At 65.6% G+C, this 109,076-nt stretch carries 119 protein-coding genes, 3 tRNA genes and 1 pseudogene (1 of these 123 only partly in view); 55 read left to right on the top strand and 68 right to left on the bottom strand.

The genetic code is table 11. The annotated features are described in order from the left end of the window. The 5 genes from VHO04_RS04405 to VHO04_RS04385 form a co-directional block, all read right to left on the bottom strand. Positions 1-1,098: the 5' portion of a glycoside hydrolase family 130 protein gene (locus VHO04_RS04405; protein WP_329627170.1), read on the bottom strand. The gene continues 204 nt to the left of window position 1, outside the view; only the first 1,098 of its 1,302 coding nucleotides appear in the window; the start codon lies at positions 1,096-1,098; the stop codon falls past the left edge of the window. Further along, entirely contained in the window at positions 1,091-3,274 is a 2,184-nt protein-coding gene (locus VHO04_RS04400) for a glycosyltransferase family 4 protein (RefSeq protein ID WP_329627169.1), read from the bottom strand. The genes VHO04_RS04405 and VHO04_RS04400 overlap by 8 nt, the downstream gene beginning before the upstream one ends. 141 nt (positions 3,275-3,415) lie before the next feature. Further along, positions 3,416-3,550: a hypothetical protein gene (locus VHO04_RS04395; RefSeq protein ID WP_255211373.1), complete on the bottom strand. Its 135-nt coding sequence runs from the start codon at positions 3,548-3,550 to the stop codon at positions 3,416-3,418. A 1-nt stretch (position 3,551) separates the two neighbouring features. Beyond that, a complete protein-coding gene (locus VHO04_RS04390) occupies positions 3,552-3,827 on the bottom strand; it encodes a hypothetical protein (RefSeq protein WP_148650869.1) in 276 nt (91 codons plus the stop codon). Between the two features lie 318 nt (positions 3,828-4,145). Then, entirely contained in the window at positions 4,146-4,976 is an 831-nt protein-coding gene (locus VHO04_RS04385) for a hypothetical protein (protein ID WP_067105487.1), read from the bottom strand. 111 nt (positions 4,977-5,087) lie between these two features. Here VHO04_RS04385 and VHO04_RS04380 point away from each other — a divergent pair, with 111 nt between their 5' ends. From VHO04_RS04380 to VHO04_RS04355, 6 genes are all read left to right on the top strand, one after another. After that, the gene (locus tag VHO04_RS04380) at positions 5,088-5,306 is read left to right on the top strand and encodes a hypothetical protein (RefSeq protein ID WP_329627168.1); all 219 of its coding nucleotides are present in this window, start codon (positions 5,088-5,090) and stop codon (positions 5,304-5,306) included. Positions 5,307-5,737: 431 nt separating this feature from the next. After that, complete coding sequence (locus VHO04_RS04375) at positions 5,738-6,061, top strand: DUF6961 family protein (RefSeq protein ID WP_067105485.1); 324 nt, start codon at positions 5,738-5,740, stop codon at positions 6,059-6,061. 244 nt (positions 6,062-6,305) lie between these two features. After that, positions 6,306-6,941, top strand: a complete 636-nt coding sequence (locus tag VHO04_RS04370; protein ID WP_067105484.1) for a hypothetical protein — start codon at positions 6,306-6,308, stop codon at positions 6,939-6,941. Further along, positions 6,931-7,227, top strand: a complete 297-nt coding sequence (locus VHO04_RS04365; RefSeq protein ID WP_329627167.1) for a hypothetical protein — start codon at positions 6,931-6,933, stop codon at positions 7,225-7,227. Before VHO04_RS04370 ends, VHO04_RS04365 begins: the two co-directional genes overlap by 11 nt. Next, positions 7,217-7,450, top strand: coding sequence for a hypothetical protein (locus tag VHO04_RS04360; RefSeq protein WP_329627166.1), 234 nt, complete (start codon positions 7,217-7,219; stop codon positions 7,448-7,450). The genes VHO04_RS04365 and VHO04_RS04360 overlap by 11 nt, the downstream gene beginning before the upstream one ends. A gap of 30 nt (positions 7,451-7,480) precedes the next feature. Continuing rightward, on the top strand, positions 7,481-7,750 hold the full coding sequence (locus VHO04_RS04355; RefSeq protein WP_067105481.1) for a hypothetical protein: 270 nt from the start codon (positions 7,481-7,483) through the stop codon (positions 7,748-7,750). Positions 7,751-7,958: 208 nt separating this feature from the next. On the opposite strand, the gene VHO04_RS04350 is transcribed toward VHO04_RS04355, so the two are convergent. From VHO04_RS04350 to VHO04_RS04330, 5 genes are read right to left on the bottom strand one after another with little or no spacing between them, the layout of a single operon-like run. After that, positions 7,959-8,294, bottom strand: coding sequence for a hypothetical protein (locus VHO04_RS04350; protein WP_141237178.1), 336 nt, complete (start codon positions 8,292-8,294; stop codon positions 7,959-7,961). Continuing rightward, a complete protein-coding gene (locus VHO04_RS04345; RefSeq protein WP_067105479.1) occupies positions 8,275-8,481 on the bottom strand; it encodes a hypothetical protein in 207 nt (68 codons plus the stop codon). The genes VHO04_RS04350 and VHO04_RS04345 overlap by 20 nt, the downstream gene beginning before the upstream one ends. Positions 8,482-8,497: 16 nt before the next feature. After that, on the bottom strand, positions 8,498-8,641 hold the full coding sequence (locus tag VHO04_RS04340) for a hypothetical protein (protein WP_156482936.1): 144 nt from the start codon (positions 8,639-8,641) through the stop codon (positions 8,498-8,500). A gap of 24 nt (positions 8,642-8,665) precedes the next feature. After that, positions 8,666-8,923, bottom strand: coding sequence for a translation initiation factor IF-1 (infA, locus tag VHO04_RS04335; protein ID WP_067105478.1), 258 nt, complete (start codon positions 8,921-8,923; stop codon positions 8,666-8,668). 15 nt (positions 8,924-8,938) lie between these two features. Then, on the bottom strand, positions 8,939-9,145 hold the full coding sequence (locus VHO04_RS04330) for a cold-shock protein (RefSeq protein WP_067105477.1): 207 nt from the start codon (positions 9,143-9,145) through the stop codon (positions 8,939-8,941). A 1,205-nt stretch (positions 9,146-10,350) separates the two neighbouring features. Here VHO04_RS04330 and VHO04_RS04325 point away from each other — a divergent pair. Beyond that, a pseudogene (locus VHO04_RS04325) lies at positions 10,351-10,770 on the top strand (conjugal transfer protein TraG); the annotation flags it as partial. Continuing rightward, the gene (locus VHO04_RS04320; RefSeq protein WP_082737236.1) at positions 10,739-10,924 is read left to right on the top strand and encodes a helix-turn-helix domain-containing protein; all 186 of its coding nucleotides are present in this window, start codon (positions 10,739-10,741) and stop codon (positions 10,922-10,924) included. The pseudogene VHO04_RS04325 and the gene VHO04_RS04320, both read left to right, overlap by 32 nt. Positions 10,925-11,217: 293 nt before the next feature. Here the strand turns inward: VHO04_RS04320 and VHO04_RS04315 are convergent, their stop codons facing one another. The 5 genes from VHO04_RS04315 to VHO04_RS04295 form a co-directional block, all read right to left on the bottom strand. Next, positions 11,218-12,141, bottom strand: coding sequence for a cation diffusion facilitator family transporter (locus tag VHO04_RS04315; protein WP_329627165.1), 924 nt, complete (start codon positions 12,139-12,141; stop codon positions 11,218-11,220). Between the two features lie 11 nt (positions 12,142-12,152). Beyond that, a complete protein-coding gene (locus VHO04_RS04310) occupies positions 12,153-15,395 on the bottom strand; it encodes a CusA/CzcA family heavy metal efflux RND transporter (RefSeq protein WP_329627164.1) in 3,243 nt (1,080 codons plus the stop codon). A 3-nt stretch (positions 15,396-15,398) separates the two neighbouring features. Further along, positions 15,399-16,565, bottom strand: a complete 1,167-nt coding sequence (locus VHO04_RS04305) for an efflux RND transporter periplasmic adaptor subunit (protein ID WP_329627163.1) — start codon at positions 16,563-16,565, stop codon at positions 15,399-15,401. A gap of 109 nt (positions 16,566-16,674) precedes the next feature. Continuing rightward, positions 16,675-17,982 carry a TolC family protein gene (locus VHO04_RS04300; RefSeq protein WP_329627162.1) on the bottom strand — a complete coding sequence of 436 codons (1,308 nt, stop codon included), beginning with the start codon at positions 17,980-17,982 and terminating at the stop codon, positions 16,675-16,677. A 66-nt stretch (positions 17,983-18,048) separates the two neighbouring features. Continuing rightward, the gene (locus VHO04_RS04295) at positions 18,049-18,417 is read right to left on the bottom strand and encodes a hypothetical protein (RefSeq protein WP_329627161.1); all 369 of its coding nucleotides are present in this window, start codon (positions 18,415-18,417) and stop codon (positions 18,049-18,051) included. Positions 18,418-18,608: 191 nt separating this feature from the next. Between VHO04_RS04295 and dinB the strand changes: the two genes are divergently transcribed. Next, on the top strand, positions 18,609-19,733 hold the full coding sequence (gene dinB, locus VHO04_RS04290; protein WP_329627160.1) for a DNA polymerase IV: 1,125 nt from the start codon (positions 18,609-18,611) through the stop codon (positions 19,731-19,733). Positions 19,734-19,959: 226 nt separating this feature from the next. Here the strand turns inward: dinB and VHO04_RS04285 are convergent, their stop codons facing one another. Continuing rightward, positions 19,960-21,555, bottom strand: coding sequence for a peptide chain release factor 3 (locus VHO04_RS04285; protein WP_329627159.1), 1,596 nt, complete (start codon positions 21,553-21,555; stop codon positions 19,960-19,962). Positions 21,556-21,632: 77 nt separating this feature from the next. On the opposite strand from VHO04_RS04285, the gene VHO04_RS04280 reads away from it, so the two are divergent. Beyond that, positions 21,633-22,271 (top strand): hypothetical protein, encoded by a 639-nt coding sequence (locus tag VHO04_RS04280; RefSeq protein ID WP_329627158.1) that lies wholly within the window; start codon positions 21,633-21,635, stop codon positions 22,269-22,271. A 372-nt stretch (positions 22,272-22,643) separates the two neighbouring features. After that, positions 22,644-23,447, top strand: a complete 804-nt coding sequence (locus tag VHO04_RS04275) for an enoyl-CoA hydratase-related protein (RefSeq protein ID WP_329627157.1) — start codon at positions 22,644-22,646, stop codon at positions 23,445-23,447. An 88-nt stretch (positions 23,448-23,535) separates the two neighbouring features. Here the strand turns inward: VHO04_RS04275 and VHO04_RS04270 are convergent, their stop codons facing one another. The 3 genes from VHO04_RS04270 to VHO04_RS04260 form a co-directional block, all read right to left on the bottom strand. After that, positions 23,536-24,135 (bottom strand): HD domain-containing protein, encoded by a 600-nt coding sequence (locus tag VHO04_RS04270; protein WP_329627156.1) that lies wholly within the window; start codon positions 24,133-24,135, stop codon positions 23,536-23,538. Positions 24,136-24,204: 69 nt separating this feature from the next. Beyond that, positions 24,205-24,927, bottom strand: coding sequence for a hypothetical protein (locus VHO04_RS04265; RefSeq protein ID WP_329627155.1), 723 nt, complete (start codon positions 24,925-24,927; stop codon positions 24,205-24,207). Beyond that, positions 24,902-25,468, bottom strand: coding sequence for a hypothetical protein (locus tag VHO04_RS04260; RefSeq protein ID WP_329627154.1), 567 nt, complete (start codon positions 25,466-25,468; stop codon positions 24,902-24,904). Before VHO04_RS04260 ends, VHO04_RS04265 begins: the two co-directional genes overlap by 26 nt. A gap of 149 nt (positions 25,469-25,617) precedes the next feature. Here VHO04_RS04260 and VHO04_RS04255 point away from each other — a divergent pair, with 149 nt between their 5' ends. Beyond that, the gene (locus tag VHO04_RS04255) at positions 25,618-26,064 is read left to right on the top strand and encodes an RrF2 family transcriptional regulator (RefSeq protein WP_297660250.1); all 447 of its coding nucleotides are present in this window, start codon (positions 25,618-25,620) and stop codon (positions 26,062-26,064) included. Between the two features lie 50 nt (positions 26,065-26,114). On the opposite strand, the gene VHO04_RS04250 is transcribed toward VHO04_RS04255, so the two are convergent. Further along, positions 26,115-26,190: transfer RNA gene (locus VHO04_RS04250), tRNA-Ala, on the bottom strand. 151 nt (positions 26,191-26,341) lie between these two features. Then, on the bottom strand, positions 26,342-26,665 hold the full coding sequence (locus tag VHO04_RS04245) for a TIGR02300 family protein (protein WP_329627153.1): 324 nt from the start codon (positions 26,663-26,665) through the stop codon (positions 26,342-26,344). 125 nt (positions 26,666-26,790) lie between these two features. On the opposite strand from VHO04_RS04245, the gene aroA reads away from it, so the two are divergent. The 4 genes from aroA (at position 26,791) to VHO04_RS04225 (ending at position 31,576) form a co-directional block, all read left to right on the top strand. Beyond that, complete coding sequence (gene aroA, locus VHO04_RS04240; RefSeq protein ID WP_329627152.1) at positions 26,791-28,131, top strand: 3-phosphoshikimate 1-carboxyvinyltransferase; 1,341 nt, start codon at positions 26,791-26,793, stop codon at positions 28,129-28,131. Then, positions 28,128-28,751, top strand: a complete 624-nt coding sequence (gene cmk / locus VHO04_RS04235) for a (d)CMP kinase (protein ID WP_329627151.1) — start codon at positions 28,128-28,130, stop codon at positions 28,749-28,751. The genes aroA and cmk overlap by 4 nt, the downstream gene beginning before the upstream one ends. A gap of 626 nt (positions 28,752-29,377) precedes the next feature. Then, on the top strand, positions 29,378-31,090 hold the full coding sequence (rpsA, locus tag VHO04_RS04230) for a 30S ribosomal protein S1 (protein WP_257543109.1): 1,713 nt from the start codon (positions 29,378-29,380) through the stop codon (positions 31,088-31,090). 207 nt (positions 31,091-31,297) lie between these two features. Next, complete coding sequence (locus VHO04_RS04225; protein WP_329627150.1) at positions 31,298-31,576, top strand: integration host factor subunit beta; 279 nt, start codon at positions 31,298-31,300, stop codon at positions 31,574-31,576. A 93-nt stretch (positions 31,577-31,669) separates the two neighbouring features. Here the strand turns inward: VHO04_RS04225 and VHO04_RS04220 are convergent, their stop codons facing one another. Both VHO04_RS04220 and VHO04_RS04215 read right to left on the bottom strand, forming a co-directional pair. Further along, the gene (locus tag VHO04_RS04220) at positions 31,670-32,437 is read right to left on the bottom strand and encodes an ABC transporter permease (protein WP_329627149.1); all 768 of its coding nucleotides are present in this window, start codon (positions 32,435-32,437) and stop codon (positions 31,670-31,672) included. Then, positions 32,434-33,375, bottom strand: a complete 942-nt coding sequence (locus VHO04_RS04215; protein WP_329627148.1) for an ABC transporter ATP-binding protein — start codon at positions 33,373-33,375, stop codon at positions 32,434-32,436. Before VHO04_RS04215 ends, VHO04_RS04220 begins: the two co-directional genes overlap by 4 nt. 106 nt (positions 33,376-33,481) lie before the next feature. Between VHO04_RS04215 and VHO04_RS04210 the strand changes: the two genes are divergently transcribed. Beyond that, positions 33,482-33,567, top strand: a tRNA-Leu gene (locus tag VHO04_RS04210). A gap of 108 nt (positions 33,568-33,675) precedes the next feature. On the opposite strand, the gene VHO04_RS04205 is transcribed toward VHO04_RS04210, so the two are convergent. The 8 genes from VHO04_RS04205 to VHO04_RS04170 all read right to left on the bottom strand — a co-directional run bounded on the left by VHO04_RS04205 (position 33,676) and on the right by VHO04_RS04170 (position 41,084). Beyond that, a tRNA-Met gene (locus VHO04_RS04205) sits at positions 33,676-33,752 on the bottom strand. Positions 33,753-33,813: 61 nt separating this feature from the next. Then, positions 33,814-34,299 (bottom strand): 2'-5' RNA ligase family protein, encoded by a 486-nt coding sequence (locus VHO04_RS04200; protein ID WP_329627147.1) that lies wholly within the window; start codon positions 34,297-34,299, stop codon positions 33,814-33,816. Positions 34,300-34,529: 230 nt separating this feature from the next. Continuing rightward, entirely contained in the window at positions 34,530-35,282 is a 753-nt protein-coding gene (locus tag VHO04_RS04195; protein WP_329627146.1) for an alpha/beta hydrolase, read from the bottom strand. A gap of 52 nt (positions 35,283-35,334) precedes the next feature. Next, entirely contained in the window at positions 35,335-36,273 is a 939-nt protein-coding gene (gene mltG, locus VHO04_RS04190; protein WP_329627145.1) for an endolytic transglycosylase MltG, read from the bottom strand. Positions 36,274-36,390: 117 nt separating this feature from the next. Next, on the bottom strand, positions 36,391-37,650 hold the full coding sequence (gene fabF / locus VHO04_RS04185; RefSeq protein ID WP_329627144.1) for a beta-ketoacyl-ACP synthase II: 1,260 nt from the start codon (positions 37,648-37,650) through the stop codon (positions 36,391-36,393). A 170-nt stretch (positions 37,651-37,820) separates the two neighbouring features. Then, positions 37,821-38,057 (bottom strand): acyl carrier protein, encoded by a 237-nt coding sequence (locus tag VHO04_RS04180; protein WP_003039428.1) that lies wholly within the window; start codon positions 38,055-38,057, stop codon positions 37,821-37,823. Between the two features lie 235 nt (positions 38,058-38,292). Beyond that, positions 38,293-40,032, bottom strand: coding sequence for a tetratricopeptide repeat protein (locus VHO04_RS04175; RefSeq protein ID WP_329627143.1), 1,740 nt, complete (start codon positions 40,030-40,032; stop codon positions 38,293-38,295). Positions 40,033-40,556: 524 nt separating this feature from the next. Further along, positions 40,557-41,084, bottom strand: a complete 528-nt coding sequence (locus tag VHO04_RS04170; protein WP_329627142.1) for a DUF3617 domain-containing protein — start codon at positions 41,082-41,084, stop codon at positions 40,557-40,559. 103 nt (positions 41,085-41,187) lie between these two features. On the opposite strand from VHO04_RS04170, the gene uvrB reads away from it, so the two are divergent. The 5 genes from uvrB to VHO04_RS04145 all read left to right on the top strand — a co-directional run bounded on the left by uvrB (position 41,188) and on the right by VHO04_RS04145 (position 46,045). Beyond that, positions 41,188-43,374, top strand: coding sequence for an excinuclease ABC subunit UvrB (gene uvrB / locus VHO04_RS04165; protein ID WP_329627141.1), 2,187 nt, complete (start codon positions 41,188-41,190; stop codon positions 43,372-43,374). Between the two features lie 55 nt (positions 43,375-43,429). Further along, a complete protein-coding gene (locus tag VHO04_RS04160) occupies positions 43,430-43,867 on the top strand; it encodes a hypothetical protein (RefSeq protein ID WP_329627140.1) in 438 nt (145 codons plus the stop codon). Continuing rightward, a complete protein-coding gene (locus VHO04_RS04155; protein WP_329627139.1) occupies positions 43,864-44,145 on the top strand; it encodes a type II toxin-antitoxin system RelE/ParE family toxin in 282 nt (93 codons plus the stop codon). The genes VHO04_RS04160 and VHO04_RS04155 overlap by 4 nt, the downstream gene beginning before the upstream one ends. A 52-nt stretch (positions 44,146-44,197) precedes the next feature. Then, the gene (locus VHO04_RS04150; protein ID WP_329627138.1) at positions 44,198-44,437 is read left to right on the top strand and encodes a HigA family addiction module antitoxin; all 240 of its coding nucleotides are present in this window, start codon (positions 44,198-44,200) and stop codon (positions 44,435-44,437) included. 93 nt (positions 44,438-44,530) lie between these two features. Further along, positions 44,531-46,045, top strand: coding sequence for a S10 family peptidase (locus tag VHO04_RS04145; RefSeq protein WP_329627137.1), 1,515 nt, complete (start codon positions 44,531-44,533; stop codon positions 46,043-46,045). Positions 46,046-46,222: 177 nt separating this feature from the next. Here the strand turns inward: VHO04_RS04145 and VHO04_RS04140 are convergent, their stop codons facing one another. Continuing rightward, entirely contained in the window at positions 46,223-46,660 is a 438-nt protein-coding gene (locus VHO04_RS04140; protein WP_329627136.1) for a hypothetical protein, read from the bottom strand. A gap of 82 nt (positions 46,661-46,742) precedes the next feature. Between VHO04_RS04140 and VHO04_RS04135 the strand changes: the two genes are divergently transcribed. Next, complete coding sequence (locus VHO04_RS04135; RefSeq protein ID WP_329627135.1) at positions 46,743-47,441, top strand: NRDE family protein; 699 nt, start codon at positions 46,743-46,745, stop codon at positions 47,439-47,441. A gap of 130 nt (positions 47,442-47,571) precedes the next feature. On the opposite strand, the gene infC is transcribed toward VHO04_RS04135, so the two are convergent. Beyond that, the gene (gene infC / locus VHO04_RS04130) at positions 47,572-48,105 is read right to left on the bottom strand and encodes a translation initiation factor IF-3 (protein ID WP_297664907.1); all 534 of its coding nucleotides are present in this window, start codon (positions 48,103-48,105) and stop codon (positions 47,572-47,574) included. Between the two features lie 170 nt (positions 48,106-48,275). After that, positions 48,276-49,460 (bottom strand): penicillin-binding protein activator, encoded by a 1,185-nt coding sequence (locus VHO04_RS04125; RefSeq protein WP_329627134.1) that lies wholly within the window; start codon positions 49,458-49,460, stop codon positions 48,276-48,278. A gap of 10 nt (positions 49,461-49,470) precedes the next feature. Here VHO04_RS04125 and rsmI point away from each other — a divergent pair, with 10 nt between their 5' ends. The 4 genes from rsmI to VHO04_RS04105 all read left to right on the top strand — a co-directional run bounded on the left by rsmI (position 49,471) and on the right by VHO04_RS04105 (position 52,400). Next, positions 49,471-50,331, top strand: coding sequence for a 16S rRNA (cytidine(1402)-2'-O)-methyltransferase (gene rsmI / locus VHO04_RS04120; RefSeq protein WP_329627133.1), 861 nt, complete (start codon positions 49,471-49,473; stop codon positions 50,329-50,331). Continuing rightward, positions 50,328-50,678 carry a YraN family protein gene (locus VHO04_RS04115; RefSeq protein ID WP_329627132.1) on the top strand — a complete coding sequence of 117 codons (351 nt, stop codon included), beginning with the start codon at positions 50,328-50,330 and terminating at the stop codon, positions 50,676-50,678. Before rsmI ends, VHO04_RS04115 begins: the two co-directional genes overlap by 4 nt. A gap of 54 nt (positions 50,679-50,732) precedes the next feature. After that, positions 50,733-51,683: a glutathione synthase gene (gshB, locus tag VHO04_RS04110; protein WP_329627131.1), complete on the top strand. Its 951-nt coding sequence runs from the start codon at positions 50,733-50,735 to the stop codon at positions 51,681-51,683. Between the two features lie 132 nt (positions 51,684-51,815). Beyond that, positions 51,816-52,400, top strand: a complete 585-nt coding sequence (locus tag VHO04_RS04105) for a DedA family protein (RefSeq protein WP_329627130.1) — start codon at positions 51,816-51,818, stop codon at positions 52,398-52,400. A gap of 21 nt (positions 52,401-52,421) precedes the next feature. Here VHO04_RS04105 and VHO04_RS04100 read toward each other — a convergent pair whose 3' ends face one another. The 5 genes from VHO04_RS04100 to VHO04_RS04080 form a co-directional block, all read right to left on the bottom strand. Further along, complete coding sequence (locus VHO04_RS04100) at positions 52,422-53,312, bottom strand: tyrosine recombinase XerC (RefSeq protein ID WP_329627129.1); 891 nt, start codon at positions 53,310-53,312, stop codon at positions 52,422-52,424. 167 nt (positions 53,313-53,479) lie between these two features. Then, positions 53,480-54,634, bottom strand: coding sequence for a radical SAM family heme chaperone HemW (gene hemW, locus VHO04_RS04095; RefSeq protein ID WP_329627128.1), 1,155 nt, complete (start codon positions 54,632-54,634; stop codon positions 53,480-53,482). A 62-nt stretch (positions 54,635-54,696) separates the two neighbouring features. After that, entirely contained in the window at positions 54,697-55,323 is a 627-nt protein-coding gene (gene rdgB, locus VHO04_RS04090; RefSeq protein ID WP_329627127.1) for an RdgB/HAM1 family non-canonical purine NTP pyrophosphatase, read from the bottom strand. Between the two features lie 190 nt (positions 55,324-55,513). After that, entirely contained in the window at positions 55,514-56,230 is a 717-nt protein-coding gene (gene rph / locus VHO04_RS04085) for a ribonuclease PH (RefSeq protein ID WP_329627126.1), read from the bottom strand. A 46-nt stretch (positions 56,231-56,276) separates the two neighbouring features. Beyond that, complete coding sequence (locus VHO04_RS04080; protein WP_329627125.1) at positions 56,277-57,077, bottom strand: dienelactone hydrolase family protein; 801 nt, start codon at positions 57,075-57,077, stop codon at positions 56,277-56,279. A gap of 268 nt (positions 57,078-57,345) precedes the next feature. Between VHO04_RS04080 and hrcA the strand changes: the two genes are divergently transcribed. Further along, on the top strand, positions 57,346-58,392 hold the full coding sequence (hrcA, locus tag VHO04_RS04075; RefSeq protein ID WP_329627124.1) for a heat-inducible transcriptional repressor HrcA: 1,047 nt from the start codon (positions 57,346-57,348) through the stop codon (positions 58,390-58,392). Between the two features lie 4 nt (positions 58,393-58,396). Beyond that, the gene (gene grpE, locus VHO04_RS04070) at positions 58,397-58,945 is read left to right on the top strand and encodes a nucleotide exchange factor GrpE (protein WP_329627123.1); all 549 of its coding nucleotides are present in this window, start codon (positions 58,397-58,399) and stop codon (positions 58,943-58,945) included. A gap of 126 nt (positions 58,946-59,071) precedes the next feature. On the opposite strand, the gene def is transcribed toward grpE, so the two are convergent. The 3 genes from def to recR form a co-directional block, all read right to left on the bottom strand. Continuing rightward, positions 59,072-59,605: a peptide deformylase gene (gene def, locus VHO04_RS04065; protein ID WP_329627122.1), complete on the bottom strand. Its 534-nt coding sequence runs from the start codon at positions 59,603-59,605 to the stop codon at positions 59,072-59,074. Positions 59,606-59,636: 31 nt separating this feature from the next. Further along, on the bottom strand, positions 59,637-59,984 hold the full coding sequence (locus VHO04_RS04060) for a hypothetical protein (protein WP_329627121.1): 348 nt from the start codon (positions 59,982-59,984) through the stop codon (positions 59,637-59,639). A 76-nt stretch (positions 59,985-60,060) separates the two neighbouring features. Beyond that, on the bottom strand, positions 60,061-60,657 hold the full coding sequence (gene recR, locus VHO04_RS04055; RefSeq protein WP_329627120.1) for a recombination mediator RecR: 597 nt from the start codon (positions 60,655-60,657) through the stop codon (positions 60,061-60,063). A 130-nt stretch (positions 60,658-60,787) separates the two neighbouring features. Between recR and fmt the strand changes: the two genes are divergently transcribed. Continuing rightward, on the top strand, positions 60,788-61,708 hold the full coding sequence (gene fmt, locus VHO04_RS04050; RefSeq protein WP_329627119.1) for a methionyl-tRNA formyltransferase: 921 nt from the start codon (positions 60,788-60,790) through the stop codon (positions 61,706-61,708). Further along, the gene (gene truA, locus VHO04_RS04045; RefSeq protein WP_329627118.1) at positions 61,705-62,445 is read left to right on the top strand and encodes a tRNA pseudouridine(38-40) synthase TruA; all 741 of its coding nucleotides are present in this window, start codon (positions 61,705-61,707) and stop codon (positions 62,443-62,445) included. The genes fmt and truA overlap by 4 nt, the downstream gene beginning before the upstream one ends. A gap of 154 nt (positions 62,446-62,599) precedes the next feature. On the opposite strand, the gene VHO04_RS04040 is transcribed toward truA, so the two are convergent. Then, the gene (locus VHO04_RS04040; protein ID WP_257548901.1) at positions 62,600-63,130 is read right to left on the bottom strand and encodes a CarD family transcriptional regulator; all 531 of its coding nucleotides are present in this window, start codon (positions 63,128-63,130) and stop codon (positions 62,600-62,602) included. Positions 63,131-63,446: 316 nt separating this feature from the next. Here VHO04_RS04040 and VHO04_RS04035 point away from each other — a divergent pair, with 316 nt between their 5' ends. Continuing rightward, a complete protein-coding gene (locus VHO04_RS04035) occupies positions 63,447-64,265 on the top strand; it encodes an SDR family NAD(P)-dependent oxidoreductase (RefSeq protein WP_329627117.1) in 819 nt (272 codons plus the stop codon). A gap of 153 nt (positions 64,266-64,418) precedes the next feature. Here VHO04_RS04035 and VHO04_RS04030 read toward each other — a convergent pair whose 3' ends face one another. The 5 genes from VHO04_RS04030 to hisG form a co-directional block, all read right to left on the bottom strand. Further along, positions 64,419-66,533, bottom strand: a complete 2,115-nt coding sequence (locus tag VHO04_RS04030; RefSeq protein ID WP_329627116.1) for a sodium-translocating pyrophosphatase — start codon at positions 66,531-66,533, stop codon at positions 64,419-64,421. A gap of 292 nt (positions 66,534-66,825) precedes the next feature. Next, complete coding sequence (gene thiL, locus VHO04_RS04025) at positions 66,826-67,758, bottom strand: thiamine-phosphate kinase (RefSeq protein WP_329627115.1); 933 nt, start codon at positions 67,756-67,758, stop codon at positions 66,826-66,828. A 120-nt stretch (positions 67,759-67,878) separates the two neighbouring features. Continuing rightward, positions 67,879-68,334, bottom strand: a complete 456-nt coding sequence (gene nusB, locus VHO04_RS04020; RefSeq protein ID WP_329627114.1) for a transcription antitermination factor NusB — start codon at positions 68,332-68,334, stop codon at positions 67,879-67,881. A 134-nt stretch (positions 68,335-68,468) separates the two neighbouring features. Further along, complete coding sequence (hisD, locus tag VHO04_RS04015; RefSeq protein ID WP_329627113.1) at positions 68,469-69,764, bottom strand: histidinol dehydrogenase; 1,296 nt, start codon at positions 69,762-69,764, stop codon at positions 68,469-68,471. Beyond that, positions 69,751-70,407 (bottom strand): ATP phosphoribosyltransferase, encoded by a 657-nt coding sequence (gene hisG / locus VHO04_RS04010; RefSeq protein WP_297664629.1) that lies wholly within the window; start codon positions 70,405-70,407, stop codon positions 69,751-69,753. The genes hisD and hisG overlap by 14 nt, the downstream gene beginning before the upstream one ends. Positions 70,408-70,445: 38 nt before the next feature. Here hisG and VHO04_RS04005 point away from each other — a divergent pair, with 38 nt between their 5' ends. Further along, positions 70,446-71,525 (top strand): DUF2332 domain-containing protein, encoded by a 1,080-nt coding sequence (locus tag VHO04_RS04005; protein WP_329627112.1) that lies wholly within the window; start codon positions 70,446-70,448, stop codon positions 71,523-71,525. 133 nt (positions 71,526-71,658) lie between these two features. Here VHO04_RS04005 and VHO04_RS04000 read toward each other — a convergent pair whose 3' ends face one another. The 3 genes from VHO04_RS04000 to VHO04_RS03990 all read right to left on the bottom strand — a co-directional run bounded on the left by VHO04_RS04000 (position 71,659) and on the right by VHO04_RS03990 (position 72,929). Beyond that, entirely contained in the window at positions 71,659-72,117 is a 459-nt protein-coding gene (locus VHO04_RS04000; RefSeq protein ID WP_329627111.1) for a hypothetical protein, read from the bottom strand. A 66-nt stretch (positions 72,118-72,183) separates the two neighbouring features. After that, the gene (locus tag VHO04_RS03995; RefSeq protein WP_329627110.1) at positions 72,184-72,705 is read right to left on the bottom strand and encodes a DUF1465 family protein; all 522 of its coding nucleotides are present in this window, start codon (positions 72,703-72,705) and stop codon (positions 72,184-72,186) included. A 26-nt stretch (positions 72,706-72,731) separates the two neighbouring features. Then, positions 72,732-72,929, bottom strand: a complete 198-nt coding sequence (locus VHO04_RS03990; RefSeq protein WP_329627109.1) for a YdcH family protein — start codon at positions 72,927-72,929, stop codon at positions 72,732-72,734. A gap of 140 nt (positions 72,930-73,069) precedes the next feature. Here VHO04_RS03990 and VHO04_RS03985 point away from each other — a divergent pair, with 140 nt between their 5' ends. Beyond that, on the top strand, positions 73,070-73,228 hold the full coding sequence (locus VHO04_RS03985; RefSeq protein WP_105998073.1) for a YdcH family protein: 159 nt from the start codon (positions 73,070-73,072) through the stop codon (positions 73,226-73,228). 51 nt (positions 73,229-73,279) lie between these two features. Here VHO04_RS03985 and VHO04_RS03980 read toward each other — a convergent pair whose 3' ends face one another. The 4 genes from VHO04_RS03980 to VHO04_RS03965 all read right to left on the bottom strand — a co-directional run bounded on the left by VHO04_RS03980 (position 73,280) and on the right by VHO04_RS03965 (position 75,803). Further along, positions 73,280-73,663 carry a PilZ domain-containing protein gene (locus VHO04_RS03980; protein WP_329627108.1) on the bottom strand — a complete coding sequence of 128 codons (384 nt, stop codon included), beginning with the start codon at positions 73,661-73,663 and terminating at the stop codon, positions 73,280-73,282. A gap of 93 nt (positions 73,664-73,756) precedes the next feature. Further along, the gene (gene dksA, locus VHO04_RS03975) at positions 73,757-74,218 is read right to left on the bottom strand and encodes an RNA polymerase-binding protein DksA (protein ID WP_257548867.1); all 462 of its coding nucleotides are present in this window, start codon (positions 74,216-74,218) and stop codon (positions 73,757-73,759) included. Between the two features lie 268 nt (positions 74,219-74,486). Continuing rightward, positions 74,487-74,828 carry a hypothetical protein gene (locus VHO04_RS03970; protein ID WP_329627107.1) on the bottom strand — a complete coding sequence of 114 codons (342 nt, stop codon included), beginning with the start codon at positions 74,826-74,828 and terminating at the stop codon, positions 74,487-74,489. A 60-nt stretch (positions 74,829-74,888) separates the two neighbouring features. Continuing rightward, entirely contained in the window at positions 74,889-75,803 is a 915-nt protein-coding gene (locus tag VHO04_RS03965) for a hypothetical protein (RefSeq protein WP_329627106.1), read from the bottom strand. A gap of 92 nt (positions 75,804-75,895) precedes the next feature. Here VHO04_RS03965 and VHO04_RS03960 point away from each other — a divergent pair, with 92 nt between their 5' ends. The 5 genes from VHO04_RS03960 (at position 75,896) to VHO04_RS03940 (ending at position 80,254) form a co-directional block, all read left to right on the top strand. After that, complete coding sequence (locus tag VHO04_RS03960; protein ID WP_329627105.1) at positions 75,896-76,240, top strand: metalloregulator ArsR/SmtB family transcription factor; 345 nt, start codon at positions 75,896-75,898, stop codon at positions 76,238-76,240. Then, entirely contained in the window at positions 76,237-76,698 is a 462-nt protein-coding gene (locus tag VHO04_RS03955) for an SRPBCC domain-containing protein (protein ID WP_329627104.1), read from the top strand. Before VHO04_RS03960 ends, VHO04_RS03955 begins: the two co-directional genes overlap by 4 nt. Positions 76,699-76,842: 144 nt before the next feature. Continuing rightward, positions 76,843-78,123 (top strand): serine--tRNA ligase, encoded by a 1,281-nt coding sequence (gene serS / locus VHO04_RS03950; protein ID WP_329627103.1) that lies wholly within the window; start codon positions 76,843-76,845, stop codon positions 78,121-78,123. Between the two features lie 102 nt (positions 78,124-78,225). Next, the gene (gene surE, locus VHO04_RS03945; protein WP_329627102.1) at positions 78,226-78,996 is read left to right on the top strand and encodes a 5'/3'-nucleotidase SurE; all 771 of its coding nucleotides are present in this window, start codon (positions 78,226-78,228) and stop codon (positions 78,994-78,996) included. Between the two features lie 160 nt (positions 78,997-79,156). Then, positions 79,157-80,254: a potassium channel family protein gene (locus VHO04_RS03940; protein ID WP_329627101.1), complete on the top strand. Its 1,098-nt coding sequence runs from the start codon at positions 79,157-79,159 to the stop codon at positions 80,252-80,254. Here the strand turns inward: VHO04_RS03940 and VHO04_RS03935 are convergent. Beyond that, positions 80,211-80,537 (bottom strand): DUF423 domain-containing protein, encoded by a 327-nt coding sequence (locus VHO04_RS03935; RefSeq protein WP_329627179.1) that lies wholly within the window; start codon positions 80,535-80,537, stop codon positions 80,211-80,213. The two genes, VHO04_RS03940 and VHO04_RS03935, sit on opposite strands and share 44 nt — an antisense overlap. Positions 80,538-80,633: 96 nt before the next feature. Here VHO04_RS03935 and rimO point away from each other — a divergent pair, with 96 nt between their 5' ends. Continuing rightward, positions 80,634-82,004: a 30S ribosomal protein S12 methylthiotransferase RimO gene (rimO, locus tag VHO04_RS03930; RefSeq protein WP_329627100.1), complete on the top strand. Its 1,371-nt coding sequence runs from the start codon at positions 80,634-80,636 to the stop codon at positions 82,002-82,004. 67 nt (positions 82,005-82,071) lie between these two features. Further along, positions 82,072-83,553, top strand: coding sequence for a DUF4403 family protein (locus VHO04_RS03925; RefSeq protein WP_329627099.1), 1,482 nt, complete (start codon positions 82,072-82,074; stop codon positions 83,551-83,553). 1 nt (position 83,554) lies between these two features. On the opposite strand, the gene VHO04_RS03920 is transcribed toward VHO04_RS03925, so the two are convergent. Beyond that, entirely contained in the window at positions 83,555-84,568 is a 1,014-nt protein-coding gene (locus VHO04_RS03920) for an inorganic phosphate transporter (protein WP_329627098.1), read from the bottom strand. Positions 84,569-84,584: 16 nt separating this feature from the next. Next, on the bottom strand, positions 84,585-85,709 hold the full coding sequence (locus VHO04_RS03915; protein ID WP_329627097.1) for a DUF47 family protein: 1,125 nt from the start codon (positions 85,707-85,709) through the stop codon (positions 84,585-84,587). A 193-nt stretch (positions 85,710-85,902) separates the two neighbouring features. Here VHO04_RS03915 and VHO04_RS03910 point away from each other — a divergent pair, with 193 nt between their 5' ends. Next, a complete protein-coding gene (locus VHO04_RS03910) occupies positions 85,903-87,432 on the top strand; it encodes an NAD(P)/FAD-dependent oxidoreductase (protein ID WP_329627096.1) in 1,530 nt (509 codons plus the stop codon). Between the two features lie 178 nt (positions 87,433-87,610). On the opposite strand, the gene VHO04_RS03905 is transcribed toward VHO04_RS03910, so the two are convergent. Then, the gene (locus VHO04_RS03905) at positions 87,611-87,793 is read right to left on the bottom strand and encodes a DUF3008 family protein (protein ID WP_297663732.1); all 183 of its coding nucleotides are present in this window, start codon (positions 87,791-87,793) and stop codon (positions 87,611-87,613) included. A 74-nt stretch (positions 87,794-87,867) separates the two neighbouring features. Next, positions 87,868-88,701: a DUF3298 and DUF4163 domain-containing protein gene (locus tag VHO04_RS03900; protein ID WP_329627095.1), complete on the bottom strand. Its 834-nt coding sequence runs from the start codon at positions 88,699-88,701 to the stop codon at positions 87,868-87,870. Between the two features lie 54 nt (positions 88,702-88,755). On the opposite strand from VHO04_RS03900, the gene VHO04_RS03895 reads away from it, so the two are divergent. The 3 genes from VHO04_RS03895 to argC all read left to right on the top strand — a co-directional run bounded on the left by VHO04_RS03895 (position 88,756) and on the right by argC (position 92,276). Beyond that, entirely contained in the window at positions 88,756-90,174 is a 1,419-nt protein-coding gene (locus VHO04_RS03895) for a leucyl aminopeptidase family protein (protein WP_329627094.1), read from the top strand. A gap of 229 nt (positions 90,175-90,403) precedes the next feature. Then, a complete protein-coding gene (locus VHO04_RS03890; protein ID WP_329627093.1) occupies positions 90,404-91,348 on the top strand; it encodes a C40 family peptidase in 945 nt (314 codons plus the stop codon). 7 nt (positions 91,349-91,355) lie between these two features. Then, positions 91,356-92,276 carry an N-acetyl-gamma-glutamyl-phosphate reductase gene (gene argC, locus VHO04_RS03885; RefSeq protein WP_329627092.1) on the top strand — a complete coding sequence of 307 codons (921 nt, stop codon included), beginning with the start codon at positions 91,356-91,358 and terminating at the stop codon, positions 92,274-92,276. Positions 92,277-92,301: 25 nt separating this feature from the next. Here the strand turns inward: argC and VHO04_RS03880 are convergent, their stop codons facing one another. After that, a complete protein-coding gene (locus VHO04_RS03880) occupies positions 92,302-92,517 on the bottom strand; it encodes a hypothetical protein (RefSeq protein ID WP_329627091.1) in 216 nt (71 codons plus the stop codon). Between the two features lie 260 nt (positions 92,518-92,777). Between VHO04_RS03880 and VHO04_RS03875 the strand changes: the two genes are divergently transcribed. After that, on the top strand, positions 92,778-94,118 hold the full coding sequence (locus tag VHO04_RS03875) for a DUF7133 domain-containing protein (RefSeq protein WP_329627090.1): 1,341 nt from the start codon (positions 92,778-92,780) through the stop codon (positions 94,116-94,118). A 92-nt stretch (positions 94,119-94,210) separates the two neighbouring features. On the opposite strand, the gene dnaN is transcribed toward VHO04_RS03875, so the two are convergent. Further along, on the bottom strand, positions 94,211-95,326 hold the full coding sequence (dnaN, locus tag VHO04_RS03870; protein WP_329627089.1) for a DNA polymerase III subunit beta: 1,116 nt from the start codon (positions 95,324-95,326) through the stop codon (positions 94,211-94,213). A gap of 172 nt (positions 95,327-95,498) precedes the next feature. Between dnaN and VHO04_RS03865 the strand changes: the two genes are divergently transcribed. Beyond that, entirely contained in the window at positions 95,499-95,996 is a 498-nt protein-coding gene (locus VHO04_RS03865; protein WP_329627088.1) for a hypothetical protein, read from the top strand. A 194-nt stretch (positions 95,997-96,190) separates the two neighbouring features. Here the strand turns inward: VHO04_RS03865 and VHO04_RS03860 are convergent, their stop codons facing one another. Both VHO04_RS03860 and VHO04_RS03855 read right to left on the bottom strand, forming a co-directional pair. Continuing rightward, a complete protein-coding gene (locus VHO04_RS03860) occupies positions 96,191-96,676 on the bottom strand; it encodes a hypothetical protein (RefSeq protein WP_329627087.1) in 486 nt (161 codons plus the stop codon). Between the two features lie 86 nt (positions 96,677-96,762). Then, positions 96,763-97,644: a LysR family transcriptional regulator gene (locus VHO04_RS03855; protein WP_329627086.1), complete on the bottom strand. Its 882-nt coding sequence runs from the start codon at positions 97,642-97,644 to the stop codon at positions 96,763-96,765. A 151-nt stretch (positions 97,645-97,795) separates the two neighbouring features. Between VHO04_RS03855 and VHO04_RS03850 the strand changes: the two genes are divergently transcribed. Beyond that, entirely contained in the window at positions 97,796-98,122 is a 327-nt protein-coding gene (locus VHO04_RS03850; protein ID WP_329627085.1) for a UrcA family protein, read from the top strand. A 24-nt stretch (positions 98,123-98,146) separates the two neighbouring features. On the opposite strand, the gene VHO04_RS03845 is transcribed toward VHO04_RS03850, so the two are convergent. After that, positions 98,147-98,539, bottom strand: coding sequence for a helix-turn-helix domain-containing protein (locus tag VHO04_RS03845; protein WP_329627084.1), 393 nt, complete (start codon positions 98,537-98,539; stop codon positions 98,147-98,149). A gap of 323 nt (positions 98,540-98,862) precedes the next feature. Here VHO04_RS03845 and VHO04_RS03840 point away from each other — a divergent pair, with 323 nt between their 5' ends. The 5 genes from VHO04_RS03840 (at position 98,863) to VHO04_RS03820 (ending at position 102,924) form a co-directional block, all read left to right on the top strand. Further along, complete coding sequence (locus VHO04_RS03840; RefSeq protein ID WP_329627083.1) at positions 98,863-99,606, top strand: SDR family oxidoreductase; 744 nt, start codon at positions 98,863-98,865, stop codon at positions 99,604-99,606. A 204-nt stretch (positions 99,607-99,810) separates the two neighbouring features. Beyond that, positions 99,811-101,058 (top strand): 23S rRNA (adenine(2503)-C(2))-methyltransferase RlmN, encoded by a 1,248-nt coding sequence (gene rlmN / locus VHO04_RS03835; protein WP_329627082.1) that lies wholly within the window; start codon positions 99,811-99,813, stop codon positions 101,056-101,058. A 226-nt stretch (positions 101,059-101,284) separates the two neighbouring features. Next, positions 101,285-101,749, top strand: a complete 465-nt coding sequence (locus VHO04_RS03830; RefSeq protein WP_329627081.1) for a hypothetical protein — start codon at positions 101,285-101,287, stop codon at positions 101,747-101,749. A 201-nt stretch (positions 101,750-101,950) separates the two neighbouring features. Continuing rightward, positions 101,951-102,280, top strand: coding sequence for a YnfA family protein (locus VHO04_RS03825; protein ID WP_329627080.1), 330 nt, complete (start codon positions 101,951-101,953; stop codon positions 102,278-102,280). Beyond that, on the top strand, positions 102,277-102,924 hold the full coding sequence (locus VHO04_RS03820; RefSeq protein ID WP_329627079.1) for an MOSC domain-containing protein: 648 nt from the start codon (positions 102,277-102,279) through the stop codon (positions 102,922-102,924). The genes VHO04_RS03825 and VHO04_RS03820 overlap by 4 nt, the downstream gene beginning before the upstream one ends. Positions 102,925-103,057: 133 nt before the next feature. Here VHO04_RS03820 and VHO04_RS03815 read toward each other — a convergent pair whose 3' ends face one another. Next, positions 103,058-103,771, bottom strand: a complete 714-nt coding sequence (locus VHO04_RS03815; RefSeq protein WP_329627078.1) for an arylesterase — start codon at positions 103,769-103,771, stop codon at positions 103,058-103,060. A gap of 47 nt (positions 103,772-103,818) precedes the next feature. Here VHO04_RS03815 and VHO04_RS03810 point away from each other — a divergent pair, with 47 nt between their 5' ends. Then, positions 103,819-104,496: an ABC transporter ATP-binding protein gene (locus VHO04_RS03810; RefSeq protein WP_414713079.1), complete on the top strand. Its 678-nt coding sequence runs from the start codon at positions 103,819-103,821 to the stop codon at positions 104,494-104,496. A 121-nt stretch (positions 104,497-104,617) separates the two neighbouring features. Continuing rightward, positions 104,618-107,119: an ABC transporter permease gene (locus VHO04_RS03805; protein WP_329627076.1), complete on the top strand. Its 2,502-nt coding sequence runs from the start codon at positions 104,618-104,620 to the stop codon at positions 107,117-107,119. Here the strand turns inward: VHO04_RS03805 and VHO04_RS03800 are convergent. Next, positions 107,116-107,877 (bottom strand): sulfite exporter TauE/SafE family protein, encoded by a 762-nt coding sequence (locus tag VHO04_RS03800; RefSeq protein WP_329627075.1) that lies wholly within the window; start codon positions 107,875-107,877, stop codon positions 107,116-107,118. The genes VHO04_RS03805 and VHO04_RS03800 overlap by 4 nt on opposite strands. Before the next feature lie 51 nt (positions 107,878-107,928). Further along, positions 107,929-109,074 (bottom strand): hypothetical protein, encoded by a 1,146-nt coding sequence (locus tag VHO04_RS03795; protein ID WP_329627074.1) that lies wholly within the window; start codon positions 109,072-109,074, stop codon positions 107,929-107,931. Positions 109,075-109,076: the final 2 nt, after the last annotated feature.

Genomic DNA, 109,076 nt, shown 5'->3' with positions numbered 1-109,076 from the left:
ATCGTCCTTGTCGAGCAGAACCGCGCCGATCGAATAATGGCGTACGGGGCCGACGCCATGGGTGAAGAGCAGCCAGCCTTCGTCGAGTTCGATGGGCGAGCCGCAATTGCCGATTTGGACGAACTCCCAAGGATATTTGGGCTTCACGATCACCTCGCCGAGGCCCCATTCGTGGAGGTCGTCCGACAGGATGAGGTGCAGGCTCTCATTGTCGTGGCGCGCGATCATCGCATAGCGCCCGCCGATCTTTCGCGGAAAAAGCGCCATCCCCTTGTTCTGCGCCGCAGCGCCCTTGAGCGGTGCCAGATGGAATGTCACGAAGTCCCGGGTTTCGATCAGCTCCGACCTTATGCCGCTTCCGCTGTAGGCGGTGAAGGTCGCATAATAGATGGTCTGGCCTTCGTCATGGAAGGCGACGAAGCGGGCATCCTCGATCCCGTTCGCCTGCCTCTCGGTGACGGGGAAGATCACCCGCTCCGCGATGTCGCTGGCGGGATCGAAGCCGAGTTCCAGACGATCGCCGACACGGGCGGTCACGACGGGCGTCGCGGCGAGCCGCGCGGGCGGGTCGATGGTAACGGTTCCGTCGGCGGCCAATATTCCCGACCGGAACGTCAGGGAAGAGATGTGGCCTTCGCCGACCGCGCGCAGGCTAAGGATGAAGCGGCGGCATCCTGCGGCGACTCCCGACTGGTCGGGGTGCGGCACGATGCTGGGATTGAACAGCGCGGCTGCTTCGAAGCTGTACTCATGAAGAAAGTAGGCGCCGACGAGCTGACGCTGCGCCTGCGAGAAGCTCTTGTGAGCTGTGAAGGCATCCTCCATTTCCGCGGCGCGCCGTTCGAATATTGCGGGGAGGTTGCGGTGCCGGTCGTCGAAGTTTCGCAGCGTTTCGGCAAGCAGCGCGTCGGTCTCGTCCGCGGTCATTGCGAGGACGCGGTCGACGATGTGATTGGCGCGGGTCTTGTCGACGGGATGCAGGTCTCGGGGTTCGACCGCCGGCCGGAACGGCCGGACGACGACGCGCGACGGGTCGGGCCGCAAGTGAAGCGCCTGCCGGTTGAAGAAGGGCGCGGATGGCGGAGCCCCGTCAGGCATTGATGGCTTCGTGTGTGGATGGGCTCGGCTGTGACGGCGCCCGCCGGTCCGCCGCTCTCAGGCGCTGCATATCGGCCAGCGCGAGCAGGAAGGATAGCACCGATTCCGCCCCCCGGTTCTCGTTCGCGCGGTCCGGGTGGAGGCCGTCGCGGCAACTGCCCGTCGCGAGGTCAGCCAGCTTGATGCCGAGATCGTTCGCGCCAAGAAACCATGCGAAGGCGCGCTCGGCTTCCGCACGCCACGAAGAGTCTGGATCGACGCCTTTCGCCGCGATACAGGCCGCGATCGTCGCGCAAGCCTCCAGCGGCTGTTGATCGAACGGTTCGGGACTATTGCGCGAGGTCATCAGGAAGCCATGCGAGCCGACGGGCCGGAAATGACCTTCGGGCGCCGTCTGCATCGCCACCAACCAGCGCAGACTTCGCAATCCCGCTTCGACCATGGTCGCCGAGAGCGCTGCGGCGCCCGTGACGATCAGCGCTTGCGGCAGCCGGGCGTTGTCATAGCTGAGGCCATTTTCGAACCATGTCCATTCGGGACCTTCCTGTTCGCCCAGCAACCTTTCGAGGCGGCCGGCGAGTTCGGCACGCAGGCGCGCGGCGGCATGATCTTCGGCATAAACCGCGCAATAGGATGCGAGGCCGAGCAAGGTGAACGCCCAGGACCGCGGTGAGGTGAAGGCCTCGACGTCGGCCAGCGCCTCGCTGAACAGCTCTTTTGCCCAGCGCGCATGGCCAAGGGAGCAGGCACGCGCACTATAGGCGCCCAGCGCCCAGAGCGTCCGCCCGTGACTGTCCTCCGAGCCCGCATCTTCCAGCCATCGCCGGTCGAAGCCCATGAAATTGCGAAAACGCCGATTGCCCGGATTCCAGCCGTGCTGGATGAAGGCCGCGAATGTGGATGACAGCCGGCGCGCCAGCGGCGCATCGGGGCCGCCGGCGAGACCGCAGCACAGGAGCAGCGCCCGTGCATTGTCGTCGATGCAATATCCATGACTGCGGTCGGCGATTGCGTGAACGGCATGCTGGAATATCCCCGTGTCGTCGGACATCGCGGCGAGATGGTCGAGCGAGATCGGTGGGAGGTCGGGTTGGACGTTCGTCCGCAGGCGGACTGGCCCGGGTTCGGGCATCCCCGCCTGGCCGCCGGACGCGAGCCTGCGCTCACGGCAAGCCTTGCGAAAGCTCGCGGCATAGCGCCGCGCCGAATTGGCCCAGATCATGGGGCGGCTCGCCGCATAGGCCTTGCGCCCCATCGCCAGACGTTCGGTGTCGTTGCCCAGCAGATCGGAAATCGCCGGGCCGAAGCCTGCCGGATTGTCGAACGGGATCAGGACGCCCGACCCGTCGGCGAGCAACTCGGCGGCGTGCCAATAGGGCGTGGAAACGACCGGACGCCCCAGACCATGCGAATAGGCGAGCGTTCCCGACGTCATTTGCGCCGCCGCCAGATAGGGCGTCGCATAGACATCGCACATCGCGATATGGTCGAGCAGTTCGGGGCGGTCGACGAAACGGTTGATGAACGCGACATGGTCATCGAGGCCAAGCTCGCGTACCCGCGCCGTCAGCGTGTCGCGATAACGCTCGCCCTCACGGGCCTGCAAGGCGGGGTGGGTGGCGCCCATCACGATATAGAGGACGTCGGGGGTGCGCCGGACGATTTCGGGCATGGCCTCTATCATCGTCTCGATGCCCTTGTTCGGGCTCATCAGCCCGAACGTCAGGATGATCTTGCGGTCGGTAAACCCCAGCCGCTCCTTGGCCGCGCGCGCCGAGGCGAGCGGAACATCGGGAATGCCGTGGGCGATAACGTCAATCTTCCCCGGATCGGCGCCATAGACATTGATCAGCATGTCGCGGGCCTTGTCGGCCATGACGACCACCCGCGCCGATGCGGTAACGATATCCTTCATGACGCGGCGCTGCGCCGTGGTCGGCCGATCGAGAACCGTGTGCAAGGTGGTGACGAGCGGCGCATCGAGCTTCGCTACGAGGCCGAGAATCAGCGCGCCTGCCTCGCCGCCGAAGATGCCGAACTCATGCTGGAGGCAGACGAGATCGAACGCCTCGCGATTGATGAAATCGGCGGCGGCGCGATAGTCGGCCACCTGGCCCTGCCGGATTGTCTTGCGGACGACTGGCGGAAATTCGTGGTCGCCGCCCGGCTCGATCATCGCGACAATGGCCGTATCCGCAACCTCGCCGAGCGCGCCGACCGCGAGTTCGAGGTCGGTCGTGAAGGTGGCTATGCCGCAGCGGCGCGGGAGGGCATTGCCGACGAACGCGATCCGCAGCGCCGGCGTGTGCAGGCCATCTCAGTGCTTGCCTTTCGGTTTGGCGGTCATTTTCACCGCAGACGCCTCTTGGGCGGCAAGGGCAGTGAGTGCTTTGGGTTTTGCTGCCTTGGGCTTGCGGATCTCGCGATTGCTGCGCTTTTGCGATTTTGCCATGTCAGACGTCCTTCCGTTCGATCATCCGATACGAGAATTCGTCCGAACGCCGCGGGCGGGCCGAAGCGATCGCTCCGCTCCGGACATTCGGAGAAAGATAGGGACGGTGACGGTAGGGGAAGGATTTGAAGCACTGACCGAGGCTTTCGATCTTGCGCCGATATCGCATGACCTCCGAGGGTTTGGTCGCGGCGGAATAGCGCATCAGCGCGATCTGTTCGTCTTCGAGTAGCTGATTGAGGCACATGGTGCGTGCTCCTGCATCAAGCGAGAGCACAATTTTTGTCCCTCTGTCACATGGAGCTTGTTCAAAATTCAGGTGATGAGGGCCTTATACCACGGATCGCGCAAACCACCCCACGAATTCGGGGCAATTCGAATGCCTATATGTTTATCATTGCGGCCAACACTTCCCGGGCAGAGCGACACCAACCTGACGGCAATGGCTATGATCTGTTGATTTTGGAGGATTTGCGCGCGGTTGCGAACGCAGTCGGCCGCACGCCTCGCCGGGGGCAATCGACCGCATTCGTATCGAGCCCGTTCGCTATTGGCTTGTCGTTTCCGCAGCGTTGCGCCGCGCGCGATCAATTCATTAGTCCTGCCTGGGCGGCCTGCCTATGTCATGGAGCGTATGAAGGCGCTCGCCGACGATTTGCCAGATATGGGCGGCCCCGCGATCGCCAAGGCGAACCGCCCCGGCTTCCTCGTCGACGGCAAATTGTTCCGAAGCATTGCCGTAGCGATATTCCGCGTCGAGCATCGCCCTTGAAATGACCTGTTCGCGATCAGGCGCATCGGCTTGTTCGCTCAAGCTGCGCTCCCGAATCCGCTGGCGGAGGAGTTCGGCGCGTTCATCATGGATGTTGACGTTTCGCCAAGTCTCCAAGGGCAATTGCCCGGTATGGCCGCGCGCGATGTCCTTGTCCGTCGATGGCCATGCAGAGCCGGGATTGACGGCGCTGCTGCTCCCACCGTCGTCCATCGATATATTGTCGGCAAGCGCTGCGAGCGCCATTTCATCGTATCCGAGCGACCGATAGATATCGCGACCGATGACCCAGCGCGCTTCTTCTATCTCGGCCAGTCGATCGACTATATCTTCGAGTGCGGAGGCGCTGCGTTCTTGGGGCGTCATGCTGAGCGCCTTATGAATGAGAAGCTCGGCAATGAATGTGTCGCCGAGGAAATCCGCATATCCGGCAGCCTGCTCCGAGGTTGTCGGGTCGGCTTTGAGGCGGGCGGAACCGGGCCGCCTTTTGTCGGCAGGCCCGTCGTCGAGACCGCGCCGGTCGCGATATTCGGCGATCCGCCTGGCATAAGAGTCGGACAGATCGAAGCTGGACGGAGGATGTCCGTCGCGCCGCGCCCGGCTTACGGCAATCAAGGCCATCTGATGATGATAGAGAAGTTGATCGAAATCCATATTCCGTCTCCCGCGTGCGGGAGCGCGAAAGTCTCTCGGTCGCCAACATGCAAAAATGAGGCTGACGATACCCCCGTAGGTGGTGCGAACAACCGCTCTTTACAAGGCCAGATGGTCGCGCTGACCCGTTTCGCAGCGAACCACCGCGGTATCGTTGCGATCCCCAAGTCTGTGCGCCAGGAACGCATGGTCGAGAATTTCGCGATCCTCGACTTCCAGCTCGACGACGAGGGTCTCGCCAGGATCGCGACCCTCGATCGGAAGGCCAGCAGCTTCTTCGATCACCGCGACCCGGCGAAGGTGAGGTGGCTCGGTACCCGCAAGCTTTAGGTCGATGAAAGGCTTCGCGCCGTCCCGGCGCGACGCAAATGCCGCACATGATCGAGAAGGCTGCCGCGACGGCGGTTCAACTTATGCCTGCCGAGACGGCCGAGCTTAGCCAAAGCCGAACAACCGCGGCGCGACGGCATTCCAGATGTCACTGCGTGCGATCCGCGACTCGGTCGTGTGGAACGGAATCAGGATCAGCGCAGCCCGGAGCGGTACCGGATGAATCGGTTCCACCCAAGCCCCCCAAGATCTGAATCATAGGACCCTCTCCCGGAAAATCGCCGGAAATCGTCTGGCTCGTCGGCTGTGGTCTTGGCTGTGAAGCGACGGGGTGCCACCGGCCAAACATTTGGTCAGCCGTTCGAAGCGCGCCGGATTTTGGATTCCCGCAAGGCCGGCGATATATTCGGGAGATAATTGGAGTCGCACCTATGGGAACGAAGGCCACTCGCGACCTGTGGGGCCAAGCCCTCGCCATCGAAAATCAGTTTGGCGATCGTGGGCCCGAGGTTCTCGCACGGCGTATCGACCGGCTGCGCGATGCTGGTGAAATCGAGGACGCGGAATTCTGGTCGCAGGTCGCCGGATGCCTGACCGATCTGCATGCGATCCGCCTGCCGGGCGCTTGCGCCGTCAATATGGACGGGCCGCGCGGCCAGCGCCAAAGTGCACACACGCCATGCAATTCGGCCTCGCCGGATACACCCGCGGAACGCGTGCAATTGAACTCAGTCGATCAGTTTCAGAGTGATTAGCTCGACCCTTTCTCTTCGACGGGTTCAATATCGGCTATCAAAGCACCCAGGCTGAATTTCGGCGCCGCTCGGTTGTCGGCTGCAAGCCGCTGTCGATCCGCAGCATTGCGAGCCGGCAAGCACGGGGCCGAACCCCCTCTCTTGTAAATGAGAAGCCGCTACCCCATCTCCATGAGATCGTCGGCGTCCTTTCGCTTGCCGGGGACTGAGAGACCATCGCGCTCCCGCTGAACGGGAGGTGGACGTGGATCTCAATCAACTCCTTTATCATCACCAGATGGCGCTGATCGCAGCGAACCGCGCCCACCGCGATGGGCGGCCCCACGCCAATTTCGATCTTCCGCGCTATTATGCGAAGCGGATCGGCGAGTATCGCGCGCGGCGCGGCCTCGGCGTCGGTCCGGCCCTCATGGCCGATCGAGACGGCGGCCCGCGCGCGGATCCTCCGACCTCGGCACAGGGCGACGACTATCCGGTTTTTCTTGGCGACACGCTGGTTGCCGAACTTCTCGTCAACAAGGCGCTGGCCATGACCGAGGCCGAGCGCGCGGCATGCGCGCTGGGCGGCATAGCCGAGCGCTTGACCGATCTCCACGAAGAGCTGTGGGTCATCGGACACGATATCTACCAGGCCCTCGATCTCGACGAGGAAAAACTCGCGAAGCTGGCTGCCGACCTGCCTCCGCCCCCCCCCCACGAACGGCAGGCCGTGCATCTGCGGCCTTTCCGCCCGCAGTCGGACGAGGGCATCGTCCATAGCTATGTTGACCAGTTCAGCGTGGGAAGCTTTCGCTATACCAATATCGAGGATGCCCGCGCCGCGCTGCGTCGTCAGCGCGAGAGCGCTGCGAATTCCGGGAGGCAAGCCAATGATGCCTGACCGCAAGGAGATGCCGGCGGCGCGCGCGCGGACCAATCCGTTCAGGCGGCGCCGGCCCTTCGCACCGCTTCCGCCGCAAGAAGCGAAGCGTCAGGGCGCGATCAGCGCGCTCGCTTTCCAGTTGCTCGGCGGGCGCGATCCCGCGCTGACCTTCCTGAATGGCGAAAGCGCCGAATTGCGCGGCCGCCCGATCGCAATCGCCACCCTGAGCGATACGGGCTACGCTCTCGTCGAGCGGGAAATCCGCTCGCGCGCGGCCGAGACCGGTGAGCGCCATGTCAAGTGATCGGGAAGCCGCGCGGCATATCACGCGCACATGGTTCGAGTGGGAAATCGACGGGCTGGCACGCAAAGTCATTCTTGTCGTCGAAACCGATCTGGCCATGCAGCCCGACGAGCAGGACTATGACGCGCTTACTCTCGACATGCTGCGTACGGAAGCGATCGCCCGGTCGCGGGCGTCGCCCGGCGCGATCGATCGCATTCGCATCGTGCCCGTTCGCTACTAGTGGCCATGACACAGGGATGGAGCATCCGGCATGGCCGATTATGAAATCACCGGCATCCGGCAAGGCGGGATGGACGGACGGACGCATCATATCGAGGCGGTAAAAGTCGGCGAAAGCCTGTTCCTCGTCGATCAGATCATCGACTGGACGAAGGACGAGGTTCATCGCTTCTGGATATGGTTCCAGGAAGAGAGGATCGATATCGTGGCGCTACAGCACGGCTCGTCGCGGCGTTTTTATCTCACCGTCGACGGTGGCGGTTTCCCGCCGGCTGCTTTGCTGTCGCTCCCGCGCGTTTGATAGCGCGCGGGATTTGGACTTTCTGCTGCACCGGAAATCGTGCGGGCCATCGCGAAGAGACTTCGGACGATCGGGCAAATCTCCATCGCAAAAGGGCCTCGCATCTGCATGCGAAGCCCTTTCATCCTCTGCGCTCGTGACCAAAGGAAGCCCCATTGGCCTTCCCGGGTCGCGAGGAAAGCCTTTGTCATACGACAATAGGCCGATGCTAGGCGATGTCGAGCGCGATCGCGCCCGAGCCGGTCTTTATCACCGCGACGGGCCGCCGCGCATGCGCGCTGCTATATCCGACAAAATCAGGTTCGAGACCGCGTTTTTCGCGAAACCGGTTGATCCGCCGGGCATAATGGTTCGGGAGATCGAAACCGGCGGGTGCTTCGCCGGCGCGGTGTGCCCGGTCGGCAGCGATCACGGCCATTTGATGATGATAGAAGAGCTGGTTCATATCCATGATGGTGTCCTGGTGGGGCCTTTCGTCATGCTGACGGCCGCCGTGCCGGTGATTCAGGTTCGCGCTCGCGGATTCAGGCGAGACATTGGGCACGGACCGCTTCGGCGAGCCGATCCCTGTCAGCGCGGGCCTGTTCGGATTTGAACTGGCGGTTGGCCAGCGCGTGCCACGCGGCGGCCGAACGGAGATTGCGCTCGCGAACTAGTGTCAGGTCCGCCGCGGCGGCGTCGGCCTCGCATCGCTCGGCCTGTTCGCGATAATTGTCGCTGGTTGCTGCCACGGCGCTTTCCTTTCGTTCAATCGATCATGTCGGCGATCAGCCGCTTCAGTTCGCGGCGCGAGAGCGTTGGCGAACGGCGCGGCGTGCGGCCTATAGTGATCGGATTGCCTGCCAGCGGGAGGCCGGCGAGCGCGGGTAGAATGGTGTTGGTCTGAAACATATTGGTCTTCTTGATTCTCAGGTGTCAGCGGCGCTTGCGCGCGCCGCCGGCTGGACCGCCGGGGCCGCGATCGCGGTAGACGATGCGGCCCTTGGTCAGGTCATAGGGCGTCATTTCGACGCGGACGGCGTCGCCGACCACCGAACGGATACGAAAGCGTCGCATCCGTCCGGCGGTATAGGCGATCAGCCGATGGCCATTTTCAAGGATGACGCGGAACCGCCCGTCGGGCAGGATTTCCTCGATCGAGCCCTCGAAGCTGAGGACATCTTCCTTGGCCATTGCCGAAGGGCCGGGTCAGGCCGCTTCGAGATTGACCGCGGAGATCTTGCCGTCGCGGCCGGTTTCCAGTTCGTACGAGACGCGCTGGTCCTTGCCCAGCGACGCCATTCCGGCGCGCTCGACGGCAGTCACATGGACGAAGCTGTCGCCCGAGCCGTCTTCATTCGAGATGAAGCCATAGCCCTTGTCGCTGTTGAAGAATTTGACTTTGCCGATCGGCATGAGTGTTTCCTTTCACGAAAACAGGATATCCGCCGGCAAAAGCACCGACAGAGCTGGAAGCGTGAGAAGGGAAGAATCGCCCCGGAGCGGGGTATCAAAATTCCGTCGCAGGCGACGTTAGCAACTGTGATATGGGCCATCCTTTTCGAAAAGTCAAGTTTCTGCCTGGATTTTCATTAAATGGCGAGGGCGGTGTTTCCTGTTTTTCTCTTTGAGGACTGGAATTATTCAATCGCAGCTTCTTACGGTCGCGGCCTCTCGTCGCCTTCTCGACCTGCTGGCGGATCTGCGCGATGCGCGTCGATGTCAGCTCTGGTGCCGATATAAGCGTCGTGTGCTCTGCATGAGCTATTGATTGGGACGTCGCCAACGCGGCGGGATTGGCTGGATGTATCTATGTCCGTGCCGGGCGGAATAACCACCTTCCAGAGCCGCACAATGCATAGCTTCCTATGTCTTCTGCAATAAGCGCCGTTCCAAGAGGCTTGCGAAACCACGGCGGCCATCTGCGATAATAGCGACGGTTAAGGGGGCAACGGAACTTCAGCCTGCGGTTCGGTTTAATTCAATCGCCATTGTTAGGGTCAGGACCCATTAATTCCGCGCTCGAGGTTTGAAGCGATTTTGCTCAGGGCGAGGAGGAAAGGCGTGGGAATATGAATATATTTCGAGACTTTTCGACGAAGCCATGGGCAAAATCGGTCAAATCCCGAAGGGACGTCGAAATGGCTTCGATCTCGGGCCTGCGCGGCCTTGCGGGTAGCGATGCTACCCGCTGCACCCGCCCAGGCCCGATATCTTCGCCATTTCGACGCCTCGATCGTGGAATTAATGGGTCCTGACCCTAGCACTAACTGTGCTCGGCCAAATGCCCAAGCATGTCGAGTAATACCGTACGGCGTGCGGCATCGTGCTCGACCGGCCGCTGGCGGAGAGCGAAAAGGACGGCGGTGCCCGCATTTCGGCTCGGGCTCATCAGAGGTGGAACGGCCGACATCAGGCGCGATGCAGTCACGCCGATACCTATAGCGAAATCTGATAGCCCTTCGCACTGCGTCGCGGCGCGTCATCACGCGCCATAACCGTCATATGAGATTTCACCGACCCGGCTGATTTTTGGGACGCCGACGCGATCCCTGCGTCGCCGGGAAAATGTCTTAACGCCTACCAAACTCCTTGTCGGACAGATTTTCGTCGTTTTCGCGATGGTAATCGCAGGCGTCTGGATCGCCACGCAATGGTGTGCGGCACAGCTAGGTTATCAGCCGCAGCTTGGACCGGCATGGTTTGTCCTGTTCGACACGCCGGTCTATCGGCCGTGGGCGATATTTCCGTGGTGGTATCACTACGAAGCCTACGCGCCCGAGGTTTTCGACAAGGCCGGGATGATCGCCGGAGCGAGCGGCTTTCTCGGCTGCGCGTCCGCCATCGCCGGGTCGCTATGGCGCGCGCGCCAGTCGCGGCATGTCACCACATACGGCTCCGCGCGCTGGGCTACAAACGGCGAGATCGACCGCGCCGGCCTGCTCAGCGACAGCAGCGTCTTTCTCGGCCGCAAGCGGTGGCGCTATCTTCGCCACGACGGGCCGGAGCATGTCATGGCCTTCGCCCCGACGCGCTCGGGTATGCGTCCGCATAGCCGCCGCGGTGAAACTCACCGGCATAGGTCGATCGACGCTCTACGAACTCATCAAGGCCGGCGAGCTTGAAACGGTAAAGGTCGGTCGATCAACCTTCGTCCGATACGCCAGTCTCAAGCGCCTGTTCGAGAAAAGTTAGGTGCCATGAGCGAGCCGCAGGAACGACAGGCAAGATCGCTCGCGCCTGTCCATAGGCAATTTATCCTGCAATTTCGCGTTTTCGCCAAATGCAGGATGAAGGACAAGTAAGCCCCACCACCGGCGTGTTCGATTCCCTTTTTTCGCGTTTCATCCCTCTTTTCGATTCCCATTTTTTCTTTGTGGTCGCGTGAGGGTATGAGTGAGGGTATGTCCTGTCCGATCGGAGAGAATATTCAATATTAACATGCCATTAGGTGGATGGTGTGGCTCCCGCTACCTCCGCATATCCGCCTAGGCATGATCGCCCTTCTCGCACGCGGCATCGCCGCGTTCGATCTGAAGCGTCGCATGTTCGATCTCGAACAGATCGTGCAATTGATCGGCCACGCGCCGCCGGACCTGCTGCTCGTCTTCCGACGCGTCGATGACGATATGGGCGGTCAAACTCCGGTCGTCGCCGGCGACCGACCAGAGGTGCAGGTCGTGGACGCTCGCGACGCCGGCGACATCGGCAATGGCCCCGCGCACCGCGTCGAGATCGACGCCGCGCGGGACGCCCTGAAGCAGGATATTCGTCGTATCGCGCAGCAATATCCAGGTGCGCGGCAGCACCCACAGGCCGATGGCGATGGCGACGGTGGGATCGACCCAGGTCCAGCCGGTCGCCCAGATGAGCACCGCGGCCAGCAGAACGCCGACCGAGCCGAGCATGTCGGCCCAGACTTCCAGATAGGCGCCCTTCACATTCAGGCTCCTGTCGCGCCCGCCCGCGAGCACGCGCATCGCGATCAGATTGACCACCAGCCCGAAGAAGGCGACGATCAGCATACCGACCGAGCCAACCGGCTGCGGATCGAGGAAGCGCTGGACGCCTTCATAGAGGACATAACCGGCGATGACGAACAGCAGCAGCGCATTGAACGACGCGGCGAGAATCTCGAACCGTCGATAGCCATAAGTGCGCTTCTTGTCGGCCGGCCGCTGCCCGATCCGGATTGCCGCCAGCGCAATCGCCAGCGCCGCGGCATCGGTGAACATATGCGCGGCGTCGGACAGAAGAGCGAGGCTGTTGAACAGCCACGCCCCCGCCAGTTCAGCGATCAGGAAGCTGCCGGTCAGGGCAAGCGCGATCGAAAGGCTGCGAGCGTTCGCGCCGGCCGTATGGTCGTGTGCGTGCGCCCCGCCGCCTTCACCATGATCATGTTGATGTCCCATCGAATCTCTCCTTATTCCGTGGCCGGCCGATCGGGCAAAGCCCGGCGCCATCCGCCGAAGCGCGGACGCCCTTCGGAGCCGAGCACGACCCTGGCGATGGCAGGCAGCACGAGCAGCGTCAGGATCGTCGCCGCGATCAGGCCGCCGATCACCGTGGTCGCGAGCGGCTTTTGCACCTCGGCGCCGGTGCCGGTCGCGATCGCCATCGGCACGAAGCCGATCGCGGGCACGAAGCCGGTCATGATCACCGCGCGCATCTTTTCGCTCATGCCGTCGCGGATCGCTTCTGCGAGCGGGATGCCCTTCTCGATCCGCTCGCGTATCGCGGTCATGACGACGAGGCCGTTGAGCACCGCAACCCCTGCCAGGCAGATGAAGCCCACCGCCGCCGACACCGAGAAATTGATCCCGGTCAGCGCCAGCGTGAACACCCCGCCCGCGAGACCCAGCGGCACCGCAAGGAACACCGCTGCGGCCCGGCCGAACCCGCCGAGCGCCAGATAGAGCAGCACGAAGATCGCCGCGAAACAGAGCGGGACCACAATCGAAAGGCGGTCCGATGCGGCCTGGAGGCTTTCGAACTGCCCGCCCCATTCGAGATAATATCCTGCGGGCAGCTTTACCTTTGCGATCTTTTCCTGCGCTTCGGCGACGAAGGAACCGGCGTCGCGCCCTTCGAGGTTCACCTGGACGACCACGCGCCGCTTGCCATTCTCGCGGCTGATCTGGTTGAGCCCTTCAGTGAGCCGGATCTGGGCGACCTGCGAGAGCGGAATCTGCCCCCGCGTCCCGCCTGCCTGCGGCAGCAGGATCGGCAGTGCCCGGATGTCGTCGAGGTTGACGCGGGTCGCGTCGGGAACGCGGACCATGATGTCGAAGCGCCGGTCGCCTTCATAGAGGAGACCCGATTCGCGCCCGCCGAGCGCCGCCGCGATGGTGTCTGCAACCTCCTGCACCGTAAGGCCGTATCGCGCGATGGCATTGCGATCGAGCCTGACGTCGAGGGTCGGCGCGCCGCCGATCTGGTCGGCCTTGACGCTGCCCGCGCCCGGGATCGCCTGCAGCACGCGCACCACCTCGTTCGCAGCGAGCGACATCTTGTCGAGATCGTCGCCATAGAGCTTGATGGCGACATCGCCGCGGACGCCCGCGATGAGTTCGTTGAAGCGCAATTCGATCGGCTGCGACACCTCATAGAGCTGGCCGAGGACGCCGGTTGCCGCCTTCTCGACACGTGCGATCACCTGTTCCTTTTCCGTCACGCCCGCGGGCCATTCCGCCTTGGGTTTCAGAATCACGAAGCCGTCGGAAACGTTCGGCGGCATCGGATCGGTCGCCACCTCGGCGGTGCCGGTCTTCGAGAACATCAGTTCGACTTCGGGAAGGCTGGTGATCGCAGCCTCCACCTTGCGCTGCATCGCGAGCGATTGCTCGAGGCTGACCGAAGGCACGCGCGTCGAGGCGAGCGCCATATTCTTCTCGTCGAGCTTGGGGATGAATTCCGATCCCAGCAGGCCGAAAACCGGAATCGCGAGGAGGAAGAAGACAAGGCCCCCCGCGATGAAGCCCCAGGGTTTCGCGATCGCCCTGTCGAGCAGGGGCAGGTAGCGCTCCTTGGTCTTGCGGATCACCCAGACTTCCTTCTCGGCGACCTTGCCGCGGATCATCAGCGCGACGAGCGCCGGGACGAGCGTGATCGCCAGAATGAAGGCCGCAACCAGCGCCAGCATGATGGTGACCGCCATCGGCGAGAAGGTCTTGCCCTCGACGCCGGTGAACATCAGCAGCGGCGCGAAGGCGAGCAGGATGATCGCCTGGCCGAAGACGGTCGGTTTGATCATCTCCTGCGACGCGCGCATCGTTTCTTCGAGGCGTTCGCGGAGCGACAGCAACCGGCCCTCATGCTCCTGCCGGTGCGCCAGGCACGCAAGGCAATTCTCGATGATGATGACGGCGCCATCGACGATCAGGCCGAAGTCGAGCGCGCCGAGGCTCATCAGATTGCCGGGGATGCGAAAGGCGTTCATCCCCATCGCCATCATCAGGAAGGAAAAGGGAATGACGAGCACTGCGATGATCGCTGCGCGCCAGTTGCCGAGCAGCAGGAAGAGCGCGGCGGCGACGAGCAGCGCGCCTTCGGCGAGGTTCTTTTCGACCGTTCCGACGGTGGCGTTCACCAGCCCGGCGCGGTCGAGCACGATCTTGACCTCGACGCCGGGCGGCAATGTTTTGGCGATCCGATCGATCTTCGCCGACACATCTTCGGCAACGGTGCGGCTGTTTTCGCCGATCAGCATGAGCACGGTGCCGATGACCGCCTCCTTGCCGTTCATGCTGCCGGCGCCGGTGCGCAGGTCGCCGCCAATCTTCACCTCGGCGAGCTGGGCGACGGTGACCGGCACGCCGCCGCGCGTCGCGACGACGGCCCCCCGTATCTCGTCGACCGAGCGCACGCGGGCATCGACGCGTACCAGATAGGCCTCGCCGCCGCGGTTGTAGTAATTGGCGCCGACCGCGAGATTGGCGCGTTCGAGCGCTTCGCCGAGTTCGCTGTAGGATATGCCGAAGCTGGTGAGTCTGGTGGGATCGGGTTCGACGACGAAGGTCTTGGCGTAGCCGCCGATCGAATCGACCCCGGCGACGCCCGGCACCGCCTTGAGCTGCGGGCCGACGATCCAGTCCTGAACGGTGCGCAGATAGCCGGCCTTCGCGACCTCGTCGGTGAGCCGCTCGCCCTCGGGCGTCAGATAAGCGCCGTCGGGCTGCCAGCCGGGCTGGCCCGCGACGGTCTTTGCCCCTTTGCCGTCGGGTTTGGCATAGCCGACCGTATACATGACGACTTCGCCGAGCCCCGTCGTGACCGGCCCGACTTGCGGCTGCGTCCCGTCGGGCAGATTCTCCGCGGCCTGGCGGAGCCGCTCGCCGACCTGTTGCCGCGCGAAATAAAGATCGGTCGAATCCGAAAAAATCGCGGTGACCTGGCTGAACCCGTTGCGCGAGATCGAGCGCGTCGTCTCCAGCCCCGGGATGCCGGCGAGCGAGATTTCGATCGGATAGGTCACGAGCTTTTCGATCTCGACCGGCGACAGGCGCGGGTCGATCGTATTGATCTGGACCTGGTTGTTGGTGATGTCGGGAACCGCGTCGATCGGCAGTTTGGTGAGCTGCCACACGCCGAGCCCGGCGACGATGAGAAAGAGGAAAAGCACCACCCAGCGCGCGCGGACGGAAAGCGCCATCAGTTTCGCGATCATGGCTTAATGCTCCTCGCCCGCGCCCTTGCCGAACTCGGCCTTGAGCAGAAAAGCGTTCTTGGTGGCGATCGCCTCGCCGGCCCTCAGCCCCGTGAGAATTTCGACCCGGCCGGCGCTGCGCTGCCCGACCATGACCCTGCGAGCCGCGAATCCGTCCTTCGTTCGCACGAACACGACATCGCGGCCCTCGAGGGTCTGGAGCGCCTCCTCGGCAATGGCGATCCGGCCGCCGTCGGCCTCGGTGCCGCGGCTCGGCAGCAAGCGCACGCGCACGGCGAGCCCGGGCTGGAGGGCACCGGATACGTCGAGCACCGCGGTCGCCGACCGCGTGTCGCCCGCCAGCCCCGGGGTGACAGCGCGCACGCGCGCATCGATCGCGCGTCCGTCGGGCAATTCGACGATCGCGCGGTCGCCGGGGCGGAGCCGCTGCGCATCGGTCGGGCCGACAGCGGCTTCGATCTGAACCTTGGAAGGGTCGGCGACCCGGAACAATTCGACTTCGGGTTGAACAAACGCGCCGAGACTGACGTTTTCCGCGGTGACGCGGCCCGCGATCGGACTCGCGACCACGACGCTGCCGCCATCGCGCGTCACTTGCGCGGTTTGGGCCGCGGCACGGGCGCGCCGGGCCTCGGCCGCCGCCACCGCCGCTTCGGCCTGGGCCTGCTCATAATCGACGCGCGCCGAAACTTTCTGGTCGAAGAGGGTCTTTTCACGGTGCAGAGTCTTCTGCGCGAGCACTGCCCGCGCCTCCGCCGCCGTGCGTTCGGCGGCGATCTGCGCCGCGTCGCGGCTTTGCACGATCGCCAGAGCTTCGCCGGCGCGCACCGGATCGCCGAGCCGTTTGAAGACGCGGGTGACCGCGCCGCCCGCCCGTGCGGCGACGACCGCCTCGCCGTCCGGCGCGGCCGTGACCGTCGCCTGCGCGATGATTTCGGAGCCGAGGCCGCTGGCACCGATCGTCTCGACGCCGATCTCGGCCGCCTCGATCGCGGCGGGCGTGATGGCGAGGCTGTCCGGCGCGGCCTCGCTTTCGGTTTCGCCCCCGCCGTCCTGCATGGCGACGGCGACGGGGTCGGCGGTGCAGCGGGCAACGCCGAAGCCGGCAGCGGCGGCGAGAGCCATGGCGCCCGCAAGGGTGCCCAAAAGGCGCTTGTCCTTGGTGATCATCGAATGTCTCCACGAAGAGGGAGGGCGCAGGGCGAAGCCACTTGCGCGCAAGGGAATGGATGGCTGAGCGCGCGGTGCGAAACGCGGCCGTCCGATAGAGGCGGCGCGATCATCGCTGATGATCCGCGTCGCCCTCGGCGGCCGCCTGCCGCGCGAGGATCGCCCATGCTTCGGCACGCGCCCGGCGCGCCGCGATGAGCTCGGTCCGCGTCGCGGCATAGGCCTGCTGCGCGTCGATATATTCGACGAGCGACGATTTGCCGGCGCGATAGGAGAGTTCGGCAAGCCGCACCCCTTCGCGCGCCTGCTCGATCCCGGCGCCTTCGAGCGCCGCAAGGCGCGCTTCAGCCGAATCGAGATCCGCGCGGGCATTGGCGATCGCCGCCGCGGCCGTCACCACCGCATTTTCGCGCCGGGCGGCGGCGGCCGCGACATCCGCACGCGCGGCCGCGACATTGCCCTGGTTGCGGTCGAAGATCGGAAGCGGCATCGACAAGTTGGCGACGAGCGCCCGGTCGCCGGTTTCGCGAAGCTGGCGCACGCCGAGCCCAACGCTCGGATCGACGCGAGCTTCGGCCCGCTGGCCGCGGAGCCGCGCCTCGGCGATCGCCTGCTCGGTCTCGGCCAGTCTGACATCGAGCGTCGCGCGCGCATCCACGTCGGCGGGCCGCGTCCCGATTTCGCCGTCGATCAACTCGGCGGGCGGCGTCGCCACACCGAGCAGCGCCGCGAGCGAGCGGCGCGCGGACGTCTCCCCGGCCTCGGCCGCGCGAAGCTCGGCAGTCGCCTGGACCAGTGCGGCGTTGGCGCGAAAAGCGCGGAGCGGCGGCTCGTTGCCGGTATCGACCATTGTCTGCGCGACGCGAACGAGTTCGCGGGTCCGCGTCTCATTCTCGCGCGCGAGCGCCAGATCATCGCGGGCGGCGATGGTGGCCGCGAACTGGCCGCGAACCTCGAAGGCGAGATCGGCGCGCGCGATTTCGAGCCGGTATTGCGCCGCCACGAACTCGGCATCGGCAAGCGTCATGCGCGCGCGCCGCCGGCCGCCGAGGTCGAGCCGCTGGTTGATCGACACCGTCGTTTCGAGGCCGGCGAACCCCGAATAGGGTCCGGTGCCGGCGAAATTCTCGACATCGACATTGAGTATGGGGTTGAAGCGATAGCTGGCTTGGCGCTGGCGGCCGCGCGCGGCCTCCACCTCGGCTGCAGCGGCGAGAACGCGCGGCGAGCGCGCGTCGGCTTCTTCCATGGCCTGCGCCAGCGTCAGCCGGACAGGGAGCGGACCGGCGCGGACCATCTGTCCGGCGGGAGGGAGCGGGCCGGCAAGCGCAAGGCCCGGCGCCTGGGCGGCCGCGCTCGCGCTGCTTCCCGCAGCCATGAGCGCCGCGACCGTCGCGGCGGCGACAATAGGGTTCATGAAGGAAAGACTCCTGACAATGACAGGGAAAAGCGCGGCGCTAGGCGCGCGCGCAAACCTGGATTGTCAGGCGATGGGGGGGCGGAACGTCCCGATGAAGGCGGCGGGCGGCACCGCCGCCGACGGCGCGCGGCCATGCGTCACGGCATGAACCACCGCGACCGGCGGTGCGGCGATATCGGCGGCTACGCCCGCATAATGACCATGACAGCCATGCACCGTTGCCGGCGATTGCCGATCGTCCGACGGCGAATCCTGCGATGTCTTGACGACGACCTGAACGCACCCGTCCCAATCGCGCATCTCGTTCGCCATGATCGGGGCCGCCGTGATCGGGGTCGGCTGCGCGCAGTCTTCCGCGGCGTGCGCGATCGAACCCGCAACCGTGCCCGATGCGAGGAGAAGGGACAGCAAGAGCAGAAGCACCCGTCTCATCGAGCCGGCTCGTAGCATTGTTGATTCGGCTTGCAAAGCGAAAGCACGAAGCACCCAGTCCAAAATATCGTTTAATTTCTTGATGTTATCTCATTTCCATCGGCCGACAATGACGCCGCAGCCTGATAGCGGCACGCGCAGTCAGCGCGCGAGGCGTTGAGAACATTAGGGAAACATGCTAATTCGCGCCCGTGGAAGACGCCGCAGCCCCTGCGCCGAGAGACGGCACGGACCCGCCGGTCCGCAAGATCATCCATGTCGACATGGACGCCTTTTACGCGTCGGTCGAACAGCGCGACAATCCGGCCCTGCGCGGCAAGCCCGTCGCGGTCGGGGGTTCGTCGCGGCGCGGGGTGGTCGCCGCCGCCTCCTACGAGGCGCGCAAGTTCGGCGTGCGTTCGGCGATGCCGAGCATCACCGCGAAGCGCCAATGCCCCGACCTGATCTTCGTGCCGCCGCGCTTCGATGCCTATCGCGACATCTCGCACCAGATCCGCGCGATCTTTCGCGACTATGCCGACGAGGTCGAGCCGCTGTCGCTCGACGAGGCCTATCTCGACGTCAGCCGTGACAAGGCCGGGCTCGGCAGCGCGACTGCTGCCGCAAAGCTGATCCGCGAGCGCATCCGCCGCGAAACCGGCCTCACCGCTTCGGCAGGGGTTTCCTACAACAAGTTCATCGCCAAGCTGGCGTCGGACCAGAACAAGCCCGACGGCATCACGATCGTCCGGCCGGGCGACGGCGCCGCCTTCGTCCAGACGCTGTCGATCCGGCGTTTCCACGGCATCGGCCCCGTCACCGCGGCGAAGATGGAGGGGCTCGGCATCTTTTCAGGCGCCGACCTTGCCGCGAAGGAGATGGAATGGCTCGCCGCGCATTTCGGCAACAGTGCCGAATGGCTCCACAATCTGGCGCGCGGGATCGACCATCGGCGCGTGCGGTCGAACCGGCCGCTCAAATCGCTGGGCGGCGAGCGCACCTTCTTCAACGACCTGATCGCCGACACCGAAGTCCGCGAAGCGCTCGCGCATGTCTGCACCGTCGTCTGGGATCGCGCAGCGAAGCGCGGGGCGCGCGGGCGGACGGTGACGCTCAAACTGCGCTATGCCGATTTCAAGACGATCACGCGGGCGAAATCGGTGCCCTTCGCGATCGCCGATGGCGCGGGGCTGCTCGCGGTCGGCGAAGCCATCCTCGCGCCGCTGCTGCCGGTCGAGCAGGGGATACGGTTGCTGGGGGTGACGCTGAGCAAGTTCGAGGGCGAAGAGGATGAGGACGCGATGGCGGGGCCGGACGATCTGCTGAGCCTGATTTGACTCGCACGAAGCCACGAAGCCACAAAGAGCTTTCCCCTCTTCCTCCGTCATTGCGAGCGAAGCGAAGCAATCCAGAGCGGTTTACGCTACTCTGGATTGCTTCGCTTCGCTCGCAATGACGACATTACGGATGCCAAGGGAATAGAAGGACAGTGCTTCGACAAGCTCAGCACAAACGGATTGTGGAGAAGCTCTTTGTGGCTTCGTGGCTTCGTGCGAGTCCCGATCACCCCGCGTCGGCGAACCGCCGTTCCTTGGTCGCGGTAAAGCGGATCGCAGGATGGCGCTGAGTCACATAGCCGACCTCCCACGCATCCTTCGCCATGAACACCGGCGCGCCGTCGCGGTCGGTGGCGCTGGCGCCGCGGTGGTCGGCCTGAAACGCCTTCAGCGCCGCGGGATCGTCGCTCGCGATCCAGCGCGCGGTGTCCCAGGGCGACGCCTCGAGCTTCGCCTCGACCTTATATTCGGCGTCAAGGCGGCTGATCAGCACCTCGAGCTGGAGCTGGCCGACGACGCCGACGATCATGTTCGCGCCGATCTCGGGATAGAAGACCTGGATGATCCCTTCCTCGGCCATGTCGTCGAGCGCTTTCCTGAGCTGCTTGGTCTTGGTCGGATCGACGAGCGCGACGCGGCGCAGCAGTTCGGGGGCGAAGTTCGGCAGACCGGTGATCGTGATGTCGGTGCGTTCGGACAAAGTATCGCCGACGCGCAGGGTGCCGTGGTTGGGAATGCCGATGATGTCGCCGGGAAAGGCTTCTTCGGCCATTTCGCGGTCCTGCGCGAGGAACAGCATCGGGCGGCTGATCGCGATCGCCTTGCCCGTCCCGCCCTGTGTCAAGCGCATCCCGCGCTCGAACTTGCCCGAGCAGAGCCGCATGAAGGCGATGCGATCGCGGTGCGCGGGGTTCATGTTCGCCTGCACCTTGAAGACGAAGCCGGTGACGGCGTCGTCGCCCGGCTGCACCGGCGCGGGCTCGGCAGGCTGCGGCTGCGGACCCGGCGCATGGACTGCGAGCGCGTTCAGCAGGTCGACGACCCCGAATTCCTTGAGCGCCGATCCGAAATAGACCGGCGTAAGATCGCCATTGCGGTAGGCCCCGGCGTCGAACGGCGCGTAGCAGGCCGACGCGAGTTCGGTCTCTTCCTTGAGGTGCGCGAGCGCATCGCCGCTGAGTTCGGCCGCCAGCGCCGCATCATCCAGCCCCGCGACGCCGACCCGCTTCCCCTCGTACATGCGCGAGGCATCGCCGCCGGGCTTCATGATCGCGGGATCGACGAGGTCGTAGATGCCCTCGAACTGCCCGCCCATCCCCGCGGGCCAGTTCATCGGACAGACGTCGAGCGCGAGGCGGTCGGCGACCTCGTCGAGCAGCTCGAACGGCGGCAGGCCCTCGCGGTCGACCTTGTTGACGAAGGTGATGATCGGCACCGAGCGCAGGCGGCAGACCTCGAACAGCTTCAGCGTCTGCGGCTCGATGCCCTTGGCGGCGTCGATCACCATCACCGCACTGTCGACCGCGGTCAGCGTGCGATAGGTGTCCTCGCTGAAATCCTCGTGCCCTGGCGTGTCGAGCAGGTTGAAGACGAGTCCCTGATGCTCGAAGGTCATCACCGACGAGGTCACCGAAATCCCGCGCTGCTGCTCGATCTTCATCCAGTCGGAACGCGCTCGCCGCGCCGCGCCGCGCGCCTTGACCTCGCCCGCCATATGGATCGCGCCGCCCGCGACGAGCAGCTTTTCGGTCAGCGTCGTCTTACCCGCGTCGGGGTGCGAGATGATGGCGAAGGTGCGGCGGTCGGGGTGCTTGCTGGACATGGCGCGGGCGCCTAGCAGGTGGCAGCAATTGTGGAAAGGGGCTGGCGCCCGCGCCGCGCCGGACGCATGGTCGGACGATGCGAACCTTGCTCATCGCCTTTGCGCTGCTCGCCTCCCCCGCCGCCGCGCAGGATTCACCCTTCGTCGGCGAATATGACATCGCCGAAGGCCCCGACGTCGGCGGCGGCCTGCTCATCCGCAATGACGGCCGCTTTCAATATATCTTCGCCGCGGGAGCGCTCGACGAACGCGCCGAGGGGCGCTGGGAGGCGCGCGGCGACACGATCTGCCTGACCACCGAGCCAAAGCCGGTGCCGCCGGCGATGTCGAAAGGCACGCCCGGCGAGATCGACGGCGCGGTGCCTACCATCCTCGTCACCTGGCCGAACGGCCGGACCATCGCGGGAGTCGATTTCACCATCGGCTTCGACAGCGGTGATCCGATCGACGGTTATACCCAATATGACGGCTGGACGATGCCCGACGACGACACGCGCGTCCCACGCTGGGTCGAGGTGCGCGAGCCGATCTACGACATCACCGCACCGCGCTTCGTGCTGACCGAAGCCGATGGCGGCAAGCTGCACGTGATCATCGAGCCGAACGACATCGGCGTGGTCGATTTCGAAGGCGCCTGCGCCGAAAAGACCGAACGCGGTCTGACGCTGCGCCGCGCAGAGGGAGAGATGCGGTTCGTGCGGCTGGGGAAGGATTAATATTCGAGGCCAAGGCCGCTTTGAGGAGGGGAGCGGACATTCCCCACTTTCGTCATTCCCGCGAAAGCGGGAACCCAGTGTGGGGTCAGCCGACGCACGCCCTGAGTTCCCGCTTTCGCGGGAATGACGAAGATAGGGGATGAAAACTGCCGCTCAACTCTCGTCATCCCGGACTTGATCCGGGATCCATTCATCCGGCGCTGAGACAATGGATCCCGGATCAAGTCCGGGATGACGATGTGAGATAGGTCCGCAACCGGTCGAAAACGGCCGTGCGCCTTCACGCACCCTCCCCCCTTGCGCTCCCTCTCCAAATGCGCCAAAACTTTACGTGAACGTAAAGGTAAAGCCCCCGCGAGAGGATATTTTCCCATGACCGACACCCCCAGCTTCGACACGATCAAGTTCGACGTCGCCGACCATGTCGCGACGATCACGCTCAACCGGCCCGAGCGGCTCAATTCGATGCCGCCGGCGATGGCCGATGACATCCGCACCGCGCTCGATTATCTGCCGGTGCTTGGTGCGCGGGCGTTGCTGATCACTGGCGAGGGGCGCGGTTTCTGCTCGGGCGCGGACCTTGCGGGCGACCGCAGCGGGTCGGCGGTCGGCGGCGGCGCGAACAGCCGCAAGGCGCTCCGCAATCATTATAATCCGATGCTGCTCGCGCTCGCCAATCTCGACATTCCGGTCGTCACCGCGGTCAACGGTCCCGCAGCGGGCGTGGGGTGCAGCTTTGGTCTGTCGGGCGATTTTACCATCGCGGGCAAGAGCGCCTATTTCCTCCAGGCTTTCGTCAACATCGGCCTCGTCCCCGACGGTGGCTCGTCGTGGATCCTGCCGCGCCTCGTCGGCCTGTCGCGCGCGACGCAGATGATGATGCTCGGCGAAAAGATCGGCGCGGAACAGGCCGCCGACTGGGGTCTCATCTATAAATGCGTCGAGGATTCCGAGTTGCTGACCGAAGCGAAGGCGCTGGCGGCGCGGCTCGCGAACGGACCGACCGTCGCGCTCGGCACCATGCGCAAGGTTCTGCGCGAGGGCCTGTCGCAAAGCTATGCCGACACGCTCGACGCCGAAGCGAAGGGCCAGTTCATCGCGGGCAACAGCGCCGACGCGATGGAAGGCATTCTTGCGTTCCAGCAGAAGCGCAAGACTGCGTTTCAGGGAAAATAGACCGCTACTTGTTGCGTCATCCCGGCGAAAGCCGGGATCTCACCGTCGAGACCCCGGCCTTCGCCGGGGTGACGTATGAGGGTTGATGCTACGCCGCCTCCTCGACCATCGCCTTCTTGTAGATGCTGTTCCGCGGATAGGCGCAGAGGCGCTTCACCATCGGCTCGAAAAATTCAAGCGGTAGCGACTCATAATCAGGGTCGAAGGCCGGCGCGTCATATTTCTCGCAGAATTCGGCGCAGGCCGCGGCATAGGGGTGATCCGCGAACTGGTCGCGCATGTCGCGGTCGAGCCCCAGATAGTGGAAGAAATAATGACCCTGGAAGATGCCGTGATGCTGCACGATCCACAGATTTTCCTCTGACAGGAAAGGCTTCAGGATCGCCGCCGCGACATCGGGGTGGTTGAAGGCGCCGAGCGTGTCGCCGATGTCGTGGAGCAGCGCCATCACGACATATTCCTCGTCGCGCCCGTCGCGGTGCGCGCGGGTCGCGGTCTGCAGGCAATGTTCGAGCCGGTCGACCGGAAAGCCGCCATAATCCCCGCCGAGCAGTTTCAGATGGTCGAGGATGCGCGCCCCGTTGTTCGGCGCGAACTCCTTTTGCTCGCGCGCGATAATGTCCCAGTCTTCCTGCGTCCCGTCGATCATCGACCGAAAGGTCGCATGTTCGTGCGTCATGTCGTTCATGGCAGCCTCTCCTTATCAGGAGCAGTCTATGCCATCGGTCCCGTTTTGCAACTTTATAGCGCGCAGCGCCTATTCGACCGCATAGGTCACGCCATATTTCAGCGCCTCGTCGAGCGTCAGGCAACGCCGCGTCGATTTGTCAGGGCCGCTGCCCTTCACCGCCTTTTGCCGATACATCACGTCGGTCAGCAATTTGCGCGACACGCCCATCTTGATCAGAAAGGCATTGTCCTCGCTCGCGAGAAGCGCGCTGTCCTGTTCGACGTCGCCGATCAATTCGGTGGTCGCATCGATCCCCAGGGCGACGCTTTCGTCGATCGCGGCGCGGTCGCCGGTGCTGGTGAACATGTGGACGATGAACTCGCCGCCCGGCTCGATCACGCGCGGCTGGCCGCCCATGAAGACGAAATTGCAGGCGCTGAAACAGGCCCAGCCCGACGGAATCCGGGTTCCGAGGCCGGGAAAGGACCGGATCACACGGCCCGCCGCATTGCCCGCGCGCGCGTCGCCCCCCGGCGAGCGAAGCCATATCTCGCTGACGTCGGGATTGGCTTTCAGCGCGGTCGAAAGCCGATCGGGAAGCCCGGCGTCGACCCGGCCTTCGGCCAGCATCACCTTCATGCCGCCGCGCTTTTCGACCGTCAGCTTCATCGTCGGATTCGTCGACCAGTTCGGATTGAGCGGACAGGTCGGATTGATCGGGTCCATGTCGGTCGCCGCGCCGAGGGTAGCGAGCGCGAGGACACCCGCCAGCAGGCGCGCGAGCTTAGGCCGCGAGCGTATAGCGTGCATCGCCCGGCCCCTTGCACATGCGCTTGCTCACCTGCGTCTCTTCGCCGTCGACGATGATGAAGTCGTTGACGGTCATGCACTTGCGCCCGCCGCCTTCCTGATTGATCGACGCGATCGTCGACGATCCGCTGACATTCTCGCGCGTTTCGCTGGTCCAGTTCGACGTCGCGCCGACCTCTTCTCCGCGCGTGATCTCTTCGGTCGCTTTCGCCGCCTGGACCTGCTCGGCCGGGTCCAGCTTGCAGGCGATCGCGTCGGTCAGCGTTCCGCTGACCTCGGCGATCGGCACATAGCTATAGACGCCGGCCTTGCTCGCGGCATCGCCGACCGCATCGCGGATCACGCCGCCCAATATGCCGCGCCCGACGCTGCTGCCCTTCTTGCCTTTCGGACAGCCGCCATTGTCGTCGCTGCTCGGGCTCGGCGCCGGGCTAGGCGTCGTCACCTTGCGGAGCAGACTGCCGAACTGCGCCTCGGCGGGCGCCGCCGCCAGCATGCAGGCCGCGAGGACCGCTGGAACACCCCAAATTTTACGCATCATTGCCATACCCTCATCGCACCCGTTTCCGGGCCATTATGCGATCCCATTGGCATCGGTTCATGCCACCCGCTGTGATTTTCATCAACAGCGCAAGATAATCTCATCCAGACAGGTTGAATTAAGGCTGAATATGTCACACTACCCCCGTCATGCTGTCGCAAAAGACCCGCTATACGATCCGTGCCTTCCAGCATCTTGCCGACCATTGGGGCAAGGGACAGGTGCAGCTTGCGGACATTGCCGACGCGCAGAATATTCCGCCCAAATTCCTGACCGTCATCCTGTCCGAAATGGCGCGCGAGGGGCTGCTCATTTCACAGCGCGGCCGCGATGGCGGCTATCAACTGGCGTTGCCCCCGATCGACATCAGCTATGGCGACCTCGTTCGGCTGACGCGTGGGTCGCTCGCGCTCGTCCCCTGCGCCGCGCGCAACGCGCACGAGCATTGCAAGAATTGCCTGCCCGAATCCGATTGCCGCCTGCGCAGCCTGATGCTGAAGGTGCGCGACGACACCGCGTCGATCCTCGACCGCATCACCCTGGCCGATCCGATCGTGCTGGAGCCGCTGTTCGAGAAGGAAGAAGCGGCAGAATAGTCCCATCCCCAAACGGAAAAAGGCCCGCTTTCGCGGGCCTTTTCGTAAAATGGTGGAGCCTAGCGGGATCGAACCGCTGACCTCTACAATGCCATTGTAGCGCTCTCCCAGCTGAGCTAAGGCCCCGTGCCATTTCGCGGGTCGCCCCTGGGTGGTGCGACCGGGACGCCGCCTTTACCAGCGCGCGCCCGTTATGCAAGGGGCCAAATGCATCGGGTGATGCTTTTTTGGCCCCTCAACATCATTTTTTGGCCCCTCAACATCAAATGCCGCGACGTCAGCTTTCGTCGTTGCCGTCGTCGCCGGTATCGACGCCCAGATCGTCGTCGCCGCCGAGGTCGACGTCGTTGTCGGGCGAATCATTATCCTCGTCGACATCGACGTCCAGATCCAGATCCTCATCGACGCCTTCTTCCTTGGGCGTCTTGCCGGGCTTTTCAGCCTGCTCGAACGGCATCGGCTGCTTCGATTTCAGCACCGATTCCGGGATCCACGCATAGCCGCAGTTGATGCAGGTGACCGGATCATCCTTGGTCAGATCATAGAATCGGGTGGCGCATTTCGGGCAGCTACGCTTCGCGCCCCATTCAGCCTTTATCATATATTCCTCTTAAACCTTTGAAGGTGTGAGATAAATTTCGGAGAAAGGGCGGCGCCGAAACGGCCACCCGTCAAATCGGCGTGCGCCTTGCCAGATTGTTTGCCCGCTGTCAAAAGCCGCTCGCGATGACAGACCCCAACCCCAACCCGCGCCCCAGCCCGCGCGCCTTTTCCGCCTCCGGTCCGCTCCAGGGCAGGATCGCGATTCCCGGCGACAAGAGCATTTCGCATCGCGCGCTGATGCTGTCGGCACTCGCGGTCGGGACGAGCCGCGTCACCGGCCTGCTCGAGGGGCATGACGTGCTCGCGACGGCGGCGGCGATGCGGGCGATGGGGGCGAGCATCGAGCGCACCGACGACGGCGCGTGGGTGATCGACGGCGTCGGGGTCGGCGGGCTGCTCCAGCCGCGCCAAGCCGTCGACATGGGGAACAGCGGCACCTCGACGCGCCTGCTGATGGGCCTCGTCGCCAGCCACCCGATCACCGTCACCTTCACCGGCGACGCCAGCCTGTCAGGCCGCCCGATGGGCCGCGTGATCGATCCGCTGAGCCAGATGGGCGCCGACATCACCGCCTCACCAGGAGGGCGCCTGCCGCTGATGGTGCGCGGCCTCGCTCCCGCCATCCCCCTCGCCTACCGTCTGCCGATGGCGTCGGCGCAGGTGAAGAGCGCGGTGCTGCTCGCTGGCCTCAACACCCCCGGCATCACCGAAGTGATCGAGCCGGTGCCGACCCGCGACCATAGCGAGCGGATGCTGCGCGGCTTCGGCGCCGATCTGACCGTCGAGACCGATGCCGACGGCACGCGTCATATCCGCCTGTGCGGCGAGGCCGAGCTTCGGCCGCAGACGATCACCGTGCCGGGCGATCCCTCGTCGGCCGCCTTCTTCATCGTCGCGGCGCTGATCGTCCCCGGATCGGACGTCGTCATCGCCAATGTCGGCCTCAACCCGACGCGCGCCGGACTCGTCGAAGTGCTGCAGGCGATGGGCGGCAATATCGAGCTTCAGAACGCCCGCGAAGTCGGCGGCGAGCCCGTGGCCGACCTCCGCGTCCGCCACAGCAGCCTCAAGGGCATCGCCGTCGATCCGGCCATCGCGCCGAGCATGATCGACGAATATCCGATCCTCTTCGTCGCCGCCGCGCTCGCCGAAGGGCGCACCGTCACCACCGGGCTCGACGAGCTGCGCGTCAAGGAAAGCGACCGGCTGGCGGTGATGGCGGCGGGCCTCACGGCGATCGGCGCGCGGGTCGAGGAGAGCGCCGACGGCCTGATCATCGACGGCACCGGCGGCGACCCGCTGCCCGGCGGCGCGACGATCGCCGGCCACCTCGACCACCGCATCTGTATGAGCTTCGCCATCGCCGGGCTCGTCAGCAAGGCGCCAGTGATGATCGACGATATGGCGCCGGTCGCGACGAGCTTTCCCAATTTCGAGGCGCTGCTCGCGAGCCTGCAATCATGATCATCGCCGTCGACGGGCCCACCGCGTCGGGCAAGGGCACGATCGCGCGCGCGATCGCGGCGTATTTCGCCCTGCCGGTGCTCGACACGGGATTGCTCTATCGCGCGGTCGGCTATCAGACGCAGCTCAACCACGGCGATCCCGATAATAGCACCGACGCACTCGCCGCGTGCAACTTTGCCGACAGCCTGCTGGACGATCCGGCGCTCCGCTATGAAAGTACGGGCGGCCTCGCGAGCCGCGTGTCGGTACATCCCGCGGTGCGCAAGGCGCTGTTCCAGCGGCAGGTCGATTTCGCAAACCAGCCGGGCGGCGCGGTGCTCGACGGACGCGACATCGGCACGGTGATCGCACCGTACGCCGACGCCAAGCTGTTCGTCACCGCCTCCCCCGAGGAGCGCGCGCGGCGCCGCCATGCCGAGATGCTGGGGCGCGGCGTCGAGATCACCTATGACACGGTGCTCGCCGACATCCACGCCCGCGACGCGCGCGACACCGGCCGCGCCGACGCGCCGTTGATCCGCGCCGGGGACGCGCTGCTGCTCGACAACACCGCGCTCGACCGCGACGCAGCGATCGCGGCGGCGATCGCTTTCGTCGAGGGCAAGGTCGCGCGATAATATGCGCGCAGAAGCACGGCGGAAGAGGACGAAAGGTCGACGCTCACATCCCGTCATGCTGAACTTGTTTCAGCATCCATGGCCCGCGCTTTCGTCAGACGCTGCGCCTTTTTGTTTCGCACGAAGACACAAAGCCACGAAAAAGGCGGCTTGGGCCGACAGGCCCGGCACTCCGTATAGCGGTACGTCCTGCAACGATGTCGAAAGAGGAAAGCCGCTTCGCGGCAAGCGCAACACCTTCGTGGCTTTGTGTCTTCGTGCGAAACATAACTGGCGCGGCTCTATCAGGCGAACGCCGGGCCATGGATGCTGAAACAAGTTCAGCATGACGCGCGGGAGAGGCTGGCGCTGATCCACCGCCTTTTTCCTTGCCCAAAGCCCCCTCCCCGCCTATATGCGCGCCGTCCGACAGGCGTCTTGCCGGTCGAGGCACGGGTGAACCGCCGCTCCGACCGGAGCGTCGGGCGTGATGGGGTGACCTCGTCGCGCCCTTTTTGCTTTGTCCGTGTTTCGTCCGCGATATGCCTTGAGGATGTCTTGCCTCGCATTCGGCGGGCAGGACGGATCGGCCACAAGACCAGCGGACCCAACCGCTTGGCCGGAACAATGAAGTAAGGAAACTATCCATGGCCACTACGGCTTTCCCGACGCGCGACGATTTCGCCGCGATGCTCGATGAATCGCTTGGTGGTGCCGACGGCGGCTTTGAAGGCCGCGTCGTCAAGGGCACCGTGACCGCGATCGAAAACGACCTGGCAGTGATCGACATCGGCCTGAAGAGCGAAGGCCGCGTGCCGCTTCGCGAATTCGCGATGCCGGGCCAGAAGGCCGACCTCAAGGTCGGTGACGAAGTCGAAGTCTATGTCGACCGCGTCGAAAACGCCAATGGCGAAACCATGCTCTCGCGCGACCGCGCGCGCCGCGAAGCCGCCTGGGACCGCCTCGAAGAAGAATTCAACAAGGAAGCCCGCGTCGAAGGCGTCATCTTCGGCCGCGTCAAGGGCGGCTTCACCGTCGACCTCGGCGGCGCCGTGGCGTTCCTTCCGGGTTCGCAGGTCGACATCCGCCCGGTGCGCGACGTCGGCCCGCTCATGGACCTGCCGCAGCCCTTCCAGATCCTCAAGATGGATCGCCGCCGCGGCAACATCGTCGTGTCGCGCCGCGCCATCCTGGAAGAAACGCGCGCCGAACAGCGCTCGGGCCTGATCCAGAACCTCGAAGAGGGTCAGATCATCGAAGGCGCGGTCAAGAACATCACCGATTATGGTGCGTTCGTCGACCTCGGCGGCATCGACGGCCTGCTCCATGTCACCGACATGAGCTACAAGCGCGTCAACCACCCGAGCGAAGTCATCAACATCGGTGACACCGTCCGCGTCCAGATCATCCGCATCAACCGCGACACGCAGCGCATCAGCCTCGGCATGAAGCAGCTCGAAAGCGATCCGTGGGAAGGCGTTGCCGCCAAATATCCGGTCGGCGCGAAGCTCAAGGGCACCGTCACGAACATCACCGACTATGGTGCGTTCGTCGAGCTGGAGCCCGGCATCGAAGGCCTGGTCCACGTCAGCGAAATGTCGTGGGTCAAGAAGAACGTCCACCCCGGCAAGATCGTTTCGACCAGCCAGGAAGTCGACGTCATCGTCCTCGAAGTCGACAGCGACAAACGCCGCATCTCGCTCGGCCTCAAGCAGGCCCAGTCGAATCCCTGGGGCGCGTTCGCCGAAACCCACCCGGTGGGCTCGGTCGTCGAAGGCGAAGTCAAGAACGCCACCGAATTCGGCCTGTTCGTCGGTCTGCCCGGCGACGTCGACGGCATGGTTCACATGTCGGACATCGCCTGGGGCATCTCGGGCGAGGAAGCGCTGCATCTCCACCGCAAGGGCGAGCAGGTGCAGGTCGTCGTTCTCGACGTCGATGTCGAGAAGGAACGCATCAGCCTCGGCATCAAGCAGCTTGAAAAGGGCGCCCCGGCCGTTGGCGGCGGCGCTGCCGCTTCGGGTTCGCTGAAGAAGAACGAGATCGTCACCGTCACTGTCCTCGAAGTCCGCGACAACGGCCTCGAAGTGCAGGCCGGCGACGATGGCGCCACCGGCTTCATCAAGCGCGCCGATCTTGGCCGCGACCGCGACGAACAGCGCGCCGAACGCTATCAGGTCGGACAGAAGTTCGACGCGATGGTCACCGGCTTCGACCGTTCGAAGAAGCCCAGCTTCTCGGTCAAGGCGCTGCAGATCGCCGAAGAGAAGCAGGCCGTCGCGCAGTACGGTTCGTCGGACTCGGGTGCGTCGCTCGGCGACATCCTCGGCGAAGCGCTGAAGGCCGGCAAGAAGGACTGATAATTTCACGTCCTCGCCGTCAGGCAACAGAAAAGGCCCGCAGAGTGTCCCTCTGCGGGCCTTTTTCTTTCGGTGATATATTTTGACCGAACAGTGATTCATGATACTCTCCCGCCCGCGTTGGGAGGGGTCCTCACGCACATGGAGCCGGCAACGACCGGATGGCCTGCGCCCGTCGGGCGCGCGTGACTATATTAGGGGAAGCACATGATCCGGTCGGAACTGGTGCAGAAGATCGCGAGCGAGAACAGCGATCTGCGCCTTGAAGAGGTGGAACGCATCGTCGATGCCTTTTTTGATTCCATCGTGGACCAGCTCGCCAGCGGCGGGCGGGTCGAATTGCGCGGTTTCGGCGCCTTCTCGACGCGATCGCGCGAATCGCGCACCGGCCGCAACCCACGCACCGGCGCCCCGGTCGCGGTGAACGCCAAGAACGTGCCCTATTTCAAGCCCGGCAAGGAAATGCGCGAGCGGCTGAACGACTGAGGGTTCATCCCTCGTCATTGCGAGCGCAGCGAAGCAATCTCCAGCCATCGGACTGGAGATTGCTTCGCTGCGCTCGCAATGACGAAATCGGCCTCAATTCTTGAGCCGATACCCCGTCCGGAACATCCAGAAGATCATCGTCAAACACAGCGTCAGGAACAGCGCGACCGCGCCCATGCTGACGCCAATGCCGACGTCGCCCTGCCCGAAGAATGTCCAGCGGAACCCGCTGATCAGATAGACGACCGGGTTGAACAGGGTCACCGTGCGCCACGCCGCAGGCAGCATGTCGAGCGAATAGAAAGCGCCGCCCAGAAAGGTCAGCGGATAGACGACGAGCAGCGGGATCACCTGCAACTGCTCGAAGCTCTGCGCCCAGATGCCGATGATGAAACCGAACAGGCAGAAGGTCACCGCCATCAGGATCATGAAGGCGACCATCAGCACCGGATGCGCGATCTGGACATCGACGAACAGATGCGCGGTGGCAAAGATGATCGCCCCGATGATCACCGATTTCGTCGCCGCAGCGCCGACATAGGCGATCAGCAGTTCCAATGGCGACATCGGCGACGACAGCATCTCATAGATCGTACCCGTCCATTTGGGCATGTAGATGCCGAAGCTCGCGTTGCTGATGCTTTCGGTGAACATCGTCAGCATCATCAGCCCCGGCACGATGAAGGCGCCATAGGGCACTGTGCTGACATCGCTCATCCGGCTGCCGATCGCCGACCCGAAAACGACGAAATAGAGCGTCGTGGTGATGACGGGCAGCATCAGGCTGGTCCAGAAGGTACGCCCGAAGCGCGCCATCTCGAACATATAGATCGAGCGGATACCGCGGAGATTCTGGATCATGCGGCCTGCTCCGCTTTCGTTTCATGGACGAGCCCGACGAAAATATCCTCGAGCGAGCTTTGCCGGGTGTGAAGGTCCTTGAACGCGATGCCGAGGTCGCTCATCCTCCGCAGCAGCGAGGGCACCCCTGTCGCCTCGGCCTGGCTGTCGAATTCATAGACGAGTTCGTGCCCCTCGCCCGCCAGTTCGAGCGTCCACTCGCCCAGCTCCGCAGGCACGGCGTCGAGCGGCTCGGCCAGATTGAGCGTCAGCGTCTTGCGCCCCAGCTTCTTGATCAGCGCGTGTTTCTCCTCGACCAGGATCAGCCTGCCCTTGCTGATCACCCCCACCCGGTCGGCCATCTCCTCGGCTTCTTCGATATAATGGGTGGTGAGGATGATCGTCACCCCGCGCTCGCGGAGCGAACGCACCATGTTCCACATGTCGCGGCGCAGCTCGACGTCGACCCCGGCGGTCGGTTCGTCGAGGAACAGGATTTCGGGCTCGTGGCTGAGCGCCTTGGCGATCATCACGCGGCGCTTCATGCCCCCCGACAGCTCCATGATCTTGCTGTTCCTTTTGTCCCACAGCGACAGGTCTTTCAGCAATTGCTCGATGAAGGCGGGATCCCTCGGCTTGCCGAACAGTCCGCGCGAGAAGCTGACCGTCGTGATCACTTTCTCAAACGAATCGGTGTGGAGTTCCTGCGGCACCAGCCCGATCATCGACCGCGCGGCGCGATAATCGCGGGCATGGTCGTGGCCGCCGACGGTCACCGTGCCGCCGCTTGGCGTCACGATGCCGCAGACGATGCTGATCAGCGTCGTCTTGCCCGCGCCGTTCGGCCCGAGCAGCGCGAAAATCTCGCCCTTGCTGATGGCGAGGTCGACGGCAGCGAGCGCCTGATGGCCGCTCTTATACGTCTTGGAGAGGCCGGAGATTTCAAGGACTGGAGTCATTCGACCGCGAATAGCCGAGCCGTCCGCCCCGGTGAAGCTCCAAACGCAAAGGACCAAACAAGCGCTTGACCTCTTCGGATCCATCCGCTTGACCGGCTGCACGCGTGCGGACGTGGCGAAATCGGTAGACGCAGCAGACTTAAAATCTGCCATCCTCTGGATATGCGGGTTCAAGTCCCGCCGTCCGCACCAGCGATCTTTTGGCCGGAGCGTCGCACGGCGCCTGTCCCGGCCACGAGCCGGAGTCGGCAACGGCCCGCGCGAAGACCCAGCCCGATACACGGCAGGAAGCATGGATTTTGGTAGCGGAGGAGGGACTCGAACCCCCGACACGCGGATTATGATTCCGCTGCTCTAACCTGCTGAGCTACTCCGCCCCGAAAGGCCGCCGCTTCGGGCGAGCCGCGCCTATAGGCAGGCTGTCGGTTCGGGTCAATATCATGTGCGCGGCCCTCGAAAATTACGGGCGAACGCGGGTTCCCACGGGCCGCCGCGATAGAGATGGGTGGCGAGACCGGTGATGACGAGCGGGCGGGGACAAAAATCGCGCGCAAGGTCGGCCAGCAGCGCCCGTGCCTCGCCCGCCGAGACCTTGTTCTGCACCGTGATGTGCAGGCGCGGCACGCCCTGGTTCTGCGCGGTCAGCAGGCCGTGGAAATGATCGGCTATGCGCGCGCGGATGGCGAGCAGCGCGGGACTTTCGACCTGGAAAGCGACGCCGCGGCCCAGCGAAACGACGCCGCGCAGCATCGCCTCGGGCGGCGGCGTGTCGGACGACAGGCGGCGGATCAGGCGCTCCAATTCATCACGGCACGACGGCGGCAACTGGTGGAACAAGGTGATATGCGCCGCGACGAGGTTACGCGCGGGCGGAAAATGGGCATCGCGCAGCCGGTCGAAATGGCGCTGGTCGGCCGCGCCCATCACTGCGGTAACAAGGATGGGCGCGGCGCCAGAGGCCCGGAAGGGAGGGGAAAAACCCGGGTCGGTTGGCTCGAGACGGGGTGGACGCGGCGATCGGGGGGAGGATGTGCCGTCGTCCATGGGACGCCCTTTCTCGTGGCCGCGCCAATGACGCAAAGCCGGCGCACGATCTAATCGATTAATATGGTCACAATGATCGACTCTGCCAATACCGCGAAAAAGCGTCGCTTTTACAAACGGCTCCAGAAAGCGCGCAGCGCCGCCGCAACCTCGGCCGGACGCTCGGCGATCGCCCAATGCCCTGCCCCTTCGACCACCATCAGCGGCACGCCGGTGCCCGTGGAGAATCGCTCGGCCACCGACAGGTCGACATAGGGGTCGCCCTCGCCCCAGATCAGCGCGCCGTTCGCGGGCAACTTGCCGATGTCGCGCGCCCAGTCGTGCTCGAAACTGAGCCCCTTTGCCGACCGATAGAGCTTCAGGATCGCACGCCTTTTGTCCTTGTTCGCCCATTGGGCGGCTTCTTCCGCGGCAATGTCCGCCGGCATACCTTGCGCGGCGAGCCCTTGGGCGAGCTTCGCGGGCGCGCTCAAGGCCATGAAGATTTCGCCAAGAACCGGCGTGTTCCAGATTCGCGCGATCCGATGCCCGCGATAATCGGGGTCGATCACCGCGTTCGAAACCGCCCAGCTTCGGATAAGGTCGGGCCGCAGCATCGCCACGCGCTGCGCGATCAGCGCCCCCCAGTCGTGGCCGACGATGTCGATCGTGCCGTGCTGCGCGCACAAGGCCTCCGCCTCGCCCACCGCCCAGTCGGCATAGGCCTCCTTGGTCGCGGCAAAGCCCGCGGGAAGCGGCCCGGTGAAGCCGGGCAGCGCGGGGACGGCGACGGGCGTCTCGCCGAGATCGAGCCGGCCGAGCAGCGGGCGCCAGATCGCCGGGCTGTCGGGCACACCGTGCAGGAAGAGCTTTGCGGTGGTCATCGTTAATCCCCTCTGGCGGCCCCCGCCTTCGCGGGGGCGACGGTCACGCTTCCTACCTCTCCCCGCGCTCGCGGCGCAGCTGATACCATTTCTGGACGTTCGCATTATGCTCCGACAGGGTGCGCGCAAAGACGTGGCCCCCATCACCCCGGGCGACGAAATAGAGATAGTCGTTCGCCTCGGGATCGAGCACCGCGGCGATCGACGCCTTGCCGGGATTGGCGATCGGTCCCTTGGGCAGGCCGATCATGCTGTAGGTGTTGTAATCGTTCACCGCGAGGATTTCGGAGCGCAGGATGCGGCGGCCGAGCGGCTTGCCCCGGGTGATCGGATAGATGATCGTCGGGTCGGCCTGCAGCTTCATGCCGATCGCCAGGCGGTTGGTATAGACGCCCGCGACGGTGCGGCGCTCGGCGGGGACCGAGGTTTCCTTTTCGACGATCGAGGCAAGCGTCATCGCTTCGTTGCGGTCCTTTGCCGCGGTGCGCGGGCTGCGCTTGGCCCAGAGCTCTGCGAACGTCCTGTCCATCGCCGCCTGCATCCGCGCGACGACCGCGGCGCGCGTTTCGCCGGTGGTGAAGGCATAAGAGTCGGGCAGGATGCTGCCCTCGGCGGGCACCGCGATGTCGCCCTTCAGACGCGGCTCGGCCATCAACCGGTCGCGAACCATGATCGAGGGCATCCCCTCGGGAATCATGACGAGGCGCTGGATCGTCTTGCCCGACTGGAGAAGGCGCAGGATGTCGCCCGCATCCATGCCTTTTTCGATCTTATACTCGCCGGGCTTGATCGGATCGCCGCCGCCGAAAAGGCGCGCGTGGTTGCGAAAGCTCGAGGCCGAAACCGCGCCGGCTTTTTCGAGAATCTCTCCCGCCCTGGCAATGCTCGCACCGGGCGGGATGACGACCTCGGCATCGCGCGGGGCGCCGCCCGAACAGGCGGCGAGGAGGAGAGCGAGAAAGGACACCAGCAACAGGCGTGTTATGGTCATTCGCCCTAGATCCAACCTCGTTCGTGCTGAGCTTGTCGAAGCACCGTCCTTCTCTTTGGCTCGGCCCGAAGAAAAAACAGCCCTTCGACAAGCTCAGGGCAAACGGATCAAGGTGGCTTAATCGACCGCCTTGACGATCAGGCTGGCGTTGGTGCCGCCGAAACCGAAGCTGTTGTTGAGCGCGGCGCGCACCTTGCGCTTCTTCGCGACTTTCGGGACGAGGTCGGCGCCTTCGGTGCCTTCGTCGGGATTGTCGAGATTGAGCGTCGGCGGAACGATCTGGTCGCGGATCGCGAGGATGCAGAAGATCGTCTCGACCGCGCCCGCGCCGCCGAGCAGATGCCCGATCGCCGACTTGGTCGAGCTCATCGAGACATTGCCCATCGCGTCGCCGAACAGGCGCTTCACCGCGCCGAGTTCGATCGTATCGGCCATCGTCGAGGTGCCGTGGGCGTTGATATAATCGATGTCGGCGGGGGTCATCCCCGCCTTCTTCAGCGCCGCTGCCATCGAACGGTAGGCGCCGTCCATTTCGGGATCGGGCGCGGTGACGTGATAGGCATCGCCCGACAGGCCGTAACCGACGACTTCGGCGTAAATCTTGGCGCCGCGCGCCTTGGCATGTTCATATTCCTCGAGCACCACGACGCCCGCGCCCTCGCCCATCACGAAGCCGTCGCGGTCCTTGTCATAGGGGCGGCTCGCCTGCTCGGGGCGGTCGTTGTAGCTCATATTGAGCGCGCGCGCCTGCGCGAAGCCAGCGATGCCGATCGGACAGATCGTCGCCTCGGCGCCGCCCGCGAGCATGATGTCGGCATCGTCGTCGCGGATCATCCGCGCCGCGTCGCCGATCGAATGCGCGCCGGTCGAGCAGGCAGTGACGACGGCGTGGTTCGGGCCCTTCAGCCCGTATTTGATGCTGACCTGCCCCGAAATCAGGTTGATCAGGCGGCCATGGACGAAGTGCGGCGAAACGCGGCCCGGCCCCTTTTCGGCGAGCAGCAGGCTTTCGCTCTCGATTCCCGGCAGGCCGCCGATGCCCGAACCGATCGAGCAGCCGGCGCGAACCTTCTGCTCTTCGGTCAGCTCGGTCAGGCCCGCATCCTCGAGCGCCTGGCCCGCGGCGTCGATGCCGAAGATAATGAACGGATCGACCTGGCGCTGGACCTTGTGGTCGACGCGCTTGCCGGGGTCGAAACCATATTCATGGTCGGGACCCTTCACCTCGCACGCGATCGTGCATTTCTGGTCGGAGGCGTCGAAATGGGTGATCGTCCCCGCGCCCGATTTGCCGGCGATCAGATTTTTCCAGGTGGTTTCCACATCGGCGCCCAGCGGCGTCACCAAACCCAATCCCGTCACCACAACCCGGCGCATAGTCATTCCTTTCGTCGGCCCCTGCCCCCTGCGGGAGGCCGCAATCATCTTATCCGGCGCGCAGCCAAGAAAAAAGCTCCCCGGTCACAGCGCACACGCCCTGGACCGGGAAGCCGGAAACATGCGGGCGGTCTGGACGCCCATATCCGGCTATGCCGGACAGGCTCGCCTTAGCCCTTGTTCGCTTCGATATAGTCGATCGCGTCCTTGACGGTGGCGATCTTTTCCGCCGCGTCGTCGGGGATTTCGACACCGAATTCTTCCTCGAACGCCATCACCAGTTCAACGATGTCGAGGCTGTCGGCGCCCAGGTCGTCGATGAAGCTCGCCTCTTCGGTAACCTTGTCGGCTTCGACGCCCAGATGTTCGACGACGATCTTCTTAACCTTTTCGGCCGAATCGCTCATGCACAGTTCCTTTTTTCTGACTATGTCGTGAATGTTGGAATTTGCCCTAGAGCCCAGCGGCTGGGCTGGCAAGAGGGCTGGCATCGGTCGGCCGCGCAAGGCCTCGGCTCGATCGGCGTTCGCAGCGCGCCCGCCCGGATCCGTTCCCCCTTCCCGCCTGTCGATACCCACAGCAAAGATAGGACGGCAGCCCGCCGCCTTCAAGTCCGCGCGAACCGGCGGCCGCGTCGCTACGTCAGGGTGCCGGTGGCACGATACCCGATTCGCGCACCGCTGCCGACGCCCGCTCGATCACGGCGGGCGTGATCATGAACTGCCCCAGCACCGCTTCGGGCGCCGCATTCGCGGGCTGTTTCGTAAAGGCGAGCAGGCGCTGCCAACCCGCGCGCGCTTCGGGCAGGTGCCCCTGACGCGCCAGCACGATCGACCGGATGAGTAGGAACTGCGGCTCCAGCTTGCTGGGCGACGGGACGCGGTCGAGAATCGCCATCGCCCCCTCCTGATCGCCCGCCTGCGACCGGACGAACGCCAGCGTCACCGCCGGCACGCCCGGATAGGAGGAATCGAGGTCGAGCGACCGTTGCAACAACCGCTCCCCCTCCGCGTCGCCGCACGCCAGCTTGAACAGCCCCATGAACCCCGCCAGATCGGCGTCATAGGGGTTGAGCCGCAACGCGCCATTGCCCATTGCGAGTCCGCCCGCACAATTGCGGCCATAGAAATTCGAGCGCGCCATCGCGAACAGGCCCGCCGCCGTGCCGGCGCCATTTTCATAGGCGCGCAGCCCCAGCGACCGGGCCTCGGCGAACGCTTTCGCTCCCTCGGGCGTGTTGCGCCGCGCCTGCCAGTCGCCGAACCGAAGCAGCGACAGCGCGTTCAGCGCCACCGGGTCGTTCGGCTTGCGATCGAGCGTCGCGCGAAGGCAGGCGTCGATCTGCCGCACCCCCTGCGGATTGCGCATCTGCCGAATCCGGTTGAATTGCGCGAGGCAGGGATAGCCGGGAGCAAAATCGTCGGGGTACTGCTGAACCTGATCGCGCACGATGACGCCATAATCGCCCGCGATCTGGGCGATCGCGGGGTCGATCGGCGCGAATTCGGGCATTTCTTCCTTGGTCAAATGGAATTGCTGCGACCAGATGGTGCGCTGATCGGCGACACGATTGAGCACCAGCGTGACGTCGGCCGGGCCGTCGATCATGCGGACGATCGACGCGTCCAGCCGGTAATCGGGGCGCGCGGACGCCGCCGCGCCGGCGGATCCGGCACTTCGCAGATCGACCAGATCGAAGCGACGCAGCCCGTCGCGAAGCCGGCCTTCGAGCGCGCGCGACAGCGCCCGCGATACCGGCGTGTCGCCCGATTGGGGAATCGAAATCTCGAGCAGCGGCACCGGCCGCACGGCGGAGTGCGACAAGCGTCCCCAATTGGTGGAAGCCCACCACCCCGCCGCCAGCGCGAGCAGGACGAGCGGAACGATCCAGAGCCAACGAAATCCCGGCGAACGGCGCGCCGACGCGGCGCGGTCCGCGGGGTGCGATGGCGGCATCGCCGCGCCGGACTCGCCGACCGCCGACACCTCATCCTCCCCGGCCGCCGGCCGCGCCGGGGGCGAGGCGCGCCGCTGAACGACGATCTCATAGCTTCCCTGCGGCACGCGCAAGCGATGCACCCACGCCGTTTCGGCATAATAGCGATCGAGCAGCGTCCGCAGCCGCCCCACCATGACGCGCGGGTAGCTGTCGACGGCGGGATCGAAATCGGCGTTGCGGCCCAGCGCCTCGGTCGCGATGGCATAGGCCTTGGGCGCGCTGCGCCCACCATTCAGACGATGCTCGACCAGGAACTGGAGCAACCGCGACAGGACCGGCGACCGCGTGAACAGCGGCGATGCGCGAAGCCGCTCATGTTCGGCCGCGATAATCCGGTCGTCGTCATCGCGCCCTGGAGGATGGTTCGTTGTCGTGCGGTCCATGCAACCCTCAAATGCCCTCTGCGTGGCGCGCGGTAGATACGCCATTCGACGGGGACAGCCACCGATTTCCCGATGATGTAACGGTAACAGGCAGCCCTGGCCTTATAACAAAATCACAGCGTTGCTCCAAATGGCCCGGAAATTGGGGATCAATGGTAAAGAAAAGCCTACCATTCGGCTACACGCCGCGACGTGACCCATTGTAACTGTCCTCCTGCCCCCGTGCATGAGATCGTTCAAGGGTCGCGGCACGCCCTTGGCGGTCGTGGTTCGGATCGGACCTGGTGTCCGACCCGAACAAATGGGGTCGCAAGACCGAAGGGTGCGAGCTGGTCCCTGGCACCTTTCGACATGTGTTGAGGCTCCATTGAACAGAGACTTCGCCGGGAGGGGGGCAGCCCCACCTGCCGTCCTCCCGGCAAGTCCATCCCCCATCTCTCCCGATAAGCCTGTCCTTATCCCAAAGAAAAAGGGCGCCGATTCGCATCGGCGCCCTTCGGCTTTTCCGTCGGCGACGAGAGCGCTCAGCTCTTGGTCGTCGCCGCGCCGTCCTTGCACGGGCCGGTGTGGGTGCTCGTCATCTGGAGTACCATTTCCATATCGCCCTGCCCGTTCGGCACCTTGCCCTTGGTCGTGATCGTCACGTCGGTCTTCTTCGCTTCCATCGTGCCGTTCATCGCCATATCGACCGTCTGGCCGTTGGCGGTGCAGGTGCCCGCGACGTCGATCTTGCCGCCGCTGACCTCCTTCTTCGACCATTTGCACTCGCCGCCGTTGCCGGGACCCTTGGCGAGTTCGGACGCGATATCCTCCTTGTCGACCTGCTCCTGCGTGAAGCACTGGTCCATGCCGCTGGCGCCTTCCATCATCTTCGCCATGCCGTCCTTCATTTCGGCCGGCATGCCGGGGACTTCGAATTTCACCAGCTTGACGTCGGTCTTCCAGTTTCCGGCCTCGCGCTTGACGGTGCCGCCGGCATTATTCTCGCTCTTGCCGCAGCCCGAGACGGCCAGCGCGACCCCAAGGGTCGCGATCGTCAGAATTTTCTTCATGGATTTCATCCTCCTGTTGAGCAGATCGGAAACTCGGTCGCGACCATTTGGTTGCCCAGCATATTATTTGTGGTTGAGCCCCATCGATACCATATTAGCGGCAATGGCAATCCAGATTCGCACATCGCTCGACGAAATCGACACCAGCGCGGCCTATGTCCCGCACCGCCCCGCGCGCCCCGACAAGGTCGAAGGCGGCAAGCGATTCGAACTGGTTAGCGACTATCAGCCCGCCGGGGACCAGCCGGCGGCGATTCGCGAACTCGTCGACACCGCGCTCGCCGGCGAGCGCGATCAGGTGCTGCTCGGCGTCACCGGATCGGGCAAGACCTTCACCATGGCGAAGGTCATCGACGAGCTGCAGCGCCCGGCGCTGATCCTCGCCCCGAACAAGATCCTCGCGGCGCAGCTCTATGGCGAGTTCAAGAGCTTTTTCCCCAACAATGCGGTCGAATATTTCGTCAGCTATTACGACTATTACCAGCCCGAGGCCTATGTGCCGCGGTCGGACACCTACATCGAGAAGGAAAGCTCGGTGAACGAGGCGATCGACCGGATGCGCCATTCGGCGACACGCGCGCTGCTCGAACGCGACGACGTGATCATCGTCGCGTCGGTGTCGTGCCTCTATGGCATCGGCTCGGTCGAAACCTATTCGGCGATGATCTTCGACCTGAAAAAAGGCCAGGTCGCCGACAATCGCGAGATCATCCGCAAGCTCGTCGCGCTCCAGTACAAGCGCAACGACCAGGCCTTCGCACGCGGCAATTTCCGCGTGCGCGGGGACAGCCTGGAGATTTTCCCGTCGCACTATGAAGATATGGCGTGGCGCGTCAGCTTCTTCGGCGACGAGATCGAGGAGATCACCGAGTTCGACCCGCTGACGGGCAAAAAGATCGCGAACCTGAATTATGTCCGCGTCTTCGCCAACTCGCACTATGTGACCCCTGGCCCAACGCTCAAGCAGGCGAGCGAGGCGATCCGCCACGAACTCGCCGAGCGGCTGAAGGAACTCGAGGCGGAGGGCCGGCTGCTCGAGGCGCAGCGGCTCGAACAGCGCACCAATTTCGACCTCGAGATGATCGCCGCGACCGGAAGCTGCGCGGGGATCGAGAATTACAGCCGCTTCCTGACCGGCCGCCTGCCCGGCGAGCCACCGCCGACCCTGTTCGAATATCTGCCCGACAACGCCTTGCTCTTCGTTGACGAAAGCCACCAGACGATCCCGCAGATCGGCGCGATGTCGAAGGGCGACCATCGCCGCAAGATCACCCTCGCCGAATATGGCTTCCGCCTGCCGAGTTGCATCGACAACCGGCCGCTGCGCTTCGCCGAATGGGATTTGATGCGTCCGCAGACGGTCAGCGTCTCGGCGACGCCGGGGACGTGGGAGATGGAACGCACGCAGGGCGTGTTCGCCGAACAGGTGATCCGCCCGACCGGGCTCATCGACCCGCCGGTCGAAATCAAGCCGGTCGAGGAGCAGGTCGACGACCTGATCGCCGAGGCCAAGAAGACCGCGGCCGCCGGATACCGCACGTTGGTGACGACGCTGACCAAGCGCATGGCCGAGGATCTGACCGAATTTCTCCACGAGGCGGGGCTCAAGGTCCGCTACATGCACAGCGACGTCGAGACGCTGGAGCGTATCGAGATCATCCGCGACCTGCGGCTCGGGGTGTTCGACGTGCTCGTCGGCATCAACCTGCTCCGCGAAGGGCTCGACATCCCCGAATGCGGGCTCGTCGCGATTCTCGACGCCGACAAGGAAGGCTTTCTGCGCAGCGAGACCAGCCTCGTCCAGACGATCGGCCGCGCCGCGCGCAACGTCGACGGCCGCGTCATCCTCTACGCCGACCGCATCACTGGCAGCATGGAACGCGCGATGCGCGAGACCGACCGCCGCCGCGAGAAGCAGCAGGCGTATAACGACGAGCACGGCATCACCCCGACGACGATCAAACGCAACATCGGCGACATCATCGCGCATGTCGCGTCGAAGGATCAGGTGACGATCGACCTCGGCGACGACAAGCCCGACCATATGGTCGGCCACAACCTGCGCGCCTATATCGCCGACCTCGAAAAGAAGATGCGCGACGCCGCCGCGGACCTGGAATTCGAGGAAGCCGGCCGCCTGCGCGACGAAATCCGGCGGCTGGAAGCGGACGAACTCGGGTTACCGGCGGACGAGCAGGTGGCGCCGAGGGTTGGGCGCTCGAACGAGGGCAAGCCGGGAACGCGCAAGGGGCGGTTCGGGAAGCAGAGCAAGACGAAGTGGGGGCGGTAGAGAGATATTGACGATCTATTTTTTCTCCTATAGATTTTGGAGAAAGGATAGTAAAATGCACATCGACATCGACTTCGACGTTTTTAAAGCGCTGACAGCTCATCGCGCGAGCGAAGAGGACAGTTATAACGATGTCCTCCGCAGGCTGTTGGGGCTATCCGAAATTGAAGCGACATTGGTGGGCTTACAGGATCAGCTAAAACCTACAGGTTTGGACAAAGTAGCGGCCGCGCTAACGGGCAATCTGATTGGTGCCTGGATCGGCAACGTTTTTCTGCCTGAAGGAACCAAGCTTCGTGCAACATACAAGGGACGAACGTTCAGGGCAGAAATCACGAATGAAGTTTGGACCGATGAAACGGGAAATATCCGCCAAAGTCCATCGGAGGCGGCTGGAGCGATTTCGGGCACCAACGTAAATGGATGGAAGTTCTGGTATGCAAAGCGCCCTTCAGATGAAGACTGGCACCGGCTTGATGAACTTCGCAAATGATCCACTCGTTCGCCGATCCCGAGACCGAGAAAATCTGGAATGGCGAACGGAGCCGCAAGCTTCCATCCGATATCCAGAATAGGGCACTCGACAAACTCAGGCTACTTAACCGCGCCCGGACGCTCGATGACCTTCGCAATCCTCCGTCGAATCGCCTTCACGCGCTGGAACGCGACCGGAGCGAACAACATTCGATTTCCATTAATATGAAATGGCGTATATGTTTTGTCTGGAAAGACGAACATGCCGAACAGGTCGAGATCACGGACTACCACTAATCCCGACTGGCTGCACAACAGCCACGCGGGTGAGTTGCTGCTGTCCGAATTCATGGAACCGCTCGGCATGGACGCGACAGCGCTCGCCAAGGCGCTCGGAGTATCGGCGCGACAAATACGGGCCGTAATCGATGGCAATGCCGATATGGATGCAGACCTTGACCTGCGTCTCGCACGCTATTTCCGCATGTCGGAAGGCTTTTTCCTTGGCTTGCAACTTGATTATCAATTGCTTGAAGCCAAGCGCGCGCTGAACGGCGAGCTCGATCGCATCATCCCGCGCGCAGCCTGAAACCCCTTCGACCAAGCGCCGTTTCGCGCCGACGAGTGGCATTGCCCCTTCTTTCCCCGATGCTAGGTTTCGCACCTCAACGGGGAGAAAATTATGAAAACGGGTCTGTCGATCATCGCGCTGGCGCTCGCCGTCGCTGCGCCTTCCATGCTGCATGCGCAGGATGCGCCGGCCCATAAGGCGGCCGACAAGGCGAAGGCCGAAAAGCCCGCCGACTATGTGCCGCAGGTCCACACCACCAAGCTGTCGGGCACCTTCGGCGGGCAGCGGATCAATTACGCCGCGACGATCGGTGAGACGATCCTCAAGAATCAGGACGGCGTCGCCGAAGCCGCCATCGTCACCACCGCCTATATCAAGGAACCGCGCGACCCGAACCGGCCGGTGACCTTTCTGTTCAACGGCGGCCCCGGATCGGGCACCGTCTGGCTGATGATGGGCGCCTTCGGCCCCAAGCGCGTCGCGATCCCCGGCAACGGCACCGACGACGGCGCCCCGCCCTATCCGATCGTCGACAATCCCGACGCGCTGCTCGACGTCACCGACATCGTCTTCATCGACCCGCCGGGCACCGGCTTTTCGCACCTGATCGGCAAGGCCGACCCCAAAAATTATTACGGTATCACGCAGGATGCGAAGGCGGTCGCCGAAGTGATCCGGCGCTGGCTGAACGAGAACGGCCGCTGGAACAGCCCCAAGTTCCTCGGCGGCGAAAGCTATGGCACGACGCGCTCGGCGGCGGTCGCCAACCAGTTGATGAATGAGACCTTCAACGACGTCGGCCTCAACGGGATCATCCTGATCTCGACCGTGCTCGATTTCGCCGCGGGCTCCGATGTGCCGGGGAACGAGCTCGGCTATATCACCAACCTGCCCTCGATGGCGACGACCGCGCTCTATCACGGCAAGGCAAGCGCGCCGTCGGCCGAAGCGTTCGCCGAAGAAGCGCGGCAATGGGCGATCGGCCCCTATGCCGCCGCGCTGCTGAAAGGACAGAAATTGCAGGGCGAAGAGCGCGCCGCGATCCGCCGCGAACTGGCGCGCTTCACCGGCCTGTCGGAGGATTTCCTCGAGCGCGCCGACCTGCGCGTGACGCCCGGCCGCTTCTACAAGGAGCTGCTGCGCGACCGCGGCCTGACCATCGGGCGGCTCGACAGCCGCTATACCGGCAAGGATTACGACAATGCGGGCGAAGAGCCCGACAATGATCCCAGCTTCTATGGCATCGACGCGGGCTATACCGCCGCGATCAACAGCTGGGCGCGCGATACGCTGGGGTTCAAGACCGACCGCGAATATCAGTCGATCGGCAATGTCGGTCCGTGGGACTGGCGGATCGGCGGACGCGACAGCAACGCCTATCTGAACGTCGCGCCCTATATCGGGCAGGCGCTGCGCGAAAATTCGGGCCTGCGCGTCTTCGTCGGCCAGGGCTATTATGATTTCGCGACGCCCTTTTTCGCCGCCGAATATGCCCTGTCGCGCACCGGCATCCCGCAGGACCGGATCGAATATAAATATTATGACGCGGGCCACATGATGTATATCCGCGACGAAGATCGGCACAAATTGGCCGGGGACATCCGGGCTTTCATTCGGGCTCGGTAGGCCGAGCTTGGGTGCCGAACGACGATGGTCGCCGTAAGCGACCATTTGTTCGATTAGCCAGCTTTCCCTTTTGCGTCATCCCGGACTTGATCCGGGATCCATTTCTCGGCGTTGCTTTAATATATCCCGGATCAAGTCCGGGATGACGAATGGAATGTAGCGCTATATTTCAAATCCCTAACGCAGCACCCCGGCCGCCGCCTGCCGCCGCGCATAGACGAACAGCGCGATCAGCACGATCCAGATGATCGCGGTAAAGATCATCGGAAACGCGCCGAACAGGCGCTGCAAGTCGGCATGGTGCAGGCCGAATTGATAGAGACAGCTCACCGCCAGCCCGGCGAGCGAAACGGCGAAGGCGGTCACCGCATGGCGGCTGCGGAGCAGCAGCAGCAGCGAACCGATAACCGCCGCCCAGACCCCGAATGCCCAGCCGATATTCGCCCAGACCGGAAAACCATAGAAATAGGCCTGCTGGTCGGCGGTGAATGATGCCATATAGTCGGCATTCTGCAGCTTGGTCATCATATAGTCGAACGCGCCGATCGCGTTCCAGAGCAGCGATACGACACCGACGGCCCAGATATGCCACGGCGTTTTGACAGCTTCCGTCATCTTCACCTCCCCCTCCAGAAAGACCGGCGGAATCTATCATGCTTTGCTTGGCAAAGCACCGGCAAAGCGCGATAGGCTGCGCATGTGCGTCGTCGCTCTTGCCCACCGCATCCATCCCGACTGGCCGCTGATCCTGATCGGGAACCGCGACGAGTTTCACGAGCGCCCCGCCGCGCCGCTCGCCGAATGGGACGACGGCAGCGGCATCGTCGCGGGGCGCGATCTTCAGGCGGGCGGGACGTGGCTCGGCGTCCATCGGCCGAGCGGGCGCGTCGTGGTGGTCACCAACGTGCGCGGCGCGATGCCCGATCCGGCGAAGGACTCGCGCGGGGCACTCGTCGTCGACCTGCTACGCGGCGAAGGGCACTTCGCCGATCCCGCCGCCGCCGATCTTGATCGGTTCAATGCGTTCAATCTGTTCGCGGTCGATGGCGCAGCGCGGCGACTGACCAACCGGCCGCAGCCGTCGATCCCGTCACTGGAAACCGGCGTCCATGCGCTCGCCAACGAGCCGGTCGACCGCCCCTGCCCCCGCGCCGAACGGCTGCGCGCGGCACTGGCCGCAGTGGTCGAAGCTGGCGCCGATCCCGAAGGCCTGCTCGACACGCTGACCGCCGAGGGCGATTCGGCGCTGTTCCTGCTCGGCGAGGTCTATGGCACGCGCGCCTCGACCCTCGTCGCCATTTCGGCGGCGGGCGAGGTTCATATGGTCGAGCGCCGCTATGCCGGGGGCGGGCGGCCCGCGGGGACGACGGTGCTGGATTTCAGGGTCGGCAATTGATCCTCCCCGTCGCGCAGCGTTGGGGAGGTGGCAGCGCGAAGCGCTGACGGAGGGGTTTTGACGCCTGCCCCTCCACCATCCTTTGGATGGTCCCCCTCCCCATCGCTACGCGACATGGAGGATTGAATGCTCACTTCGGCGCGAGCACCATCAGCATCTGGCGGCCTTCGGTGCGCGGGTGCGCCTCGACCTTCGCGATCTCGGCGGTCATTTCGGCGACGCGCTGAAGCACGTTGAGGCCAAGCTGGGTGTGGCTCATCTCGCGGCCGCGGAAGCGCATGGTCATCTTGACCTTGTCGCCTTCGCCCAGAAAATCGAAGACCTTCTTCATCTTCACGTCGAAATCATGATCGTCGATGTTCGGACGCATCTTGATCTCTTTGATTTCCTGCGTCTTCTGGCTCTTGCGGGCCAGGTTCGCCTTTTTCTGGGCCTCGTATTTGAACTTGCCCACATCCAGGAATTTGCACACCGGCGGATCGGCGTTCGGCGACACCTCGACCAGATCGAGCCCGACCTCCGCCGCCTGCTCGATCGCTTCGGCCGTCAGCATCACGCCCAGATTCTCGCCTTCCTCATCGATCACGCGGACCTTGGGCGAAGCGATGAATTCATTGTATCGCGGGCCGTTTTTGGGCGGCGGCACCATCGAGCGGCGGGTCATCGGGGGTGGTATAGCTGTATCTCCTGATCGTTGAATGCGGGCGCGCGGAATCGGCACGGTCCGCGCGCGCTCCGCTCATATAGTGACCGCGGGCGCGCCGTAAAGGCCGCCCGTGGCATAAAGATGACGCTTTTCGTCCGACTGTGGCGGTCAAGCCACGCCGCGGCGCCTCACCACTTCACCGGCGCCGGGTCGATGACGCGGAAGCCGCCCGCCCCGACCTCGCTCACTTCGAGCGCGCGCTCCGCGATGCCGCGATTGTTGAAACGGAAGATGCCGTCGATACCGCCGAAGCCGTCCGCGGCCAGCAATCGCGACACCGGGAAATTCGTCCCCGGCTTCCAGTCGCGCGCAATGCGCACCGTGAGCAGCACCGAATCATAGCCGAGGCTGGCGAGCCGATACGGCGCCTTGCCATAGCGGGTGCGATATTTGGCGGCGAGTTGGCCATAGAGGCCGTCGGACACGCTGGCGAACCACGCCCCGCGCATCGCGGCATTGCCGCCGAGCGCGGCGTCGGTGTTCCAAAGCTCGGTGCCGAGGATCTGCTTGCTGCCGCCGCTCTTCACCACCGGAACCGCGCGAATCGCGTTGCCGCCCGAATCGGCGATCAGCACCGCGTCGATCGCGCCCGCATTGGCGAGCCGCCGCGCCGCGCCGGTGAGCGCGGTCGCGCTGCGGTCATAGCTTTCGATCGACACCAGCGTGCCGCCCGCGGCCGCCACCGCGGCGCGGAAAGCGGCGGTCGAGCGCTCGCCATAAACGGTCTTGGGGACGAGCGCGCCAAAACGCTGATGTCCCTTGCTCCGCGCATAAGCGACGACGCGCTCGACCGACTGGCCGGGGACGAAGCCCATGATGAAGACGCCATTGCCCGCGACGCTGCTGTCGTTCGAGAAGCTGAGCACCGGCACCTTCGCCGCGCGCGCGATCGGCGCGACCGCGGCGACATCCTCGCTGAGCAAGGGGCCGAGGATCAGCTTGTTGCCATCGGCGACCGCCTGCCGCGCTGCCGCCGCCGCGCCGAGCGCGGTGTCGTAGGTGGTGATGCGGACCTTTTCGGTGCGCGAATCGAGCAGCGCCATCGTCGTCGCATTGGCGATCGCGGTGCCGACGTCGGCGTTGGTGCCGCTCTCCGGCACCAGCAGCGCGACGCGGTGACGGTCGGTATCGGTCGGCAGGCCGGGGCCGACATTGTCGCCGGCGGGCGGCGGCGGCGGAGTCGCGGGGCCGCTGCTTTTCGGCACCACCTGACACGCGGCAAGGAAGCCGGCCATCGCCATGACGCCCAGCCCGCGCAGCAATTGCCGGCGCGGCGGCGCATTCTCTTGGCGCTGCGGGGCAGTTTCTGCCATTTTCGGCTCCATGCCGGATTCGACCATCTCAAAATCTCCCTTGCCCGGTCTCTATATCGTTGCGACGCCCATCGGCAACCTCGGCGACATAAGCGCGCGCGCGGCAGCGACACTCGCCTCCGCCGACGTGATCGCGGCCGAGGATACGCGCGTGACCGCGAAGCTGCTGTCGCATCTGGGTTTGCGTGTGCCGATGACCCCCTATCATGATCATAGCGACGAACGCGCCCGCGCCGCCTTGGTTGCGCGCATGGAGAGCGAAGTCGTCATTCTGGTGTCCGATGCGGGAACGCCGCTGATTTCGGACCCCGGCTACAAGCTCGTGCGCGATGCGCACGCGGCCGGGCGGCATGTCACCACCCTGCCCGGCCCCTGCGCCGCGATCGCGGCGATCACTTTGTCGGGGCTGCCGAGCGACCGCTTCCTGTTCGCGGGCTTCCTGCCGAACAAGGCGAAGGCGCGCGCCGATACGATCGCGGAATTCGCCGCGCTGCGCTCGACTTTGGTCTTCTACGAAAGCGGACCACGGCTCGCGGCGGCGCTGGGCGCGCTCGCCGAAGGGCTCGGCAACCGCGAGGCGGCGGTCGCGCGCGAAATCAGCAAGCTCTACGAGGAATGCGTGACGGGGACGCTGAGCGAGCTTGCCGCACGCTATGCCGATGCCCCGCCGAAGGGCGAGATTGTGATCGTCGTCGGCCCGCCGGGCGAAGCCGCCACCGAAACCGCCGACGACGCCACGCTCGACGCCGCATTGCGCGCCGCGATGGCCGACAGGCCGGTCGCGCAGGCGGCGAAGGCCGTCGCGAAACGCTATGGACTCGATCGGCACGAGGTTTATGCGCGGGCGCTCGCGCTCAAGGAGCAGGCTTGAACCGCGCCGCCGCCGAAGCGCGCGGACGCCGGGCTGAACGGCGCGCGGCGTGGTGGCTGCGGCTCCACGGCTGGCGGATCGTCGGTGAGCGGCTTCGCGTGAGCGCGGGCGAAGTCGACCTTGTCGCGCGGCGCGGGCGCACGCTCGCCTTCATCGAGGTGAAATGGCGCGAACGGGCCGAAGATCTCGATCTGGCGGTCGACGAATGGCGGCTGCGGCGCGTCGCCGCGGCGGCGGCGATGCTGGCTCCGCGCCTCGCGCGGCCGACCGACGACATCCGGATCGACGTGATGCTCCTTGCGCCGAAGCGATTGCCTCGCCATCTGGTCCACGTCTGGCAGCCGTGAGGCGACTCCGGCCCCCCTCCCCTTTTGGGGAAACGGCTTGAAATGGAGAAAAAAATGACCCTGCGCGCAGCCGTGCAAATGGACCCGATGGATACGGTCAACATCAATGGCGACAGCAGCTTCCACCTGATGCTGAAGGCGCTCGAGCGCGGCTATCCGCTCTATCATTACGACGTGCGCGGCCTGACGTGGGAGGCGGGGCGGCTGACGACCAAGGCGCATCGCGTCGTCGAGGCGAAGCGCGAGCCGGGCCATCACTATAAATTCGGCGAGCAGGTCACGCTCGACCTCGGCCGCGACGTCGACGTCGTGCTGATGCGGCAGGACCCGCCCTTCGATCTCGGCTATCTGACCGGCACCTGGCTGCTTGAACGCATCAAGGATGAGACGTTGGTCGTCAACGATCCGGTGTCGGTGCGCAACGCCCCCGAGAAAGTGTTCGTGCTCGACTTTCCCGAGTTCATGCCGCCGACGATGGTGACGCGCGACCTCGATGCGGTGAAGGACTTTCAGGCGCGTTACGGCGCCGTCGTGATCAAGCCGCTGCACGGCAACGGCGGCAAGGCGGTGTTCCGCATCGACGCGGACGGCGCCAACCTCGGCGCGCTCGTCGAGTTGTTCGGGCAGGTCTGGCCCGAGCCTTTCATGGTCCAGCAGTTCCTGCCGAGCGTTTCGCAAGGCGACAAGCGCATCGTGCTGATCGACGGCGCGTTTGCGGGCGCGATCAACCGCAAGCCCGGCGAGGGCGAGTTCCGGTCGAACCTCGCGGTCGGCGGCTATGCCGAAGCGGCGGCGCTGACCCCGCGCGAGCAGGAGATTTGCGACGTGCTCGGTCCCGCGCTGCGCGAACGCGGGCTGCTGTTCGTCGGCATCGACGTGATCGGCGGCGAATGGCTGACCGAAATCAACGTCACCTCCCCCACCGGGATCGTCGCGATCGACCGCTTCGACAATGTCGATACCGCCGCGATGATCTGGGACGCGATCGAACGGCGGATCGGCTGATATGCCCCGCCGTCATTGCGAGGAGCGTAGCGACGAAGCAATCCCCAGCTATCGGCATTGGAAAACGATGGCTGGAGATTGCTTCGCTTCGCTCGCAATGACGGTTCCGACAGGGTTCGCGCGTTCCCGCCCATGACCACCCTCATTCTCGATCTGATCCAGGGCTGGGGCTATCTCGGCATCTTCGTGCTGATGTTTCTGGAGAATGTCTTTCCACCGATCCCGTCCGAAGTCATCATGGGCCTCGGCGGCATCGCGGTCGCGCAAGGGCGGTTCGACCTCGGGACGCTGATCGCGGTCGCGGTCGCCGGGACGACGGCGGGAAACTGGGTCTGGTACGCGATCGGGCGCTGGATCGGCTATGAGCGGCTGAGGCCCTTCGTCGACCGGCACGGACGCTGGCTGACGCTCGACTGGGCGGAGGTCGAGCGGCTGCACGGCTTTTTCCTGAAATATGGCCCGGCGATCGTCTTCGTCGCGCGCTTCATGCCGGTGGCGCGGACGATGGTGTCGCTTCCCGCGGGCATGGTGCGGATGAATCAGGCGAAATTCCTGCTCTGGACCGCCGCGGGCTCGACGATCTGGATCAGCGCGCTCGCGGGCGCTGGCCACTGGTTCGGCAGCCGCTTCGCCAATCTCGACGCCTTCGTCGGGCCGGTGGCGCTGGCAGCGATCGGATCGCTGGTGCTGATCTATCTGTGGCGGGTGTTCACCTAGAAACCGCGCGGCTGATCCCCGTCAGGCCCGCGGGTGCGCGCTGCGATAAATGTCGAGCAGATGCGCCGCGTCGACCGCAGTATAGACCTGCGTCGAGGCGAGGCTCGCATGGCCGAGCAATTCCTGCAGGCTGCGCAAATCGGCCCCGCCCGCGAGCAGATGCGTCGCGAAACTGTGGCGCAGCGCGTGCGGCGTCGTGCGTTCGGGAAGGCCCAGCGCGCGCCGCGCCGAGCGCACGCTCGCGCGGATCACCCCCGGCGCCAACGGGCCGCCGCGCGCGCCGAGGAACAGCGGCGTCTCCTTGCCGATCGGCCACGGGCAAGCCGTAACATAGCGCGACACGGCTGATGCGACCGCGGGCAGGATCGGGATGATGCGCGTCTTGTTCCGCTTGCCGGTGACGCGCAGCGTGTCGCCGAGCGGCAATGCTGCGCCAGTGAGCCCCAGCGCTTCGCCGATGCGGAGCCCCGCTCCGTACAGTAGCAGCAGAAGTGCGAAATCGCGCGCGCCGACCCAACCCTCGCGGGCATTGTCCTCGACATCCTGCGCGAGCTGGAGCGCTTCTGCGGGCGCGACGGGGCGCGGCAGCCCTTTCTTGACGCGCGGTCCGCGAAGCTGCGGCACGCTGGCGTTGGAGCCGCCGACGAAGCGTAGGAAGGTCCTGAGCGCGCTGAGTTCGCGCGCCGCCGACGCATTGCCCAGCCCTTCGGCGCGGCGGTCGGCCAGATAGGATCGAAGATCGTTCGGGGTCAGGTCCTTCAGCATATGCGCATCGACCGCGCCGCCGCGATGCTGCGACAGGAAGGCGCAAAAGCGTATCGCGGTCGCGACATAGGCGCGGCGCGTATGCTCCGACCGGCGCTTCTCATGCGCCAGATGGGCGTCCCAGTCGCGGATCAGATTTGCGCTCACTCAAAACCCGTTCATCGAAGCCATGAGCCGCTAGTAAAGCATGATCGGCGCCGAATAAAAGCCTCCGTGCTCCCGCGGAGGCGGGAGCCCATCTCCAGCCGGTGCAAGATGGAACCGGCCGGAGATGGGTCCCCGCCTTCGCGGGGACACATGCCAATTTCAGATGCTCAATTTTCCTGCGCCGTCCGCACCACCTCGGAAAGAATACTGTCGAGCAGCAATATCCCCGCATCGGTCACCGCCAGCCGGTCGCCGGCCTGCACCAGCAACCCCTGCCCCGCCAGCCGCGCCACAGCCGCCGCATCGACGAACGCCTCGCGCCCCAGCCCGCTCCGATCCTCGACGCGCGCAAGGTCGATGCCTTCGGTCAGGCGGAGCCCCATCAGCATCGCCTCGGTCGCGCGTTCGTGCGGCGGCAGGTCGGTTTCGACTTTCAGGCCGTGGCCATTGCGGTCGACAGCGGACATGAAATTCTCGGGCTTCTTGTGCCGCTCGGTCGCCTGCGCCAGCCGCCGCCCATGCGCGCCGGGGCCGATGCCGGCATAGTCGCCATAGCGCCAATAGGTCAGATTGTGCCGGCTCTCCTCGCCCGGCGCGGCGTGGTTCGACACTTCGTAGCGCGGCAGGCCCGCGGCGCGCATGATCGCCTGCGTCGCATCGAACAGGTCGGCGGCGGCGTCACCGTCGGGAATGACGAGATCGCCCTTCGCGGCGAGGGTCGCGAAGCGCGTGCCGGGCTCGATCGTGAGCTGATAGAGCGAGAGATGCCCGGTGCCGAACGCCAGCGCCGCGCCAAGCTCGGACTCCCACGCTGCGAGCGACTGACCGGGCCGCGCATAGATCAGGTCGAAGCTGACGCGCGCGAAATGATCCTGCGCCGCCGCGATGGCGCTCCGCGCTTCGTCTCCGCTGTGGGCACGGCCCAGAAATTCAAGGATTTGCGGATCGAAGCTCTGAACGCCGATCGATACGCGATTGACCCCGGCGGCGGCCAGATCGGCGAAATTGGCGACCTCGACCGAATTGGGGTTCGCCTCCAGCGTGACCTCGCAATCGTCCGCCAACCCCCACGCCGCGTCCGCCGCCGCGATCACCGCCGCGACAGTCGCGGGCGGCATCAGGCTGGGGGTGCCGCCGCCGAAGAAGATCGACGAGATCTTGCGGCCCGGCAGCAGCGCCGCCTCGTGCACTAAATCCGCCAGCAACGCCGCGCACCACGCGGCCTGATCGACACGTTCGCGGACATGGCTGTTGAAGTCGCAATAAGGGCATTTCGACACACAGAACGGCCAATGGACATAGAGGGCGAGCGGTTCGGCCATGCGGGGGCTATAGACTTAACTTGAGATCACGTCGCCCCACCTGCGCGAGGGCGACGATCAGGTCAGAACGCGCCCGCCACAAGCTTCGCAAAAGCGTCGGCGCGATGGCTGATCGCATGTTTTTCGGCCGGGCCTATTTCCGCATAAGTCAGTGATTTGCCGATCGGAACGAAGACCGGATCATAACCGAACCCCAATGTCCCGCGCGGCGGCCAGGTCAGACTGCCTTCCGCCCTGCCCTCGAAGACCTCTGCATGACCATCGGGCCAGGCCAGCGCGAGCGTGCAGACGAAGCGCGCGCTGCGGTCGACGTCCGGCCCCTGCTCCGCCAGCAGCCCCTCGACCTTGCCCATCGCCATATACCAGTCGCGGCCCTTCTCGCCTTCGAACCATTGGCGCTCGGCCCAGTCGGCGGTGTAGACGCCCGGCCGCCCGCCGAGCGCCGCGACTTCGAGCCCGCTGTCGTCGGCGAGCGCGGGCAGCCCTGCCGCCGACGCGCTCGCATGTGCCTTGAGCAGCGCATTCTCGCGGAACGTTGTCCCCGTTTCCTCCGGCTCGGGCAGGCCGAGGTCGCCCGCCGACACCGGCTCGATCCCGAAGGGTTCGAGCAGCGCGCGAATCTCGCGCACCTTGCCCGCATTGTGGCTTGCGATGACGAGCTTGCCGGGGGTGAGTTTGCGGTGGGACATGGGCCTATCCATCCTCCGTCGGTTCAAATCGTTTCGCACAAAGCCACGAAGCCACAAAGAAAGCCTGGGCCGACAGGCCCCTCATTCCATGAGCCAAGGCGCCTGACGCAGCGCATGAATAAATGAATGCTTCACGGCATGGCGCGTCTTTGTGGCTTCGTGGCTTTGTGCGAGCCTGATCAACCCGATCCTATCGCCCCACCGCCTTCGCCTGCGCCGCAAAAATGTCGGTGCAGCCGATGCGCGCGAGGCGGAGCAGGCGGAGCAGGCCCTCCTCGTCGTAGGTTGCGCCTTCGGCGCTGGCCTGCACCTCGACGATCTGGCCGCGGCCCGTGAGGACGAAATTGCCGTCGGCTTCGGCGACCGAATCCTCATCATAGTCGAGGTCGAGCACCGGCGTGCCCTTGTAGATGCCGCACGAGATCGCCGCGACCTGATCCTCGATCGGGTCGGCGGCGAGCGCCTTGCTTTCGATCAGCTTGTCGACCGCGAGCCGGAGCGCGACCCACGCGCCGCTGATCGACGCGGTGCGCGTGCCGCCATCGGCCTGGATGACGTCGCAGTCGATGACGATCTGGCGCTCGCCGAGCTTCTTCATATCGACGACGGCGCGCAAGGATCGCCCGATAAGGCGCTGAATCTCCTGCGTTCGACCCGACTGCTTGCCCTTCGCCGCCTCGCGGCTGCCTCGGGTATGGGTCGCGCGCGGGAGCATCCCATATTCGGCCGTGACCCAGCCCTGCCCCTTGCCGCGAAGAAAGGGCGGCACTTTCTCTTCGACACTGGCGGTGACCAGCACCTTCGTGTTGCCGAAGGAGACGAGAACGCTGCCCTCGGCATGGATGGTGAAAGCGGTTTCGATGGCGATGGAGCGCATCTGGTCGGGCGCGCGGCCGGAGGGTCGCATGGGAGTCCTTTCAGGTGATGAATGCGCCGCCCTTAGGCCGCCGTCCTCAACCGCTCAAGCGCATACGGAAGAAATCGAGGATTTCGTCGCGCGCCGCGCGCGTCGGCTGGCCCTCCTCGTCGATCAGATGGAGCGTGACGACGCTGTGCGGATTCTTCATCGGGCTGTCGGGATTGGCGGCGGCATCGGGCAGCACACGGCCAACGAAGCGGTCGCCGAGCGCAGCCTCATAGGCGGCGAAGCGCGCCGCCTTGCAAAATTTGTCGCCCTCGAAGCGATAGGCGAGCACGGTGAGGTCCTCGGCCTCCATCCGCGCCTTGACCGCCGCGAGTTCGTCGGGCGCGATGTGCATCCCCGCGGCATCGTTCAGCGGCAGCGACGGCTGCGACAGCACCGGCGCGAGCACCGCGGGCTCCAGCATCATCGACAGCGCGAAATTGCCGGTAAAGCACATGCCGATCGCGCCGACGCCCTTGCCGCCGCATTCCTTGTGCGCGAGCGCCGCAAGCGCGCGGAGCCATTGGACGGCGGGCGAGCTTTCATTCGCCTGAAAGGCGCGGAACTGGCGACTGATGCAGCCGCCGATCATCGTGAACAGCGCCCCCGGCATCCGCGGCACCGCGCCGTCGCGCCCGAAGATATGCGGCATATAGACGGTGAAGCCGGCATCGCGGACCCAGCGGGCAAAGCGCGCGACATGCGGGCTGATCCCCGGCATTTCGGTCATCACGATCACCGCGGGGCCGCTGCCCATCGTGTAGACGCGGTGCGGGCGGCCGAGCAGCGCGATGGTGCGATGCTTGAAATCGTCGAGCGGGTCGTCCTCGGTCAGCGGGCGTGTGGTCATGCGGTTCCTCCCCGAGCGCGAGGCTATGCACAAGCCAGATCAAATGCACCCACTTTCGTCATTCCCGCGAAGGCGGGAATCCAGCTTGCTCATTCTTCGCGCCTTTGCGCCTTTGCGTGAAATCAGAAAATCTCACGCAAAGGCGCAAAGGCGCGAAGAGAAAGTTGAAAAAGAAGCTGGATTCCCGCCTTCGCGGGAATGACGAAGGGAATGACGGAAGGCGAGCACGATGCTTGCCCCTCCCCCTCACCGCCCCTACATCCTCGGCATGACCAATTCGCCGATCACCGAACTGACAACGCGCGCGCGCGATGTGTTCCGGCTGGTCGTCGATGCCTATCTCGAAACCGGCCAGCCGGTCGGGTCGCGCACCCTGTCGAAGCTCGCAGCGCTCAACCTGTCGCCGGCGTCGATTCGCAATGTGATGCAGGACCTCGAGGAGTTCGGCCTGCTCGCCAGCCCGCACACCAGCGCGGGGCGGCTGCCGACCGAACAGGGGCTGCGGCTGTTCGTCGACGGGATGATGCAGGTCGCCGAGCCTTCGGCCGAGGACCGCGCGCAGATCGAGGCGAGCCTTGCCGACGGCGGCGGGCCGATCGAAAGCGCGCTCGCACAGGCGACCGCCGCGCTGTCGGGCCTGTCCGCCTGCGCCGGGCTCGTCCTCGTCCCCAAGCACGAGCGGGTGCTGAAGCAGGTCGCCTTCGTGCCGATGTCGGGAACGCAGGCGCTCGTCGTGCTCGTCGCGGGCGACCGCACGGTCGAGAATCGCGTCATCGAGGTGCCCGCCGGGCTCAACCCCTCGGCGCTGGTCGAGGCGGGCAATTATGTGAGCGCGATGCTCGCGGGGTTGACGCTGTCCGATGCGATGGCGCGGGTGCGGCGCGAGATCGAGGCCGAGCGCATCGCGATCGACCGCGCCGCCGCCGACCTCGTGTCGCGCGGGCTTGCCATCTGGTCTTCGGACGGCGCCGACCGGCCGGTGCTGATTGTGCGCGGCCAGGCCAATCTGCTCGACGAAAGCGCGCTCGGCGACCTCGACCGGGTGCGGCAATTGCTCGACGAACTCGAAACCAAACAGGAAATCGCCGGCCTGCTCGACAGCGCGCGCGAAGGCAGCGCGACGCGTATTTTCATCGGGTCGGAGAACAAGCTCTTTTCGCTGTCGGGATCGTCGGTTATCGCCGCGCCCTATCATGGCAGCGACGGCCGCGTCGTCGGCGTGGTGGGGGTGATCGGCCCGACGCGCTTGAACTATGCGCGGATCGTTCCCATGGTGGATTTCACCGCCCAATCTCTCTCCAGACTGATACGATAGGATTATGACGAACACCGAAAACGATACGCCCGTCGAAGAGGGTCAGGCCGAAACGACCGCAACCGAGGCTCCCGCCGCGGAAACGCAGGACGAAGCGGCGAAGCTTGCCGAGCAGCTTGCGGCACTGCAGCAGGATCTGCTCTATGCGCGCGCCGAGACGCAGAACGTCACGCGCCGCAAGGACAAGGAGATCGCCGACGCGCACGCCTATGCGGCGACCAAATTCGCGCGCGACATCTTGTCGGTCGCCGACAATCTGGGCCGCGCGCTGGCGTCGCTGAGCGAAGAACAGCGCGCCGACGAGGCGATCAAACCGCTCCTCACCGGGCTCGAGGCGACCGAGCGCGAGCTGATGAGCGTGTTCGAACGCAACGGCATCACCCGCATCGCCGCGATCGGCCTGCCGCTCGATCCGAATCAGCATCAGGCGATGCTCGAAATCCCGAGCGACAAGGAAAGCGGCACGATCGTGCAGGAAATGCAGGCGGGCTATATGATGAAGGACCGCCTGCTGCGCCCCGCGATGGTCGGGGTGGCGAAGAAGGCGGAGTAAGCCCGCACGTAATAATGGCGTGTTCCCCCCGCGAAGGCGGGGGTCCATCACGGGCCGTCTCAGATTTGCACCGTCAGAAGATGGGTCCCCGCCTTCGCGGGGACACGCGCTATGGCGATGTGAGCGTCACGCCGCCTTGCGCATCTTCGCGAGCTTCTTCAGCACCATCTCGCGCTTCAGCCGCGACAGATGGTCGATGAAGAGAATGCCTTCCAGATGATCGTGCTCGTGCTGGATGCACGTCGCCATCAGCCCGGTCATGCGTTCCCGGTGATGCTTGCCGTCCGCGTCCTGCCAGTCGACGGTGACCTCGGCGGGGCGCGTCACATCGGCATATTGCTCGGGGACCGACAGGCAGCCTTCCTGATAGACGCTATGCTCCTCGCTCTCGTCGGAGAAGACGGGGTTGATGAAGACGCGCGGGTCGCGGATGACGGCCTTGCCCTCCTCATCGTCGGGATCGGGCTCCTGAAGGTCGATGACAAGGATACGCTTCGCCACCCCGACCTGAATCGCCGCCAGCCCGATGCCGGGCGCGTCGTACATCGTCTCGAACATGTCCGCGACCAGCGTCTTCAATTCGGCGTCGAACGTCTCGACAGGCTTCGAAATGACGCGCAGCCGGGGATCGGGGGTCTCTATGATGGGTAACAGGGCCATGGGTGCGAGGTATGATCGCGCGGGCGCGGGGTCAAGGGGGAGAGAGATTCCTGCCGCAGTGGTACACATTGATCTTGCCGGTTTTCAAATCATACGTCCCTATCGCCAAGCGATAGTCTCTGTCATCCGTATCGCCCGCCTCCGGAGGAATATCTGAATAGCTCTTCCTTCCACTTCCAAACTCTTCGTAATTCGCCTCACGCAAATCAAATTCTATCAGCGAACGAATGTAGCCGGTTGGCTTCGGCATCCTATCTTCTTTAAGGGAGCGAGTGTTTTCTTCATCAGAGAATTCGAGACGATAAAAGTAGCGTCGTTCCCATTTACTGAGATCGCCGACACAAGGCAGTCGGCTAAGCTCTGCTTCGACGTGATCCATCTCTTCGTTGGTCGGTTTGACGTCTGTGGACGCGCAGGCCGACACACACACAAAGCAGCTAGAAGCCAAAAACGGATCATCCTACCGGCCTCCGCGCCCGCAACGCCTGCGCCAGCGTCCCCTCGTCGAGATAGTCGAGTTCGCCCCCCACCGGCAGGCCGTGCGCGAGCTGGGTCAAGCGCACCGGATAGCCTTCCAGCCGTTCGGCGAGATAATGCGCGGTCGTTTGCCCTTCCAGCGTTGCGTTCATCGCCAGCACCACCTCGTCGATGCCGCCCGCGGCGACGCGGTTCACCAGCGCGTCGATGCTGAGATCCTGCGGCCGCACGCCTTCCAGCGCCGACAGTCGCCCGCCCAGCACATGATATTTGCCGGGAAAGAGCCGCGACTTGTCGAGCGCCCAGAGGTCCGACACCTCCTCGACGACGCACAGGCTGCGCGTGTCGCGGCGCGGGTCGGCGCAGATCGCGCACGGGTCCTGCGTATCGACATTGCCGCAAATGGTGCAGGTGACGAGCCGTTCCGACACCGTCTGCAGCGCGGCGAGCAGCGGCGCGAAGCTGCTCTCGCGCTTCTTCATCAGGTGCAATACCGCGCGCCGCGCCGAGCGCGGGCCGAGACCCGGCAGGCGGGCGAGTTGCTGCACAAGCGCTTCGATTTCGGTGGAGGCCATTGAGTGGTGGTAGATGGTGCGCTTGCCGTGCACAATATCCCACCTCGTCACCCCGGACTTGATCCGGGATGACGAAACAAAGAAGCGTGAGCCTTGCACCGCGCTGCAACCTCCGCCAAAGCGCCTCCCCATGCGCATCGCTTTCATGGGAACGCCGCCCTTTGCGGTGCCGACGCTCGCCGCGCTTCATGCGGCAGGGCACGAAATCGCCGCGGTCTACACCCAGCCGCCGCGCCCGGCGCAACGCGGCAAGAAGGTGCAGCAGAGCGCGGTGCACGCCTGGGCCGAGGCGCATGACCTGCCCGTCCGCACCCCGAAGGGGCTGAAATCCGCCGAGGAGCAGGCCGCCTTCGCCGCGCTCGACCTCGATGTCGCGGTGGTCGCGGCCTATGGCCTGATCCTGCCGCAGGCGGTGCTCGATGCACCGCGCGAAGGCTGCCTCAACGTCCACGGCTCGATCTTGCCGCGTTGGCGCGGCGCGGCGCCGGTGCAGCGCGCGATCCTCGCGGGTGATGCCGAAACCGGCGTGACGATCATGCAGATGGACGCCGGGCTCGACACCGGCGCGATGCGGCTCGTCGAGGCGACGCCGATCGCGGGCAAGAGCGCGGGCGAGCTCACCGATGAACTGGCCGAAATGGGCGCGCGGATGATGGTGAAAGTGCTGAGCGACCTTTCCGCCTTCGCGCCCGTGCCGCAGCCCGACACGGGCATCACCTATGCCGCGAAAATCGACAAGAGCGAGGCACGGCTCGATTTCCTGACCAGTGCGGTGCAGGTCGAACGACAGGTGCATGCGTTCAACCCGATGCCGGGCGCCTTCTTCGAACTGGACGGCGAGCGCTACAAGATATTGGCTGCCGAGGTCGTCCGCCCGGCGGAGACGGTCGCGGGGGCGGCGCCGGGAGTGACGCTCGACGACGCGCTGACGATCGCCTGCAACCCCGGCGCGATCCGCGCGACGCGGGTGCAACGCGCGGGCAAGCCCGCGATGGACGCCGCCGAGTTGCTGCGCGGGCGGGCGATTGCCAAGGGGCTGCGGCTGGCATGACCCGCTTCGCCCTCACCATCGAGTTCGACGGCCGCCCTTTCATGGGCTGGCAACGTCAATCGCACGGCCCCAGCGTCCAGCAGGCGCTGGAGGAAGCGGTCACGCGTATCACCCGCGAGGAAACCCCGGTGCATGGCGCCGGACGCACCGACGCCGGGGTGCATGCGATCGCGATGCGCGCGCATGTCGATGTCGAGAAGGCGATCGAGCCCTTTCGCCTGATGGAAGCGCTCAATGCGCAGCTTCGTCCCGCCCCGGTCGCGGTGCTCGCGTGCGAGACGGTCGCCGACGACTGGCACGCGCGCTTTTCGTGCATCGGGCGCGCCTATGAATATCGCATCGTCAACCGCCGAGCGCCGCTGACGTGGGACAAGGGACTGTCGTGGCAATTCGCCAAGCCGCTCGATGCCGGGGCGATGCACGGCGCGGCGCAGGCGCTGGTCGGGCGGCATGACTTCACCACCTTCCGCTCGGTGCATTGCCAGGCCGAAAGCCCGGTCAAGACGCTCGACCGGATCAGCGTCAGCCGCCACGGCGACGAGATCGTCATCGAAACCGCCGCGCGCAGTTTCCTACATCATCAGGTGCGTTCGATGGTCGGCTGCCTGTCCATGGTCGGCGAAGGCAAATGGACGGCGCGCGATCTGAAGACCGCGCTCGATGCGGCGGATCGCAGCGCGCTGGGGCTGAATGCGCCGCCCGACGGGCTTTATTTCGTGGCGGCGCGCTATCCCTGATTCGTCATTGCGAGCGAAGCGAAGCAATCTCCAGCTATCATCCTGTCGGAACGAAGGCTGGAGATTGCTTCGCTTCGCTCGCAATGACGATCCCACGAAAAAAGGGCGGCCCTTTAAGGACCGCCCTTTCATTCCCCCTTTGGAATCCGCGGCGTCAGACCGCCTTTTCCAGATAATATTTCGGCGCATGCTCGTTGAGGATCTGGAGGATCTTCGCCTGCGCGGTCTTTTCGTCGCTTTCCTCCATCGCGCCCAGTTCGCGCGCAAGGCGGCTCGATGCCGCTTCGAAGATCTGGCGCTCCGAATAGCTCTGCTCGGGCTGGTCGTCGGCGCGGAACAGGTCGCGGGTCACTTCGGCGATCGACACGAGGTCGCCCGAATTGATCTTGGCTTCATATTCCTGCGCGCGGCGCGACCACATGGTGCGCTTCACCTTCGGCTTGGTGGTCAGAACCTGCAGCGCTTCCTTCAGCGTCTTGTCCGACGACAGCTTGCGCATGCCGACGCCTTCGGCCTTGTTGGTGGGAACGCGAAGCGTCATCTTTTCCTTTTCGAAACGCAGAACATAAAGTTCGAGCTGCATCCCGGCGATTTCGGATTTCTGCAATTCGATGACGCGCCCCACGCCATGCTTCGGGTAAACGACATAATCTCCGACTTCAAAGACGAGCGTGTTTGCGGACATGCAAGTTCCTTTCTTGGCCTTGCCGGTGGGCTGGGAAGCGCAAAAAGCCGGGTGCATCCTGCCCTTGTCGAAAGGGGGATCGGCAATTTCGGGCGGCGCTAGCCAGTCAGAGTGACAAGGGATATGGCTCCATAAGGACGCCGTCAGTCCCCTGGCGCCCGGCGGGCGGGAGGCGGACTATCGACGCGATGATATTTATTATAGCAGAGTCGCAACAAAATTGCCACCCCCTGCACGGAAAACCGTGGAATTGGCCGCTTGACGCCGCATTACACCCGTTTCAAGCTGCAACCGATAGTTAAATGGGGATGCCGATATGAAAGATCAAATCTGGTGGGTCACCGGCGCATCGTCGGGCATCGGCGCGGCGCTGGCGCGGGGACTCGCGGGCCGCGGCGCGCGGCTGATCCTGTCGGGACGCAACGTCGCGGCGCTCGAAGAAGTCGCGAAGGACTGCGGGCCCGGCACGATGATTCTGCCCTTCGAGGCAACCGACTATGCCGCGCTCCCGGCGCTGGCGCAGGAGGCGTGGGATTGGTGCGGGCGGATCGACGGGCTCGTCAACAACGCCGGCATCTCGCAGCGCAGCCTGGCGGTCGATACCGATTTCTCCGTCTATCAGAAGATCGTCGACGTCGATCTCCTCGCGCCGATCGCCCTCACCCAGCAGCTTTTGCCGCGGATGATAAAGGCGGGCGGCGGACAGATCGTCGCCATCTCCAGCGTCGCGGGGATCGCGGGCGTGCCGCTGCGCAGCGCCTATTGCGCCGCGAAACACGGGCTGATCGGCTATCACGACAGCGTGCGCGCCGAGAATGAGCATCTGGGGCTGAAGGTCCTCGTCGTCGCGCCGGGGTCGGTGCAGACCAACGTCAGCCGCAACGCGCTGAACGCCGACGGCAGCGTGCGCGGGACGAGCGACAGCGCGATCGACAACGGCCTGTCGCCCGATGTGGCGGCGGCACAGATTCTGGACGCGGTCGCAGCGGGGACACGCGAACTGGTCGTGGCGGAAGGCGCCGAAGCGCAAATCCCCGCGCTGCGTCGCGGCGATCCCGACGCGCTGTTCGACCGGATGAATGCGATGGTGCAGGCGGGCTATGCGAAGCAGATGGGGGCGACGTCCTCGTCTTGAATGGCCGCTTCCGGCCGTTTCCTGTTATCCCGGCGGAGGCCGGGATGACGAGCGTGGTTAGTCGATGCCCGCTTCCCGCCCCAAAACTGCCAAAGAAAAAGCCCCGCCAGATCGTTCCGGCGGGGCCTTTCTTTGCCTTGACGGCAGCGCGGCTTACACCGCGCCGTGCGCCAGCGCCGCGAGGAGCAGGATCGCCACGATATTGGTGATCTTGATCATCGGGTTGACCGCCGGACCCGCGGTGTCCTTGTAGGGATCGCCGACGGTGTCGCCGGTCACCGCGGCCTTATGGGCCTCGCTGCCCTTGCCGCCGTGATTGCCGTCCTCGATATATTTCTTGGCATTGTCCCATGCGCCGCCGCCCGAGGTCATCGAGATGGCGACAAACAAGCCGCCGACGATCACGCCGAGCAGAAGCGCGCCGAGCGCTTCGAGCGCCTCGGCCGGACCGGCCACGGCGCGAATGACGAAGAACACGACGATCGGCGCGAGCACCGGCAGCAGCGACGGAACGATCATTTCCTTGATCGCCGCCTTGGTGACCAGGTCGACGGTGCGGGCGTAGTCGGGGCGGCTGGTGCCGTCCATGATGCCCTTGTTGTTCGCAAACTGGTCGCGGACATCCTTCACCACATCGCCCGCCGCCTTGCCGACCGCGGTCATGCCGAGCGCGCCGAACAGATAGGGCAGCAGCGCGCCGAGCAGCAGTCCGACGATGACATAGGGAGACGACAGCGAGAAGGTCAGCGGCGCATCGAGGCCGAGCTTCGCCGAATATTCGCTGATGTCGGCGGTATAGGTGCCGAACAGCACCAGCGCCGCCAGCCCCGCCGAACCGATGGCATAGCCTTTCGTCACCGCCTTGGTCGTGTTGCCCACGGCGTCGAGCAGGTCGGTCTTTTCGCGAACGCTGTCGTCGAGACCGGCCATTTCGGCGATGCCGCCGGCGTTGTCGGTGACCGGACCATAGGCGTCGAGCGCAACGACCATGCCGGCGAGCGCCAGCATCGCTGTGGCGCCGAAGGCGATGCCGATGATGCCCGCGATCTGATAGGCGACGATGATGCCGACGCAGATCACCAGCGTCGGCAGCGCGGTCGATTCAAGGCTGATCGCCAGCCCCTGGATGACGTTGGTGCCGTGGCCGGTTTCCGACGCCTTGGCGATGCTGCGCACCGGGCGATAGTTGGTGCCGGTGTAATATTCGGTGATCCAGATGATCAGGCCGGTGATGACGAGGCCGACCAGCGAGCAATAGAAGAGGCTGCGGCCGTTGAAACCGGTCCCCGCAATCGTCGCTTCCATGTCGCCGAGCGCATATTGCGTCGAGAACCAGATCGCCGGGATCGAGAGGATCGCGGTGACCAGAAAGCCCTTGTACATCGCGCCCATGACATTCGTGCCGCCGCCGAGGCGGACGAAATAGGTGCCGATGATCGAGGTGATGATGCACACGCCGCCCATCAGCAGCGGCAGGGTCATCAGCGGCAACAGCATGTCGCCCGCGCCCTTCAGCAGCAGCGCGATCAACACCATGGTGGCGCCGACGGTGACGACATAGGTTTCGAACAGGTCGGCGGCCATGCCGGCGCAATCGCCGACATTGTCGCCGACATTGTCAGCGATCACCGCCGGGTTACGCGGATCATCCTCGGGAATCCCCGCCTCGACCTTGCCGACCAGGTCGGCGCCGACGTCGGCGGCCTTGGTGAAGATGCCGCCGCCAAGACGCGCGAAGATCGAGATGAGCGAGGCACCGAAGGCGAGCGCGACGAGCGCATCGACGACGGTGCGGTCATCGCCGCCGACGCCATAGCCGCCGGGGCCGGTCAGATACCAGAAGAAGACCGAGATCGCGAGAAGCGCGAGACCCGCCACCAGCATGCCGGTGATCGCGCCGGCGCGGAACGCCATCGTCAGCCCCGTCTGCAGCCCCTTCTGGGCCGCGGCGGCGGTGCGGACGTTCGCCTTCACCGAAATGTTCATGCCGACGAATCCGGCAACGCCCGACAGCACCGCGCCCAGCACGAAGCCGGTCGCCGAGATCGGCCCTAGGAACAGCCCGACGAGGATGGCGACAACGATGCCGACCATGGCGATGGTGCGATATTGGCGGCCGAGATAGGCCTTGGCGCCTTCCTGAATGGCGCCGGCGATTTCCTGCATCTTCTCATTCCCCGCCGATGCGCCGAGCACCTGCCGCGAGGTAATGAACCCATAGAGCACGGCCAAAAGGCCGCACGCTATCGCGATCAAAACCGGATTCATGCGTGTCTGTTCCTTCCCCATCGAGAAGGGCGAACGCAAAGATAGCAGTCGAACGTCCGACTTATTGATGCCGGCTCGCTCTCTCCCCTGATGCGACCGCCCCAAATTGGACGCGGGGGTTATGGGAAGAAAGAAAGCCGAGGGCAAGCCTGCATTGAAGCGCGATGATTTGAACAAATCTCGCTTTCCGTTCGTGTCGAGCGAAGTCGAGACACCCATCGGCCTTGCGCTGTTCCGATGGGTGTCTCGACTTCGCTCGACACGAACGGGTGAAAGGAGACTGACCCAATCGCTAATGCATGAACCCCAGCCGCTCGGGCAGCGCGATCCGCTGCGCCCGGTGGATCAGCGTCAGCCCCTCGCCCACCCCGGCGTGACCGACCGGGGTCACCGCGACGCCGAGTCCCGCCGCGATCTCGCGGATCGCGGCCGCCTCGCCCGGATCGGCCGCGAACAGCAGTTGATAGTCGTCGCCCGCGGTCGCCGCCGCGAGGCGCGTGTCGAGGACGTCGGGGCGCACCGCGAGCAGCGCCGCCGACAGCGGCACCGTCTCGACCATCAGCGTGACGTCGCAGCCGCTCGCCGCCGCCATGCGTTCCGCGTCGATCAACAGGCCGTCGGAGACGTCCATCATTGCATGAACATGCGGCACCAGCGCCTGCCCCAGCGTAAGCTGCGGCTGCGGGCGGCTGTAGGCGGCGAGACACGTCTCATTGGCCTCGACCTCGCCGAGCCGCATCGCGAGGCCGACTCCGGCGTTGCCGATCGTGCCGCTGACCCAGAGCTGATCGCCGGGACGCATCCCGGCCCGCGACGGCACGCCTGCGGTCGGCGCACGGCCGATCGCGGTGAGGCCAAGGCTGCGCGGTGCCCCTGCGGGAGCGCCGACGGTATCGCCGCCGAGCAGCGGCAACCCGTAACGCCGCAGCACGATGTCGAGTCCGTCGGCAAAGGCGGCATCCCAGTCGGCGTCGCCTGCCAAGCTGTAGCCGAGCAGCACCCCGGCCGGCACCGCGCCCTTCGCGGCGAGATCGGAGAGGTTCACCGCGACGAGTTTCCACGCGACGTCCTGCGGGCGTTCGTCGGGGAGGAAATGGACGCCCTCGACGATCATGTCGTGGGTGAGGACAAGGCCCTCGAACACCGCGACATCGTCGGCCAGCCCGCGCGCGGCGGGATCGGTCGCGATACCGCGCAGGCGGGCGATGAAATCGGCTTCGGTCATGCTACCCTCTCGTAGATCGAGGGCATCTCTTGTCCGTTCGTGTCGAGCGAAGTCGAGACACCCGTCAAGATGGCGCCAAGCCGAGGGGCATCTCGACTTCGCTCGATGCGAACGGATATGTTAGGCGCTGGTTCCCCGCACATCCTTGCCGATCGCATCGAGCAGGCCGTTGGCGAATCCCGCTTCGCGGCCGTCGAAGAAGGCCTTCGCGACATCGACATATTCGCTGACCACCGCGCCGACCGGCACGTCGCCGCGCGCGATCAGTTCATAGGCGCCAGCGCGCAATATCGCCTTCATCGTGCGGTCGAGCCGGTCCATCGTCCAGCCGCTCGCGAGCCGCGCGGTGATCGCGGCATCGACCTCGTCCGCGCGGGCGAGCGCGCCCTTCACGATGTCGTCGAAGAAGGGGATGTCGGCGTCGGCATATTCGGCGTCCTCGATGATCTTGCCGATGCGATGCTGGTGGAACTCGTGGACGAGCTGCGCGACCGCCGTGCCCTCCATCTCGTGCTGATAGAGCGCCTGCACGGCGGCGAGGCGGGCGGCGGAGCGGGACTGGGTGCGTTTGTTCATGGCGTGTCGCTTTATCTTAAATCGTCATCTGCTCAAATCGTCATCCCGGCGAAGGCCGGGATCTCAACCTTGCGTCAAGAGCCACCGGCGAGATCCCGGCCTTCGCCGGGATGACGAATGGAAGGGTTCAAAGGTTAGTGTTTCAATCTGTTCTGGACGCTGAGCGCATGGGCGGGCAGCCCCTCGGCCGTCGCGAGCGCGACCGCGGCGGGGCCGATCGCCGCCAGCGAGTCCTCGTCGAGGGCGAGGAAGCTGGTGCGCTTCATGAAATCGGTGACCGACAGCCCGCTCGAAAAACGCGCGCGGCGGCCGGTGGGGAGGACGTGGTTGGGACCCGCGACATAATCGCCGATCGCCTCGGGCGTCTGGCGGCCGAGGAAGACCGATCCCGCGTGGCGCACCTGGGCGAACAGCGCGTCGGCCTCGGCCGCATCGACCGCAAGTTCGAGATGTTCGGGCGCGAGCCGGTCGCACAAGGGGATCGCGTCGGCCAGCGCGGGCACGACGACCACCGCGCCATTGGTATCCCAGCTTGTCCGCATAGTTTCTTTGGTCGTCAGATTAGGAATCTGATGCTCTACCGCCGCCGCGACCGCATCGGCGAACGCGGCATCGTCGGTGAACAGGATCGACTGGCTCGTCGGGTCATGCTCGGCCTGGCTGAGCAGGTCGGCAGCGATCACATGCGGTTCGTTCCGGCCGTCCGCAATGACGACGATCTCGCTCGGCCCCGCGACCATGTCGATGCCGACGACACCGTAAAGCTGGCGCTTGGCCTCGGCGACCCAGGCATTGCCGGGGCCGGTGACGACGTCGACCGGCGCGATTCTGTCGGTGCCATAGGCAAGCGCCGCGATCGCCTGCGCGCCGCCGACGCGCCAGATTTCATCGACCCCGCCAATATGCGCCGCCGCCATCACGACCGGGTTCGTCGCGCCGTCGGGCGTCGGCGTGACCATCACGATCCGCTCGACCCCCGCGACCTTGGCGGGAAGGATGTTCATCAGCACCGACGAGGGATAAGCGGCGCGCCCGCCGGGGACATAGACTCCTGCGGCATCGACCGCGCTCCAACGCGCGCCGAGCCGCGCCCCGGCCGCGTCGCGATAGTCGCGATCCTCGGGGCGCTGCGCGGCGTGATAGGCGCGGATACGTTCGGCCGCGAGGTCGAGCGCGTCACGAAGTTCGGGCGCCAGCGCGTCATAAGCGGCGGCGCATTCCTCTTTCGAGATGCTCCAGCCGCTGGCGTCCAGATCGAAGCGATCGAACCGCGCCGTATAATCGGCGAGCGCAGCGTCGCCCTGGGCCTTCACCCGTGCGACGATCGCGGCGACATCGGCCGACACGTCCGACGCGCTCTCGCGCCGGTCGTTCACCAGCGCATCGAACGCCGCAGCGAAACCGGGGTCGGAGGCGTCAAGCCGCCGCATCGGCGACGGCCTCGCGGAATTTCTCGACCAGCGCGGGCACCTCGGCCGAGCGCAGCTTGAACGCGGCGCGGTTGACGATCAGCCGGGCGGAGACCTCGCTGATCACCGTCTGCTCGGCGAGCGCATTCTCGACCAGCGTCCGCCCGGTCGAGACGAGGTCGACGATATGCGAGGCGAGCCCCAGCTTCGGCGCGATCTCCATCGCGCCGTTGAGCTTGATGCATTCGGCCTGAATCCCCTGCCCCGCGAACCAGCGGCGCGTTGTCGCCGGATATTTGGTCGCAACGCGGATATGGCTGGACCCGATTCCCGGCGGTTCGCTGCCTGCCGGCCCCGCGAGCGACAGGCGGCAATGACCGATGCCGAGGTCGACCGGCGCGTACAGCTCCGAATAGTCGAACTCGTCGATGACGTCCGACCCGACGATGCCGAGCTGCGCCGCACCGTGCGCGACGAAGGTCGCGACGTCGAAGGCGCGGACGCGGATCAGCGAGATATGCGGTTGGTTCGTCCCGAACACCAGTGCGCGGCTCTTCTTGTCGAAGAAATCCGCCGCGGGCTCGATACCGGCCGCCGCGAGCAGCGGCAGCGCCTCGTCGAGGATGCGTCCCTTGGGGATGGCAAAGATGATCGGTTCGGGCATAAGCGCCGTGCCTTTAAGCGGCGACGGGAGAAAGGGCAATGAGCGAGCGTTACGAGTTCATCGACATGGGCGCGACCGGCGCGGGTGCGGTGCGCACCGCCTTCGCGAACCAGGTCGCCTATTGCCGGTCGAGCGAGGCGCCGGTGACGGCGCGGATCGTCGCGGCGCTCGCGACCTTGCTCGACACGCCCGCGACCGGATTTGCCCACCGCATGGCCGAATGGCAGGGCGCGCCGCTGGCCGACGCGCTGCCGCTGCGCGCCGCGGGCGGGCTCCATGCGCTCCACCTCGCGGGCGCCGCGCCCGAACTCGCGCCCATCTATGCCGACGCCGAGGATATCAACGACGCCGCGATCGTCGCCGGAGTCGTCCAGCGGCAGGAAGCGGCGTTGATCCCCTGGCTCGACGGCCCGCCGCAGACCAACGAGGCGGGGCGCTCGTCGAACTTCATCGCGGCGATGCTGTGGCTCGCCGATCAGGGCCTGCCGCCGCGCTTCGACTGTATCGAGATCGGGTCAAGCGCGGGGATCAACCTGATGCTCGATCGCTATCATTACGACCTCGGCGGGGTGCAGGTCGGGCCCGAGCCGGGCGCGATCGCCTTCACCCCCGATTGGCGCGGCGTCCATCCGCCGCAGCATGGAATCGAAATCGCGGGGCTCAAGGGCTGCGACGTCGCGCCGGTCGACCTCACCGACCCCGCGCAGGCGCTGCGGCTCAAGGCCTATATCTGGCCCGAACACCATATCCGCTTCGCGCGGATAGAAGCGGCGATCGCCGCGGCGCGCGAGAAGAAGCCGAATCTCGTCCGCGCCACCGCCGCCGACTTCGTCGAGGCCGAGCTCAAAAGGCCGCAGGCCGCGGGAACGACGCGCGTGCTGATGCATTCGATCGTCTGGCAATATGTCCCCGAGGACCAGCAGATGCGGGTGACGACCGCGATGGAGGAAGCCGGTGCCGAAGCGACCGCCGACCGTCCGCTCGCCTGGATCGCGGTCGAGGCGAATCGCGCCGCGCATCATCACGAACTGGTCGTGCGCCACTGGCCGGGCGGCGAAGCGGGCCGCACCCTCGCCCGCTCGCATCCGCATGGTGCGTGGATCGAGTGGATGGGGTGATACCCCTGACTCACCCAGTCATTGCGAGCGAAGCGAAGCAATCTCCAGCTATCGCCCTGCAAGAAACGCGGGCTGGAGATTGCTTCGCTTCGCTCGCAATGACGATTTCGGGTGAGCGCTATTCTCTAAAAACTCAGCTTAACGCCGTGGCCGCATCCTCGGGCAGCAAATCGCGGCATCCGGTGAAGATCGCGCCCAGCCGCTCGCGAATCTCCGCCCAAACCTGCTGTTCAGCGGTCGCGTCCGCAGGCACCGTCCCGGCCATCACGTCGATCGCAGCGTCGACCAGCCCCTGATACCAGTCGAGCGGCACCTCGAGGGTGAAATGATGGTGCGGCACCGAATTTTCGAGCAAGATTTCGATCTCGGTCGGGCGTTCGAGACAATACATCAGGCAATAGAGGCAGTTCTCGATCATCTCGCCTTCAAGCGCGGCGGTCTTGCCGAGCCCGTGGTGCTCGAAACTCGCCGCGGCGCCGGGGTGCCGCGCATAATATAGGGTCATCACATGCGGCGTGACATCGCCCAGCACCTCCGCCGCGCGTGTCAGACTCGCTTCGAGCAGCGCGAGCTTTTCGGCACGATCCATCATCCGCTCTCCCTTCGCGGAAAAGAGTATTTCATATACTCCTTTTAGGGCAAGCGATTTTGGCGAAAATTACAGCCGCGCCGAAAGCTGCGCGAGCATCGCCTGCACCGGGGTCGCCGCGCCGGGCGCGTCCCAGCCGGCCTCGATCGTCGCGATGCGTTCGAACAATCGCTCGCTCGCCGCGACGATGCGGCGAAGCGGCTCGTCGAACCGCGCGCAGACGGCCCAGTCGGCAACCACCGGCGCGCCGATGCGCGCCGCGCTGTCGTTCGGGCCGGCGCCGGGGTCGCCCGCGATCATCGCGCGGCGGTGGAGCAGCCAGGCGATGACGTGCATCAACCGCGTCGTCGTCTTGAGCGATTCGCAGGCGAGCCCGATCCGCAGCAGGCTGTCGTCAGCCGCGCAGCCAAGGTCGCGCTGCGCGGCAAAGGCGGCGTGCGCTTCGTCGGCGAGCAGCATTGCATCGACATAGAGATTTTCGACCTGCGCGCGCTGCACCGGAAGGCTGGCCGCGCCCGCGTCTGTCCGTCCCGTCACCATGGCCGACGGGATGCCACGGCGCAGGCAGGGCCCGCAAGAACCGGTAACCATGAAATTCGCAGGCGTCCCGTTTTGAATCAGGCGATGATATCGGGAAGAAGCTGATCCTCGCACCAGGTGATTTCGTCGCGCAGGCGGAGCTTGCGCTTCTTCATGCGCGCGAGCTGGAGCTGGTCGGGAACCGCTGCCTCGCCGAGCGCGATGATCGCGGCGTCGAGGTCGCGATGCTCGAGGCGAAGCAGTTCCAGGCGCTGGGTGATGTCCTCGGGGTTCACGCCCCGCCTCCTGCCACGATCGCGGCCCATCCGCAACGGGCTGTCCGTGGGGGGCACCGACTGGCCGAATCGCGACGACAAGGAACGCGATTCGTGATTTACTCGGCCCTGCCAACACGAGTCGAAAAGGAGAATGGCCCATGAGCTTGTCGCACCTTTCCGCCCTGAAGTCCCGCCACGCGGACCTCGACGCGAAAATTGCGAATGAAGAGCGCCGACCGAGCCCCGATACGGCATTATTGGCGCAGATGAAGAAACAGAAGCTGAGGCTGAAGGAAGAAATGGCCGCGACCGCCTGACCGTCGCCTGACCGCTACCGCCCCGCTGACGCCTTCCCCCTGCGGAACGCCTCAGCGCCGGCGGTAGGAAGGTCGATTGAGCGCCGAGATATGCGGCGGCACTTCCATCTTTTGAACCACCTGACGGCGCACCGCCTGCGGATCGACGACATGGTCAAAGGCGATGCCGAACTTGCCCTCGCCGACCCAGACGATACGGCCCGGCACGAAACCGACATTGCGCAATTCGACCTCGACCGCCGCGCCCTCGGCGACGCCGCGCACCGGCGCCTCGGCCAGCATGCCGCCCGCCGACAGATTGCGCACGCGCACGACGAGCGGCGCAGGCTGGCCCGGCAGCACGAGATTGGCCTGCATGAACAGGCTGTCCCGATCGGCGCCGCGCGACAGCGCCGCCACTTCTTCATCGACCGAAAGCGATTCACGCGATTCCATTGCGACCTGTTCCCCGCGCTGCATGTCAGGCGGCGAGTCTAGATCGCAGCAATTGCGGAAACGTAAATAAGCCGGGAGGTGTCCCGCGGCGGATCAATCCTCGCGCGAGATGCGTTCGTTGCGCTCGTGCCGCTCCTGCGCCTCCAGCGTCATCGTCGCGATCGGGCGCGCCTGCAGCCGGGCGAGCGAGATGGGCTCGCCAGTGACGGCGCAATAGCCATATTCGCCTTCGTCGATCCGGCGCATCGCGGCGTCGATCTTGGCGATCAGCTTGCGCTGGCGGTCGCGGGTGCGAAGCTCGATCGCCCAGTCGGTCTCGCTCGACGCGCGGTCGGCGAGGTCGGGTTCGCGCAGCGGACCGTCCTGCAGGTGCGCGAGCGTCGATTCGGCTTCGGTGAGGATCGATTTCTTCCACGCGAGCAGCAGGTTGCGGAAATACTCCTGCTGCCGCTCGTTCATGAACTCTTCGTCGTCGCTCGGGACATAGTCCGAATCGAGATTGGACTTGGCTTCCAGGAGCGCGTCGGCGCCAACATCGGCGATCTGGGTTGGCATAAAGGGCTTCTCGCGTCCTTTCCTGTCTCCTCAGCCGCCCGGGACGGACGACCAGGGGAATGCGCCGCGCCTATAACCACCCCCAAGGAACGACACAAGCGCCGAAGCCGCGACTAGCGACGAAGCGCTGAAGCCAGGGTGAACCGGGCCGACATTCGTGACCTCCCGCCTTTCGCCAAATTAACCGATGGGACCGAATCGAGGGGATTTCCGTTCTGATTTGGGACAGTTATGCGTATTTTCCTTGATTCCGGGGGCGGTTTCCCGCTCACGGACAGGTAAACGCAGTTAACGCCATGGACGCGTTCACAAAGCTTTGTCCTTTTGGCTTTAGCGGGAGGTGCAACAGGAAACTCCTGTCGCGCCTGCAACGGGAAAGAGAGAACGGGAATATGTCTGTCCGAATGGCCCTCGCCAAGCTTTGTGCCTGCACCTGCGGCGGCGCCCTCATCGGGGGCGGCGCGATGCAGATCGCCGACGTGCCGAAGGCGCGGGCATCGACCTTGCAGTCCTGCACGCCGTGCGGCGCGAAGAAGGTCGTGCGCAAACGCCACGCCGCGCGCAAGCCGGTGAAGCGGGTCCGCCGCGTCGTCACGACGAAGCGGATCATCCGCACCGTCACGCCGCAGCAGCAGGTCGTGACGCAGACGATCCCCCTGCCCCCAATTCCCTATGCCCCCTTCCCGCAGCGTAGCTGGGAAGGCGGCGGCAGCAGCGGCAGCGGCGTCACCGTGATCGGCGGCGGCTTTGGCGGGGGATTCGGCGGCGGCTTTTTTGGCGGCTTCTTCGGCGGCAGCTCGGGCGGCAGCAGCGGCAGCGTCGTCGTCACTTCGACCACCACCGGTGGCGTGTCGACCTCGACCAGCTCGACCTCGGGCGGCGTGTCGACCTCAACGGGCGGTGTCAGCACTTCGACCGGCGGGGTCTCGACCTCGACGGGCGGCGTGAGCACATCTTCGGGCAACGTCTCGACCTCGTCGGGCAACGTCAGCACGTCGTCGGGCAATGTGTCGACCTCGACCGGCGGCGTCAGCACCTCCTCGTCGAGCAGCAGCTCGTCCTCGAGTTCCTCCTCCTCCTCTTCCTCCTCGTCGTCGAGTTCCTCCTCGTCGGGCGGCGGCAGTTCGCACGGCCACGGCAGTTCGGGCTGGGGCAGCTCATCGAAGGGCAGCTCGGGCTGGGGAAGCTCATCGCATGGCGGCAGTTCATCCCACGGCGGCAGTTCGTCCTCCTCGTCGAGCAGCAGTTCCTCCTCTTCGTCGTCGAGCAGTTCGTCGAGCAGCGGCGCCACCTCATCGGGCGCGACCGGCGGCAGCAGCAGCTTCGGCAGCACCAGCAGCTCTTCGTCGTCGAGCAGCTCGTCCTCGTCGAGTTCGTCTTCCTCTTCGTCGTCCAGCTCGGGCGGCAGCACCAGCAGCGGCTCGTCGGGCGATCCAACCCCGGTGCCGGCGCCGCCGATGATGCTGTTGTTCGGGGCCGCCGCGGCCGCGCTCGTCGCGCGCCGCCGCGCCGCGAACCGGAACGACGACGACGCGAACGCGGCATAGTTCCACTGGCGGTTGCGGGTGACCGAAACCCGCACCACCTGACTGAGGGCCGTCCCGCGGGGCGGCCCTCTCTTCATGCGCGGCACGATATAGTTTGCCAATTGGCAAACTATTGTCTATGGTTCACCATATGGCGAACCAACAAACAGCTCTCGACATTGTCTTTCACGCACTCGCCGACCCGACGCGGCGCGCGGTGATCGGCCGCCTGCTGCAAGGCGCGGCGCCGGTGACGCGGCTTGCCGAGCCGTTCACCATGGGGCTCCCCGCCTTTCTCAAGCATCTCACGGTGCTCGAAACATCGGGGCTGATCCGGTCGGAGAAGCAGGGCCGCGTGCGGACCTGTCGAATCGATGCCGACCGGCTCGCCGCCGCCGAAGGCTGGCTCGCCGAACAGCGCGCCATCTGGCAGGGCCGCACCGACCGCCTCGCCGCTTTCGTCGAATCGCAGAATTCACAGGAGAAAGCATCGTGACGAACGACACCGAACTGACCATCTCACGCCTGATCAAGGCGCCGCCGTCGGCAGTATGGGACGCGTGGAGCGACCCGGCCAAGCTCGCCTCATGGTGGATTCCCGCTCCGATCCTGTGCCGCGTCGATACGCTCGACCTCCGCCCCGGCGGCGGCTTCGTGACCCGGATGCGCGAAGGCGACGGCGACTGGCAACCGCATGTCGACGGCTGCTTTCTCGAAGTCCTTCCCGAAAAGCGGCTCGTCTTCACCACCGTGATGACCGAAGGCTGGCAGCCCGTCGAGCCGTGGCTCGCGATCACCGCGATCCTCACCTTCGAGCCCCGGAATGGCGGCACGCTCTATTCGGCGCGGGTGCTGCACAAGAGCCCCGAGGACAGCCGCCAGCATGAGGAAATGGGTTTTCAGGACGGCTGGGGCGCAACGCTGGGGCAATTGGCGGACATGTTGGAAAGCTGAACAATCGTCGCCCCCGCGAAGGCGGGGGCCGCTGGAGGTTTGCGCAGCGACGAGGGGAAAGGCCGATGGCGGCCCCCGCCTTCGCGGGGGCGACGAACGGGATCAAGGCTTGCACCGCCCGCGCTGCCCCGCCATAGCGCGGCCATGCACGATATCCGCCTGATCCGGGAGAATCCCGCCGCGTTCGATGCCGGCCTCGCGCGTCGCGGCCTCGAACCCCTGTCCGCCGAAATCCTTGGCCTCGACGCGTCGCTGCGCGCCTTGCAGACCGACATCCAGGCCGCGCTCGCACGCCGCAACGAAGCGTCGAAGGCGATCGGCCAGGCAATGGGAGCGGGCGACAAGGAAAAGGCCGAAGCGCTAAAGGCCGAGGTCGCCGCCCTCAAGGCCACCCTTCCCGCCAAGGAGGAGACCGAGCGCGAGCAGCTTGCTGCGCTGCACGACAGGCTCGCCGCGCTGCCCAACATTCCCGCCGCCGACGTTCCCGATGGCGCGGACGAGGACGCCAATGTCGAGATCGCGCGCTGGGGCACGCCGCGGACCTTCGACTTCGCGCCACAGGAACATGCCGACTTCGCTCCAGCGCTCGGGCTCGATTTCGAGACCGCGGCGAAGATGTCCGGCGCGCGCTTCGCTTTCCTGCGCGGCCAGATGGCGCGGCTCGAACGCGCGCTCGGCCAGTTCATGCTCGACAGGCAGACCGGCGAGCCCGGCTATGTCGAATGCGCGACGCCGCTGATGGTGCGCGACGAGGCCGCGTTCGGCACGACCCAGCTTCCCAAATTCCGCGAGGATCTGTTCCAGACCACCGACGGCCGCTGGCTGATCTCGACCTCCGAGATGAGCCTGACCAACGCGGTGCGCGAGGAAATCCTGCCCGAGGCCGAGCTGCCGATCCGCATGACCGCGCTTACCCCCTGCTTCCGCTCAGAAGCCGGCGCGGCGGGCCGCGACACGCGCGGCTATATCCGCCAGCACCAGTTCTGGAAGGTCGAACTCGTCTCGGTCGTCCGGCCGGAGGACAGCGACGCCGAACTCGAACGCAAGACAAGAGCGGCCGAGAAAATATTGGAAGAATTGGAGCTTCCCTATCGCAAGATGCTGCTGTGCAGCGGCGACATGGGCTTTTCGGCGCGCAAGACCTATGACCTCGAAGTCTGGCTGCCCGGCCAGGGCGCCTATCGCGAGATTTCGAGCTGCTCAAACTGCGGCGACTTTCAGGCGCGGCGCATGAACACCCGCTTCCGCCGCGAGGACGCCAAAGGCAACGAATTCGTTCACACGCTCAACGGCTCGGGCCTCGCGGTCGGGCGCACGCTCGTCGCGATCCTGGAGAATTATCAGCAGGCCGACGGCAGCGTCGATATTCCGGCGGCGCTGCTGCCCTATATGGGCGGAATCACGAAGCTGACGCCGGCCACCTGACCATCCCGTCACCCCGGACTTGATCCGGGGTCCCGCTTTTCCGGCGTCGCTGAGCGGGACCCCGGATCAAGTCCGGGGTGACGAAGAAGGAAGATAGAAACCATGCGCATCCTCCTCACCAACGACGACGGCTATCACGCCCCCGGCATGGCGGTCCTCGAAGCGATCGCGCGCCAGCTTTCGGACGACATCTGGGTCTGCGCGCCATCGGAGGAGCAGTCGGGCGCGGGCCATTCGCTCACTCTGTCGCGCCCCGTGCGCATCCGCCAGCATGGCGAGCGGCGCTGGTCGTGCACCGGCACCCCGACCGACTCGGTGATGATGGCGGTCGGCAAGCTGATGCCCGAAAAGCCCGACCTGATCCTGTCGGGGGTCAATCGCGGCGCCAATCTGGGCGACGACATCACCTATTCGGGCACCGTGTCGGCGGCAATCGAGGGTGCGCTCGCGGGCATCCGCTCGATCGCGCTCTCCCAGGTCTATGCGCGCGAGGGCATGGGCGACAGCGTGCCGTTCGAGGCGGCCGAGGCGTGGGGCGCGAAGGTGCTGCGCCCGCTGCTCGCGCTCGACATGCCGCCGCGCACGCTGATCAACGTCAATTTCCCCGCGATCCCCGCCGCCGCGGTCAAGGGCATCCGCGTCACGCGGCAGGGCTTTCACGACTACGGCCGCGGCTCGATCGTCGAAGGCACCGACCCCCGCGGCTATCCCTATTACTGGTTCGGCCTGCACGGCATCGAGCACAGCCTGGGGCACGACAGCGACCTCGAAGCGATCGACGACCAGCATATCTCGGTCACTCCGCTCCAGCTCGACCTGACCCACGACGCCTCGCTCGCGACGCTGCGCGGGGCCTATGCGGTAGAAGGCTGACATACTCTATTCCCGTTCGTGTCGAGCGAAGTCGAGACACCCATCGGCTTGGCGCTATTCCGATGGGTGTCTCGACTTCGCTCGACACGAACGGATAGCGGATTCGGTTCGTATCATCGGGCTCTAGCCATCTCCCTTCCCCTTTGGCACAAGGGCCGCAATGAGCCGGCGGCCCAATCCGAAGCTGAAACTGCAACAGGGTTTTCAGACGCTGCGCCGCGCGGCGAAATGGCCGGTATGGGCGGACCTCGGCGCGCGGCTCGGCCTCGCCTTCGCGCTGATCGCGATCGTCATCCTCGTCCACTGGATCGACCGTGCGGGGCTCTACGACAGCCACGACGGGCAGATCAGCTTTCTCGACGTCGTCTATTTCACGATGATCTCGGTCACCACGACGGGCTTCGGCGACATCGCCCCGGTATCCGACCGCTCGCGGCTGATCGAGGCGGTGATCGTGACGCCGATCCGCATCGCGATCCTCTTCATCTTCCTTGGCACCGCCTATAGTTTCGTCATCAAGCGCACATGGGATAAATGGCGTATGGCCCGCATTCAGGCAAAACTCACCGACCATATCGTCGTCCTCGGCTTCGGCGTCAGCGGCAGCGAGGCGGTCAAGGAACTGATCGCGCGCGGCACCGACCCCGCGTGCATCGTCGTGATCGATCCGTCGCGCGGCCGCGTCAACGCCGCCGAGGCGATGGGCTGCAACGTGATGGAAGGCGATGCGTCGAGCGACGAAACCCTCCTCGACGTGCGGATCGCGGAGGCGCAGTCGGTGCTGGTGTCGGCGGGGCGCGACGACACGTCGATCCTGATCGTGCTGACCGTCCGCCACCTCGCCCCCGAGGTTCCGATCAGCGTCGTCATCCGCACCCAGGACAATGAACTGCTCGCACGGCAGGCGGGGGCGAGCAACGTCATCAACCCGGTCAGCTTCACCGGCCTGCTCCTCGCGGGATCGGCGCAGGGCGAGCATATGGCCGATTATATGGCCGACCTCGCCGGGACCGGCGGGCGCGTGCAGCTTCGCGAGCGGCCGATCAGCTCCGAGGAGATCGGGCGCGGCCTCGACCAGCTCGCGAGCGGCGGCCGCGGCCTGCGCGTCTATCGCGGCGGCAAGCCCTATGGCTTCTGGGAGCCGGAGGCGCAGCGGCTCGAAGTCGGCGACACGATCCTGGAAGTTATCAATTGCGAGGATTGCGAGGCGAAGCCTAGCCCCGCCAGTAAATCCAACCCGCCCAAAGCCAGCCGATGATCAGCAAAGTCCCACCGATCGGGGTCACCGCACCGAGCCATTTCGGCGCGCCGAGCGCCATCGCATAGAGAGTCGCGGCGAAGATCGCGGCCCCGACGAGCAAGATGATCGCCGGCCCGCGCGCGCTCCCCATGATCGCGAGCGCCGCGACCGCATGGACAAGCTGGTAGAGGCCGCCGGTACGCAGCCATTCGGCCTGCTGCGGCCCGGCCGCGCCGTGCGCGCCGAATGCTCCTGCCGCCACCGCGACCGCCGCCGAAATCGCCGCCAGCACGCCTATCATCATCGCATCGTCCTTCCCTGCCCGATCGCCGCGATGCATGGGGCAGCGCGTCGCGCGTGACAAGCGCCAAGAAATCCCCTATGGGCGCCGCCGATCATGACAGTCAAAACCCTCCCCTCCCAGCCGAAGGTCGGCATGGTGTCGCTCGGCTGCCCGAAGGCGCTCGTCGACAGCGAGCGGATTCTCACGAAGCTCCGCGCCGACGGCTATGGCCTGTCGCCCGATTATGCCGGCGCCGACGTGGTGCTCGTCAACACCTGCGGCTTCCTCGATTCGGCGAAGGAGGAAAGCCTCGAGGCGATCGGCGAGGCGATGGCCGAGAACGGCCGCGTCATCGTCACCGGCTGCATGGGCAGCGAGGCCGACGTCATCCGCGCACGCTTCCCGAAGGTGCTCGCTGTCACCGGGGCGCATCAATATGAGCAGGTCGTCGATGCCGTCCACGACGCCGCGCCGCCGACGCAGGGCCCGTTCGTCGATCTCGTGCCCGAGGGCGGGCTGAAACTCACGCCGCGCCATTACAGCTATCTGAAGATCAGCGAAGGCTGCAATCATAGCTGCTCTTTCTGCATCATCCCCGATCTGCGCGGAAAGCTGGTCAGCCGCCGCATCGACGCGGTGCTGCGCGAGGCGGAAAAGCTCGTCGCGGCGGGAACGAAGGAATTGCTCGTCATCAGCCAGGATACGTCGGCTTATGGCGTCGATATCCGCCACGACCCGCGCGCGTGGAAGGGCCGCGAGGTCCGCGCGCACATGACCGACCTCGCACGCGAACTCGGCCAGCTTCGCACGAGCGAAGGCCGCGCGCCGTGGGTGCGCCTCCATTATGTCTACCCCTATCCGCACGTCGATGCGGTGATCCCGCTGATGGCCGAGGGGTTGCTGACGCCGTATCTGGACATCCCCTTCCAGCACGCGAGCCCGAGCGTCCTCAAGCGGATGAAGCGCCCCGCGAACGAAGCGAAGGTGCTCGAACGGCTGAAAAGCTGGCGCGCGATCGCCCCCGACATCGCGATTCGGTCGAGCTTCGTTGTCGGCTTCCCGGGCGAAACCGAGGAAGATTTCCAATATCTGCTCGACTGGCTCGACGAAGCGCAGCTCGACCGCGTCGGCGCCTTCCGCTTCGAGCCGGTCGCGGGCGCGCAGGCGAACGCCCTGCCCGACCCCGTGCCCGAAGAGGTCAAGGAAGAACGCTACCAGCGGATCATGGCCAAGACCGCCGCGATCAGCGCCGCGAAACTGGAAGCCAAGATTGGCCGCACGCTCCCGGTGATCATCGACGAAGTCGGCGAGGCGGATGAGGACGGTAGCATCGGCGCCACCGGCCGTTCGCAGGCCGACGCGCCGGAGATCGATGGCCATGTCTACCTCCGTGACGTCGCGGCGACGCTGAAGGCCGGCGACATCGTCGATGTCACCGTCGAGGATGCCGACGAGCATGACCTGTTCGGGGTGGTCAGCGCCTGACCCGCTGAAAATTGGGAACGCTCCTGACCGATCGATGTTAAAGCAATATCGACCGGAGGGCGGAATCATGTACGCAATCAAGCCATTGGCGGCTGCGCTTTTGCTGACGGCGCTGCTGTCCGGCTGCGATCCCGCCAAGGGCGGCGCCAAGGCCCCGCCGCATGCGACCGATACGGCGCCGACGCCCAGCCAGACATCGCTGATCGCGGTGCCGATCGACGCGAACATCGCGTCGCTGCGGCAGGAACTCGAACGCGCGGTGCCGCGGACATTATGGTCGATCGACCAGCGCGAGAAGGCGTGCGTGCCGCCGCAGCGCGTCAAGGTCTTCGGGCGCAAGGTCAAGGTCACCCCCGCCATTCCCTGCACGATCGTCGGACAGGTCACGCGCGGCGCGCTGCGGCTGCGCGGCGAAGGCAATGAGATCGTCGTCGATGTGCCGCTGAACGCGACGGTCGCGGCGCGCGACGTCGGCGGGGTGCTGAAGGGCGAGACCGCGACCGGATCGGCGCTCGCCCATGCGCGCATCCGCATCGATCTGACCGCCGACTGGCGGATGCAGGGCAAGGCGCGGATCCGCTATGGCTGGACCAGGGCGCCGGGGATCGATTTCCTCGGCAAGCGGATCACCTTCACCGACCAGGCCGACGCCAAACTCGCCCCCGTCGTTCGCGACGTCGAGCGCGAAGTGAATCGCGAGATCGCGAAGATCGACATTCGCTCGCAGGCCGCCGACATCTGGCGGCAGAGCTTCACCGCGCTCGAACTCAACCGCGAGAATCCGCCGGTCTGGATGCGCGTGACGCCGCAACGCATCCTCTATGGCGGCTTCCGGCTCGACGGGCTGCGGCTGAAGCTCAATCTCGGCATCGAAGGCGTGACCGAGACATTCGTCTCGGACCGCCCCGAAGACCCGAAGCCGACGCCGCTGCCGAAACTGGTGCGCGAGACGCCGCGCCCGCGCCTCGACATCCGCGTTCCGGTGATCGCCGACTATGCGCAGCTCCAGCCGGTGATCGACCGCGCGCTGGCGAAGCGCGCAACGCGGCCCTTCGTGCTGCCGAAGCTCGGGCCGATGATGGTCAAGTTCGGTAAGTCGACCGTCTATGGCGCGCCGGGCGGCCGGATCGCGGTGGGCACCGACGTCGAGGCGCGGCTGGAGGCCCGGACCGGCGAACCGACGCGCGGGCGGATATGGATGACCGCGGTGCCGGCGAACGAACCGGGATCGGCGCAGGTCCGCTTCACCGATCTCGTCGTCAACGGCGATACCAACGGGGTCGGCGGCGACCTGTTGATCCTGATCGGCCGCAGTCCCGATTTCGCGCCGCTGATCGCCGAAGCGCTCACCCAGAATTTCACCCGCGATCTCGACGAACTCGAAAGCAAGATACGGCGCGCAGTCGATCAGCGGCGCGAGGGCGCTTTCGTGATCCGCACCCGCATCGACGGCTTCGAAACGGGCGAGATCAAGGCCTATGGCAACGGGCTGTATCTGCCGGTGCGGATGACCGGCGGCGCGAGCGTCGCCTATCGCCCGGCGCGCTGATTCAGAAAAGGCGCGTCAGCGAATAGAAGATCGCCGCCACCACCGCGCTCGCCGGGATGGTGATGAACCAGGCGACGACGACGTTGCTCGCGACGCCCCAGCGCACCGCGCTGGCGCGGCGGGCGACGCCCGCGCCGATGATCGCGCCGGTGATCGTGTGCGTCGTCGATACCGGAATGCCGAGCAGGCTGGCCGTGAAGACGATGATCGATCCGCCGGTCGAGGCGGCGAAGCCCTGATGGTGCGACAGCTTGGTGATGCGGCCGCCCATCGTCTCGATGATCTTCCACCCGCCCGACAGCGTCCCCATGCCGATCGCGACGTAGCAGGAGATCGCGACCCAGTGCGGGACATGGAATTCGCCGGTCATATAGCCGGTCGAATAGAGGAGGACGGTGATCACCCCCATCGTCTTCTGCGCATCGTTGAGGCCGTGGCTCAGCGAATAGGCGGCCGAGGAAAAGAGGTGGAGGAAACGGAAGCTCCGCTCGGCGAATTTTGCGGTCGCGCGGCGCAGCGCCCAGCTGCTGAGCAGCATCACCAGCATCGCGAGCAGCATCCCGAGCAGCGGCGAGAGGAAGATGGCGATGACGGTCTTGTTGAGGCCCGTCCACTGAATGCCCTCAAACCCGGCATGGGCCACCCCGGCGCCAACAATGCCGCCGACCAGCGCATGGCTCGACGAGGAGGGAATGCCCTTGAGCCACGTCACGACATTCCAGAACATCGCCCCGACCAGCGCGCCGAACACGACCGCGGGCGTCACCAGATCCTTGTCGATCAGCCCGGCGCCGATCGTCTCCGCCACCTTGTGCAGCGCCGGAAAGGCGAGGCTGAGGAAATAGGCCGCGAAGTTGAAGAAAGCGGCAAAGAGCACCGCCTGCACCGGCCGCAGCAGCCGCGTCGCGACGACGGTCGCAATGCTATTCGCCGCATCGTGCAGCCCGTTCAGGAAATCGAACGCCAGCGCCAGCAGGATCAGGCCGGCGAGCAGGGGGAAAGCAAGTTCGTGCATCGGGAGCGCCCCCGGCCTAGGCGTGGTCGATGACCAGGCCGTCGATTTCGTTCGCGACATCCTCGAAGCTGTCGGTGACGCGTTCGAGGTGGCGGAACAATTCGCGGGCGATCAGGAAGCGCATCGTGTCCGACGAGCCATATTCCTTGAACAGGCGCTTGAGCCCCGCCGCGTGGATTTCGTCGGCATGGCCCTCCATCCGCACCAGCCGTTCGGTCAGCTCGTGCAGCCGCGCGCCGTTGGCGGAGATGTTGCGGAGCAGCGGCAGCGCCTCGACCGTCAGCCGCGCGGCATCGACGATCAGGCCGGCGATGTCGCGCATCTCGGGCTCGAACCGGGTGACGTCGTAAAGATCGACCGCGCCCGCGGTCTTCTGCATCTCGTCGATCGCATCGTCCATCGCCGCGATCAGGTCGGTGATCGCGCTGCGGTCGAACGGGGTCAGGAAGGTGCGGCGCACCGTCTGGAGCACTTCGCGGGTGATCGCATCGGCGTCATGCTCGCGCTCGACGATCTCCTGAATATGGTCGGCGATCCCCTCGCCGCCCTGCATCATCCGCGCCAACGCCTCGGCCCCCGCCGACAGCGTCGCCGCATGGGCCTCGAACATGTCGAAGAAATTGCCCTGCTTGGGAAGCAGGCGCTGGAACCAGGCAAACATGCGATTGACCCCCGTTTTCTGGGCAACATTATAGACGACGCCCGATCGCCGCGCCGCGGCGCGGAACCCCCCGTCGCCGAACGAGCGGATCATCGCCTGAAGGTCGGCCTCGTCGACCGAGTCCGCCGCCTGATCGAGCGTGAACCAGCGCCGCTCGCGCTCGTCCATTTCCTTCCATTCGTCGAGTTCGCGCGTCACCGCGAGCGGAAAAACCTCGACATTATACATGATCGCGGCGCCGTTCGCGCGGCGCTTGCGATATTCATAGCTGCCGATCGAGGTCGGGCAGACCGCGCCGATCACCCCGGCCTCTTCCTCGGCCTCCACCGCGGCGGAGGCATGGCGGTCGAGCCCGGTGAGCGGATTGCCCTTCGGAATCACCCAGCGCCCCGTGCCGCGCGAAGTGACGAGCAATATCTCGGTCGGCCCGTCCTTGTCGGGACCGCCGAATCGATAGGGAAGGACCGCGATCTGCCGCATTCGTCTGGTCTGGTTCGTTCCGTTACCGCCCCGTCCGGCGGCCTTGATTGCAAATGGATGACATCGCCATGACGGATATGTGACAGCGAAAAAAGCCCATAGCCGCAGCGGCACTTTCCGTAAACGTCAATTCGATTGCAAAATGCAACGCGGTGCGTAAGCTGCACCCTAAAGACAGACGGGAGACGAAATCATGGCAGGCACGGCGAGCCCGGTGGACCAGGACGTCCTGATCGTTGGCGCGGGCCTTTCGGGCATCGGCATGGCGGCGCATCTTCAGATGAATTGCCCCGATCGCAGCTTCGGCCTCGCCGAACGGCGCGCCAATCTGGGCGGCACCTGGGATCTGTTCCGCTATCCCGGCATCCGCTCGGACAGCGACATGCACACGCTGGGTTTCGTCTTCGAGCCGTGGAAGCATGAAAAGTCGATCGCCGACGGACCCGCGATCCTCGATTATCTGAACCGCATCGTCGACGAGCGCGGCATCCGCGATAAGATTCGCTTCAATGCCAAGGTGATCGGCGCCGACTGGGACAGCGCGGCGGCGCGCTGGACGGTGACGATGGAGAACGACAAAGGCGCGGTGACGACGACGACCGCGCGCTGGCTCTATCTCGGCTCGGGCTATTACGACTATGACGAGCCGTTCGACGCCGAATTCGCGGGGCGCGAGGATTTTGCGGGTCAGATCATCCATCCGCAATTCTGGCCGAAGGATCTCGATTACGCAGGCAAGAAGGTCGTCGTGATCGGATCGGGCGCCACCGCCGTGACGATCGTCCCCTCGATGACCGAAAAGGGCGACGGCAAGGGCGCGGCACATGTCACCATGCTCCAGCGCACCCCAACCTGGTATTTCATCCGCCCGGCGAAGGACGCTTTCGCGAACACGCTCCGCAAATTCCTGCCGGAGAAGCTCGCCTACAAGATCACGCGCTTCAAGAATGTCCGGCTCCAGGACATCGCCTTCCGCCGCGCGCGCGAAAAGCCCGAGAAGGTCAAGGAATTCCTGACCAAAAAGCTGAAGGACAGCCTCGGCGACCGCTATGACGCGCAGGCCTTCACCCCGCCCTACAACCCTTGGGAGCAGCGGCTCTGCCTCGTTCCCGACGCCGATTTCTTCGAGGCGATGAAGGCCGACAAGGCGTCGGTCGTCACCGACCACATCGAGCGTTTCGACAAGACGGGCATCCAGCTCAAATCGGGCAAGCATCTCGACGCCGACATTATCATCACCGCCACCGGGCTGAAACTCGCGGTCGCGGGCAAGATTCCGGTGCGCGTCGATGGCGAGCCGGTCGCGTGGAACGAGCATTATTATTACAAGGCGTGCATGTTCTCGAACGTCCCGAACTTTTCGGTGGTGTTCGGCTATCTGAACGCGAGCTGGACGCTGCGCGCCGACATCGTGTCCGAATATGTCTGCCGCGTGCTCAACCACATGCAGCAGACCGGCACCGACGTCGCGACCCCGATGCTCGCCGATCCGGACAGCCTGACCGAGGAGAATATCTTCGACTTCTCGTCGGGCTATATCCAGCGCGCGCTGCACATCATGCCGAAGAACGCGGACAAGCTGCCGTGGCGGCTCAGCCAGACTTATGTGCAGGACCGCATCGACATGCGGACCGGCGAGATCGCCGACGGCGTGCTGACCTTCACCAATGCAGGCGACGCGAAGGCAGCGCCGGCTCCAGCAGAGCTGGAAGCGGCGGAGTAAAGCCCACACGCCTCATTGCGAGCGCAGCGAAGCAATCCAGAGCGGTTTATCTGACCCACCATCCCGTTCGTGTCGAGCGAAGTCGAGACACCCATCGATATAGCGCAAGGCCGATGGGTGTCTCGACTTCGCTCGACACGAACGGAATTGGGATGACGCCGATTTAACGCGCGGCCCTCTAACCCGCGTGCTCGGGCTTGCCCTTGGTCGAACCCTTGGCGAAATCCTCGAGCTGCTTTTCGGACATGCTGTCGACCATCTGTTTCGACGCGCCCTTGAGCTTCGATTTCGGGGTGTCGCCGCGCTTGGCGCTGAGCGCGGCGCCGGCGGCTTTCTGCTGGGCTTTGGATTTGGCTGGCATGGGTCTGTCTCCTAGCCCGCCCCGCAAGTCCTCAACGATCGCACCGCCGTCAAGATGCATAGCTCTTGCGCGAATCAATGTATCGGCAGGAAATCGCGCTGATATTCGGGCTTCAGCGCGTTCACCAACGCCGCCGACATCGGCAGGTTGATCTTGTAGCTGCCCTCGGCATAGGGGCCGATTTCATAAGGGCCGATCGCGATCGTCAGGCGGTCGAGATAGCGCCCGTCCGACGAGCCGAGCCAGATCGTCTGCGCCGACGGCACCGGGCAATCCGCAAAAGGCGTGCCGGGCTCGCGCGACCAGGTGACGCCGCGCGCGGCCTTCGCGCGCTCGATGCCGGCGCACAGATCGTCCTTCGCGGCATTGTCGAAGGCGGCGGCACTGGTGAAAAGGTCGAGCGGTTTGAGCCGGCTGGCGCTATTGCGGTCCCAGATCAGCGTGTCGAACCCCTGCATCCCGTGCGCGCCGCCCATATAGGTTCCGATCTCGCTCGACAGGCTGAGGAAGCGCGGGGTCGAGGTGACGCGCTTCCAGCTCTGCAAATGGCTGTGCGCATGATAGGGAAAACCCTCCTTCTCCGCCGTCGCCCGGTCGCGCCGTGCCTCGGCGACCAGCGCGTCGCGCTTCACCGCGCGATCATTGTCGAGCCATTTGGCGAGCGCCGGAATGCGCGCCGCTTCGACCGGATAGGAATAGGCGAATTCGACGAGATCGTTCGCTTCGCGCACGTTCGACGCCGTCGCCTGCCGCGCCGCGACATCGTCGGCGCCGCCCGGCGGCGCGCCGGGAACCGCGGCGGCCGCGGCCTTTTCCGCTGGGGTTTGCGCCTTCTCCGAACAGGCGTTGATCAGGGGAAGGCTCGTCAGAAGGAGCGCGGCGATCGGGTGGCGGAATGTCGTCGTCATGCTCCAACAACGCCGGGAATCGACAAAGTTTCCCCACCGGCCTAGCACGACGGCATGACCGACTATTCCGACCTGATCCAGCCCGACAAGGGACAGGATGCCCGCGCGATCCATGTCGTCGACAAGACGAGCTACGACGAATGGCTGAAAGGCCGCAACGCGCGCGAGCGCGCGCACCTCGCCGCGGTGGGGTTCAAGCCCGACGCCTTCGTCCATGCGATCCTGCCTGGCGACGATCCCGAACGCTGGGCGGTGGTGACCACGGTGGCGAAAGCCGACGCGCTGTCGGCCTGGTGCCTCGCCAAGCTCGCGCAGATCCTGCCCGAGGGCCGCTACCGGCTCGAAGGACAGCAGCCGGGCAAGGCGCTGTTCGGCTGGCTGAGCGCGCAATATCGGTTCGACGCCTATAAATCGAACCCGCCCGTCAAAGGCCCGCGCGTGCTGCTGACCGCCGACGTCGGTGCGATCGCGCCGACGGTCGCGGAGATGCGCGGGGTCGCGCTCGTCCGCGACCTCGTCAACACGCCCGCCGCCGACATGGGGCCCGCGGCGATCGAGAAGGCAGCCGAACGCATCGCCAAGGCGCACGGCGGCACGCTGACCGTCACCAAGGGCGAAGCGCTCGAACAGGGTTATCCGATGATCCACGCGGTCGGCCGCGCCGCGGCCAAGCATCACGCGCCGCGGCTGATCGAGATCGTCTGGGGTAAAGAGGATCATCCGCGCGTCGCGCTCGTCGGCAAGGGGATCAGCTTCGACAGCGGCGGGCTCGACATCAAACCCGCGGCGGGCATGCGGCTGATGAAGAAGGATATGGGCGGCGCCGCGCACGCCCTCGCGCTCGCCGAGTTGGTGATGGCGAGCGGACTGCCGGTGCGGCTCCACTGCCTCGTCGCGGCGGCCGAGAACGCCATCTCGTCGGATGCCTTCCGCCCCGGCGACGTGCTGAAAAGCCGCAAAGGATTGACGGTCGAGATCGGCAACACCGACGCCGAGGGCCGACTCGTGCTCGGCGACGCGCTCGCAAAGGCGGGCGAGGACAAGCCCGAACTGATCGTCGATTTCGCGACGCTGACCGGCGCCGCGCGGGTCGCGCTCGGCCCCGACCTGCCCGCGCTCTATGCCAACGATGACGCCCTCGCCGACGATCTGCTGCGCGGCGGCACCGATCGCGACGATCCACTGTGGCGGATGCCGCTGTGGGATGGCTATGCCGACCTGCTCGAAACCGACATCGCCGACCTCGGCAATGCGGGCAGTTCGGCCTTCGCGGGATCGATCACCGCGGCGCTGTTCCTCAAACGCTTCATCCCCGAGGACGCCGCCTGGGCGCATTTCGACACCTTCGCCTGGCGTCCCTCGGCCAAGCCCGGCCGGCCGAAAGGCGGCGCCGCGCTCGGCCTGCGCGCCGCCTGGGCGATGCTGCAGGCGCGCTACGACCGCCGCGGCAAGGGTGGGAGCGATCCGGCCTGAAAGACAGAATAGATCTTGCCTTCTTCGTCACCCCGGACTTGATCCGGGGTCCCGCTGAGCAACGTCGACAAGCGGGACCCCGGATCAAGTCCGGGGTGACGAGAATGGTAATCCAGCCTTTCGAAGCCGGACTCCCCCGCGGCAAGGGCGAAGCGTCTTGATAAAATGGGGACCGCTGGTCTAATGCGCCGCGATTGTCCGCCTGCGGCGGCTTATGACAGGACGGCACGTGACAGCGAATAGTGGCGATTATCTGGCGGCGAACCGCGTGCGGATGGGGCGTCCCGGCGTCGCCGGGCACGGCCGCGACCGTTTCGGGCTGACCGGCACGTCGCAGGCGTTCGACCCGCGCACCGTCGCGATCCGTCCCGACCTCGCCGACATCGCGGTCGCCGGCACCCATTTCGCGCCGCACTATGCCGCGCCGATGATGATGAGCGGCGTGCTGCCCGCCGCGGCGATGCGCGCCTCGCCTTCGCTCGACGCCGAACAGACAAGCGAATTGCTGTTCGGCGAAGGCTTCGCGCTGCTCGACCTCACCGGCGGCTGGGCGTGGGGTTACAGCCTCGCCGACCATTATGTCGGCTATCTCGCCGCCGAAGCGCTCGGCGCGCCGATCGCGCCGACGCACCGCGTCGCGATGATCGAGGCGATGCTCCATTCAGCGCCCGACGCCGCGAGCGGCGGTCCCGCCGTGCTCCCACGCGGCGCACTGGTGATGGGCGAAGCCCAGGGCGAATGGCTCAAGACCGCACACGGCTACCTCCCCCTCGCCGCGCTCGTCGAAGCAGGCCGCGCCGAGGACGATCCCGCCGCGATGGCCGAGAGCATGGCGGGCACGCCCTATCTGTGGGGCGGCCGCACCGCGAACGGCATCGACTGCTCGGGGCTCGTCCAGCTCGCCTGGGCCTCGGCGGGCATCCGCCTGCCGCGCGACAGCGATCTTCAGCTTGCCGCGCTCGGCGCCGACAAGGACGTCGCGCCCGCCGACCTTGCGCGCGGCGACCTCGTCTTCTTCCCCGGCCATGTCGGCATCATGGCCGATCCGGGCACCCTCATCCACGCCAGCCGACGATGGATGGAGGTCAGGACCGAGCCGCTCGCCGACGTCGTCGCGCGCTTCGCGGAAGAAGGACATCAGCCGCCGGTGAGCGGCATGAAGAGATTGCGATAGCATCATCATGACACAGACGGTTTTCATCGACGGCGCGGCGGGGACGACGGGCCTCGAAATCGCCGAGCGGCTGGCCGGCCGGACCGAATTTTCGCTGATCACGCTCGACGAGGCGCGCCGCAAGGATGCCGCCGCGCGCACCGAGGCGCTGAACGACGCCGATTTCGTCATCCTCTGCCTGCCCGACGCCGCGGCGGTCGAGGCGACGGCGATGATCGCGAACGAGCGGACGCGGGTGATCGACGCCTCGACCGCGCACCGCGTCGCGCCCGATTGGGCCTATGGTTTTCCCGAACTCAAGGCGGGCCAGCGTGCAGCGATCGCGGCGGCGAAACGCGTCAGCAATCCCGGCTGCTACCCGACCGGCTTCCTCGCGCTCGTCGCGCCGCTCGTCGCGGCGGGCATCGTGGCGCGCGATGCGCGGCTCAGCGTCAACGCGGTCTCGGGCTATTCGGGCGGCGGCAAGGAACTGATCGCGCGCTTCGAGGCCGACGCGGACATCGGCTTTCGCAGCTATGGCCTGACCCTTGCGCACAAGCATGTGCCCGAAATGCGCGACCATGCCGGCCTGAGCCATCCGCCGCTCTTCGCCCCCGCGGTCGTTCCCGTCTTTCGCGGGATGCTCGTCGAGGTACCGCTGGCGTTCGATCACGCGGTTGCGGACGCGGCCTTCGATACTCTCGCGGCGCATTTCGACGGATCGCCGCTGATCACCGTCCGCCGCGCGGGCGACGAAAGCGAACTTCTGCTCCGCAAGAGCGACGCCGCGACCGACCGGATGGAGTTGATGCTCTACGCCGACCCGAGCGCCAGCCAGCTCCGCCTCGTCGCGCGGCTCGACAATCTGGGCAAGGGCGCAAGCGGCGCGTGCGTCCAGAATCTCAACATCATGGCGGGGCTGGACGAAACGGCGGGCCTGCGACTGTAAAGCCCCTGAACGAAGGCCTTGGAAATCAATGCACCGTGTCGAGCGCGGTTTCGATCGAGAGATAGGTGATCAGCCGCTCGATCTGCCGCCAGCGCGCGAAATGGAGGTGGTTCCCGAGCACGCGATATTGCTCGGCGCGCGCCGCCGCCGCGAAGCCAGCTTCGTCGCCATGCTCGCGGATCAGCATGGCGGCATCGTCGACCGCCGCGCGATCGGCAAGAAATGGTGCTGGCAGTTGCATGACGTTCCCGGCCCGTTGCGATGGCACCCCTTCTAGGCCGGACGCCTGACCAGCCCGTTCCCGACCGTGATGAACGGCTTGGTAAGGTTAACGGAGCCACCCTTCCCTCCCCCGTTCGTGTCGAGCGAAGTCGAGACACCCATCGGGGCAGCGCTATGCCGATGGGTGTCTCGACTTCGCTCGACACGAACGGGATTCTAGCCCCCCCTTTCCTCAATCGCCCCTTTGCCGCCGCCGCATCGCGGTGTAAGACCGGCTTCATGCGCAAAATCCTGAAAATTGCCGGCCTCGTCCTCGTTCTGCTGATCGTGGCCGCCGTCGCCGCTTATTATTGGCTGTCGCGGCCCGACGTCGCGCGCTTTTCGACCGCCGAGCTTAGCGGCCGCGTGCCGGTGATGGCGGCGCAGCGCAGCCAGATCATCCCGACGGTGAACGTGCCCGAGGCGACAAGCTGGCCCGCCGGTCAGGCGCCACGCGCCGCCGAGGGACTGGCGGTCACGCGCTTTGCCGAGGGGCTCGATCACCCGCGCTCGATCTTCGTGCTGCCCAACGGCGACGTGCTGGTCGCCGAAGCGGAGAGCCCGCCGCGCGACACCTCGGGGATCGAGAACAAGATCATGGGCCGCCTGATGAGCAAGGCGGGCGCCGGCGGCAAGTCTGCGAACCGCATCACCCTGCTCCGCGACGCCGACGGCGACGGCAAGGCGGAAGTCAAGACCGCCTATATCACCGGCCTCAACTCGCCCTATGGCATGGCGCTGGTCGGCAAGACGCTCTACGTCGCCAACACCGACGCCATCCTCGCCTTCCCCTATGTCGAGGGCGAAACGAAGATGAGCGGCAAGCCCAAGAAGATCGCCGACCTGCCCGCGAAGGGCACCAACCGCCACTGGACCAAGAGCCTCGTCGCGGCGCCCAACGGCTGGCTCTATGTCGGGGTCGGCGCCGATTCCAACATCGGCGAAAAGGGCATGGGCAACGAAACCCGCCGCGCCAGCGTGCTCGAGGTGCGGCCCGAGAACGGTTATGTGCGCACCTATGCTGCGGGCATCCGCAATCCGGTCGGGCTCGCTTATTATCCCGGCAGCGACCGGCTGTGGGCGGTGGTCAACGAACGCGACATGCTCGGCAGCGACGTGGTGCCCGACTATATGACCACCGTCGACGAAGGCGATTTCTTCGGCTGGCCCTGGTATTATTGGGGCGGCTTCGTCGACCCGCGCGTTCCGCCCGAGGAAGAGGACCGCCGCCAATATGTGAAGCGCCCCGACTATGCGCTCGGCGCCCATGTCGCGCCGCTCGGCTTCACCTTCACAGATAAGGCGGCGCTCGGCGAGCGCTGGGCGAACGGCGCCCTGATCGCGCGGCACGGATCGTGGAACCGTGAGCCGGTGGCGGGCTATGACGTGATCTTCGTCAAGTTCGGCGCGAACGGCAAACCGGTCAATGCGCTCCCCGTCTCCTTCCTCGACCAGTTCCTCGCCAAGGACGGCAAGACGACCCGCGGCCGCCCGGCCGACGTCAAGGTCGCGAAGGACGGCAGCGCGCTGGTCGCCGACGATACGGGGAATGTGATCTGGCGAGTGGCGAAGGCGGGATAACGCCGTATCGGCCTAACGCACCGGTGAGATCCCGGCCTTCGCCGGGATGACGAGATAAGTAGGAAAGTGTCTCAGTCCAACCCGATCAGGGTCTAGACCCGCATCGGCATCAGCACATACAGCGCCGGGCTCTTCTCGCTCTCGCGGATCAGCGTCGGGGCGTTGGCGTCGGCGAGGTGCAGTTCGACGCTGTCGCCGTCGACCTGGCCCAGGATGTCGCTGAGATAACGCGCGTTGAAGCCGATCTCCATCGCGTCGCTGTCATAGCCCGCGGCGAGTTCCTCGGCCGCGGTGCCGTTTTCGGGGCTGGTCACGCTCAGCGTGATGCGGTCCTTGTCGAGGCCGACCTTGACCGCGCGGGTCTTTTCGCTGGCGATCGTCGACACGCGATCGACGCCCTGGAACAGGCTTTTCGGATCGACCTTGAGCAGCTTGTCGTTCGCGGTCGGGATGACGCGGCTGTAATCGGGGAAAGTGCCGTCGATCAGCTTCGAGGTCAGCACGGCGTTGCCAAGCTGGAAACGGATCTTCGACGCCGACAGGCTGATCTCGACATTGCCCTCGGCCTCGTCGAGCAGCTTGCGGATCTCGCCGACGCATTTGCGCGGGACGATGACGTCGGGCATCCCGGTGGCACCGTCGGGGCGCGTCACCGTATAGCGCGCGAGGCGGTGACCGTCGGTCGCCGCGGCCTTCAGCACCGGCCCCGTCGCATCCTCGGCAACGTGGAAGAAGATGCCATTCAGATAATAGCGCGTTTCCTCGGTCGAAATGGCGAAGCGCGTCTTGTCGATGATCTGGATAAGCTCCGCCGCCGGCAGCTCGAAGCTGGTCGGCAGGTCGCCCTCGGCGATCACCGGAAAGTCGTCGCGCGGCAGCGTCGGCAGGTTGAAGTTCGAGCGGCCGGCCTTGACCTGCATCTTGCCCTCGGCGGCGGCGAGGCTGACCTCGGCGCCCTCGGGCAGCTTGCGCGCGATTTCGAACAGGGTGTGCGCCGACACCGTCGTCGTGCCGGGAGTCTCGACCTTCGCGGCGATCGTCTCGACCACCTGCAGGTCGAGGTCGGTCGCCATCAGCCGGAGCTGGCCCGTCGCATCGGCTTCGATCAGGACGTTCGACAGGATGGGGATGGTATTGCGCCGTTCGACCACCGACTGGACGTGGCCGAGGCTCTTCAGAAGCACTGCGCGTTCGATCGTCGCTTTCATTCTAATCCGCCATCCTCAGTATCTTGCGGGAGAAGTCCCTGAAGGCCGGCATCGCAGGCGCTGCGGCGCCCCGATTCCCTGCCCCCGTAAAAATGTCCACCTTCCTTAACGAACGCATCGCGCCGCGCAAGCCATGCTTGCAAATCAGCCGCTTTCGCGCAATCGAGGCGCGATGCGCCGCGCGGCTTTCCTCCTGTTCCTGTCCTTGGCGCTGCCTTCCTTTGCCGTGGCCGCCGCGCCGGCCGCGCTCGGCATCTTCGACGGCTGGGGGGCGTTTCGCGATTCCGGCACCCCGCGCTGCTACGCCATCGCCGCGCCCGCCGCGACGATCGGCAGGCCGCAGGTCAAGGCCTATGCCAGCGTCGGATATTGGCCGAAGTCGCGCATTCGCGGGCAATTCTATGTCCGCCTGTCGAAGGAGCGCGGCGCGGGGCGCGAACTGCGCCTGACGGTCGGCAGCCGCCGCTTCATCCTGACCGGCAACGGCGCGCATGGCTGGGCGAGCGACGCGCGGATGGACGCGGCGATCATCGCCGCGATGCGATCGGCGCCGAGCATGAGCGTCGAAAGCGCCACCGCGACGGGCGGCGCGATCGCCGACACCTATCGCCTGCGCGGCGCCGCGACCGCGATCGACGCGGCGGCGCTGGGGTGCGCGAGCTTTCGCTGAAGCCTTCCCGGAAAGTGGCGGTTTTCTGCGCAACTTCACTCGCAATTCGCTTTCTTTCGTCACCCCGGACTCGATCCGGGGTGACGATGGCAAGAAAAAGCGGCCGCGAAGAAATCAGCAGAAAACTGCGCAACTTCACTCTGAATCGCGCTGACGGCGAAAAAGGCCGATCACAACATTCCCAGGACATGGCTTCACCCGCGCATCATGGCCGACACCCAGGCCAGCATGAAAGACAGGAAGGAGAACAGCACCAGAGCAACCGCCAGGATGCGGGCCTTGCGGCCCTTGACCGGATGCTTGAGCCCAAGACGCAGTTCGCGTCGCCGCCACGTCATCACGGCGAGCGTGAGAAGCGGAAGGTTGATGATCGCCCACATAAAAGGAATCTGGGCGCCCCATGACGTCGTGAAGAGCGAAAGAACTCCCAAGCCCATGAAGCCGACCGGGATGGAAATATAACCGGCGGTCTTGATCCGAAGTTTCAGGTCGTCCTCGGCCCATTCGACCTCAAGCGCCTCCTGCTCGGTTTCTTCCGCCGGTCCCCAATCTTCTTCAGGCGTATAAAGCCATTCCTCGAAAGCGGTATCGCCGATCTGCTTGCGTGCTTTCAGCGGTCCGTCGAATGGCGCAGCAGCATTGTCCCGCGATCCTTCCAAATGCCCCTCCCCGCCAATCATCGCTACGGCATCGCCGCGTCATATGGTCAATTTGAACCACGCGCGAACATAATAGGAAAGCGGTATTTCGACGGGATCGAACCCGCCTATTCCCGCGCCAGCCGGGTCAGCGCGCCCGCGAGGAAATCGAGGACGATGCGTACCCGCGGCACGTGGCGCAGCCGCTCGTGGGTGAGCAGCCACAGGCCCGTCGTATCGTCGGCCTTGGGCGGGATGCAGCGGATGAGGTCGGGTTCATGGTCGGCGAGAAAGGCCGGCAGGATGGTGAGCCCCATCCCCGAGCGCACCCCGGCGAGCAGCCCCGCCGCCGAATCATATTGCATGACCACCGACTCCTCGAGCCGATATTGCCGGAGCCACGCGCGATAGGGCTCCCAGACCGATCCGCCGCCGCCGATGAAGGGGTGCGCCGCCAGTTCCTCGCGGCTGTGCGGAATGCCGTGGCGGTCGGCATAATCGCGGCTGCAATAAAGCGTCCAGCCATTGTCGGCGATGCGCCGCCCGACGAGACCGGCGCCCGCGGGCTGCTTGCTGCTGCGGATCGCAATGTCGGCGGCGCCCGCGGCGAGATCGCGCGGCTCGTCCGACGTGTCGAGGTGGATATGGATTTCGGGATGCGCCGCGCGCAGATCGCGCAGGATCGGCGGCAGGACGGTGATCGCGAAAATCTCCATCACGGTGACGCTGACCGCGCCGCCCGCGTCGCGTGAGCGAGCACCCGCCGCCTCGTCGAAGCGGTCGGCGGCGTCGCGGACCGCCAGCGCATTCGCCAACATCGCCTCGCCCACCGGGGTCAACGCATAGCCCGCCTGCCGCCGTTCGAAGAGGGTAAGCCCCATCGCCGCTTCCAGCGCGGCGATGCGGCGGGCGACCGTCGTCTGGCTGACGCGCAGCGCCCGCGCCGCCGCGAGCGTGCTGCCGCTCTCCGCGACGGCAAGGAAATAGCGAAGGTCGTTCCAATCGAACATGATGCCTTGTGCGCGATACGCGCGATGGCCGCATTCTGCAATTTTGCAGAATGGCCGGGCAACATCGTTACTCCCGCCGTGGGGAGCCGGGGATTATCTCCCGTTCTACCGGCTTCCTCCCCTCCTTATCAGCCGGTCGATGGAGACAAAGATGAGCAAGATTCTGATCCTCGCCGCTCTCGCTGCCGCGCCGTTGGCCCAGCCCGTTCTCGCCCAGCCCACTGCGCCGCGCACGGCGACGGTGGCGCATACCGACCTGGACCTGAGCACCGCAAAAGGCGTCAAGGCGCTCGACCGCCGCATCTGGCGCGCCGTCGTCGCGGTGTGCGGCACCGCGCCCGACTATGACCTCGAAGGCAGGAACGACGTTCGCGCGTGCCAGCGCGACACGCGTCTCCTCGCTTCGGCCGAGGCCGAACAGGTGGTCGCCGATGCGGCGCGGGCTCAGCCGATCCGGATAACGACGCGCGCGAAATAGAGGGGCGCCGGTCGCCGGCCCTCTTCAGTCGCGCGTGTCGAAGGCGGTCCGCGCCGCCTCGACCCGGTCGAGATTCGCCTCGGCCCAGAGCCAGACTCCGCAAAAGGCCTCACCCAGGCTCTGGCCGAGGCCGGTCAGGCTGTATTCGACCTTGGGCGGCACGACCGGATGGACCTTGCGATGGACGAGGCCGTCGCGCTCCATCGCGCGGAGCGTCTGGGTCAGCATCTTCTGGCTGATCCCGGGCACGAGCTGTGCGAGGCGCGTGAAGCGGCAGGTGCCATGCTCCTCGAGCGCCTCGAGCAGCAGCATCGTCCATTTGTCGGCGACTCGGCCGATCAGCTCGTTGACGAGCGCTTCGACGCGTGGGTCGAGTGCTTCATAGGCGGCGGGCGCAATTTTTTCGGCACTGGGCATCGCGGAAAATCCAAATCTCTCTTTTGGGTAACTATGGCACTTTTGGGTGCCCACTTTCCTTTGGAGAGTATGAGATTAATTGAGGGATGTCGAGGACGGGCAACGGCTAAACGGCCAATTGCCCCCACCCGTCATTCCCGCGAAAGTGGGAATCCAGCTTTCTTCTTCGCGCCTCTGCGCCTTTGCGTGAGATTTTTTGGAATTTCACGCAAAGGCGCAAAGGCACGAAGAAAGAGAAAATAGCGGGATTCCCGCCTTCGCGGGAATGACGGGGCTTGGATCGCTCGACGAAGATGCACCGAAGCAATCAAGGAACCATCCTCATGAAACCCACAGGCAACACCATCCTCCTCTCCGGCGGCGGCTCGGGCATTGGCCTCGCGCTCGCGCAGCGCTGGCACGATGCGGGCAATGTCGTGATCGTCACCGGCCGCAATGCAGCGAAGCTGGAAGCCGCGGTGGCGGGTCGCGCGAATTTGCACGCGAGGACGCTCGACGTCACCGATCCGGCGGCGATCGCGGCCTTCGCGACGGAGATCGTGGCGGCGTTTCCGGCGCTCAACGTCGTCGTGAACAACGCTGGGGTGATGATGTACGAACGGGCGGACGCGAAGCGCGACCTGACCGACGCGGAGGCGACGGTCGTCACCAACATCCTCGGCCCGATCCGGCTGGTCGACGCGCTGGTCGATCATCTGGCGGCGACGGCGGACAGCGCGATCGTCAACGTCACCTCGGGCCTCGCCTTCGTGCCGCTACCCAAGGCGCCGACCTATTCGGCGAGCAAGGCGGCGCTGCACAGCTATACGCAGGCGCTGCGCATCCAGCTGGAGGGCAAGGTCGAGGTGATCGAACTCGCGCCGCCCGCGGTGCGCACCGAACTGACGCCGGGGCAATCGACGCGCGAGGCCTATATGCCGCTGGACGCTTTCGCCGACGAGGTGATGGGGTTGTTCGGGCAGACGTCGACGCCCGTTGAAATATTGGTGCAGAATGTCTTGCCGCTGCGCAACGCGGAGAAGAATGGATCAGTGCCGCAGATGCTGGCGATGTTGAAGGCGCTGTGACCCTCTTGATCCTCCCCGCCGCCAAGCGGTGGGGAGGTGGCAGCCCAAAGGGCTGACGGAGGGGCCGAGCGCGGAGCGCTCGCTCGACGCTCGCGTCCCCTCCACCACCGCTTCGCGGCGGCCCCCCTCCCCATGACCTGCGGTCGCGGGGAGGATTGGCGGAGATTGCGCAAACTGCGCTTCCCCCCTATATGCGCGCGCATCATGCAGATTCCCGGCCATATCGACCCCGTCACCACGGGCACCGTTCCCCTGCGCGGGGGCAACCGTATCGACTTGGTCGGGCTGACCCGCGACGCGATCGGCGGGGTGCTGGTCGAGGCTGGGCTCGATGCCAAGGCGGCGAAGCTGCGCGCGAAACAAATCTGGCACTGGATCTATCACCGCGGCGTAACCGATTTCGAGGCGATGACCGACATCGCCAAGGCGATGCGCCCGTGGCTGACCGACCGCTTTATCATCGGTCGCCCCACCGTGCGCGAGGCGCAGGTGTCGAACGACGGGACGCGCAAGTGGTTGCTCGCCGCCGCCGACGGCCAGGAATATGAGATGGTCTTCATCCCCGACGCCGACCGGGGAACGCTGTGCGTGTCGAGCCAGGTCGGATGCACGCTCAACTGCCGCTTCTGCCACACCGGGACGATGCGCCTCGTCCGCAACCTCGCGGCGGGGGAGATCGTCGGGCAGGTGCTGCTCGCGCGCGACGCGCTCGGCGAATGGCCCAAGGGGACGATGGCCGGCTTCGGCCCCGATCCCGAGGATGACGACGCCGACGAAGAGGGCAGCCACTACACCGCCGACGGCCGGATGCTCACCAACATCGTGATGATGGGAATGGGCGAGCCGCTCTATAATTTCGACGAGGTCAAGGGCGCGCTCAAGATCGTCATGGACGGCGACGGGCTCGCGCTGTCGAAACGGCGCATCACTTTGTCGACGAGCGGCGTCGTGCCGATGATGGCGCGCGCGGGCGAAGAGATCGGCGTCAACCTCGCGGTGTCGCTGCACGCGGTCAGCAAGGAGGTGCGCGACGAGATCGTGCCGCTCAACCGTAAATATGGCATCGAGGAATTGCTTGCGGCGTGTGCCGCCTATCCCGGCGCGAACAATGCCCGGCGCATCACCTTCGAATATGTGATGCTGAAGGACAAGAACGACAGCGACGACGACGCGCGTGAACTCGTCCGGCTGATCAAGCACTATAATCTGCCCGCGAAAGTCAATCTGATCCCGTTCAATCCGTGGCCCGGCGCGCCCTATGAATGCTCGTCGCCCGAGCGGGTGCGCGCGTTCAGCAGCCTGATCTTCAAGAGCGGGATTTCGGCGCCGGTCCGCACGCCGCGCGGGCGCGACATCATGGCCGCGTGCGGCCAGCTCAAGAGCGCGGCGACCAAGCCGACCCGCGCCGAACTCGACCGCATCGCCGAGGAAAAGCAGGCCGCGCTGGGCTGACCCCAGCCTCGCGATTCCGTCTGAAAATCGAAATATTTCGCCGAAATCCGTCCGGGTTGCCGCGCGGTCGGCGCCGCATACCTATGCTGTGTTGCAAAAACAACACAGGTAAGAAAATTGTCATATTCTGAACAATCCATTCATTGCAGCGACAGCCGCGAAGCCCATTTAGGGCCCGGGCCGCGACCCAAAGGGCGTGGTCCGAAGGAATGAAAAGGAAAAGATTATGAAGAAGTTCGCAGTTGCTGCCGCTCTCCTCTCGGCTGCTGTCGCCACCACCCCCGCCCTGGCCGCCGACGGCGGCGAAGCCCGCGTCGAAGTGCGCGGCGGTTACATCACCGGCAGCGGTTTCGACGACGCCACCCTCGGCGTTGCGGGCGGTTATGATTTCGACCTCGGCTCGACCGCTTTCGGCGGCGCCGAAATCGCCGGCGACAAGGTTCTGATCGACGGCGCCAAGGTCCAGTTCTCGGCCGGCGGCCGCGCGGGCGCCAAGATCGGCGTCAACGGCAAGCTCTATGCCAACGCCGGTTACACCTTCGGCCAGATCGACGATCCCTATGTCGGCGCCGGCTATCAGCACAAGCTGGGCCAGAACCTGTACGGCAAGGTCGAGTATCGCCACCAGTTCCTCGGCAACAACGTCAACGACTTCGACACCTTCGCGGTCGGCCTCGGCCTCGCGTTCTGATCTTTCGGAACAGCGATGTGACACGGAAAGGGGCGGCCTGCGGGTCGCCCCTTTTCTTTTGGGGAAGGCATAGACCGCCTACCAGCCAACTTCTCTTATCGTCATCCCGGACTTGATCCGGGATGACGAAGGAAGCGAACACAACGCCCCACCTCAAGACACCCCCTTCCCTTTCCCATCCACCCGCGCCACGGTGCGCGCATGACCGCCTTCGCCTATATCGCCGCCGCGCTGGCCGAGATCGCCGGATGTTTCGCCTTCTGGGCATGGCTGCGGATGGACAAGTCCGTCTGGTGGACCCTGCCGGGGCTGGCGTCGCTGGTGCTGTTCGCCTGGCTGCTGACGCTGGTCGATACCGATCATGCCGGGCGCGCCTACGCCGCCTATGGCGGGGTCTATATCGTCGCGGCGCTGCTGTGGCTGTGGGCGGTCGAGGGGGCGCGGCCCGACCGCTGGGACGTGATCGGCGCCGCGGTCTGTCTGAGCGGCGCTGCGATCATCCTGTTCGGCCCGCGCGGAGCGGCCGTATGAGTATCGCGATCGACGCGGTGCTGACCGGCAAGGCGCGCGCCTTTCGCGGCGACGAGGCAAGCGCGATCGGCAAGACGCCGTTCGAGGGCGCGCGCGCCGTCCGCCGCCTCGGCATCGACGGCGACGAGCAGGCCGACCTGACGGTGCACGGCGGGGTCGACAAGGCGATCCACCATTATCCGCGCGATCATTATGGCTGGTGGGCGGAGGAGCTGGGCGGCCACGCCCTGCTGACGGCACCGGGCGCGTTCGGCGAGAATATCTCGACCGAAGGGCTGGTCGAAAGCGATCTTTGTATCGGCGACCGCTTCCGCCTCGGCACGGCGCTGGTCGAAGTCAGCCAGGGGCGCCAGCCGTGCTGGAAGCTGGGACACCGCTTCGGCATCGCCAGCGTCCCCGCGACGGTGGTGACGACCGGGCGCAGCGGCTGGTATTATCGCGTGATCGAGGACGGTGCGGTCGCGGCGGGCGATGCGCTCGACCTGATCGAACGACCGCTGCCCGAATGGAGCGTCGAGCGGGTCTTCCGGCTGCTGATCGGCGGCGCGGGCAAGCGCGAGCCGGGCGCATTGCGCGAGCTGGCCGCGATGGAAGCGCTGGCGACGACGTGGCGGGCGCGGGCGGCGAAATTGCTGGCTTCCTGATCCTCCCCGTCGCGCAGCGATGGGGAGGTGGCAGCCCGCAGGTCTGACGGAGGGGTAATAGCGCGACGTTGCAGCCCCTCCACCACCCGCTTTGCGGGCGGTCCCCCTCCCCACCGCTTCGCGGCAGGGAGGACTATTTCGCGTTGGGCAGCGCATCCTCGACCAGCGGCGCCAGTCCCGCGGCCACGATCTTCACCCCCTCGGCATTGGGGTGGATGTGATCGCCGAGCATCAACTCGGGCTTCCCCACGACATTATCGAGGATGAAGGGATAGAGGCTGGTGCCATATTTGGTCGCAAGTTCGGGATAGATAGGATTGAATTTCCTGGCATAATCCGGACCCATGTTCGGCGCCGCGACCATGCCGGTGAGCACCACCGGGATGCCGCGCTTCTTGAGCTCGGCGAGCATCGCATCGAGATTGGCGCGCGTCTGTGCGGCGTCGATCCCGCGCAGCATGTCGTTGCCGCCGAGCCCGAGCAGGACGAGCGCGGGCTTCGCCTTCGCATTGTCAAGCACATAGGCCAGCCGCTGCCGCCCCGCTGCGCTGGTGTCGCCCGAAACCCCGGCATTCTGGACCCGCGCGACGACGCCGTCGGCGGCCAGCGCCGCCTGCAATTGCGGCGCGAGTCCTTCCTTCGGGCCAAGCTGATAGCCGGCATAGAGGCTGTCGCCGAAGGCGATAATCAACGGCGCATTCGCCGGGATTGCCGCCGCTTTTGCCTCACCGGCCTTGTCCTTCGCCGGCGCCGCGGGCGCCTCGGCCGAACCGCAGGCGGCGAGCGGTTGGCAAAGCGCGATTACGCAACCATATATCAAGGCAGAACGCCATCCGGCCGTTTTCATTTCCAAAGGGCTCCTTCTTGACCGACGCCTCACGAGCTTCGCCGGACTTGGCGCCTGATCCCGCGATCGCCGCCCATAATGTGACGCTGACGCTGGGGAGCGACAAGGCCCCGGTCGAAATTTTGCGCGGAGTCGATCTGGAGGTCGCGGCCGGAACCTCGGTCGCGCTGCTCGGGCCATCGGGATCGGGGAAAAGCTCGCTGATGGCGGTACTCGCCGGGCTCGAACGCGCGGGCGGCGGGACGATCCGCGTCGCGGGGCTCGATTTCGGCGCGATGGACGAGGATGCGCTGGCGCGCGCGCGGCGCGGGCGGATCGGCATCGTGCTGCAGGCCTTTCACCTGCTGCCGACGATGACCGCGCTCGAAAATGTCGCGGTGCCGCTGGAACTGGCGGGGATCGCCGACCCGTTCGGCAAGGCGCGCGCCGAGCTCGAAGCGGTCGGGCTCGGCCATCGCCTGACCCATTATCCCGCGCAGCTTTCGGGCGGCGAGCAGCAGCGTGTCGCGATCGCCCGCGCGATGGCGAGCGCGCCCGCGATCATCTTCGCCGACGAGCCGACGGGCAATCTCGACACCGCGACGGGGCAGTCGATCATCGAGCTGATCTTCGCCCGCCGCGCCGCGCTGGGTGTGACCCTGCTGATCATCACCCATGATCCCGAACTGGCCGAGCATTGCGACCGCGTGGTCGTGATGCACGACGGGCGGATCGAGGAACGATGATGGCGCATCATTCTGATCCCGTTCGTGTCGAGCGAAGTCGAGACACCCATCGGCGTTGCGCTTTTCTTCGGGGTGTCTCGACTTCGCTCGACACGAACGGAGAATGGGGGCCTGCGATCTGATGCTCCCCCTCGCCACCCTCTGGCGAATCGCGCGGCGCGACCTCGCGACGCGGATTCGCGGGCTTCGGCTGCTTGCAGTCTGCCTGTTCCTCGGCGTCGCGACGCTCGCCGCGATCGGCAGCCTGACGAGCGGCATCACCTCCGAACTCGAAGCGCGCGGGCAGACGATCCTCGGCGGCGATATCGAGTTCAGCCTGCCGCAGCGCGAAGCCACGCGCGAAGAGATGGCGGGGTTCCACAGCATCGGCACGCCGTCCTCGACGGTGCGGCTGCGCGCGATGGCGAACGCGCCGGGCGGCGATGCGCTGCTGTCGGAATTGAAGGCGGTCGATGGCGCCTATCCGCTTTACGGCACGATGCGGCTGGAGAGCGGCGCACGCCGGGGGCCGCCGCCGCCGGGTGCGATCTGGATCGGCAAGGATCTGGCCTCGCGGCTCGACCTGAAAGTCGGCGGGCCGGTGACGTTCGGCGAAAAAACGTTCCGGATCGACGGCATCATCGCCGAGGAACCCGACCGGCTGGGCGAGGGTTTTGCACTCGGCCCGGTCGCGATCATCGGCCTTGCCGATCTGCCCGCGACGCAGCTCATCCAGCCCGGAAGCCTCTACGAAAGCAAATATCGCGTCCGCCTGCCCGCGAGCGCCGATCCCGCGGCGACCGGGAAACGGCTGACCGCTGACTTTCCCGAAGCGGGCTGGAAGATCACCGATCGCAGCAACGGCGCGCCGGGAACGCGCCGCTTCATCGAGCGGATGGGGCAATTTCTAGCCCTCGTCGGCCTCGCCGCGCTGGTGATCGCCGGGATCGGCGTCGGCAACGGGGTCGCGAGCTATCTCGCCGGCAAGCGGCCGGGGCTCGCGACGCTCAAGGTTCTCGGCGCCGACAGCGCGGCGGTGCTGCGCATCTATGGCCTGCAGATTCTCGCCGTCGCAGCGGCGGCGATCGGCGCGGGGCTGGTGGTCGGCGCGCTCGCGCCGAGCCTCATCGGCTGGATCGCGGGCGACGTGCTGCCGGTGCGGCCGGGCTTCGCGCTCTACCCGCTGCCGCTCGCGGTGAGCGCCGCCTATGGCCTGCTGATCGCCATCGCCTTCGCGCTGCCGCCGCTCGCAGCGACGCGGCATGTGCCGGCGGCGGGACTCTATCGCGCGACGGTCGACGGCGGGGTGCGGATCGACCGACAGACGGTCATTGCGGTCGGTGCGGCGCTCGCGGCGATCGTCGCGCTGGCGGTCGGCACCGCGCGCGATCCGCTGTTCGCGCTGTCGTTCATCGGCGCGGCGGCGGCGCTGTTGGTGATCCTCGTCGGGCTCGGCTGGCTGGTGCGGCGCACCGCGAGCCGGCTGCCGCGGCCGAAGCGGCCGCTGCTGCGCCTTGCGCTCGCCAACCTGCACCGGCCGGGCGCCGCGACGGGCGCGCTCGTGGTCGCGCTCGGACTCGGGCTGACGCTGTTCGTCACCCTCGCGGCGATCCAGACGAGCATCACCGCCGAGATCGCGCGCACCGTGCCGCAGCGCGCACCGAGTTTCTTCGTCCTCGACATCCCGCGCGACCGCGCGGGTGACTTTCGTTCGCTGGTGACCGATGCCACGCCCGATGCCGCGATCAACATGATCCCGGCGCTGCGCGGCAGCATCACCGAATTTCATGGACAACGCGTCGACGAGCTTGCCGAACTGCCCGAAGGCGCCTGGGTGCTGCGCGGCGATCGCGGGCTAACCTACAGCCCCACCTTGCCGAGCGGCAGCACGCTGGTCGGCGGGCGATGGTGGCCGGCCGATTACAAGGGGCCGCCGCTGGTCAGCGTCGAGCAGGAGGTCGCGGCGTCGCTGGGGCTGAAGCTCGGCGATACGCTGTCGGTCAATGTCCTCGGCGTCGAGGTGCAGGCGAAAGTCGCCTCCTTCCGCACCGTCGAGTGGGACAATTTCGGGCTCAACTATGTCCTCGTCTTCTCACCCGGCGCCTTCGACGCGGCGCCGCACAATATGGTCGCGACGGTCGCGGTGCCGCCGAAGGCCGAGGCCGAACTCGCGCGCAGCATCCCGCGCGCCTTCCCGTCGGCCTCGCTGATCGAGGTGCGCGACGTGGTGTCGCAGGTCACGACCCTGCTCACCCAGATGAGTCAGGCGATCGCCGCGGCGGCGAGCATCGCGATCCTCGCCGGCATCGCGGTGCTGATCGGCGCGATCGCGGCGAGCCGCGAGCGGCGGGTCTACGACAGCGTCATCCTGAAACTGCTCGGCGCCACGCGCGGGCAGATATTGGGGGCGCAGGGGCTGGAATATGCGGTGCTTGCGGGGATATTGGCGCTGCTCGCGCTGGGGCTCGGCCTTGCGGGCGCCTGGTATGTCGTGACGCAGCTGTTCGATTTCCGCTTCGCGCCCGATCCGGTGATCGTCGGCGCAACCCTGCTCGGCGGCGCGGGTCTGTCCTTCCTGATCGGGATCGCGGGAAGCTGGCCGCTGCTCTCGGCCAAGCCCGCGCAGGCGCTGCGGAGCCTTTAGTTCAGCAGGCGCACCACCGCCGAGATCGCCGCGATGCCCAGCACGACCGCGACCATCGCCTGCCAGACGTGCGGCGGCACGCGGCCGAACTGGCGGCCGCCGACGCGGTTGCCGAGCCACATCGGCACGAAAAGCAGCAGCGCGAGCAGGAAGAGTCGCTGCGTCGCGATCCCCACCCACAGCGCCGCGGCGGTGCCAGCGATCGCGGTGAGGAAGAAGATCAGCAGCATCGACGCGCGCGCGGTCCTGGGGTCGAGGCGGCGGCGCAGATAGAAGGGCACGACCGGCGGCCCCGGCATCGCGGCGAAGCCGGTGAGGATGCCCGATGCGACGCCGGTGCCGATCACCGCGGCGCGGCCCGGCCTGTGCCCCTCGGGCTGCTTGGGGAGCAGCACGGCGACGAACGCCCCCACCGCGACCACGGTGATCAGCAGCCGCGCGACATCGGGCCTCGTCACGCCCAGCACCGCCATGCCGATGGGGGTCGTCACCATCGCGATCAGCCCGATCGGCAGTGCCGTGGCGCGGTCGGCATCGGCGTGGATCAGCCCCAGCCCGACCGGCCCGATCAGCAGTTGCAGCAGGATGCCGAGCACCACCGCCTGCGCCGGCGGGATGATGAGGCCGAGCAAAGGCACGAGGATGATCGCCATGCCGAACCCGGTCAGCCCGCGCACATAGGCGGCGCCGAACGTCATCGCCGCCGCGCCGGCGAAAGTCAGCGGCGCGATGCCGACGAGATGCTGCAATCCATTCAAGCCGGCGACTCCCCTGTTTCGGGATGCCGTAGCCGAGCTTGGCGGCGGTCGCTAGACCTTCGGCACCGGCCAGAGGCTCGTCGCTGGCCGTTCGAGGACGCGCGCGGCAACGGCATGGAGCCGTGCCGGGGCGAGGCGGCCGGTCTCGGCGGCGCGTGCGAGCCATGCCTCGATCGATCCGCCGGTCTCGATCCATTTGTCGTCGCGGAACATGCCATAGAAGGCGCCCGCGAGCACATGGATGCCGTCGTCCGATTGGCGCCAGCGGTCGGCGGGATTGCGCCCGACGCCGAGCGCCTCGCCGATGAGCTGGTCGAGCGCCTGCGTCAGATCCTCGTTGAGCAGCCCTTCGAGGGTCGTATAGCCCCATTGCGGATCGTGTTCGCGCACGATGCGGGCGATGAGGTCGTCCTTTGCGAGCAGGGCGAGCGCCGCTTTCGCCGCCGCCCCGTCCATCGGCACCGGCGGGTGCAGCATCTCGTGCGCGGCGTTGCGCACGGTGATCGCGGTGTTCCAGTCGGCCGCCTGCAGAAAGGTCTGTCCCTGTACCTTGATCCCGTGCGGCTTGCAGAATTGCAGCAGCACGACTTCGATCCCGGGGTCGAAAGTCCGGCCGGTCAGCTTTTCCTGCAGGCTGATCACGTCATAGGCGGCAAGGTCGCGGGTCAGTTCGGCGATGCGGGCGTCGAGGCCCGCGGCGCGCTCGGCGCGGAAGGCGGCGAAACCGGCCGCTTGCATCGCTTCGAAAACCGCCTTCAGGCGCGGCGCCGCGCCGGTGAACCATCGCCAGTCGCTTTCGCTCCAGTAGCTGCTCTGGCGATAGGCCGGCAGCAAGGCGGTTTCGGGACTCGCCGCCGCGGCGATCAGCGCCGCGATGCTGCCGTCGTGACCGGAAAAAAGGACCGACGCCGACGGACCGAGCAGCCCGAAGCCCGCCTTCTCCGCCTCCTGCCACAGTGCTGCAATGTCGCTGCGCACCGCCTCCGGCAGGCGCGGCGCGAAGGCATCGACGTCGGCCTGATAATAGGTCAGGTAGAGGGCGCGCCCGGCCAGTGGGCCGAGAAAGGCGAGCGCGTCGAAGCCTTCCGACGCGCGGACTTTCCAGCGCGTGCGCGAGGGTTTGCGCTGTTGCGCCCTGGCGAAAGCGGGAGCGGCGAGGCCGGCGAGCGTGGCGGCGAGGAAGATGCGGCGATCCATGC

It is taken from the genome of Sphingopyxis sp. (assembly GCF_036261875.1).
Lineage (GTDB): Bacteria > Pseudomonadota > Alphaproteobacteria > Sphingomonadales > Sphingomonadaceae > Sphingopyxis.
This window is presented reverse-complemented; position numbering and strand designations above follow the sequence as displayed.

Excerpts from the sequence above, each read along its gene's own strand:
- VHO04_RS04400 (WP_329627169.1), bottom strand. The coding sequence starts at position 3,274 with ATGATCGAGCCGGGCGGCGACCACGAATTTCCGCCAGTCGTCCGCAAG.
- VHO04_RS04395 (WP_255211373.1), bottom strand. The coding sequence starts at position 3,550 with ATGGCAAAATCGCAAAAGCGCAGCAATCGCGAGATCCGCAAGCCCAAG.
- VHO04_RS04385 (WP_067105487.1), bottom strand. The coding sequence starts at position 4,976 with ATGGATTTCGATCAACTTCTCTATCATCATCAGATGGCCTTGATTGCC.
- VHO04_RS04380 (WP_329627168.1), top strand. The coding sequence starts at position 5,088 with ATGGTCGCGCTGACCCGTTTCGCAGCGAACCACCGCGGTATCGTTGCG.
- VHO04_RS04375 (WP_067105485.1), top strand. The coding sequence starts at position 5,738 with ATGGGAACGAAGGCCACTCGCGACCTGTGGGGCCAAGCCCTCGCCATC.
- VHO04_RS04365 (WP_329627167.1), top strand. The coding sequence starts at position 6,931 with ATGATGCCTGACCGCAAGGAGATGCCGGCGGCGCGCGCGCGGACCAAT.
- VHO04_RS04360 (WP_329627166.1), top strand. The coding sequence starts at position 7,217 with ATGTCAAGTGATCGGGAAGCCGCGCGGCATATCACGCGCACATGGTTC.
- VHO04_RS04355 (WP_067105481.1), top strand. The coding sequence starts at position 7,481 with ATGGCCGATTATGAAATCACCGGCATCCGGCAAGGCGGGATGGACGGA.
- VHO04_RS04340 (WP_156482936.1), bottom strand. The coding sequence starts at position 8,641 with ATGTTTCAGACCAACACCATTCTACCCGCGCTCGCCGGCCTCCCGCTG.
- infA (WP_067105478.1), bottom strand. The coding sequence starts at position 8,923 with ATGGCCAAGGAAGATGTCCTCAGCTTCGAGGGCTCGATCGAGGAAATC.
- VHO04_RS04330 (WP_067105477.1), bottom strand. The coding sequence starts at position 9,145 with ATGCCGATCGGCAAAGTCAAATTCTTCAACAGCGACAAGGGCTATGGC.
- VHO04_RS04320 (WP_082737236.1), top strand. The coding sequence starts at position 10,739 with ATGTCATGGCCTTCGCCCCGACGCGCTCGGGTATGCGTCCGCATAGCC.
- VHO04_RS04315 (WP_329627165.1), bottom strand. The coding sequence starts at position 12,141 with ATGGGACATCAACATGATCATGGTGAAGGCGGCGGGGCGCACGCACAC.
- VHO04_RS04310 (WP_329627164.1), bottom strand. The coding sequence starts at position 15,395 with ATGATCGCGAAACTGATGGCGCTTTCCGTCCGCGCGCGCTGGGTGGTG.
- VHO04_RS04305 (WP_329627163.1), bottom strand. The coding sequence starts at position 16,565 with ATGATCACCAAGGACAAGCGCCTTTTGGGCACCCTTGCGGGCGCCATG.
- VHO04_RS04300 (WP_329627162.1), bottom strand. The coding sequence starts at position 17,982 with ATGAACCCTATTGTCGCCGCCGCGACGGTCGCGGCGCTCATGGCTGCG.
- VHO04_RS04295 (WP_329627161.1), bottom strand. The coding sequence starts at position 18,417 with ATGAGACGGGTGCTTCTGCTCTTGCTGTCCCTTCTCCTCGCATCGGGC.
- VHO04_RS04285 (WP_329627159.1), bottom strand. The coding sequence starts at position 21,555 with ATGTCCAGCAAGCACCCCGACCGCCGCACCTTCGCCATCATCTCGCAC.
- VHO04_RS04280 (WP_329627158.1), top strand. The coding sequence starts at position 21,633 with ATGCGAACCTTGCTCATCGCCTTTGCGCTGCTCGCCTCCCCCGCCGCC.
- VHO04_RS04275 (WP_329627157.1), top strand. The coding sequence starts at position 22,644 with ATGACCGACACCCCCAGCTTCGACACGATCAAGTTCGACGTCGCCGAC.
- VHO04_RS04270 (WP_329627156.1), bottom strand. The coding sequence starts at position 24,135 with ATGAACGACATGACGCACGAACATGCGACCTTTCGGTCGATGATCGAC.
- VHO04_RS04265 (WP_329627155.1), bottom strand. The coding sequence starts at position 24,927 with ATGCACGCTATACGCTCGCGGCCTAAGCTCGCGCGCCTGCTGGCGGGT.
- VHO04_RS04260 (WP_329627154.1), bottom strand. The coding sequence starts at position 25,468 with ATGATGCGTAAAATTTGGGGTGTTCCAGCGGTCCTCGCGGCCTGCATG.
- VHO04_RS04255 (WP_297660250.1), top strand. The coding sequence starts at position 25,618 with ATGCTGTCGCAAAAGACCCGCTATACGATCCGTGCCTTCCAGCATCTT.
- VHO04_RS04245 (WP_329627153.1), bottom strand. The coding sequence starts at position 26,665 with ATGATAAAGGCTGAATGGGGCGCGAAGCGTAGCTGCCCGAAATGCGCC.
- aroA (WP_329627152.1), top strand. The coding sequence starts at position 26,791 with ATGACAGACCCCAACCCCAACCCGCGCCCCAGCCCGCGCGCCTTTTCC.
- cmk (WP_329627151.1), top strand. The coding sequence starts at position 28,128 with ATGATCATCGCCGTCGACGGGCCCACCGCGTCGGGCAAGGGCACGATC.
- rpsA (WP_257543109.1), top strand. The coding sequence starts at position 29,378 with ATGGCCACTACGGCTTTCCCGACGCGCGACGATTTCGCCGCGATGCTC.
- VHO04_RS04225 (WP_329627150.1), top strand. The coding sequence starts at position 31,298 with ATGATCCGGTCGGAACTGGTGCAGAAGATCGCGAGCGAGAACAGCGAT.
- VHO04_RS04220 (WP_329627149.1), bottom strand. The coding sequence starts at position 32,437 with ATGATCCAGAATCTCCGCGGTATCCGCTCGATCTATATGTTCGAGATG.
- VHO04_RS04215 (WP_329627148.1), bottom strand. The coding sequence starts at position 33,375 with ATGACTCCAGTCCTTGAAATCTCCGGCCTCTCCAAGACGTATAAGAGC.
- VHO04_RS04200 (WP_329627147.1), bottom strand. The coding sequence starts at position 34,299 with ATGGGCGCGGCCGACCAGCGCCATTTCGACCGGCTGCGCGATGCCCAT.
- VHO04_RS04195 (WP_329627146.1), bottom strand. The coding sequence starts at position 35,282 with ATGACCACCGCAAAGCTCTTCCTGCACGGTGTGCCCGACAGCCCGGCG.
- mltG (WP_329627145.1), bottom strand. The coding sequence starts at position 36,273 with ATGACCATAACACGCCTGTTGCTGGTGTCCTTTCTCGCTCTCCTCCTC.
- fabF (WP_329627144.1), bottom strand. The coding sequence starts at position 37,650 with ATGCGCCGGGTTGTGGTGACGGGATTGGGTTTGGTGACGCCGCTGGGC.
- VHO04_RS04180 (WP_003039428.1), bottom strand. The coding sequence starts at position 38,057 with ATGAGCGATTCGGCCGAAAAGGTTAAGAAGATCGTCGTCGAACATCTG.
- VHO04_RS04175 (WP_329627143.1), bottom strand. The coding sequence starts at position 40,032 with ATGGACCGCACGACAACGAACCATCCTCCAGGGCGCGATGACGACGAC.
- VHO04_RS04170 (WP_329627142.1), bottom strand. The coding sequence starts at position 41,084 with ATGAAGAAAATTCTGACGATCGCGACCCTTGGGGTCGCGCTGGCCGTC.
- uvrB (WP_329627141.1), top strand. The coding sequence starts at position 41,188 with ATGGCAATCCAGATTCGCACATCGCTCGACGAAATCGACACCAGCGCG.
- VHO04_RS04160 (WP_329627140.1), top strand. The coding sequence starts at position 43,430 with ATGCACATCGACATCGACTTCGACGTTTTTAAAGCGCTGACAGCTCAT.
- VHO04_RS04155 (WP_329627139.1), top strand. The coding sequence starts at position 43,864 with ATGATCCACTCGTTCGCCGATCCCGAGACCGAGAAAATCTGGAATGGC.
- VHO04_RS04150 (WP_329627138.1), top strand. The coding sequence starts at position 44,198 with ATGGAACCGCTCGGCATGGACGCGACAGCGCTCGCCAAGGCGCTCGGA.
- VHO04_RS04145 (WP_329627137.1), top strand. The coding sequence starts at position 44,531 with ATGAAAACGGGTCTGTCGATCATCGCGCTGGCGCTCGCCGTCGCTGCG.
- VHO04_RS04140 (WP_329627136.1), bottom strand. The coding sequence starts at position 46,660 with ATGACGGAAGCTGTCAAAACGCCGTGGCATATCTGGGCCGTCGGTGTC.
- VHO04_RS04135 (WP_329627135.1), top strand. The coding sequence starts at position 46,743 with ATGTGCGTCGTCGCTCTTGCCCACCGCATCCATCCCGACTGGCCGCTG.
- infC (WP_297664907.1), bottom strand. The coding sequence starts at position 48,105 with ATGACCCGCCGCTCGATGGTGCCGCCGCCCAAAAACGGCCCGCGATAC.
- VHO04_RS04125 (WP_329627134.1), bottom strand. The coding sequence starts at position 49,460 with ATGGCAGAAACTGCCCCGCAGCGCCAAGAGAATGCGCCGCCGCGCCGG.
- rsmI (WP_329627133.1), top strand. The coding sequence starts at position 49,471 with ATGCCGGATTCGACCATCTCAAAATCTCCCTTGCCCGGTCTCTATATC.
- gshB (WP_329627131.1), top strand. The coding sequence starts at position 50,733 with ATGACCCTGCGCGCAGCCGTGCAAATGGACCCGATGGATACGGTCAAC.
- VHO04_RS04105 (WP_329627130.1), top strand. The coding sequence starts at position 51,816 with ATGACCACCCTCATTCTCGATCTGATCCAGGGCTGGGGCTATCTCGGC.
- hemW (WP_329627128.1), bottom strand. The coding sequence starts at position 54,634 with ATGGCCGAACCGCTCGCCCTCTATGTCCATTGGCCGTTCTGTGTGTCG.
- rdgB (WP_329627127.1), bottom strand. The coding sequence starts at position 55,323 with ATGTCCCACCGCAAACTCACCCCCGGCAAGCTCGTCATCGCAAGCCAC.
- rph (WP_329627126.1), bottom strand. The coding sequence starts at position 56,230 with ATGCGACCCTCCGGCCGCGCGCCCGACCAGATGCGCTCCATCGCCATC.
- VHO04_RS04080 (WP_329627125.1), bottom strand. The coding sequence starts at position 57,077 with ATGACCACACGCCCGCTGACCGAGGACGACCCGCTCGACGATTTCAAG.
- hrcA (WP_329627124.1), top strand. The coding sequence starts at position 57,346 with ATGACCAATTCGCCGATCACCGAACTGACAACGCGCGCGCGCGATGTG.
- grpE (WP_329627123.1), top strand. The coding sequence starts at position 58,397 with ATGACGAACACCGAAAACGATACGCCCGTCGAAGAGGGTCAGGCCGAA.
- def (WP_329627122.1), bottom strand. The coding sequence starts at position 59,605 with ATGGCCCTGTTACCCATCATAGAGACCCCCGATCCCCGGCTGCGCGTC.
- VHO04_RS04060 (WP_329627121.1), bottom strand. The coding sequence starts at position 59,984 with ATGGATCACGTCGAAGCAGAGCTTAGCCGACTGCCTTGTGTCGGCGAT.
- recR (WP_329627120.1), bottom strand. The coding sequence starts at position 60,657 with ATGGCCTCCACCGAAATCGAAGCGCTTGTGCAGCAACTCGCCCGCCTG.
- fmt (WP_329627119.1), top strand. The coding sequence starts at position 60,788 with ATGCGCATCGCTTTCATGGGAACGCCGCCCTTTGCGGTGCCGACGCTC.
- truA (WP_329627118.1), top strand. The coding sequence starts at position 61,705 with ATGACCCGCTTCGCCCTCACCATCGAGTTCGACGGCCGCCCTTTCATG.
- VHO04_RS04040 (WP_257548901.1), bottom strand. The coding sequence starts at position 63,130 with ATGTCCGCAAACACGCTCGTCTTTGAAGTCGGAGATTATGTCGTTTAC.
- VHO04_RS04035 (WP_329627117.1), top strand. The coding sequence starts at position 63,447 with ATGAAAGATCAAATCTGGTGGGTCACCGGCGCATCGTCGGGCATCGGC.
- VHO04_RS04030 (WP_329627116.1), bottom strand. The coding sequence starts at position 66,533 with ATGAATCCGGTTTTGATCGCGATAGCGTGCGGCCTTTTGGCCGTGCTC.
- thiL (WP_329627115.1), bottom strand. The coding sequence starts at position 67,758 with ATGACCGAAGCCGATTTCATCGCCCGCCTGCGCGGTATCGCGACCGAT.
- nusB (WP_329627114.1), bottom strand. The coding sequence starts at position 68,334 with ATGAACAAACGCACCCAGTCCCGCTCCGCCGCCCGCCTCGCCGCCGTG.
- hisD (WP_329627113.1), bottom strand. The coding sequence starts at position 69,764 with ATGCGGCGGCTTGACGCCTCCGACCCCGGTTTCGCTGCGGCGTTCGAT.
- hisG (WP_297664629.1), bottom strand. The coding sequence starts at position 70,407 with ATGCCCGAACCGATCATCTTTGCCATCCCCAAGGGACGCATCCTCGAC.
- VHO04_RS04005 (WP_329627112.1), top strand. The coding sequence starts at position 70,446 with ATGAGCGAGCGTTACGAGTTCATCGACATGGGCGCGACCGGCGCGGGT.
- VHO04_RS04000 (WP_329627111.1), bottom strand. The coding sequence starts at position 72,117 with ATGATGGATCGTGCCGAAAAGCTCGCGCTGCTCGAAGCGAGTCTGACA.
- VHO04_RS03995 (WP_329627110.1), bottom strand. The coding sequence starts at position 72,705 with ATGGTTACCGGTTCTTGCGGGCCCTGCCTGCGCCGTGGCATCCCGTCG.
- VHO04_RS03985 (WP_105998073.1), top strand. The coding sequence starts at position 73,070 with ATGAGCTTGTCGCACCTTTCCGCCCTGAAGTCCCGCCACGCGGACCTC.
- VHO04_RS03980 (WP_329627108.1), bottom strand. The coding sequence starts at position 73,663 with ATGGAATCGCGTGAATCGCTTTCGGTCGATGAAGAAGTGGCGGCGCTG.
- dksA (WP_257548867.1), bottom strand. The coding sequence starts at position 74,218 with ATGCCAACCCAGATCGCCGATGTTGGCGCCGACGCGCTCCTGGAAGCC.
- VHO04_RS03970 (WP_329627107.1), bottom strand. The coding sequence starts at position 74,828 with ATGATCCGCTTCGTCGTGACGACGCGGCGGACCCGCTTCACCGGCTTG.
- VHO04_RS03960 (WP_329627105.1), top strand. The coding sequence starts at position 75,896 with ATGGCGAACCAACAAACAGCTCTCGACATTGTCTTTCACGCACTCGCC.
- serS (WP_329627103.1), top strand. The coding sequence starts at position 76,843 with ATGCACGATATCCGCCTGATCCGGGAGAATCCCGCCGCGTTCGATGCC.
- surE (WP_329627102.1), top strand. The coding sequence starts at position 78,226 with ATGCGCATCCTCCTCACCAACGACGACGGCTATCACGCCCCCGGCATG.
- VHO04_RS03940 (WP_329627101.1), top strand. The coding sequence starts at position 79,157 with ATGAGCCGGCGGCCCAATCCGAAGCTGAAACTGCAACAGGGTTTTCAG.
- VHO04_RS03935 (WP_329627179.1), bottom strand. The coding sequence starts at position 80,537 with ATGATAGGCGTGCTGGCGGCGATTTCGGCGGCGGTCGCGGTGGCGGCA.
- rimO (WP_329627100.1), top strand. The coding sequence starts at position 80,634 with ATGACAGTCAAAACCCTCCCCTCCCAGCCGAAGGTCGGCATGGTGTCG.
- VHO04_RS03925 (WP_329627099.1), top strand. The coding sequence starts at position 82,072 with ATGTACGCAATCAAGCCATTGGCGGCTGCGCTTTTGCTGACGGCGCTG.
- VHO04_RS03920 (WP_329627098.1), bottom strand. The coding sequence starts at position 84,568 with ATGCACGAACTTGCTTTCCCCCTGCTCGCCGGCCTGATCCTGCTGGCG.
- VHO04_RS03915 (WP_329627097.1), bottom strand. The coding sequence starts at position 85,709 with ATGCGGCAGATCGCGGTCCTTCCCTATCGATTCGGCGGTCCCGACAAG.
- VHO04_RS03910 (WP_329627096.1), top strand. The coding sequence starts at position 85,903 with ATGGCAGGCACGGCGAGCCCGGTGGACCAGGACGTCCTGATCGTTGGC.
- VHO04_RS03905 (WP_297663732.1), bottom strand. The coding sequence starts at position 87,793 with ATGCCAGCCAAATCCAAAGCCCAGCAGAAAGCCGCCGGCGCCGCGCTC.
- VHO04_RS03900 (WP_329627095.1), bottom strand. The coding sequence starts at position 88,701 with ATGACGACGACATTCCGCCACCCGATCGCCGCGCTCCTTCTGACGAGC.
- VHO04_RS03895 (WP_329627094.1), top strand. The coding sequence starts at position 88,756 with ATGACCGACTATTCCGACCTGATCCAGCCCGACAAGGGACAGGATGCC.
- argC (WP_329627092.1), top strand. The coding sequence starts at position 91,356 with ATGACACAGACGGTTTTCATCGACGGCGCGGCGGGGACGACGGGCCTC.
- VHO04_RS03880 (WP_329627091.1), bottom strand. The coding sequence starts at position 92,517 with ATGCAACTGCCAGCACCATTTCTTGCCGATCGCGCGGCGGTCGACGAT.
- VHO04_RS03875 (WP_329627090.1), top strand. The coding sequence starts at position 92,778 with ATGCGCAAAATCCTGAAAATTGCCGGCCTCGTCCTCGTTCTGCTGATC.
- dnaN (WP_329627089.1), bottom strand. The coding sequence starts at position 95,326 with ATGAAAGCGACGATCGAACGCGCAGTGCTTCTGAAGAGCCTCGGCCAC.
- VHO04_RS03865 (WP_329627088.1), top strand. The coding sequence starts at position 95,499 with ATGCGCCGCGCGGCTTTCCTCCTGTTCCTGTCCTTGGCGCTGCCTTCC.
- VHO04_RS03860 (WP_329627087.1), bottom strand. The coding sequence starts at position 96,676 with ATGATTGGCGGGGAGGGGCATTTGGAAGGATCGCGGGACAATGCTGCT.
- VHO04_RS03855 (WP_329627086.1), bottom strand. The coding sequence starts at position 97,644 with ATGTTCGATTGGAACGACCTTCGCTATTTCCTTGCCGTCGCGGAGAGC.
- VHO04_RS03850 (WP_329627085.1), top strand. The coding sequence starts at position 97,796 with ATGAGCAAGATTCTGATCCTCGCCGCTCTCGCTGCCGCGCCGTTGGCC.
- VHO04_RS03845 (WP_329627084.1), bottom strand. The coding sequence starts at position 98,539 with ATGCCCAGTGCCGAAAAAATTGCGCCCGCCGCCTATGAAGCACTCGAC.
- VHO04_RS03840 (WP_329627083.1), top strand. The coding sequence starts at position 98,863 with ATGAAACCCACAGGCAACACCATCCTCCTCTCCGGCGGCGGCTCGGGC.
- rlmN (WP_329627082.1), top strand. The coding sequence starts at position 99,811 with ATGCAGATTCCCGGCCATATCGACCCCGTCACCACGGGCACCGTTCCC.
- VHO04_RS03830 (WP_329627081.1), top strand. The coding sequence starts at position 101,285 with ATGAAGAAGTTCGCAGTTGCTGCCGCTCTCCTCTCGGCTGCTGTCGCC.
- VHO04_RS03825 (WP_329627080.1), top strand. The coding sequence starts at position 101,951 with ATGACCGCCTTCGCCTATATCGCCGCCGCGCTGGCCGAGATCGCCGGA.
- VHO04_RS03820 (WP_329627079.1), top strand. The coding sequence starts at position 102,277 with ATGAGTATCGCGATCGACGCGGTGCTGACCGGCAAGGCGCGCGCCTTT.
- VHO04_RS03815 (WP_329627078.1), bottom strand. The coding sequence starts at position 103,771 with ATGAAAACGGCCGGATGGCGTTCTGCCTTGATATATGGTTGCGTAATC.
- VHO04_RS03805 (WP_329627076.1), top strand. The coding sequence starts at position 104,618 with ATGCTCCCCCTCGCCACCCTCTGGCGAATCGCGCGGCGCGACCTCGCG.
- VHO04_RS03795 (WP_329627074.1), bottom strand. The coding sequence starts at position 109,074 with ATGGATCGCCGCATCTTCCTCGCCGCCACGCTCGCCGGCCTCGCCGCT.